This window comes from Flavisphingopyxis soli (genome assembly GCF_007995095.1).
In the GTDB taxonomy this organism is placed as follows: domain Bacteria; phylum Pseudomonadota; class Alphaproteobacteria; order Sphingomonadales; family Sphingomonadaceae; genus Flavisphingopyxis; species Flavisphingopyxis soli.
This window is the reverse complement of record NZ_VOPY01000002.1, coordinates 333,893-444,769: the sequence shown is the minus strand read 5'-3', so window position 1 is coordinate 444,769 and position 110,877 is coordinate 333,893. Positions and strand designations below refer to the sequence as shown.

Annotated in this window: 111 protein-coding genes, 3 tRNA genes, 1 other RNA gene and 2 pseudogenes (2 of these 117 only partly in view); 43 read left to right on the top strand and 74 right to left on the bottom strand. The window is 64.8% G+C overall.

The annotated features are described in order from the left end of the window. The 8 genes and pseudogenes from FSZ31_RS08860 to ffh form a co-directional block, all read right to left on the bottom strand. Window positions 1-246, bottom strand: partial view of an APC family permease gene (locus FSZ31_RS08860; protein ID WP_147122990.1) — the beginning only. Its footprint begins 945 nt before the window's first position; the window shows 246 of its 1,191 coding nt (coding positions 1-246); it begins with the start codon at window positions 244-246; the stop codon falls past the left edge of the window. Between the two features lie 4 nt (window positions 247-250). Next, entirely contained in the window at window positions 251-2,440 is a 2,190-nt protein-coding gene (locus FSZ31_RS08855; RefSeq protein WP_236643767.1) for a S9 family peptidase, read from the bottom strand. 233 nt (window positions 2,441-2,673) lie between these two features. Continuing rightward, window positions 2,674-3,054, bottom strand: a pseudogene (gene rplS / locus FSZ31_RS08850) (50S ribosomal protein L19); the annotation flags it as partial. A gap of 6 nt (window positions 3,055-3,060) precedes the next feature. Further along, entirely contained in the window at window positions 3,061-3,798 is a 738-nt protein-coding gene (gene trmD, locus FSZ31_RS08845; RefSeq protein ID WP_147122987.1) for a tRNA (guanosine(37)-N1)-methyltransferase TrmD, read from the bottom strand. After that, window positions 3,795-4,256: a ribosome maturation factor RimM gene (gene rimM, locus FSZ31_RS08840; protein WP_236643766.1), complete on the bottom strand. Its 462-nt coding sequence runs from the start codon at window positions 4,254-4,256 to the stop codon at window positions 3,795-3,797. Before rimM ends, trmD begins: the two co-directional genes overlap by 4 nt. A 174-nt stretch (window positions 4,257-4,430) precedes the next feature. Further along, window positions 4,431-4,706, bottom strand: a pseudogene (locus tag FSZ31_RS12895) (endonuclease domain-containing protein); the annotation flags it as partial. A 55-nt stretch (window positions 4,707-4,761) separates the two neighbouring features. After that, window positions 4,762-5,340 carry a 30S ribosomal protein S16 gene (gene rpsP / locus FSZ31_RS08835; RefSeq protein WP_147122986.1) on the bottom strand — a complete coding sequence of 193 codons (579 nt, stop codon included), beginning with the start codon at window positions 5,338-5,340 and terminating at the stop codon, window positions 4,762-4,764. Window positions 5,341-5,396: 56 nt separating this feature from the next. Next, window positions 5,397-6,824 (bottom strand): signal recognition particle protein, encoded by a 1,428-nt coding sequence (gene ffh, locus FSZ31_RS08830; protein ID WP_147122985.1) that lies wholly within the window; start codon window positions 6,822-6,824, stop codon window positions 5,397-5,399. Window positions 6,825-7,096: 272 nt separating this feature from the next. On the opposite strand from ffh, the gene FSZ31_RS08825 reads away from it, so the two are divergent. The 6 genes from FSZ31_RS08825 to FSZ31_RS08800 all read left to right on the top strand — a co-directional run bounded on the left by FSZ31_RS08825 (window position 7,097) and on the right by FSZ31_RS08800 (window position 13,544). Then, window positions 7,097-8,800, top strand: a complete 1,704-nt coding sequence (locus FSZ31_RS08825; RefSeq protein ID WP_161595991.1) for a putative bifunctional diguanylate cyclase/phosphodiesterase — start codon at window positions 7,097-7,099, stop codon at window positions 8,798-8,800. A gap of 60 nt (window positions 8,801-8,860) precedes the next feature. Further along, the gene (dapF, locus tag FSZ31_RS08820; RefSeq protein WP_147122983.1) at window positions 8,861-9,667 is read left to right on the top strand and encodes a diaminopimelate epimerase; all 807 of its coding nucleotides are present in this window, start codon (window positions 8,861-8,863) and stop codon (window positions 9,665-9,667) included. Further along, on the top strand, window positions 9,664-10,914 hold the full coding sequence (gene mtaB, locus FSZ31_RS08815) for a tRNA (N(6)-L-threonylcarbamoyladenosine(37)-C(2))-methylthiotransferase MtaB (protein ID WP_147122982.1): 1,251 nt from the start codon (window positions 9,664-9,666) through the stop codon (window positions 10,912-10,914). The genes dapF and mtaB overlap by 4 nt, the downstream gene beginning before the upstream one ends. Then, window positions 10,911-11,831 carry a signal recognition particle-docking protein FtsY gene (gene ftsY / locus FSZ31_RS08810; protein ID WP_147122981.1) on the top strand — a complete coding sequence of 307 codons (921 nt, stop codon included), beginning with the start codon at window positions 10,911-10,913 and terminating at the stop codon, window positions 11,829-11,831. The genes mtaB and ftsY overlap by 4 nt, the downstream gene beginning before the upstream one ends. Before the next feature lie 148 nt (window positions 11,832-11,979). Continuing rightward, window positions 11,980-12,618: a septation protein IspZ gene (gene ispZ / locus FSZ31_RS08805; protein WP_147122980.1), complete on the top strand. Its 639-nt coding sequence runs from the start codon at window positions 11,980-11,982 to the stop codon at window positions 12,616-12,618. A 191-nt stretch (window positions 12,619-12,809) separates the two neighbouring features. Next, on the top strand, window positions 12,810-13,544 hold the full coding sequence (locus FSZ31_RS08800; protein ID WP_147122979.1) for a hypothetical protein: 735 nt from the start codon (window positions 12,810-12,812) through the stop codon (window positions 13,542-13,544). 60 nt (window positions 13,545-13,604) lie between these two features. On the opposite strand, the gene FSZ31_RS08795 is transcribed toward FSZ31_RS08800, so the two are convergent. Continuing rightward, complete coding sequence (locus FSZ31_RS08795) at window positions 13,605-14,225, bottom strand: superoxide dismutase (RefSeq protein WP_147122978.1); 621 nt, start codon at window positions 14,223-14,225, stop codon at window positions 13,605-13,607. A gap of 151 nt (window positions 14,226-14,376) precedes the next feature. Next, window positions 14,377-15,402 (bottom strand): phage shock protein operon transcriptional activator, encoded by a 1,026-nt coding sequence (gene pspF, locus FSZ31_RS08790; RefSeq protein WP_147122977.1) that lies wholly within the window; start codon window positions 15,400-15,402, stop codon window positions 14,377-14,379. Window positions 15,403-15,547: 145 nt separating this feature from the next. On the opposite strand from pspF, the gene FSZ31_RS08785 reads away from it, so the two are divergent. From FSZ31_RS08785 to FSZ31_RS08740, 10 genes are all read left to right on the top strand, one after another. Further along, window positions 15,548-15,772: a hypothetical protein gene (locus tag FSZ31_RS08785; protein ID WP_147122976.1), complete on the top strand. Its 225-nt coding sequence runs from the start codon at window positions 15,548-15,550 to the stop codon at window positions 15,770-15,772. A 157-nt stretch (window positions 15,773-15,929) separates the two neighbouring features. Continuing rightward, window positions 15,930-16,628, top strand: coding sequence for a phage shock protein PspA (gene pspA / locus FSZ31_RS08780; protein WP_147122975.1), 699 nt, complete (start codon window positions 15,930-15,932; stop codon window positions 16,626-16,628). A gap of 3 nt (window positions 16,629-16,631) precedes the next feature. Continuing rightward, window positions 16,632-16,934, top strand: a complete 303-nt coding sequence (gene pspB, locus FSZ31_RS08775; RefSeq protein WP_147122974.1) for an envelope stress response membrane protein PspB — start codon at window positions 16,632-16,634, stop codon at window positions 16,932-16,934. A 3-nt stretch (window positions 16,935-16,937) separates the two neighbouring features. Then, window positions 16,938-17,315 (top strand): envelope stress response membrane protein PspC, encoded by a 378-nt coding sequence (gene pspC / locus FSZ31_RS08770; RefSeq protein ID WP_147122973.1) that lies wholly within the window; start codon window positions 16,938-16,940, stop codon window positions 17,313-17,315. Window positions 17,316-17,344: 29 nt separating this feature from the next. Then, a complete protein-coding gene (locus tag FSZ31_RS08765; RefSeq protein ID WP_147122972.1) occupies window positions 17,345-17,626 on the top strand; it encodes a hypothetical protein in 282 nt (93 codons plus the stop codon). After that, window positions 17,623-17,868 carry a hypothetical protein gene (locus tag FSZ31_RS08760; protein ID WP_147122971.1) on the top strand — a complete coding sequence of 82 codons (246 nt, stop codon included), beginning with the start codon at window positions 17,623-17,625 and terminating at the stop codon, window positions 17,866-17,868. Before FSZ31_RS08765 ends, FSZ31_RS08760 begins: the two co-directional genes overlap by 4 nt. Window positions 17,869-17,890: 22 nt before the next feature. After that, entirely contained in the window at window positions 17,891-18,172 is a 282-nt protein-coding gene (locus FSZ31_RS08755; protein WP_147122970.1) for a hypothetical protein, read from the top strand. After that, complete coding sequence (locus FSZ31_RS08750; protein WP_147122969.1) at window positions 18,172-18,501, top strand: hypothetical protein; 330 nt, start codon at window positions 18,172-18,174, stop codon at window positions 18,499-18,501. The genes FSZ31_RS08755 and FSZ31_RS08750 overlap by 1 nt, the downstream gene beginning before the upstream one ends. Before the next feature lie 35 nt (window positions 18,502-18,536). Next, window positions 18,537-18,797 carry a hypothetical protein gene (locus FSZ31_RS08745; RefSeq protein WP_147122968.1) on the top strand — a complete coding sequence of 87 codons (261 nt, stop codon included), beginning with the start codon at window positions 18,537-18,539 and terminating at the stop codon, window positions 18,795-18,797. Window positions 18,798-18,853: 56 nt separating this feature from the next. After that, window positions 18,854-19,270, top strand: a complete 417-nt coding sequence (locus FSZ31_RS08740; protein WP_147122967.1) for a SufE family protein — start codon at window positions 18,854-18,856, stop codon at window positions 19,268-19,270. 5 nt (window positions 19,271-19,275) lie between these two features. Here the strand turns inward: FSZ31_RS08740 and FSZ31_RS08735 are convergent, their stop codons facing one another. The 9 genes from FSZ31_RS08735 to FSZ31_RS08695 all read right to left on the bottom strand — a co-directional run bounded on the left by FSZ31_RS08735 (window position 19,276) and on the right by FSZ31_RS08695 (window position 27,186). Continuing rightward, window positions 19,276-19,812, bottom strand: a complete 537-nt coding sequence (locus FSZ31_RS08735) for a J domain-containing protein (RefSeq protein WP_147122966.1) — start codon at window positions 19,810-19,812, stop codon at window positions 19,276-19,278. Between the two features lie 30 nt (window positions 19,813-19,842). After that, window positions 19,843-20,233: RNase P RNA component class A (rnpB, locus tag FSZ31_RS08730), an RNA gene on the bottom strand. Window positions 20,234-20,309: 76 nt separating this feature from the next. Continuing rightward, on the bottom strand, window positions 20,310-21,035 hold the full coding sequence (locus FSZ31_RS08725; protein WP_147122965.1) for an N-acetylmuramoyl-L-alanine amidase: 726 nt from the start codon (window positions 21,033-21,035) through the stop codon (window positions 20,310-20,312). Between the two features lie 116 nt (window positions 21,036-21,151). Further along, window positions 21,152-22,015 (bottom strand): CheR family methyltransferase, encoded by an 864-nt coding sequence (locus FSZ31_RS08720; protein WP_147122964.1) that lies wholly within the window; start codon window positions 22,013-22,015, stop codon window positions 21,152-21,154. Then, entirely contained in the window at window positions 22,012-23,118 is a 1,107-nt protein-coding gene (cheB, locus tag FSZ31_RS08715; RefSeq protein ID WP_236643739.1) for a chemotaxis-specific protein-glutamate methyltransferase CheB, read from the bottom strand. The genes FSZ31_RS08720 and cheB overlap by 4 nt, the downstream gene beginning before the upstream one ends. Before the next feature lie 12 nt (window positions 23,119-23,130). Further along, the gene (locus FSZ31_RS08710) at window positions 23,131-23,496 is read right to left on the bottom strand and encodes a response regulator (protein ID WP_147122963.1); all 366 of its coding nucleotides are present in this window, start codon (window positions 23,494-23,496) and stop codon (window positions 23,131-23,133) included. Between the two features lie 115 nt (window positions 23,497-23,611). Continuing rightward, window positions 23,612-24,052, bottom strand: a complete 441-nt coding sequence (locus FSZ31_RS08705) for a chemotaxis protein CheW (RefSeq protein ID WP_201739149.1) — start codon at window positions 24,050-24,052, stop codon at window positions 23,612-23,614. A 1-nt stretch (window position 24,053) separates the two neighbouring features. Beyond that, the gene (locus FSZ31_RS08700) at window positions 24,054-26,447 is read right to left on the bottom strand and encodes a chemotaxis protein CheA (protein WP_147122962.1); all 2,394 of its coding nucleotides are present in this window, start codon (window positions 26,445-26,447) and stop codon (window positions 24,054-24,056) included. Window positions 26,448-26,544: 97 nt separating this feature from the next. After that, window positions 26,545-27,186 carry a histidine phosphotransferase family protein gene (locus FSZ31_RS08695; RefSeq protein ID WP_147122961.1) on the bottom strand — a complete coding sequence of 214 codons (642 nt, stop codon included), beginning with the start codon at window positions 27,184-27,186 and terminating at the stop codon, window positions 26,545-26,547. Between the two features lie 122 nt (window positions 27,187-27,308). Between FSZ31_RS08695 and FSZ31_RS08690 the strand changes: the two genes are divergently transcribed. The 3 genes from FSZ31_RS08690 to mtgA all read left to right on the top strand — a co-directional run bounded on the left by FSZ31_RS08690 (window position 27,309) and on the right by mtgA (window position 29,978). Continuing rightward, complete coding sequence (locus FSZ31_RS08690) at window positions 27,309-28,265, top strand: RluA family pseudouridine synthase (RefSeq protein ID WP_147122960.1); 957 nt, start codon at window positions 27,309-27,311, stop codon at window positions 28,263-28,265. Window positions 28,266-28,339: 74 nt separating this feature from the next. Continuing rightward, complete coding sequence (rpoH, locus tag FSZ31_RS08685; protein WP_408021649.1) at window positions 28,340-29,242, top strand: RNA polymerase sigma factor RpoH; 903 nt, start codon at window positions 28,340-28,342, stop codon at window positions 29,240-29,242. A gap of 67 nt (window positions 29,243-29,309) precedes the next feature. Further along, window positions 29,310-29,978, top strand: a complete 669-nt coding sequence (mtgA, locus tag FSZ31_RS08680; RefSeq protein WP_147122959.1) for a monofunctional biosynthetic peptidoglycan transglycosylase — start codon at window positions 29,310-29,312, stop codon at window positions 29,976-29,978. Between the two features lie 115 nt (window positions 29,979-30,093). Here the strand turns inward: mtgA and FSZ31_RS08675 are convergent, their stop codons facing one another. The 6 genes from FSZ31_RS08675 to FSZ31_RS08650 all read right to left on the bottom strand — a co-directional run bounded on the left by FSZ31_RS08675 (window position 30,094) and on the right by FSZ31_RS08650 (window position 39,925). Next, window positions 30,094-32,586: a TonB-dependent receptor gene (locus FSZ31_RS08675; protein WP_147122958.1), complete on the bottom strand. Its 2,493-nt coding sequence runs from the start codon at window positions 32,584-32,586 to the stop codon at window positions 30,094-30,096. A 294-nt stretch (window positions 32,587-32,880) separates the two neighbouring features. After that, on the bottom strand, window positions 32,881-34,155 hold the full coding sequence (gene clpX, locus FSZ31_RS08670; RefSeq protein WP_147122957.1) for an ATP-dependent Clp protease ATP-binding subunit ClpX: 1,275 nt from the start codon (window positions 34,153-34,155) through the stop codon (window positions 32,881-32,883). Between the two features lie 183 nt (window positions 34,156-34,338). Beyond that, window positions 34,339-35,001, bottom strand: coding sequence for an ATP-dependent Clp protease proteolytic subunit (locus FSZ31_RS08665; protein WP_201739148.1), 663 nt, complete (start codon window positions 34,999-35,001; stop codon window positions 34,339-34,341). Window positions 35,002-35,105: 104 nt separating this feature from the next. Continuing rightward, window positions 35,106-38,003 (bottom strand): TonB-dependent receptor domain-containing protein, encoded by a 2,898-nt coding sequence (locus FSZ31_RS08660; protein WP_147122956.1) that lies wholly within the window; start codon window positions 38,001-38,003, stop codon window positions 35,106-35,108. Between the two features lie 186 nt (window positions 38,004-38,189). After that, a complete protein-coding gene (gene tig / locus FSZ31_RS08655; RefSeq protein WP_147122955.1) occupies window positions 38,190-39,728 on the bottom strand; it encodes a trigger factor in 1,539 nt (512 codons plus the stop codon). 112 nt (window positions 39,729-39,840) lie between these two features. Further along, window positions 39,841-39,925: transfer RNA gene (locus tag FSZ31_RS08650), tRNA-Leu, on the bottom strand. A 136-nt stretch (window positions 39,926-40,061) separates the two neighbouring features. Between FSZ31_RS08650 and FSZ31_RS13105 the strand changes: the two genes are divergently transcribed. Continuing rightward, window positions 40,062-40,382 (top strand): hypothetical protein, encoded by a 321-nt coding sequence (locus tag FSZ31_RS13105; protein WP_408021648.1) that lies wholly within the window; start codon window positions 40,062-40,064, stop codon window positions 40,380-40,382. Window positions 40,383-40,397: 15 nt separating this feature from the next. Here FSZ31_RS13105 and gatB read toward each other — a convergent pair whose 3' ends face one another. From gatB to FSZ31_RS08625, 4 genes are all read right to left on the bottom strand, one after another. Further along, the gene (gatB, locus tag FSZ31_RS08640) at window positions 40,398-41,894 is read right to left on the bottom strand and encodes an Asp-tRNA(Asn)/Glu-tRNA(Gln) amidotransferase subunit GatB (RefSeq protein WP_147122954.1); all 1,497 of its coding nucleotides are present in this window, start codon (window positions 41,892-41,894) and stop codon (window positions 40,398-40,400) included. A 104-nt stretch (window positions 41,895-41,998) separates the two neighbouring features. Next, on the bottom strand, window positions 41,999-43,483 hold the full coding sequence (gene gatA, locus FSZ31_RS08635) for an Asp-tRNA(Asn)/Glu-tRNA(Gln) amidotransferase subunit GatA (RefSeq protein WP_147122953.1): 1,485 nt from the start codon (window positions 43,481-43,483) through the stop codon (window positions 41,999-42,001). Window positions 43,484-43,583: 100 nt separating this feature from the next. Next, window positions 43,584-43,886 carry an Asp-tRNA(Asn)/Glu-tRNA(Gln) amidotransferase subunit GatC gene (gene gatC / locus FSZ31_RS08630; protein WP_147122952.1) on the bottom strand — a complete coding sequence of 101 codons (303 nt, stop codon included), beginning with the start codon at window positions 43,884-43,886 and terminating at the stop codon, window positions 43,584-43,586. A 92-nt stretch (window positions 43,887-43,978) separates the two neighbouring features. Further along, a complete protein-coding gene (locus FSZ31_RS08625; RefSeq protein WP_147122951.1) occupies window positions 43,979-45,685 on the bottom strand; it encodes a DUF4153 domain-containing protein in 1,707 nt (568 codons plus the stop codon). A gap of 74 nt (window positions 45,686-45,759) precedes the next feature. On the opposite strand from FSZ31_RS08625, the gene FSZ31_RS08620 reads away from it, so the two are divergent. Genes FSZ31_RS08620 through FSZ31_RS08605 form a run of 4 tightly spaced genes read left to right on the top strand, consistent with a single transcriptional unit; the run spans window position 45,760 to window position 48,707 of the window. Next, on the top strand, window positions 45,760-46,872 hold the full coding sequence (locus FSZ31_RS08620; RefSeq protein WP_147122950.1) for a DUF3089 domain-containing protein: 1,113 nt from the start codon (window positions 45,760-45,762) through the stop codon (window positions 46,870-46,872). After that, window positions 46,869-47,330, top strand: coding sequence for a Holliday junction resolvase RuvX (gene ruvX / locus FSZ31_RS08615; RefSeq protein ID WP_147122949.1), 462 nt, complete (start codon window positions 46,869-46,871; stop codon window positions 47,328-47,330). Before FSZ31_RS08620 ends, ruvX begins: the two co-directional genes overlap by 4 nt. Before the next feature lie 35 nt (window positions 47,331-47,365). Further along, entirely contained in the window at window positions 47,366-47,731 is a 366-nt protein-coding gene (locus FSZ31_RS08610; RefSeq protein ID WP_147122948.1) for a DUF1294 domain-containing protein, read from the top strand. A gap of 34 nt (window positions 47,732-47,765) precedes the next feature. Next, the gene (locus tag FSZ31_RS08605; protein WP_147122947.1) at window positions 47,766-48,707 is read left to right on the top strand and encodes an aspartate carbamoyltransferase catalytic subunit; all 942 of its coding nucleotides are present in this window, start codon (window positions 47,766-47,768) and stop codon (window positions 48,705-48,707) included. A 59-nt stretch (window positions 48,708-48,766) separates the two neighbouring features. Here the strand turns inward: FSZ31_RS08605 and FSZ31_RS08600 are convergent, their stop codons facing one another. Genes FSZ31_RS08600 through FSZ31_RS08590 form a run of 3 tightly spaced genes read right to left on the bottom strand, consistent with a single transcriptional unit; the run spans window position 48,767 to window position 51,771 of the window. Continuing rightward, window positions 48,767-50,137, bottom strand: a complete 1,371-nt coding sequence (locus tag FSZ31_RS08600; protein ID WP_161595990.1) for an SPOR domain-containing protein — start codon at window positions 50,135-50,137, stop codon at window positions 48,767-48,769. Window positions 50,138-50,191: 54 nt separating this feature from the next. Then, window positions 50,192-51,022 carry a hypothetical protein gene (locus FSZ31_RS12890; protein ID WP_201739168.1) on the bottom strand — a complete coding sequence of 277 codons (831 nt, stop codon included), beginning with the start codon at window positions 51,020-51,022 and terminating at the stop codon, window positions 50,192-50,194. Between the two features lie 23 nt (window positions 51,023-51,045). Continuing rightward, the gene (locus FSZ31_RS08590; protein WP_147122945.1) at window positions 51,046-51,771 is read right to left on the bottom strand and encodes a ParA family protein; all 726 of its coding nucleotides are present in this window, start codon (window positions 51,769-51,771) and stop codon (window positions 51,046-51,048) included. A 220-nt stretch (window positions 51,772-51,991) separates the two neighbouring features. Here FSZ31_RS08590 and FSZ31_RS08585 point away from each other — a divergent pair, with 220 nt between their 5' ends. Next, on the top strand, window positions 51,992-53,041 hold the full coding sequence (locus FSZ31_RS08585) for an SPOR domain-containing protein (protein ID WP_147122944.1): 1,050 nt from the start codon (window positions 51,992-51,994) through the stop codon (window positions 53,039-53,041). 8 nt (window positions 53,042-53,049) lie between these two features. On the opposite strand, the gene serB is transcribed toward FSZ31_RS08585, so the two are convergent. After that, a complete protein-coding gene (gene serB, locus FSZ31_RS08580) occupies window positions 53,050-53,931 on the bottom strand; it encodes a phosphoserine phosphatase SerB (protein ID WP_147122943.1) in 882 nt (293 codons plus the stop codon). On the opposite strand from serB, the gene miaA reads away from it, so the two are divergent. Both miaA and ilvC read left to right on the top strand, forming a co-directional pair. Continuing rightward, window positions 53,930-54,910, top strand: coding sequence for a tRNA (adenosine(37)-N6)-dimethylallyltransferase MiaA (miaA, locus tag FSZ31_RS08575; protein ID WP_147123267.1), 981 nt, complete (start codon window positions 53,930-53,932; stop codon window positions 54,908-54,910). The two genes, serB and miaA, sit on opposite strands and share 2 nt — an antisense overlap. Window positions 54,911-54,968: 58 nt before the next feature. Further along, window positions 54,969-55,952, top strand: coding sequence for a ketol-acid reductoisomerase (gene ilvC, locus FSZ31_RS08570; RefSeq protein ID WP_147122942.1), 984 nt, complete (start codon window positions 54,969-54,971; stop codon window positions 55,950-55,952). Window positions 55,953-55,964: 12 nt separating this feature from the next. Here the strand turns inward: ilvC and FSZ31_RS08565 are convergent, their stop codons facing one another. After that, complete coding sequence (locus FSZ31_RS08565) at window positions 55,965-56,366, bottom strand: BLUF domain-containing protein (RefSeq protein ID WP_161595989.1); 402 nt, start codon at window positions 56,364-56,366, stop codon at window positions 55,965-55,967. A gap of 123 nt (window positions 56,367-56,489) precedes the next feature. On the opposite strand from FSZ31_RS08565, the gene FSZ31_RS08560 reads away from it, so the two are divergent. Further along, window positions 56,490-57,464, top strand: coding sequence for an NAD(P)H-dependent flavin oxidoreductase (locus tag FSZ31_RS08560; protein ID WP_147122940.1), 975 nt, complete (start codon window positions 56,490-56,492; stop codon window positions 57,462-57,464). A 12-nt stretch (window positions 57,465-57,476) separates the two neighbouring features. Here FSZ31_RS08560 and FSZ31_RS08555 read toward each other — a convergent pair whose 3' ends face one another. Both FSZ31_RS08555 and FSZ31_RS08550 read right to left on the bottom strand, forming a co-directional pair. Further along, entirely contained in the window at window positions 57,477-57,932 is a 456-nt protein-coding gene (locus tag FSZ31_RS08555; protein ID WP_161595988.1) for an AHH domain-containing protein, read from the bottom strand. Between the two features lie 69 nt (window positions 57,933-58,001). Then, window positions 58,002-58,781, bottom strand: coding sequence for a hypothetical protein (locus FSZ31_RS08550; RefSeq protein WP_147122938.1), 780 nt, complete (start codon window positions 58,779-58,781; stop codon window positions 58,002-58,004). 139 nt (window positions 58,782-58,920) lie between these two features. Here FSZ31_RS08550 and FSZ31_RS08545 point away from each other — a divergent pair, with 139 nt between their 5' ends. Further along, window positions 58,921-59,598: a glutathione binding-like protein gene (locus FSZ31_RS08545; RefSeq protein ID WP_147122937.1), complete on the top strand. Its 678-nt coding sequence runs from the start codon at window positions 58,921-58,923 to the stop codon at window positions 59,596-59,598. A gap of 7 nt (window positions 59,599-59,605) precedes the next feature. Here FSZ31_RS08545 and FSZ31_RS08540 read toward each other — a convergent pair whose 3' ends face one another. The 10 genes from FSZ31_RS08540 to FSZ31_RS08500 form a co-directional block, all read right to left on the bottom strand. Continuing rightward, window positions 59,606-61,528 carry a potassium transporter Kup gene (locus FSZ31_RS08540; protein WP_408021655.1) on the bottom strand — a complete coding sequence of 641 codons (1,923 nt, stop codon included), beginning with the start codon at window positions 61,526-61,528 and terminating at the stop codon, window positions 59,606-59,608. Window positions 61,529-61,619: 91 nt separating this feature from the next. Continuing rightward, window positions 61,620-62,297, bottom strand: coding sequence for a tetratricopeptide repeat protein (locus tag FSZ31_RS08535; protein ID WP_147122935.1), 678 nt, complete (start codon window positions 62,295-62,297; stop codon window positions 61,620-61,622). Next, a complete protein-coding gene (locus FSZ31_RS08530; RefSeq protein WP_147122934.1) occupies window positions 62,294-62,719 on the bottom strand; it encodes a cytochrome c-type biogenesis protein in 426 nt (141 codons plus the stop codon). The genes FSZ31_RS08535 and FSZ31_RS08530 overlap by 4 nt, the downstream gene beginning before the upstream one ends. Beyond that, entirely contained in the window at window positions 62,716-63,243 is a 528-nt protein-coding gene (locus FSZ31_RS08525; protein ID WP_147122933.1) for a redoxin family protein, read from the bottom strand. Before FSZ31_RS08525 ends, FSZ31_RS08530 begins: the two co-directional genes overlap by 4 nt. Then, complete coding sequence (locus FSZ31_RS08520) at window positions 63,240-65,174, bottom strand: heme lyase CcmF/NrfE family subunit (RefSeq protein ID WP_147122932.1); 1,935 nt, start codon at window positions 65,172-65,174, stop codon at window positions 63,240-63,242. The genes FSZ31_RS08525 and FSZ31_RS08520 overlap by 4 nt, the downstream gene beginning before the upstream one ends. Continuing rightward, a complete protein-coding gene (ccmE, locus tag FSZ31_RS08515) occupies window positions 65,171-65,650 on the bottom strand; it encodes a cytochrome c maturation protein CcmE (protein ID WP_147122931.1) in 480 nt (159 codons plus the stop codon). The genes FSZ31_RS08520 and ccmE overlap by 4 nt, the downstream gene beginning before the upstream one ends. Beyond that, window positions 65,647-65,781 carry a hypothetical protein gene (locus tag FSZ31_RS13045; RefSeq protein WP_268934269.1) on the bottom strand — a complete coding sequence of 45 codons (135 nt, stop codon included), beginning with the start codon at window positions 65,779-65,781 and terminating at the stop codon, window positions 65,647-65,649. The genes ccmE and FSZ31_RS13045 overlap by 4 nt, the downstream gene beginning before the upstream one ends. Continuing rightward, on the bottom strand, window positions 65,778-66,494 hold the full coding sequence (gene ccmC / locus FSZ31_RS08510; protein WP_147122930.1) for a heme ABC transporter permease CcmC: 717 nt from the start codon (window positions 66,492-66,494) through the stop codon (window positions 65,778-65,780). Before ccmC ends, FSZ31_RS13045 begins: the two co-directional genes overlap by 4 nt. Before the next feature lie 68 nt (window positions 66,495-66,562). Continuing rightward, window positions 66,563-67,615: a Leu/Phe/Val dehydrogenase gene (locus FSZ31_RS08505; RefSeq protein ID WP_147122929.1), complete on the bottom strand. Its 1,053-nt coding sequence runs from the start codon at window positions 67,613-67,615 to the stop codon at window positions 66,563-66,565. Between the two features lie 136 nt (window positions 67,616-67,751). Beyond that, a tRNA-His gene (locus FSZ31_RS08500) sits at window positions 67,752-67,828 on the bottom strand. Window positions 67,829-67,996: 168 nt separating this feature from the next. Between FSZ31_RS08500 and FSZ31_RS08495 the strand changes: the two genes are divergently transcribed. Continuing rightward, entirely contained in the window at window positions 67,997-68,680 is a 684-nt protein-coding gene (locus tag FSZ31_RS08495) for a prolyl hydroxylase family protein (protein ID WP_328592393.1), read from the top strand. A 21-nt stretch (window positions 68,681-68,701) separates the two neighbouring features. Here FSZ31_RS08495 and FSZ31_RS08490 read toward each other — a convergent pair whose 3' ends face one another. After that, on the bottom strand, window positions 68,702-69,433 hold the full coding sequence (locus tag FSZ31_RS08490) for an SIMPL domain-containing protein (RefSeq protein ID WP_147122927.1): 732 nt from the start codon (window positions 69,431-69,433) through the stop codon (window positions 68,702-68,704). A gap of 102 nt (window positions 69,434-69,535) precedes the next feature. Here FSZ31_RS08490 and FSZ31_RS08485 point away from each other — a divergent pair, with 102 nt between their 5' ends. Beyond that, window positions 69,536-71,332 carry an ABC-F family ATP-binding cassette domain-containing protein gene (locus tag FSZ31_RS08485; protein ID WP_147122926.1) on the top strand — a complete coding sequence of 599 codons (1,797 nt, stop codon included), beginning with the start codon at window positions 69,536-69,538 and terminating at the stop codon, window positions 71,330-71,332. On the opposite strand, the gene FSZ31_RS08480 is transcribed toward FSZ31_RS08485, so the two are convergent. Next, complete coding sequence (locus tag FSZ31_RS08480) at window positions 71,329-71,859, bottom strand: DUF6456 domain-containing protein (RefSeq protein ID WP_236643738.1); 531 nt, start codon at window positions 71,857-71,859, stop codon at window positions 71,329-71,331. The two genes, FSZ31_RS08485 and FSZ31_RS08480, sit on opposite strands and share 4 nt — an antisense overlap. A gap of 97 nt (window positions 71,860-71,956) precedes the next feature. On the opposite strand from FSZ31_RS08480, the gene FSZ31_RS08475 reads away from it, so the two are divergent. Further along, window positions 71,957-72,520 (top strand): helix-turn-helix domain-containing protein, encoded by a 564-nt coding sequence (locus FSZ31_RS08475; protein ID WP_147122925.1) that lies wholly within the window; start codon window positions 71,957-71,959, stop codon window positions 72,518-72,520. A 2-nt stretch (window positions 72,521-72,522) separates the two neighbouring features. Then, on the top strand, window positions 72,523-73,719 hold the full coding sequence (locus FSZ31_RS08470; RefSeq protein ID WP_147122924.1) for a glycosyltransferase: 1,197 nt from the start codon (window positions 72,523-72,525) through the stop codon (window positions 73,717-73,719). A gap of 125 nt (window positions 73,720-73,844) precedes the next feature. Here FSZ31_RS08470 and FSZ31_RS08465 read toward each other — a convergent pair whose 3' ends face one another. From FSZ31_RS08465 to FSZ31_RS08445, 5 genes are all read right to left on the bottom strand, one after another. Further along, window positions 73,845-74,237 (bottom strand): Mth938-like domain-containing protein, encoded by a 393-nt coding sequence (locus FSZ31_RS08465; RefSeq protein ID WP_147122923.1) that lies wholly within the window; start codon window positions 74,235-74,237, stop codon window positions 73,845-73,847. A 7-nt stretch (window positions 74,238-74,244) separates the two neighbouring features. Beyond that, window positions 74,245-75,213, bottom strand: a complete 969-nt coding sequence (gene secF, locus FSZ31_RS08460) for a protein translocase subunit SecF (RefSeq protein WP_147122922.1) — start codon at window positions 75,211-75,213, stop codon at window positions 74,245-74,247. Between the two features lie 12 nt (window positions 75,214-75,225). After that, complete coding sequence (secD, locus tag FSZ31_RS08455) at window positions 75,226-76,839, bottom strand: protein translocase subunit SecD (RefSeq protein WP_147122921.1); 1,614 nt, start codon at window positions 76,837-76,839, stop codon at window positions 75,226-75,228. A gap of 37 nt (window positions 76,840-76,876) precedes the next feature. Continuing rightward, a complete protein-coding gene (gene yajC / locus FSZ31_RS08450; protein WP_236643737.1) occupies window positions 76,877-77,230 on the bottom strand; it encodes a preprotein translocase subunit YajC in 354 nt (117 codons plus the stop codon). A 426-nt stretch (window positions 77,231-77,656) separates the two neighbouring features. Then, window positions 77,657-77,733: transfer RNA gene (locus tag FSZ31_RS08445), tRNA-Pro, on the bottom strand. 249 nt (window positions 77,734-77,982) lie between these two features. Here FSZ31_RS08445 and FSZ31_RS08440 point away from each other — a divergent pair. The 4 genes from FSZ31_RS08440 to FSZ31_RS08425 all read left to right on the top strand — a co-directional run bounded on the left by FSZ31_RS08440 (window position 77,983) and on the right by FSZ31_RS08425 (window position 79,645). After that, window positions 77,983-78,522, top strand: a complete 540-nt coding sequence (locus tag FSZ31_RS08440) for a glycoside hydrolase family 108 protein (protein ID WP_147122920.1) — start codon at window positions 77,983-77,985, stop codon at window positions 78,520-78,522. A gap of 68 nt (window positions 78,523-78,590) precedes the next feature. Next, complete coding sequence (locus FSZ31_RS08435; RefSeq protein WP_147122919.1) at window positions 78,591-79,001, top strand: holin family protein; 411 nt, start codon at window positions 78,591-78,593, stop codon at window positions 78,999-79,001. Window positions 79,002-79,055: 54 nt separating this feature from the next. Then, window positions 79,056-79,343 carry a type II toxin-antitoxin system RelE/ParE family toxin gene (locus FSZ31_RS08430; protein WP_147122918.1) on the top strand — a complete coding sequence of 96 codons (288 nt, stop codon included), beginning with the start codon at window positions 79,056-79,058 and terminating at the stop codon, window positions 79,341-79,343. After that, the gene (locus FSZ31_RS08425; RefSeq protein WP_147122917.1) at window positions 79,343-79,645 is read left to right on the top strand and encodes a HigA family addiction module antitoxin; all 303 of its coding nucleotides are present in this window, start codon (window positions 79,343-79,345) and stop codon (window positions 79,643-79,645) included. Before FSZ31_RS08430 ends, FSZ31_RS08425 begins: the two co-directional genes overlap by 1 nt. Here FSZ31_RS08425 and alaS read toward each other — a convergent pair. The 11 genes from alaS to dapA form a co-directional block, all read right to left on the bottom strand. Continuing rightward, a complete protein-coding gene (alaS, locus tag FSZ31_RS08420; protein ID WP_147122916.1) occupies window positions 79,642-82,296 on the bottom strand; it encodes an alanine--tRNA ligase in 2,655 nt (884 codons plus the stop codon). The two genes, FSZ31_RS08425 and alaS, sit on opposite strands and share 4 nt — an antisense overlap. Window positions 82,297-82,367: 71 nt before the next feature. Then, entirely contained in the window at window positions 82,368-83,273 is a 906-nt protein-coding gene (locus FSZ31_RS08415) for a diacylglycerol kinase family protein (RefSeq protein ID WP_147122915.1), read from the bottom strand. Between the two features lie 63 nt (window positions 83,274-83,336). After that, window positions 83,337-84,617 (bottom strand): M24 family metallopeptidase, encoded by a 1,281-nt coding sequence (locus FSZ31_RS08410; protein ID WP_408021647.1) that lies wholly within the window; start codon window positions 84,615-84,617, stop codon window positions 83,337-83,339. Then, window positions 84,604-85,230 carry a glutathione S-transferase family protein gene (locus FSZ31_RS08405; RefSeq protein WP_147122914.1) on the bottom strand — a complete coding sequence of 209 codons (627 nt, stop codon included), beginning with the start codon at window positions 85,228-85,230 and terminating at the stop codon, window positions 84,604-84,606. Before FSZ31_RS08405 ends, FSZ31_RS08410 begins: the two co-directional genes overlap by 14 nt. Before the next feature lie 165 nt (window positions 85,231-85,395). After that, window positions 85,396-86,472, bottom strand: a complete 1,077-nt coding sequence (gene recA, locus FSZ31_RS08400; protein ID WP_147122913.1) for a recombinase RecA — start codon at window positions 86,470-86,472, stop codon at window positions 85,396-85,398. 128 nt (window positions 86,473-86,600) lie between these two features. Further along, window positions 86,601-86,963: a response regulator gene (locus tag FSZ31_RS08395; protein WP_236643736.1), complete on the bottom strand. Its 363-nt coding sequence runs from the start codon at window positions 86,961-86,963 to the stop codon at window positions 86,601-86,603. A 70-nt stretch (window positions 86,964-87,033) separates the two neighbouring features. Further along, on the bottom strand, window positions 87,034-89,415 hold the full coding sequence (locus FSZ31_RS08390) for a hybrid sensor histidine kinase/response regulator (protein WP_147122912.1): 2,382 nt from the start codon (window positions 89,413-89,415) through the stop codon (window positions 87,034-87,036). Window positions 89,416-89,503: 88 nt separating this feature from the next. After that, complete coding sequence (locus FSZ31_RS08385) at window positions 89,504-91,513, bottom strand: M13 family metallopeptidase (protein WP_201739165.1); 2,010 nt, start codon at window positions 91,511-91,513, stop codon at window positions 89,504-89,506. Between the two features lie 171 nt (window positions 91,514-91,684). Next, window positions 91,685-92,275, bottom strand: coding sequence for a DUF2062 domain-containing protein (locus FSZ31_RS08380; RefSeq protein WP_236643735.1), 591 nt, complete (start codon window positions 92,273-92,275; stop codon window positions 91,685-91,687). Next, on the bottom strand, window positions 92,275-92,757 hold the full coding sequence (gene smpB, locus FSZ31_RS08375) for an SsrA-binding protein SmpB (RefSeq protein ID WP_147122910.1): 483 nt from the start codon (window positions 92,755-92,757) through the stop codon (window positions 92,275-92,277). The genes FSZ31_RS08380 and smpB overlap by 1 nt, the downstream gene beginning before the upstream one ends. After that, window positions 92,757-93,647 carry a 4-hydroxy-tetrahydrodipicolinate synthase gene (gene dapA, locus FSZ31_RS08370; RefSeq protein WP_147123261.1) on the bottom strand — a complete coding sequence of 297 codons (891 nt, stop codon included), beginning with the start codon at window positions 93,645-93,647 and terminating at the stop codon, window positions 92,757-92,759. The genes smpB and dapA overlap by 1 nt, the downstream gene beginning before the upstream one ends. Before the next feature lie 142 nt (window positions 93,648-93,789). Here dapA and FSZ31_RS08365 point away from each other — a divergent pair, with 142 nt between their 5' ends. Further along, window positions 93,790-95,817 carry a lytic transglycosylase domain-containing protein gene (locus FSZ31_RS08365; protein WP_236643734.1) on the top strand — a complete coding sequence of 676 codons (2,028 nt, stop codon included), beginning with the start codon at window positions 93,790-93,792 and terminating at the stop codon, window positions 95,815-95,817. Window positions 95,818-95,824: 7 nt separating this feature from the next. Here the strand turns inward: FSZ31_RS08365 and FSZ31_RS08360 are convergent, their stop codons facing one another. From FSZ31_RS08360 to aspS, 3 genes are all read right to left on the bottom strand, one after another. Further along, entirely contained in the window at window positions 95,825-96,874 is a 1,050-nt protein-coding gene (locus FSZ31_RS08360) for a YeiH family protein (protein ID WP_147122909.1), read from the bottom strand. Further along, the gene (locus tag FSZ31_RS08355) at window positions 96,858-97,679 is read right to left on the bottom strand and encodes a polyphosphate kinase 2 family protein (RefSeq protein WP_236643733.1); all 822 of its coding nucleotides are present in this window, start codon (window positions 97,677-97,679) and stop codon (window positions 96,858-96,860) included. The genes FSZ31_RS08360 and FSZ31_RS08355 overlap by 17 nt, the downstream gene beginning before the upstream one ends. A gap of 69 nt (window positions 97,680-97,748) precedes the next feature. Further along, window positions 97,749-99,566, bottom strand: a complete 1,818-nt coding sequence (aspS, locus tag FSZ31_RS08350; protein WP_147122907.1) for an aspartate--tRNA ligase — start codon at window positions 99,564-99,566, stop codon at window positions 97,749-97,751. A gap of 144 nt (window positions 99,567-99,710) precedes the next feature. On the opposite strand from aspS, the gene rnd reads away from it, so the two are divergent. Both rnd and FSZ31_RS08340 read left to right on the top strand, forming a co-directional pair. Continuing rightward, the gene (gene rnd, locus FSZ31_RS08345) at window positions 99,711-100,898 is read left to right on the top strand and encodes a ribonuclease D (RefSeq protein WP_147122906.1); all 1,188 of its coding nucleotides are present in this window, start codon (window positions 99,711-99,713) and stop codon (window positions 100,896-100,898) included. Next, the gene (locus FSZ31_RS08340) at window positions 100,882-101,250 is read left to right on the top strand and encodes an I78 family peptidase inhibitor (RefSeq protein WP_147122905.1); all 369 of its coding nucleotides are present in this window, start codon (window positions 100,882-100,884) and stop codon (window positions 101,248-101,250) included. The genes rnd and FSZ31_RS08340 overlap by 17 nt, the downstream gene beginning before the upstream one ends. Here FSZ31_RS08340 and FSZ31_RS08335 read toward each other — a convergent pair whose 3' ends face one another. Genes FSZ31_RS08335 through FSZ31_RS08320 form a run of 4 tightly spaced genes read right to left on the bottom strand, consistent with a single transcriptional unit; the run spans window position 101,251 to window position 106,899 of the window. Then, window positions 101,251-102,738 carry a Ppx/GppA family phosphatase gene (locus tag FSZ31_RS08335; protein WP_147122904.1) on the bottom strand — a complete coding sequence of 496 codons (1,488 nt, stop codon included), beginning with the start codon at window positions 102,736-102,738 and terminating at the stop codon, window positions 101,251-101,253. It abuts the gene before it with no gap. Then, window positions 102,735-104,930, bottom strand: a complete 2,196-nt coding sequence (locus FSZ31_RS08330) for an RNA degradosome polyphosphate kinase (RefSeq protein ID WP_147123258.1) — start codon at window positions 104,928-104,930, stop codon at window positions 102,735-102,737. Before FSZ31_RS08330 ends, FSZ31_RS08335 begins: the two co-directional genes overlap by 4 nt. Window positions 104,931-104,935: 5 nt before the next feature. Continuing rightward, window positions 104,936-105,589, bottom strand: coding sequence for a P-loop NTPase family protein (locus FSZ31_RS08325; RefSeq protein ID WP_236643732.1), 654 nt, complete (start codon window positions 105,587-105,589; stop codon window positions 104,936-104,938). Further along, complete coding sequence (locus FSZ31_RS08320; protein ID WP_236643731.1) at window positions 105,586-106,899, bottom strand: heavy-metal-associated domain-containing protein; 1,314 nt, start codon at window positions 106,897-106,899, stop codon at window positions 105,586-105,588. The genes FSZ31_RS08325 and FSZ31_RS08320 overlap by 4 nt, the downstream gene beginning before the upstream one ends. A 61-nt stretch (window positions 106,900-106,960) precedes the next feature. On the opposite strand from FSZ31_RS08320, the gene purM reads away from it, so the two are divergent. The 3 genes from purM to FSZ31_RS08305 are packed head-to-tail and all read left to right on the top strand — an operon-like array spanning window position 106,961 to window position 109,595. Next, on the top strand, window positions 106,961-108,079 hold the full coding sequence (gene purM, locus FSZ31_RS08315) for a phosphoribosylformylglycinamidine cyclo-ligase (RefSeq protein WP_147122903.1): 1,119 nt from the start codon (window positions 106,961-106,963) through the stop codon (window positions 108,077-108,079). Then, window positions 108,069-109,025 (top strand): phosphoribosylglycinamide formyltransferase, encoded by a 957-nt coding sequence (gene purN, locus FSZ31_RS08310; protein ID WP_268934274.1) that lies wholly within the window; start codon window positions 108,069-108,071, stop codon window positions 109,023-109,025. The genes purM and purN overlap by 11 nt, the downstream gene beginning before the upstream one ends. A gap of 18 nt (window positions 109,026-109,043) precedes the next feature. Further along, window positions 109,044-109,595, top strand: coding sequence for a hypothetical protein (locus tag FSZ31_RS08305; protein WP_147122901.1), 552 nt, complete (start codon window positions 109,044-109,046; stop codon window positions 109,593-109,595). On the opposite strand, the gene FSZ31_RS08300 is transcribed toward FSZ31_RS08305, so the two are convergent. The 3 genes from FSZ31_RS08300 to FSZ31_RS08290 all read right to left on the bottom strand — a co-directional run. After that, window positions 109,592-110,128 (bottom strand): GNAT family N-acetyltransferase, encoded by a 537-nt coding sequence (locus tag FSZ31_RS08300; RefSeq protein ID WP_147122900.1) that lies wholly within the window; start codon window positions 110,126-110,128, stop codon window positions 109,592-109,594. The two genes, FSZ31_RS08305 and FSZ31_RS08300, sit on opposite strands and share 4 nt — an antisense overlap. Window positions 110,129-110,131: 3 nt before the next feature. Then, a complete protein-coding gene (gene ndk / locus FSZ31_RS08295) occupies window positions 110,132-110,554 on the bottom strand; it encodes a nucleoside-diphosphate kinase (RefSeq protein ID WP_147122899.1) in 423 nt (140 codons plus the stop codon). Window positions 110,555-110,669: 115 nt separating this feature from the next. After that, window positions 110,670-110,877 carry the 3' portion of a leucyl aminopeptidase gene (locus FSZ31_RS08290; RefSeq protein ID WP_147122898.1) on the bottom strand. The gene runs 1,262 nt beyond the window's last position, so the window shows 208 of its 1,470 coding nt (coding positions 1,263-1,470); its start codon lies off the right edge, out of view; it ends in the stop codon at window positions 110,670-110,672.

Genomic DNA, 110,877 nt, shown 5'->3' with positions numbered 1-110,877 from the left:
CGCCTGCTTGAGGAAGGTGTAGGCGCCGCCGCTGCGATCATAGCTCACGGTCAGCCGCGCATAGCTGTACCCGGTTGCCAGCGCGATCAGGCCACCGATCAGGAAGCTGACCCAGGCGAGGCTGCCGGCGAGCGCGATGACCACGCCGAGCGTCGCGAAAATCCCGCCGCCGATCATCCCGCCGACCGCCATCGCCCAGGCAGCATGCAGGCCGAGTTTCTCCTCCCCTTCCGACGCCTGGTTCATCGCGTCACCTGGCCTTGGGAGCTATGCCGTTACGCTCGAGGAAGTCGAAGATCGTCTTCCACACATGGACCCCGCGCGAGCGGCCCGCCGAGTGCGTCTGGCCGGGATAGAACATCATCTCGAACGGCACGCCTTCGGCCTGCATCTTGGCGGCGAGCGCGGTCGAGTTTTCGAACACGACATTGTCGTCGGCCATGCCGTGGATGAGGAGCAGCGGATCGGTGATCTTGCCTGCGTCCTCGATCGCGTCGGCCCTGGTATAGGCCGCGGCAACCTCGCGCGGGTCGCCCATGTAGCGCTCGGTATAATGCGTGTCGTAAAGCTCCCACTTGGTCACCGGCGCGCCCGAAATGCCCGCCGCATAGACCCCCGGGTTCGCTTCGAGCATCTTGAGCGTCATATAGCCGCCGTACGACCAGCCATAGGTCGCGATCCGCTTGCCATCGACATAGGGCAGCGATTTGAGGAAGTGCGCCCCGGCGAGCTGGTCGGACACCTCGATACCGCCCATCGCGCGATAGAGCGGCTGTTCGAAATCAACCCCGCGATTGGCCGAACCGCGATTGTCGAGCTCGAAATAGATATAGCCCTGATCGACGATATATTGCGCCATAGCCCCGCTCCAGCCCTTGGTAACGGTCTGGGAGTGCGGCCCGCCATAATGTTCGAAGAACACCGGATAGGTCTTCCCGGGCTCGATCGGCGGCGTCATCATCTTGTAGTGCAGCGTCGCGCCGTCGGCGGTCTTGATCGTGCCGAAGCTCGGCGTGACATGGCTCGCGAGATAAGGCGCATAGGGGTGGTTCGCATCGAGCGCGTTTTCGGAGATCCAGGCGATCCGCTTGCCTGTCGTGTCGGCAAGATAGACCTGCGACGGCTGCGAAGGGTTCGACCGGCTGACGATCAGGCGCGAGGCAGACGCATCCATCGACGCGCCGTTGGTAAATGCCGGATCGGTCAGTCGCGTGACCTTTTCCGGGTTGGCGAGGTCGATCGCATAAACCTGCTGCGCGAGGACATCGTCCTTGTTTGCCGAGAAATAGACGCGGCCCTTGGCCTGATCGACGCCAACCAGCCCGGTGACGACCCAGTCGCCCTTGGTCAGCTGCGTCCATTTGCCGTCCTTGAACCGATAGAGATGCCCGTAACCGTCGCGTTCGGACCACCAGATCAGGCTACCGTCGTTGAGGAATTTGTAATTGTTGCTGAGGTTGACCCAGCTTTTGTCGGTGGCCTTTTCGCTGAACAGGACGCGCGATGTGCCCGTTGCAGGATCGACGCTAAGCATATCGAGCTGCGTCTGCGCGCGGTTTTCGCGCTGGACGTAGAGCGTCTTGCCGTCGGGCGCCCAGTCGACCCGCGCGAGATAGATGTCGCGGTCGGCGCCAAGGTCGACCTTGACGCGCTTCTGCCCGACGGGATCGACGACGTAGAGGTCGACGAGGACATTGTCGGTGCCCGCGGCGGGGTAGCGCTGTTCGTAAACCTTGGTCCCTTCGGCGCCGATCGCGGCGCGCGTGACGATGCCGACCGGCGCTTCGTCGAAGCGTTCGACCGCGATGCGCTTGTCATCGGGCGACCACCAATAGCCGGTCGAGCGGTCCATCTCCTCCTGCGCGACGAATTCGGCCTCGCCCCAATGGACCGTATCGCCCTCGATCGGGGTAATTGCGTGCGCTTCGCCGCCGAGCGCCCCTGCCCACAGCTGGCCGTCGCGGACGAAGCTGACATAACCGCCCGCCGGACTGATCGCCGGATTGAGCTCGCTCGCCTCGGTCTGCGTCAGCCGCTCGACGCTGCCGTCGAGCCGCGCCAGATAGAGGTCGCCATCGATCGGCACGAGGATCGCCTTGCCGTCGGGTGCCCAGTCATAGGTGACGATGCCCTTCAAGCTGCCGATCCGCTTGCGCTCGCGCTGCATCTTTTCGGTTTCGGACAGCTCGGCGCCGCTGCCGACCTTTTCCGAATCGACCAGCATCCGCCAGTCGCCCGTTTGCGTGTCGAGCGCCCACAGGTCGAACCGGTCCTTTTCGTCTTCACGGCCGCGCAGCAGCGTGAGCAGCTTGCCGTCGGGCGACAGCCGCACGCCGCGCGGCGCGCTGCCCGAAAGATCGGGGCTGGCGAACACGCGTTCGAGCGTCAGTTTCTGTTGCTGGGCTTGCGTCACCGTTGCGGGCTTATCTTGCGCGGACACGACAGTGGGCAGCGACAGCAACGCCGCGGCGGCCGACAACAGGACGAATTTCTTCACGCATAACTCTCCGGGAAAGACACGAAAAAGGGCGCCAGACCAATCGGTCGGGCGCCCCCTTCATCGCGCAATGCGCGATGCCATGCAATGCTGGCTTAGCCTTCGGTCTTGGTATCGGCCTTGGCTTCGCTCTTCGCTGCAGCCTTGGTGTCGGCCTTGGGCGCCGTCTTGGCAGCCGCGGCGGCCTCTTCGGGACGCGTGTCGCGACGCTCGGCGATGCGGGCACGCTTACCGGTGCGGCCGCGCAGGTAATAAAGCTTGGCGCGACGCACATCGCCCTTGCGGACGACGGTGATCGAATCGAGGTTGGGCGAATAGAGCGGGAAGACGCGCTCGACGCCTTCGCCAAAGCTCATCTTTCGCACGGTGAAGTTCGAACCCATCGCGCGGTTCGACCGGGCGATGCACACGCCTTCGAAGTTCTGCACGCGGGTGCGTTCGCCTTCGACGACGCGGACGCCGACGCGCAGCGTATCGCCGGGGCGGAATTCGGGAATCTTGTCGGTTTGGTTCAGCTTGCCGATTTCTTCGGCTTCAATCGTCTGGATCAGGTTCATCGCCCGTCAGTCCTTCTTTTCTCGCCGCGCGCCAGAGGCAGGTCGGTCCCGAGCGCCATTGTGGCGCTCCCAAAGGTCCGGCCTGCGTAACCGTGTGTCGTCGTCCGCCTTTTGCTTTCGCCAGGCGGCGATCTTCGCATGATCCCCCGATCGCAGCACTTCGGGGATCGTGCGCCCTTCCCAATCATTAGGCCGGGTGTAGTGCGGATATTCGAGGAGGCCGTTTTCAAACGATTCCTCATCTCCGCTCTTCGGCGCGCCCATTACCTCGGGCAACAGGCGAATGCAAGCGTCGAGAACGACCAAAGCGCCCGCTTCTCCGCCCGAAAGGACATAGTCGCCGATCGACACCGGACGGATCGGACGACCTTCGAACAGGCGCTCGTCGATTCCTTCGAAACGGCCGCACAGGATCGTCACACCCGGTCCCGCGACGAGCTCGCGCACCAGCGCCTGGGTCAGCGGCTCGCCGCGCGGTGTCATCGCCAGAACGGGCGCGTCGGGCTGGCGTTCGATCGCGGCATCGACCGCGCGCGCCAGCACGTCGGCACGCATCACCATCCCCGCCCCGCCGCCCGACGGCGTGTCATCGACGCTCTTGTGCTTGTCGGTGGCGAAATCGCGGATCTGGATCGCATCGCACGACCATTTGCCCTCGCCCAGCGCGCGCCCGGCGATGCTGTGGCCAAGCGGCCCGGGAAACATCTCGGGATAAAGCGTCAGGATTTGTGCGGCGAAGGTCATTCGACGAAATCGGAATCGATCGTCAGCTGCGTTTCACCGACGGTGACCGCGGCGATCGGCACCATGAAGCGCTTGCCGTTCTCACGTTCGATCTCGACGACATCACCGGCATTGAAATTCTCGACCGCGACGCAGGTACCGAGCGTCTCGCCGTCGCTCGAAACGCACGGCAGGTCGATCAGGTCGTGATGGTAATATTCGCCCTCTTCGAGCGCCGGCAGCGCCGACCGTGCGACGGTCAGCACGGTACCGCGCATCGCCTCGGCGCCGGTGCGGTCGGCGATCTCGGCAAAGCGCGCGACCGCGCCGTGGTTGGCGGGCCGGATCTTGGTCAGCGTCAGCGTGCGGCCGTCGACTTCGAAGCTGCCATAGCGCTTGAGGCTGTCGGGGCCGTCGGCGAACAGCTTGAGGCGCACCTCGCCCGCCACGCCATGCGCCCCCGAAATGGCGGCCAGCACGACGCGGCGATTTAAGCCCCTCCCGCTTGCGGGAGGGGTTTGGGGTGGGCCGTCCGGGTGGGGCGCCCGCCCTGAAGGCTCACTCCCGGCTGGATGTGGGGTGGGCTTGGGAATCGCTTCGTCTATCGCCACAACGACACCCTCTATATTTTCAACAACATCCTCGTTGGAAAAACGCAAAATCCGCAAACCTTGGCCTTCCAGAAACCGAGTGCGTACCGCGTCTTCTTCCACCGCTAAGTCATGCGAATAGCCGTCAATTTCGACGACCAAGTGAAATTCCCGACACAGGAAATCACAGAAATACGGGCCGACCGGCATTTGCCGACTGAACTTCGCGCCTTTGATTTTCCGCCCGGAAAGCGCTTGCCACAGAACGCGTTCGGCGGGCGTCGCTGCGTTGCGAAGCTGCCGAGCGCGCGACGTATTCCTGGGCTTGAAGTCGGGCATGGTCAGACAATGCCCACCCCCATCCCCTCCCGCAAGCGGGAGGGGAGAGACTGGCTTAGCCCTCGGTCTTTTCGGCGTCGTCGGCCTTGGCGTCTTCAGCCGGAGCGGCTTCGTCAGCCTTGGCGTCTTCGGCAGGAGCCTCTTCAGCCTTTGCTTCTTCGGCAGCAGCTTCAGGTGCCGCTTCAGCAGGAGCGTCGGTCGTGGCGTCTTCAACCGCTTCGGCGGCCACTTCGACGGTCTCGGCTTCCTTGGCAGCCTTTTCGGCGTCCTTGGCGTCCTTGGCCGCTTCGACGGCAGCAGCAGCCTTCTCGGCACGCTCTTCAGCACGCTCGACGGCCTTCTCGCCCGGCTTTGCCTTGTTGGGGTTGTTGCGCGGTGCGCGCTCGATCACGCCGGCGGCGTCGAGGAACCGGGCAACGCGGTCCGACGGCGTCGCGCCGACCGAGATCCAGTGTTTGGCGCGCTCGGCGTCGAGCACAACGCGCTTCTCGTCGTCCTTGGCGAGCAGCGGGTTGTAGCTGCCGATACGCTCGATGAACTTGCCGTCACGCGGGCTGCGCGAATCGGCGACGACCATCTTGTAATAAGGGCGCTTCTTCGAGCCACCACGCGAAAGACGGATTACGGTTGCCATGATATTTTCCTTTGAAACGAATAATAACGAATTGAGGTTGAACGATTAACTGATTGCTACTTCTTGAATTTATCCATCCCGCCGGGCAGTTGCGGCATCCCGCCACCGCCGCCGAGCAGACCGCCGAGGCCGCCCATGCCGCCGCCGCCCTTGCCGAGCATGCCGGCGAGCCCCTTGAGCCCGCCCATCTTGCGGATCTTCTTCATCGCGGTCGCCATGTCCTTGTGCATCTTCAAGAGGCGGTTGACGCTTTGCACCGTCGTCCCCGACCCCTTGGCGATGCGGATCTTGCGCTTGGCGTTGATGATCTGAGGCGCGGCGCGTTCCTTCGGCGTCATCGACCCGATCATCGCGTCCATGTGGACGAGCATCTTGTCGTCGACGCCGCCCTGCGCCATCGCCGCCTGCGCCTTCTTCATCCCCGGGATCATGCCGGCGAGCGCACCGAGGCCGCCCATCTGCGCCATCTGCTTCAACTGCATGCGCAGGTCGTTGAGGTCGAACTGGCCCTTGGCCATCTTCGCCGCCATCGCCTCGGCGTCTTCCTGGTTGATCGTCTCGGCCGCACGCTCGACCAGGCTGACGACGTCGCCCATGCCGAGAATGCGTCCGGCCACGCGGCTGGGATCGAAGATCTCGAGCGCGTCGAGCTTTTCACCGACGCCGGCGAACTTGATCGGCTTGCCGGTGACCGCGCGCATCGACAGCGCGGCACCGCCGCGTGCATCGCCGTCCATCCGGGTGAGGACGACGCCGGTCAGCGCGACCTGTTCGGAGAAGTTCTGCGCGACCTGGACCGCGTCCTGCCCGGCAAGGCTGTCGACGACGAGCAGCATTTCGGTCGGCGTCGCGATCCGCGCCACCGCCTGCATCTCGTCCATCAATTGCTGGTCGACGTGAAGCCGACCGGCGGTGTCGAGCAGGACGACATCGAACGCCTGCAGCTTTGCCGACTGCAGCGCGCGCTTGGCGATATCGACCGGCATCTGCCCGGCGACGATCGGCAGCGTCGCAACGTCGATCTGGGCGCCGAGCGTCGCGAGCTGTTCCTGCGCGGCGGGACGATTGACGTCGAGCGACGCCATCAGGACGCGCTTGCCCTGCTTGTCCTTCAATCGCTTGGCGATCTTCGCCGTCGTCGTCGTCTTGCCCGAACCCTGCAGGCCGACCATCATCACGACCGCGGGCGGGGTAACGTCGATATCGAGCTCGGACGATTGCGAACCGAGCATCTCGACGAGCCCGTCATGGACGATCTTGACGACCATCTGGCCCGGCGTGACCGAACGCAGCACGTCCTGCCCGACCGCCAGTTCGGTGACCTGTTCGACGAAGCTGCGCACGACGGGCAGCGCGACGTCGGCTTCGAGCAGGGCGATCCGCACTTCGCGCATCGCGCCGCGCACATCGGCCTCGGTCAAGGCACCACGGCCGCGCAAACGGTCGAAAACGGTGCCTAACCGATCGCTCAGACTGTCGAACATCGTTCGTTCCTTCCGCCGATCACGGGCCGAATTCCGGGTCCAAACGAAAAAGCGCCGGTGGGCGAAACCTCGCCGACCAGCGGTCGTCCATGGACGCGTGGAAACCAACACGTACTGACTTTGCTTGCCCGGCATCCCGGACATTGCCGCGTCCGATAGCCCCGATTGGACGATTTTGCAAGCGCCCAAAACCGTTCCCGGCGCACGAGCTATTAACTCAAAACTTACCCTGGCGCGTTATCGGGAGGGGAGATGTCGGGGAAAGCGAGACCATGATCGAACCTTTATACGATAAATTCGACCTGCCCAACGACGAACGAAGCGAGCGCTCAAGCGCACCACAGACCGATTTTGTCGCCGGCGGGATCGTCGTTGCCGCAATCATCCTGTTCGTCGGCACTGGCAGCACGGTCTTCACCGCCATCATCCAGACGCTGTCGGGCTATGCCGGCGGAGCTGATCGCGCGCTCAGCGTCGCGGTCATCCTCAACATCGCGCTGATCATCTTTGGCTGGAGGCGTTATCGCGACCTGCAGTCCGAATATGCCGTGCGCAGCGACGCCGAACAGCGCGCCTGGCACGTCGCCAATACCGACCCGCTGACCGGGTTCGACAATCGCCGCTCGATCGGCGCCCATGCCGCGAAGATGATCGCCGCCGCCGAAGACGCCGGGCAAAAGGTTGCCGTGTTCATGCTCGACCTCGACCAGTTCAAGAACGTCAACGACGTCTATGGCCATGCCGCCGGCGATGCCGTCCTCAGGATCGCCGCCCAGCGCATCGAGCAGGTCATGCCCGATGCCACGCTCAAGGCACGCCTTGGCGGCGACGAATTCGTCTGCGTCTTCGTCGTCGACCCGGCCGAACCCGACCTGCCCCAGACGCTCGCCGAAAACCTTGTCTCGGCGCTCGCCCAGCCGATGAACCACGACAATCTCCATGTCGCGATCAGCACCTCGCTCGGCATCGCCGAACTCGGCGGCGACGCGACATCGATCAGCACGCTGATGCGCCGCGCCGATATCGCGATGTATGCTGCCAAGGACCGCGGCAAGAACTGCTATGCGTGGTTCTCCGACGAGATGGAAAGCGAACTACACCGCCGCAACGATTTCGAACAGGGCGTCCGCAGCGGCATCCCGCGCGGCGAGTTCGAACCCTTTTTCGAACCGCAGGTCGATCTCGCCACGGGACGGCTCGAGGGTTTCGAGATGCTCGCCCGCTGGCGTTCACCGACCTTCGGACTGGTCTCGCCCGAGATATTCATCCCGATCGCCGAGGAATCGGGCCTGATCTCGGACCTGTCGCTGTCGGTCATGCGCCAGGCGCTCGATGCCGCGAAGTCCTGGGATCACAGGCTGACGATCTCGGTCAACATTTCGCCCGCGCAGCTCAAGGACCCGTGGCTCGCGCAAAAGATCGTCAAGCTGCTCGCCGAGACGGGCTTTCCTGCACACCGGCTCGAGATCGAGATCACCGAAACCTCGTTGTTCGAAAATCTCGGCCTCGCCCAGTCGATCGTCGCCAGCCTCAAGAACCAGGGTATCCAGGTCAGCCTCGACGATTTCGGCACCGGCTATTCGAGCCTTGCGCATCTGCGCGCGCTGCCGTTCGACCGGATCAAGATCGATCGCAGCTTCGTTACCTCGATGGTCGAAACCGCCGATAGCGCGGCGATTGTCAGTGCCATCGTCAAGCTCGGCGAAACGCTCAACATGCCCGTCACTGCCGAGGGGATCGAGACCGAGGAAATCGGCCAGATGCTCGTCGAAATGGGCTGCAGCAAGGGCCAGGGCTGGCATTTCGGGCGGCCGAAGGGAATCCTCGCGACGCAAAAGCTGCTGGTCGAACTCGGTCATGCGACCTTTGCCGATGGGCAGGGCCCGGGCGACTTCGGCCAAGCTGCGGCAGGCACTGGCGCGCTCGACCAGGACGACGCGCCGCGCGTGGCCAGCGTCATCCGCAAGGCAGGCTGATCGGCGCGTTTGGCGCTAAACACGTGGACTTGATCGCCCCGGCTTCCTAAATGCCCCGCTATGGCGGACCGTTTCATCAAAATGCATGGCCTCGGCAATGATTTCGTCGTGATCGACGCGCGGGACGCGCCGGTTGAGATGACCCGCGCGCGGGCCCGCGCAATCGCCGATCGCCACACCGGGATCGGCTGCGACCAGCTCGTCCTGCTCGAACCCAGCAGTGTCGCCGACCTGAAAATGCGGATTTTCAATGCCGATGGCGGCGAGGTCGAGGCGTGCGGCAACGCGACGCGCTGTGTCGCGACCTTGCTCGGCGCGAGCGCCCAGATCGAAACCGCGGGCGGCATGCTGAGCGTGTCGCGCGACGACAAACAGGCGCACGTCGCGATGGGCGAGCCGCGCTTCGCCTGGGAACAGATCCCGCTTGCCATGCCGATGGCGACCGAGCGCATGCCGGTCGGCTGGAGCGGGCTCGAAGCGCCCGACGCGGTCAACGTCGGCAATCCGCACATCGTCTTCTTTGTCGACAATGCCGACGCGGTCGACCTCGGCCTGATCGGCCCCGAAATCGAGGTCGACCCGCTGTTTCCGCAGCGCGTCAACGTCAACATTGCCAGTGTCGACCGCGACAACCGCCTCAAGCTGCGGGTCTGGGAACGCGGTGCCGGTTTGACGCAGGCGTGCGGCACGGGCGCGTGCGCCACCGCGGTCGCCGCGATCCGGCGCAAGTTGGTGCAATCGCCCGTCACCGTCGCGCTGCCCGGCGGCGATCTCGTCATCGCCTGGGCGCCGGGCGAGCCGATCCGCATGACCGGCCCGGCGACGCGCGTGTTCGACGGCGAGACCGACTGGAGCCGCTTCGGATGAGCGCTGCCGAAGTCATTTCGCTCGGCTGCCGTCTCAACATCGCCGAAAGCGAAGGCATCGCGGCAGCGCTCGGCGGTCGCGGCAGCGACATGATCGTGATCAACAGCTGCGCGGTCACCGCCGAGGCGGTTCGCCGGACGCGGCAGGAGATCCGCCGCGCGCGCCGCCGCCGCCCCGATGCCCGCCTCGTCGTTACCGGCTGTGCGGCACAGATCGAACCCGCAACGTTCGAAGCCATGCCCGAGGTCGACCTCGTCGCAGGCAATCGCGAGAAAGCCGCCCCGACCGACTGGCTGGCGGGCAGCGAACGTGTCCGTGTTGCCGACATCATGGCGGTGCGCGACACCGCGCCGCAGCTCGCGCACGCCTTTGCCGAACACACCCGCGCCTTCGTCGAGGTCCAGAACGGCTGCGACCATCGCTGTACCTTCTGCGTCATCCCGTTCGGCCGCGGCAACAGCCGCTCGGTCCCCGCCGGCGCTGTGATCGACCGGATCGCGGGTCTTGTCGACGAGGGCCATCGCGAGATCGTCCTGACCGGGGTCGATGTGACCAGCTATGGCCACGACCTGCCCGGCGCGCCCAATCTCGGCACGCTGGTCGAGCGGATCCTGCGCCATGTCCCGCAACTGCCCCGCCTGCGGCTGTCGTCGCTCGACAGCATCGAGATCGACGAGCTGTTGTTCGACCTCGTCACCGGCGAGCCGCGCGTCATGCCGCACCTCCATCTCTCGCTCCAGGCGGGCGACGACATGATCCTGAAACGCATGAAGCGCCGCCACAGCCGCGCCGACGCGGTCACGATGGTCGCACGCCTCAAGGCCGCACGCCCCGAGATCGCGATCGGCGCCGACATCATCGCCGGCTTCCCGACCGAGAGCGAGGCGATGTTCGCCAATTCGCTCGCGCTGATCGACGACTGCGACATCGTCCACGGACATATCTTTCCCTATAGTCCGCGCCACGGCACCCCCGCCGCGCGAATGCCGCAGGTCGATCACGCATCGATCAAGCGCCGCGCCGCGCAGCTGCGCGCGCGCTCCACCGAGCGCCGCGCCGCCTGGCTCGCCTCGCTGGTCGGATCGCACCACGACATGCTGATCGAAAGCGACGGCGAGAGCGGCCATCTCGGCAATTTCGCCAAGGCGCGCCTCGCCACGCCCCAATTGAACCATCGCCCCGGAGATATCGTGCCCGTGACCCTCACCTGCGTGACCAACGACATGCTTCAGGCGGTCCCCGCATGAGCTGGACCGAACGCCTGTTCGGCGGGCTCAAGCGCACATCCGACCGGCTTGGCGACAATCTGTCGGGCGTGCTCACCGGCCAGACGCGGCTCGAAGGCGCGACGCTCGACGAGATCGAGGACGTGCTCATCATGTCCGACCTCGGCCCGGCGATGGCGGCGCGCATCCGTGACCGGCTCGCCGAGACGCGCTTCGAGCGCGGCGCCGATATTGCCGCGGTCAAGGCTGTCGTCGCCGACGAGATCGCGGCGGTGCTCGGCCCCGTCGCCGACCCGCTCGACATCGATGCCTTCCCGCGCCCGCAGGTGATCCTCGTCATCGGCGTCAACGGATCGGGCAAGACGACGACGATCGCCAAGCTGGCACATTATTTCCAGGAACTCGATTACGGTGTCATGCTTGCCGCCGGTGATACCTTCCGCGCCGCCGCGATCGGCCAGCTCAGGGTCTGGGCCGAAAGACTGGGCGTGCCGATCGTCACCGGCCCCGAAGGCGGCGATGCCGCCGGCGTCGTGTTCGACGCGGTCAAGCAGGCGACCGCGACCGGCATCGACGTCCTCATCGTCGACACCGCGGGCCGCCTCCAGAACAAGCGCGAGCTGATGGACGAACTCGCCAAGATCCGCCGCGTGCTCGGCAAACTGAACCCAGAGGCGCCGCACGACGTCGTCCTCGTCCTCGACGCGACCAACGGCCAGAACGCGCTGCAACAGATCGCCACCTTCAAGGAGCTCGCCGGCGTCACCGGGCTGATCATGACCAAGCTCGACGGCACCGCGCGCGGCGGCGTCCTCGTCGCGGCGAGCGAACAATACGGCCTGCCGATCCATGCCATCGGCATCGGTGAGGGCCTCGAAGACCTCCGCCCCTTCGATCCGCGCCAGTTGGCTGACGCGATCGCGGGCAACGTCGAATGATCTCTCTTCCCCTCATCCAACTGCGACCAACGCGCTGCGCGCGAGGTCTTCGTATCCTTCTCCCGGACGCGGGAGAAGGATGTGGAGTCTTGGCGACGCAGGAGCTTAGCCGGAGCTGGATGAGGGGAACGCCGCAAGGAACACCAGTATGAGCGAAGAAATTCCCCAAACCGCCATCGTGACCGAGAAAAAGGCGCATGGCGGCCTGCTGCCCTTCCTGATCGATTTCGGGCCGCTGCTCGTCTTCTTCCTCGTCTTCAAGTTCAGCGACAGCGACGATGCGTTCGGCCCGACCACCGCCGCGATCAAGGGCACGGTCGCCTTCATGGTCGCGATCGTCATTGCGGTTGCGGTGTCGAAATGGAAACTCAACCGGGTCTCGCCGATGCTCTGGCTATCGGCGATCCTCGTGCTGTTTTTCGGCGGGCTGACGATCTATTTCCACAGCGAGAAATTCATCCAGATCAAGCCGACGATCATCTACGTCTTTTTCGCCGTGATCCTCGGCATCGGCTGGCTGCGCGGCAAGCCATTGCTCAAATACCTGCTCCAGGCCGCCTATGACGGCCTCGACGAAAGCGGCTGGATGCTGCTGTCGCGCAACTGGGCACTGTTCTTCGCAGGCATGGCGGTCACCAACGAGGTTTTGCGCCAGGCGTTCGATTTCGACACCTGGCTGACGATCAAGGTCTGGGGCATCACCGCCGCGTCGATGGTCTTCGCGATCGCCAATGTGCCGATGCTGATGCGTCACGGCCTCGCGGTCGAAAACGAACCGGGCGCCTGATCGGCCACCCCGCGCGGCCCGGCCTCGCAACCAAGCCAGCCTATATCGGAGCGATCGACCTGGTGGCGCCTGGCGTCCGCCGGCATCGGTCGTGCGTCTGCGCTCTTGGTTCGGCGCCTTACCCAGATGATCCTTGCTATTGCGAATAACTCTCGTTAGCGGAACCGCATTCATCATCCCAGGGGGGCTAAATGCGTACGCCAATATCTACCATCGCCGCGCTGGCGATCGCCGCACTGTCATCAACCGCAGCGCACGCCGCACCGGGCGTCGGCGAAAAGGTCTATGGTGCAACGGTCAAGGCCGATGTTGCCGAAATCGAGGCGCGTTACGGCCGCATCGACGGCGGAACCGACGACGGCGCGGACGCGCTCGTCCTCGAAGCCGCCTACGGGTTTTCGCCGCGCTTTTATGGTGCAGTCCTGGTCGAACTCGAAAAGCAACCAGGCCTGGATCGCGAAGTCGAAGCGATCGGCTTTGAAGGCATCTACACGCTGGGCCGAGTCGCCGGCCTCGATGCCGCGATCTATGGCGAATATGAAATCGGCCTCGAAGGCCCCGACAAGGTCGAAACCAAACTTCTCCTGCAAAAGAAGGCCGGTGCCTTCGATGCCCGCCTCAACCTCATCGCCGAAAAGCATCTGACCGGCGGTGAACCTGTCGAATTCGGTTATGCCGCCTCGGTCGATGCGGCGGTGCTGGGTGAAATTCGACTAGGCGCCGCCGCCTTTGGTGAGCTCGGTTCGACGCGCGACTTCCTGCCGCGCAAAGAGCATTTCATCGGCCCCGTTGCGAAGGCCGAGATCGCACATCTTGGGAATGGCGAGCTGGAGATCGAGGCGGGATATCTGTTCGCGCTCGGCGAGGCGAAAGACAACAGCGACGGCCAGTGGCGGCTGCTCGTCGAGTACGAATTCACCTTCTGACCGTTAACGAAAAAGGGGAGCGTTGCCGCCCCCCTTTTCCACGTCCTGATCGGCGGGCGGTCAGCCCTTCTGGTCGGCGCGGCTGACGCCTTCGCCGTCGAGGTTCTTGGCGACGAATTCCCAGTTGATCGCCTTTTCGAGCAGCGTCTGGACATAGTCGGGGCGCGCATTCTGGTAATCGAGATAATAAGCGTGCTCCCACACGTCGAGCGTCAGCAGCGGCTTCATGCCGTGCGCGACGGGGCTGTCGGCGTCATGCAGCGAGGTGATCTTGAGCGTGTCGCCGTCGAGCACGAGCCAGGCCCAGCCACTCGCGAAATGGCCGACCGCCTCTTCCTTGAACTTGGCGAGGAATTCGTCGTGTGATCCGAAATCGTCGTCGATCCGCGCGGCGAGCTCGCCCGAGGGGCTTTTCTGTTCGGGGCTGAGGCACAGCCAGTAGAAGCTGTGGTTCCACACCTGTGCGGCGTTGTTGAACAGGCCCTTGTTGCCCTTATCCTTGGCCGCCTTGATCACTTCGCTCAGCGATTTGCCTTCAAGATCGGCGTCGGCGAGCATGCCGTTGGTCTTGTCGACATAGGCCTTATGGTGCTTGCCATGGTGATAATCGAAGGTCTGCGACGAGATGATCTCGCCGAATGCGGTCTTGGCATAGGGAAGCTCGGGAAGTTCGAAAGCCATAGTCTGTCTCCTCTCGGGGGTGTTTGTCGGGGGGCTTACCATGATCAACGCAGCAGGTCGCCAGCTGGTCCCATCGCAGCGCGATTAATCACCCCGGTTGTCGCCAGCGTAATGACGCCGTACCCCGAAGCGGTCAAGGCGAGCCGGTCGGTCAGTTGAGCTGGTGGCGCTTGAGCGCATGGCGCAACTGATCATAGCTCAGCCCGAGCACGTCGGCGGTGGCGCGCTGGTTGAAGCGGCAGCGTTCGAGCGCGCTTTCGAGGATCGATTTTTCATAGCGCTCGACCGCCGATTTGAGGTCGTCGACGATCAGCGGCGGTTCGGGTGCGGCCGCTGGCTGCGCGGCGGCCTCGGCAGCTTGCGCGGGCGCGTCGTCGCTCGGCTTGGGCTCGGCGGTCTTGCGCCACGGAGAATCGAACGGATCGAAAATCAGGTGCCTGACCGGCTTGCCCGGCTCGCCGCAGCGATAGACCGCGCGTTCGCAGACATTGCGCAGTTCGCGCACATTGCCCGGCCAGGCATAGGCGCCCATTTTGGCCTTGGCGACGTCGTCGAAGCCGAGCCAGCTTTCCCAGCCAAGCTCGCTCGCCATGCGCCGCCCGAAATAATCGGCGAGCACCTCTATATCGCCGTCGCGCACGCGCAGCGGCGGCAACGTGATCACCTCGAACGACAGACGGTCGAGCAAGTCGGCACGAAACCGGTCGTTCGCCGCCATTTGCGGCAGGTCGTCATTGGTCGCGGCGACGATCCGGACATCGACATTGATCGGGCGCGACGAGCCGATCCGCGTGACGTCGCCATATTCGACCGCACGCAGCAATCGCTCCTGCGCGCCCATCGACAGCGTGCCGAGCTCGTCGAGGAACAGCGTCCCGCCATCGGCCTCTTCGAAACGGCCCACGCGCGTCTTGGTCGCGCCGGTAAAGGCACCGGCTTCGTGGCCGAACAGCTCGGCCTCGATCAGCGTTTCGGGCAGTGCAGCGCAGTTCATTACGACCAGCGGGCCGTCCCACCGGTTCGACAGGCGATGGAGGCGCTCGGCGATCAGCTCCTTGCCCGTGCCGCGCTCGCCGATGACGAGCACCGGCCGGTTGAGCGGCGCGGCGCGGCTGGCACGCTCGACTGCATCGAGAAAGGCGGTCGATTGGCCGATGAAGTTGTTTTCGCGTTCCATGCGGCTCCAGCCAAACCAGGGTCAGGCCCAACTTATGGTGGCATTCACCACTAATTGGCAAGCTTTAAACACGCCAGATGATTAGGCCCAACGCCAATTGCCTGGATTCATGCGATATTCCGGTCTGGCACGCCTCGTGCAAAGCATGGAGCAACACCAACCCAACGGGACGAAGATCATGAAAATCGACTGGAAAGGAGAAACCGCCGCGATCCTCGCCGCATTCGCCCTGACCGGTATTGCGATGTGGGGATCGATCATCCCGGTCCAGGCAGTGCCGATGCTGCCCGCCCGAGGCCATCCCCAGATCGCGGTTGTCGCGCCCGGCCCTGCCGGTGCCGACCTTATTCGGAAGGGCGATCATGCCTGACCGCGCGCCGGGGCGTCCGAACCCCCTTGCCCCCTTGCGGCCACAATCCGCAAATCGGATCGTCCCGGCGCAAAACATTCCGCCGCGCCCCTTTCCCCGGCCGTCGAGCCTGGGTCCGGAAGCGTCGCAGTCCCCCGTGTATTACAGGAGCCACCTCATGGGCATTTTCTCTCGAACCCGCGACATCATTGCCGCCAACGTCACCGACATGCTCGATAAGGCGGACGATCCGGCCAAGATGATCCGCATGATCATTCTCGAGATGGAAGAAACGCTCGTCGAAGTCCGCGCCGACGCCGCGCGCACGATCGCCGACCAGAAGGAAATGCGCCGCCACATCACCAAGCTCGAAGGGATCCAGGCAAACTGGACCGACAAGGCCGAACTGGCGCTGAGCAAGGACCGCGAGGACCTCGCCAAGGCGGCGCTGATCGAACGCCAGAAGGCAACCGAGACCGCCGAGCGGCTCAAGGCGGAAATCACCGTCCTCGACGACGCGTTGCGCGCCAACGAGGTCGACATCGCCAAGCTGCAGGGCAAATTGCGCGAAGCGCGCAGCCGCCAGTCGTCGATCGTCGCCCGGCTCGAAAGCGCCGAGAACCGCATCAAGCTGCGCGACCTCTACAGCGGCGAGCGCACCCAGGACGCGTTCTCGCGCTTCGACATGCTCGAACGCCGCGTCGACATGGCCGAGGGCCGCGCCGACTCGCTGTCGATCGGCCAGGCGCCCAAGAGCCTCGAGGACGAGATTTCCGAACTCGAAAGCTCGGACCAGATCGAAGAACAACTCGCCGCGATGAAAGCGGCCAAGGGCGGCGCCAAGCCCGCCGGCGATGCAGCAGAGAAGGAGGGCTGAGCCATGGAAGGTGTCATTGCTATAATCTGTATCTTCATCATCCTGCCCGGCATGCTGTTCCACTATATCACCAAGTGGAAACAGAACGCGCCGAGCCTCACCACCGAGGACGAGGGCCTGCTCGACGACATGTACAACACCGCGCGCCGGCTCGAGGAACGGCTCCACACGATCGAACGGATCGTCGCTGCCGATAACCCCGATTACCTGCCGCGCGACCAGCGCCCCGAACAGATCGGCCATGACGGCGACTATAGCGAAATGTCTCGCCTCGAAGACCGCAACATCTCCAGCGAAAGGACCTGACCGATGACATCGCGTCGCACCAAATTCTACCTCGACAAACCCAATGGCAAGATCAAGGGCGTTTGCGCCGGGATCGCCGACTATACCGGGGTCGATGTCCTCTGGGTCCGCCTCGCCTTCCTGCTCCTGGTGTTCGCCGGCAGCGGCTTTCCGATCCTCGCCTATATCGCGATCGCGATGATGGCGCCGAAAAAGCCGGTCGACCTCTACCGCACGCCCGAAGAAGCGAAGTTCTGGCAGGGCATCCGCTCGAACCCGAAGCGGACCAAGCAGGAAGTCCGCTCGAAATTCCGCGATCTCGATCGCCGGCTCGCCGACATCGAGCTGTTCTACACGAGCAGCAACCGCGAGCTGAGCCGCGAGATCGAGGAACTGCGCTGAACCGCGCACACGCTTAAGGGGAGGCCGTCATGCCTGAAGAAGTTTTCGTCATCGTCATCGTCGCGATCGTCGCACTGTTGTTCGTGATCCGCGCCGGCCTGAAGCATGACAAGGACCTGCGGCTTGCCAAATACGCGGCGAGCGCCGGGCAGCCCGATGCAGAGCGCGACATGCTCGCTGCCAAGGTCGCGCGCCTAGAACAACGCCTCGCGGTGATCGAGGAGATCACGACCGATCCCTCCAACCGCCTCGCCGCCGAAATCGACAGCCTCGGCCGGATCGAGCGCAAGCGCGAAAGGTCCGACGCATGAACTGGCTCGCACTCCTCATTCCGCTCGCCCCGTTCCTCCTCGGTGGGTTCGCGATCTGGACCCGGCACCAGCAGAAGATGCTCGAGCGCCAGTCCGAAATGACCGCCGAAAAGGCCGCCCAGTATTCGGCCAATTCGGAACGGCTCGAAGCGCGCGTGCGCGTCCTCGAACGGATCGTCACCGACAAGGGGATCGACGTCTCGGACGAGATCGACCGCTTGCGCGACGAACGCCTCAACTGACTGGCCTTAAGGGAAGCATGCCATGAACGACGTCGCCAGCTGGATCTGGGTCCTCATCCCCCTCGCCGCGATCAGCATCGCGCCATTCAAGATGTGGCTCCGCATCAAGGAGCGCCAGCTTGAAAAGCAATCCGAAATGACCGCCGAAAAGTCCGCCCAGTACGCCGCCCACACCGAACGGCTCGAACAGCGCATGCGCGTTCTCGAGCGCATCGTGACCGACAAGGGCATGGATATTTCCGACGAGATCGAACGCCTGCGCGACAGCGACCCCGCGCCGCGCATCGCCGAAAGGACCCGATAATGGACCCCGACAAAATTGCCCTGATCAGCGATCTCATCTGGCCGATCGCCATCGTCGCCGGGACGGTCAGCATCGGCTGGATCGTGACGACCTGGATGCGCATTCGCCACGGCTATCCGCTCGACGGCGCCTGGGGCCAGGCGGTTTATCCCAAGACCGACGCCGAAGCCGCCGAACGGGTCAAGCTCGTCACCCAGGAAAACGCACAGCTGCGCGCCGAACTGGGGTCGGTCAAGGATCGCCTCGCCAATGTCGAGCGCATCGTCACCGACAGCGCGCACGGCCTCAACATCGAAATCGAACAACTGCGCGACGATCGCGTCAACTGATCGCGCCCGGAATTTTAGGAAAGGAAATGCAGGTCATGGAAACCACGCTCGCCACCCTCGCCACCGCCAGCATCGTCTTTGCCGGCCTCGCGTTGATCGCAATGGTCGGCCTCACCGCCTGGCGCGACTGGATCGGCCTCAAGCGCGAACAGCTTTCGCGGCCCGGCCATGCGGTCGCCGCCGACGATTACGACGACGCCCGGATCATGTCGGGTACCGGATCGCGGATCGAGGTCGCCGACCTCAAGGAACGCATCCGCAAGCTCGAAGCGATTGCCAGCGGCGTCGATCTCTGAGGCGCCCTTGCCGCTTGCCCCTTTCGCAGCCGCGTGTCAGCCGCTAGGGGCGCGGCATGGCCAGCCTCGACGACATCCGCGAAGAATATGAATTCCTCGAACCCGACGATCGCTATCGCCTGCTGATCGATCTCGGTCGCGCGCTCGACCCGATGCCCGATGCGCTCAAGACCGACGCCACGCTGGTGCGCGGCTGTTCGGCCAAGGTCTGGGTCTACCCGACGGTCGACGACGACGGGCGGCTGTGCTTCCTTGCCGACAGCAATGCGGCAATCACCAAGGGGATCATCGCGTTGGTCCTCAAGACCGTCGATCATGCCTCGCCAGAGGCGATCGTCGCAACCGACATCGCCGGCGCGCTGGCACCGTTCGACCTCGCCAACCAGCTCAGTTCGAACCGGACACAGGGCATTCCTAACATGATCGCGCTGATCCGCGAAACCGCGGCGCGTTACGCCGACGGCAACGCCTAGGCCGTTCAGTCGGGCTTCCAGCCCTTGCGTTCTTCGGACTGGCGCAGGACTTCATAAGCGGTCTGGACCGCCTGGAACTTCGCCGCGGCCTCTTCGTCGCCCTGCTTGATATCGGGGTGGTTGTCCTTGGCGAGGCGGCGATGCGCCTTCTTGACCTCGGCGAACTCGCAATCGGGATCGAGCCCGAGGATTTCGAGCGCGAGCATCTCGTCGCTCGATCGGCTGCCGTCGCCCGGCCCGCCCCAGCCATAATGGCTCGCCGACTTGAAGCCGCCCGCGTCGCGCGTTTCCTCTGCCTCGCGCGCGGCCGCCTGTTCGCCGGTCAGGCCTTCGAAATAGTCGTAGTTGCGATTATATTCGCCCGCGTGCTTCTCGCAGAAATACCAGCGTTCGGGGCTGTTCGGCGATTTCGGCGCGGGCCGGTCGCCAAGCAATTCACAGCCGTAGCGATCGCAGATCTTCACCGCGACCGCGTCGCGCGAATCCTCGTAACCGCGCCAGCGGGGGAAACCCCAGTCGTTAGATTGTCGTGCCTTGGCCATAACTGTCCGAACTAGGGGTGGTGGGCGATAATTGCCAGAGGGTCTGTAAGCCGGGTTCTGTCCCTCCCCCTTGCGGGAGAATGGGCGATCATTCCTCTAGCCATGCCCTTGCGGGCACAGTCAAGCAACCAACCCGGGCGACTGGGCCGAAATCCCGCCTGCACCTTCTTGACGAAGGCCACGCCGCCCCTATTCGGTCTTGCTCCCGGTGGGGTTTGCCCTGCCATCACCGTTACCGGCGATGCGGTGCGCTCTTACCGCACCCTTTCACTGTCGCGGGACCGAAGCCCTTGCGACCTGCTTTCTGTGGCACTTTCCCTGAGGTCACCCTCGCCGGACGTTATCCGGCACCGTTGTTTCGTGGAGCCCGGACTTTCCTCGCGCGAACCTTTCGGCCGCCCGCGATCGCCCAACCCTCTGGCGTCGCCGATATAGGGGCTGGCGTGGCGCGACGCAATCTAGGGGATCGGCCTGCGGGATCGGCCGGGGGGATCGGCCTATGGGATCGGGTCGTAATGCGGCTCGGGACGCGGCAGCAGCAGCGCGAGCAGGATCGCCCGACATTCGCCGTCGATCGTCCCGTCGATCAGCTCGGGGCGGAAGCGCCGCTGGAACGCGACGACGGCGGCGAACGAATCGGTCACGTCATAGCCGAAGCGTTCGAGCGCGAGGACGAAACCGGCATCGGACCACATCGGGTCCATCAGCTTCTTGCGCGGACGCGGCAACGCGAGGCGGCGGCTGGCAAGCGCTTCCCACGGGAACAGCTCGCCGGGGTCCTTTTTGCGCATCGGGGCGACGTCCGAATGGCCGACGATATCGCCGCGGCCGATGCCGTAGCGCCCCTTGATCTGGCCGACGAGGTCGATCACCGCGGCGATCTGTTCGTCGGGAAACGGGACATAGCCGAACTCGTGCCCGGGATTGACGATCTCGATCCCGACGCTCGCCGAGTTGACGTCGCTGATCCCGCGCCAGTGGGCGAGACCGGCGTGCCAGGCGCGCTGCTCTTCGGGCACCATCAGCGTCACCTGGCCATCCTCGGCCACGACATAATGTGCCGACACGTTCGATTCGGCGCTGGCCATCCAGTCGATCGCCGACGGGCCGTCGCGCATCCCGGTATAATGCAGCACGATCATGCTGATCGGCGCGCGCCGATCATCGAAATTGGGCGACAACCGCTCGATCAACGGGCGGTCGGAGGGGGACGATTGGGTCATCGGCGCTTATTCATCGATACCGGGCCTTGGCTGGGCCGCCTCTCGGGGCGATGCGACAGGCTGCAATGGGTAGGCTAGCCCGCCCTGCCTAGGCAAGCGCGAACGATCGCGCCGCGCTATTTGGCAGCGGCGATCGGCCGGGCCCGCGCGGCGGGCGCATCGGCGCGGCGATAGAGCCCGCGATAGGTGCCGCTGGGGACGAAGTCCTCGGTCTGGCCGAGGATCGTTTCGCCCGCGCCGAGCCCAAGCACGCCGTTCCTGGCGAGAACGCTATGCAGGCGCGAGAACACCTCGGTCCGCACCGCCTTGGCGAAATACAGCAGGACGTTGCGGCACAAGATCACGTCGAACGGCCCCGCCGGCGGCGCCTGCGACAACAGGCTGTGCTGGTAGAAATCGACGCGATTGCGCAGCTCTTCCTTGATCCGCCAGTCACTACCCTCCTGGTCGAACCAGCGGACCATCCGCGTGACAGACAGGCCGCGCTGGATTTCGAACTGGGTGTAAAGCCCCGACTGCGCCTTGACGATCGCGCTGTGCGAAATGTCGGTCGCGACGAGACGGATCGTCCAGCCGCGCCACTTGTGCGGCGCGTCGGCGAGCATCATCGCGATCGAATAGGCTTCCTGTCCGGTCGAACAGCCCGCCATCCAGACCGACATCGTCCGCGTCGCGGCATTGCTGACCCGCAGGTCCTCGAAGACGCGATCATTGAGCTCGTCGAATACGATATGATCGCGAAAGAAATAGCTTTCGTTGTTGAGCAGCGCATCGATCACCTCGTCGACCAGTCCGCGATTGCCCTCCGAAGCCAGCTTGGCGACCAGGCTATCAAGCGTGTCGATGGCGTGGTTGCGCATGACCGGCTTTAGCGCGGTCTCGATCCGCCAGATCCGGTCGGGCGCAAGCGCCTGGCCGGTGCGTGCCTCGAGCAGGCCGACCAGGATGCGGCAGGCGCCTTCGTTATCACCCGGGGTCATGTGGCCGACCTGCGTGCTGCACGATTGACGTATTCGCTCGCGTCGGCGGGATCGAGCACGGCGCTGGCGAGCCCCGCATTGACGATCGAGCCGGGCATGCCCCAGACGACGCAGCTGTCTTGCGACTGGGCAATGACGGCGCCGCCGCGTGCGCGGATCAGGCGCGCGCCCTCGGCCCCGTCATGACCCATGCCGCTGAGAACGATCGCAATCGCGGTCGCGCCAAAGACCTCGGCCGCGCTGGCGAACATCGGGTCGGTCGATGGCTGGCAGCCGTTGCGCGCGGGGGTTTTCGACAAGGCGATCCGTGCCTCGCCGTCGCCCGACCGAACGACGGTGAGATGCGCGTGGCCGGGCGCGACATAAAGATGGCCGGATTTGAGCACCATGCCGTCTTCGGCGGCCAGCACGATCCGTCGCGTGATGCCTTGCAGCTGCATCGCGAAAAACGGGATGAAGGCGGCGGGCAGATGCTGCGTCAACAGGATCGGCGCGGTGACGCTGTCGTCGAGCGACTTGAGAAAGCTGTTGAGTGCGGCGATCCCACCGGTCGATGAGCCGATCAGGATACAGTGCGGGGTGCGCGATGGACGGTGCGTGATCGTCGGCGCGCTCTTGTGATCGGAACGCTGCGCCACCGGGTCGCCAGTCGGACGATGGCGCCGGGTGCCGCCGGAAAGCGCAACGATGCGCTCGGCAAATATCTTGCCAAAGCCGCCGCTGAAGCTTCCCTGGCCGGGCTTGGCGAGCGTGTCGGCGGCGCCGAGCGACAGCGCACGGACCGCGGCGGGGCCACCCGCTTCGCAGTTCGACGACAGGATCAGGACGCGCGCGCCCGATTTGCGGATCAATTCGGGCAAGGCGGTGATGCCATTCATCCCGGGCATTTCGAGGTCGAGGACGATGACGTCGACCGTAACGCGGTCGAGGCAGGCGAGCGCATTGTCCGCGCTCGGCACCGATGCGACCACCTCGATCGCGTCGGATTCGGCGAGGATGGCGGCAAGGATGCTGCGTACGACGAGGCTGTCATCGACCAGCATCGTGCGAACGCGCACGCGCTGACCGGCGTCCTTACGCGGTGGGGAAAAGGGGCTGTTCACGAGACGTGGCCCTCAGGCCACGCCGACCAGTTGGAGTTTGCCCTCCAGAGTATCGCGGTCGAACGGCTTCATGACATATTCGTCGGCCCCGGCATCGATCGCGGCGCGAATATGGGCGATGCCGTTCTCGGTCGTGCAGAACACGATCTTGGGCCGGTTCGGGAGGTTGAGACCGTTGAGCGCCTGGAGGAATTCCATGCCGCTCATCACCGGCATGTTCCAGTCGAGCAGGACGACATCGGGAACCGATTCATGACAGGCGTCGAGCGCTTCTTGCCCGTCGCACGCTTCGGCGACCGCGAAGTCGAGACCTTCGAGGATATGTCGCGCGACCTTGCGGATGACTTTGCTGTCATCGACGACGAGACAGGACTTCATAAAATTCTCCAAATTGCGTTCGCGACGAGATGCACGACAGCGACATTCCGGGCTTAAGGACAAATGGTGAGATTAACGTTAACTTCGAGCGCCGCGAGCATGGGTCGGACCGTGCTCAGGCAGCATGCGCCAGCGGCGGATTGACCAGCCGTTCGGGATTGACGACGAGGACGGTCTCGCCGGCGTGCTCGATCATCGCTTCGGCGATCGCGCGCCAGCCGGGCGAAAGCTTGCCGCGGATCGGCAATTCCTCGCCGTCGAGGAAGCAGGCGTCCTCGACCGCATCGGCGATGATGCCATAAGCATGGCCGCCGACCTTGACGACGATCGCCTTGTCGCCGTCCGCGCCGTGCGCCGCCGTGTCCGCGCCGACGACGACACGCGCATCGATCAGCGTCATCACGCGGCTGCGCAGCGCGAACAGGCCGACGAGATGCGGCTGGGTCTGCGGCACCGGGGTGACGTTGCGGACGATGACGACCGAATCGACATCGCTCGAACGCAGCGCGACGCGCGTACCGGCGAGCTGGGCGATCAGGTAAAGCCGTTCGATCATGTCATCCGGTCCTTGTCATGCGATCGAGCGCGCCGAGGATCGCGTCCTTGTCATAGCGATAGATCGACCGGTCGCCCTTCCCGCTCGGCCGTTCGGCCTTGCGCAGGCGCAGGATCGACTGGTCGTCGGCGCTCATATCGTCGGGTTGATCGTCGCTATCGCCCGCGATGACGATATCGGCCGTCGGCGCGTCCTCGTCCTCGTCGTAGACGACACGATAGCCTGCCCCGGCGATCAGCGGCGCGAGGAACTGCCGCGTCCAGTGGTCGCCGCCATCGGTCAGGCGGCACACGGGTTGCCGTTCGGCCGGGCGCGATGCGCCAAGCGAACAGAATATCCAGTAGGGATCGATGACCTCGACCGGCTCGCCGCCGATTAGCGTGACACCCCGGATCAGTCCCGGCTGGGCTGGCGCCGCAATCGATGCGGGCAGTCGCACGACATCGACGACATCGACCATCGCATAGCCGACCTCGGCATCGCCGTCGTTGAGCCGCAGCAGCTTGATCGCGGTAAGGTCGGCGGGAATCGTGCAATCGTGGACGGCGATCATCTGGTCACCGACCAACGCGCGCAGCCTGCCGCCCTGACGGCGGATCGCCGCGACCGGCACTTCGTCGACGCGATCGATCACCGCGAGGTCGATGGCGCGCACGGCCCCGTCGAAATCGTTGAACAGCAACGCCTGGTCGCGGCAATCGTCGTTGTGCGCAACGGCTTCGGCCGCGCGATCGTCCTGTCCGCCGAGCGACCCGATGTCCTGCCGCTCGGCTATGCCCGTCACGTCGAGCAACAACATCGGCCGGCCGTTATCGGGCAAGGTCGATCCGGCGTAGATCCCTGTCGCCATGATCGCCGGCGCGGCGGGCTTGATGACGAGTTCCTCGTGATCGAAAACGTCGGCCACGCTCAATGCATAGCGGTGTCCGCCCGCCCCGCGGGTTATGATGATCGCGCGATCGATGCTTTCGGCATCGGGGCGATCGAGGCCGAGAACATCCTCGAGATAGACCAGAGCGAGCCGTTCGCCGCGGACGATTGCGATATCCGCCCCGCCGGCGCGGTCGATCCGGACCGAATCGTTCATCTGGAGGATGATCTCGCTGACGCTGGCGCGCGGGATCGCGAAGACATGGTCGGCGGCGCAGACCGTCAGGCCAGAGATGATCGTCAGCGTCAGCGGCACGCGCATCGTCACGGTCAGGCCGTTGCCGGGATTGTTCTCGATATCGACGAGCCCGCCGATGCGTTCAATATTCGCGCGCACGATGTCCATGCCGACGCCGCGCCCCGAGATCGAGGTGACCTCGCCCGCGGTCGTGAGACCCGGGGAGAAAATCAGGTTGAGCTTTTCCGTCGCGGTGAGTGCGCGCGCCTCGCTGGCGGTCACGATCTTGGCGGCGACCGCCTTGGCGACGAGCCGGTCGGTCGAGATCCCGGCGCCGTCGTCGTGGACCTCGATAATGATCTGGTTACCCGACTGGCATGCGACGAGTGTGATCTTGCCCGCTTCGGGTTTCCCCTTGGCGAGCCGATCGGCAGGCGCTTCGATGCCGTGATCGATCGCGTTGCGGATGATGTGGGTCAGCGGATCGCGAATGCTCTCGATCATCTCGCGATCGAGCTCGACCGCGCCGCCGTCGATCTCGACATCGACCCTCTTGTTCAGTTCGTTGCTGACATCGCGGATCAGGCGCGGCAGCGGCGCAAACAGCTTTTCGATCCGCTGCATGCGCATCTGGCTGACCGAATTGCGCATCTCGGCCACCGACGCCGAAAGCCGCTCGAACGCGCCCGAAACGGCGCCTGAATTGCCGTCGCCGCGGAGCACGCGGGCGACCTCGTTGCGCGCCAGCACCATGTCGCTGACGCCGTTCATCATGCTGTCGAGCAGGTTGAGCGGCACGCGAATGGTGCGCCAGTCCTGCGCTGCGGGCTGGGCGGCGGCGATTGTCTGGTCGCTGCCCGCGCCAGCCGCGATGACAGTGCCGGGCTGGATGACTTCACCGACCGTGTCAGCGCCGCTCTCGTCGGCATGGACCGCGTCGATCAGCGCGTGATCGTCGCCTTTGGGCTCGCTTCCCGAGCTGGCGATTTCCTCGGTCAGGCTGAGGATCCGGTCGATCACTGCCAGCACCGCGGTGACGAGCGCCGGTGTCGGGTCGCGGCGGCCGTTGCGCGCGGCGTCGAGCGCATCTTCGGCAGCATGCGATAGTGCGCCGATCCGCGGCAGGTCGAGGAAGCCGCAGCTGCCCTTGACGGTGTGGACGAAGCGAAAGATCGAATCGAGCCGCTCACGGTCAGCGGGATCGGCTTCCCAGGCGACGATTTCGCCCGAGATTTCTTCCATCGTCTCGGCCGTTTCCGAGAGGAATTCCTGCAGAATTTCGTCCATGTGCGCCTGTTTCCACTGACTTGGAAAACAGGTCATGCAACGCCAGTGGTTAAAATGGCGTCAACCTTCGCGGCGTGTCGCTGGCCGACCTTAGCCGTCAGGCCTTCAGCGTGGCCCCCAGCAGGATCGCGTCGGCACCGTCGCGCGACGACACGACACGGCCGCCGCCCGCCTGCGCGATGACATGCGTCATCCACGCGGGCGCGGTCCGCGCCGCGAGGTCACCCTCGGGCAGATTGCCCTCGAGCGCGGCGATGATCGAATCGTCGACCGCGAGACGTGCGCCCTCGGCCCGAATGACGATCTCGACGTCGTCGTCATGGCGCTCGACCCCGATATCGAGCCGGCCGCCGCGGACCAGCGCATCGATCGCGACCAGAGCCAAGTTGAGCATCACGCGGATCACCGCCTTGGGCAGCGCGTCGTCATGGACCAGCCAGCCGAGCTCGATCTTGCGCGTCTCGCCAATCATTCCCGAAATCGCGGCATGCGCGTCGGCGGTCGGGATTGCTTCGCCAAAGCCGCCGGCCGAACCGAAGGCAAGGCGGAAATATTTGAGCTTGTCGGCGGTCGTCCGCGCGCTCTGTTCGAGCAGCTCGAGGCACCGCTTGCGCATCTCGGGATCGCTCTCGTCGGCGAGCAGCTCGATCCCGTTGTTGAGCGCGCCAACCGGGCTGAGCAGGTCGTGGCACAGGCGCGAGCAGAGCAGGCTGGCAAATTCCACGCGTTCGACCGTCATACGTTCTTCCTGTTGCTATCGTTCGATTTCCCGGTGGCGGCTGTGTGACCGCTTGGCCGCCCAGTTTCAAGGAAAAGCCTGCATGCCCTTGAATTTGGGCAGGCGCGCGCCACATCGCCGCAATGAACGGCGGGGGCAGCCAGATCAGTATCGAACTCGGCGCGGACTGCGTCGGGACGCGCCTCGACAGCGCGATCGCCGCGCGTGCGCCGCGCCTGTCGCGCGAACGCGTCAAGGCGCTGATGCTGGCGGGCGCAATCACCGACGCCAATGCCGCACCGCTCGCCAATCCCTCGGCCAGGCTCGGCGCCCCGATGACCGCGTTCATCACCCTGCCCGCGGCAACCACCGCGACTGCGCAGCCTCAGGATATCCCGCTCGTCGTCGCCTATGAAGACGACCATCTGATCGTCGTCGACAAGCCCGCCGGGCTCGTCGTCCATCCCGCCGCGGGCAATGGCGACGGGACGCTGGTCAACGCGCTGCTCCACCATTGCGCTGGCCAGTTGTCGGGCATCGGCGGCGTCGCGCGGCCGGGGATCGTCCACCGCATCGACAAGGATACCAGCGGGCTCATCGTCGCAGCCAAATCCGACGTCGCGCACGAAGGCCTCGCCCGGCAGTTCGCCGCGCACAGCGTCAATCGCCGCTATCGCGCCATCGTCGCGGGCCATCCACTGCCGCAGAACGGCACCGTTACCGGCAATATCGGGCGGTCGTCGCGCGACCGCAAGAAAATGGCGGTGGTCGACGAAGCCCAGGGCAAGCACGCGGTGACGCATTTCCGCACGATCGAACGCCTGATCGGCGCGACGCTGATCGAATGCCGGCTCGAGACCGGCCGGACGCACCAGGTCCGCGTCCATATGTCGCATATCGGCCATCCGCTGCTCGGCGATCCCGCCTATAATCGCGGAAAATCCGTTCACAGAGACACGCTCAATCGATTGGACTTTCGCCGCCAGGCGTTGCACGCCGCCGAACTAGGCTTTATTCACCCGGTAACCAACGCAGATATCGCGCTAACCAGCGCAATGCCGCCAGATATGCAGGAACTGTTAAGCCGCCTGCGCGTATAAGTTTTAAGAGAAAACTGATTTGCCGCAAAGGCACGGTCCGGAAATTGCCGGGACCGAAGGAAAAAGGGACAATCATGGCCGCCAGCAACGTACCAGCCACCATCCCTGCACTTGGCGGGGAGGCGAGCCTCAACCGTTACATGTCGGAGATCCGCAAGTTCCCGCTGCTCGCGCCCGAGCAGGAGTTCATGCTCGCCAAACGCTACCAGGAACACCAGGACCAGGATGCGGCGGCGCAGCTTGTCACCAGCCACCTGCGTCTCGTCGCCAAGATCGCGATGGGCTATCGCGGCTATGGCCTGCCCGTCAGCGAACTGATCTCCGAAGGCAATATCGGGCTGATGCAGGGGGTGAAGAAATTCGAACCCGATCGCGGCTTCCGCCTCGCGACCTACGCGATGTGGTGGATCCGCGCCTCGATCCAGGAATTCATCCTGCGCTCGTGGAGCCTCGTCAAGATGGGCACCACCGCCGCGCAGAAGAAGCTGTTCTTCAACCTGCGCCGGATGAAGAACAACCTCGAGGCGTTCGAGGACGGCGATCTCAAGCCCGAGGACGTTGCCAAGATCGCGACCGATCTGGGTGTCAGCGAAAAAGACGTCATCTCGATGAACCGTCGCATGGCGATGGGCGGCGATACCTCGCTCAACGTGCCGATGCGCGAGGACGGCGACGGCCAGTGGCAGGATTGGCTGCAGGATGACGAGCCGCTCCAGGACCAGCGCGTCGCCGATCGCGAGGAAACGACCGTTCGCCACGAACTGCTGATGGAATCGATGGGCGCGCTCAACGAGCGTGAACAGCACATCCTCACCGAGCGCCGCCTGACCGACGATCCCAAGACACTCGAGGAACTGAGCCAGGTTTACGGCGTCAGCCGCGAGCGCGTCCGCCAGATCGAGGTGCGCGCGTTCGAGAAGCTGCAGAAAGCGATGCTGCGGATTGCCGGCGAGAAAAAACTCCTGCCCGCCGAGTGATCGGCGTTCGCGCCGGCTCACGATAAAGTCGCATGACGGCGCGGGCCGGCTTCGCTAGCCTGCGTCGATGACCCGTATCATCCGCTTCGCCGTCAAGTTCGTCCTGTGGTTCCTCGCGATCACCTTCGTGTGGGTGCTCGCCTATCGCTTCGTGCCGCCGCCGGTTACCGCGACGATGCTGCTCGACGGCCACGGCATCACCAAGGACTGGGAACCGCTCGACCGGATCGATCCCGACATGGCGCGCGCCGCGATCGCCGCCGAGGACGGCAAGTTCTGTTCGCATAACGGCTTCGACCGTCAGGCGATCGAAAAGGCGCTGGCGCGCAACGCGCGCGGCGGCCGCATCCGCGGCGGATCGACGATCAGCCAGCAGACCGCCAAGAATGTCTTCCTGTGGCAGGGCGGCGGCTTTTTCCGCAAGGGGCTCGAGGCCTATTTCACCGTCCTCATAGAGACCTTGTGGGGCAAGCGCCGGATCATGGAAGTCTATCTCAACGTCGCCGAGACGGGCATCGGCACCTATGGCGCCGAAGCCGGGTCGCAGCGCTATTACCACCACGGCGCCGCTAGCATGACCGTGATCGAGGCGGCGCGCATCGCCGCCATCCTCCCCCTGCCCAAGCAGCGCGGCGCAATTGCCCCGACAGGCTTCACGCGCCGCTATGGCAACTCCATCGCCGAACGCATCGGCGTCGTCCGCCGCGACGGGCTCGACGCCTGCCTCAAGGACTAGGCCCAGGCCGACACGCGCTGCCGGCGCTATCGCCACCGGTTACGAGAAAACAACAGCCACGAAAAAGGGCGCGGGGATCACTCCCCGCGCCCTTCTTGTTGTGTTCTGGTTTGGCTTAGAAACCGACGACCAGCGTACCCGAGATCGTGCGCGGCGCACCGATCTGGACAAACGGCGGGCTACCCGACTGGGAAAGGCCGCCGCCGAAACCGCCAACATAAAGCTTGTTGAACAGGTTGTAGACGTTGAGCTGGAAGTACGTCTTCTCCGCACCGAACTGCGCAAGGCTGATGCGAGCATCGGCGTTGACGAGCCAGTAGGCCGGGGCCGCATTCGGGAACACTTCCGTGGCACCGTTCATCACGGGCAGGTTGGTGTCATAGACGAAGCGCTTGCCAGTCCGTTTCGCGGTCATGCCGAGTTCGACCGGACCGACGGTGCCACGAACGGTACCGCCATAGGAGTAGCGCGGCGAGCCAGATTCGCTCTTGCCCGCGGTCGGTGCGTAGACCGGCACGCCAGCGACAACACCCGTCTGCACGTCGTCTTTGATTTCGGAGTCGTTGTACGACCCGAATGCATAAACAACGAGCTGCGGCACCGGTGCGTAGGATACATAGCCATCAACGCCGTATTTATCGACGGTTCCGAGGTTCCGGAAAACCGTTGCATCAAGAACGGGATCGTAAGCCGACGCGGTGCGGTTCTTGTACTTGGTGAAGTAACCACCGAGCTGCGCCTGGACCTGACGCGAACGGTAACGCAAGCCACCGTCGAAGCTATCGGTCGTCTCGGGCTTAGGCTGGGCCTCGGCAGTGTCGGGCGCAAAGAAGAACGCGTTATAGAGGTTGTCGGTCCCGGGCACGCCCAGTCCACGCGAATAGCTAGCGAACACGCTGACCTGGTCGGTAAACCGATAGACCATGCCGCCGCTCGGCAACAGCTTATCATACTTCAGCACCCGCCGCTGCGGGCCCTGAACCGTAGGATTGGCTGCTGCATAGGCCGCATTGCGTGGGTCGTTCTCGCCGAAGCAGTCGACGAAGCCCGATGCCGAGGTCGTGAAGCAGTTCTGCTGTAAATCGCGCGTGAAGAACGGCGCCGCTAGGCCGATGTTGACCGTCAGCTTGTTGTCCATGAAATCGCCGCGATATTCGGCGGCAACCTTGTTCAGCGTAGCGTACGACTGGCGATTGCGCTTGTTGAGCTCTGCGCCGGTTACGTCGAGCTGACCATCATTGACCGGAAAGACGTCAAACGGTTCGCCATTGCCCTGAAGCAGTCCAACCTGGCCGGTCTGGCGATGGTTGGCGCGATCATAGGTGTACGAAACGCGGAACGTGTTATCGTCGTTGATGTCGTAACGCAGGCCAGCGATTGCGATGAAGCGGTGCGTCCGGGTCTGGCTGGGCGCGAGCATCGTAACTTCGTCGAGCAAATCGCCGTCGCCGTTAAGGTCGCGTCCGAAATAGGGACGGCCACCGATATAGCCCGCCAGGTTGGTAACACCAGCACCGGGCTGGACATCGTTCAGGCGCTCGCGCGCATTGACGGTGCCGCCGCCATTGGCCTTGACGTACTGGTAGCTCGGATCGAACGTGAACGTCAGCTTGTCGGTCAGCGTGAAACGCGACGCGCCGCGAATGTTACCGGTGTTCGACGGGTTGAAGCGACGATCGAACTCGGTGCCACAGCCATTGGTAAGGTCTGCAAGACCCGGACGCGCGACAGTGCTGACCTGGCAAGGGTAGTTGATGTTGTATTCGCGGTCGTCCTTCGACTGCGGAAAGCCCGATGGGACAGGACGGTCGTTGCGCAGGCTCACCGAACCGAAGAAGTTGTTGCGGTTCTGGTTATAGTTGCCTGCAACCGACACGAAATCGCCGTTCGAACCGATCGGCTGATAAATCTTTGCGTTGTACTGCTGCTTATTGACCTTGCCGTAGTTGTTGTACGGGTTGTGGTTCGACGCGGTCGAAGCCGAGACGAACGCACGCGTGCCGAAGGGGCCGAACGCGCCGGTTTCGATCTTGCCGAACATGCGGAAGAAATCGAAGTCGCCGGCCGAGCCCGAAAGCATCGCGCCGAACTCTTCGCTCGGGTTGATCGTGCGATAGTTGACGGTGCCGCCGACGGCCGAAGCGGTCGGGCTGTCGACGTCGGTCGAACCCAGGTTGACGTTGACCTGTTCGATCAGCTCGGGATCGAGCTGCTGGTTCGAATAGATCGCATAGTTGCCCGAATCGTTGAGCGGGACGCCGTCGAAGGTCAGCGAGATCCGATCGCTCGAGAAGCCGCGGATCGTCAGAGTGCCGCCCGACGAGCCGTAAGCGTCGTTGTTCTGGAAGTTGACGCCCGGAATAACGTTGATCGTGTCGAGGATCGTCTGGCCGGGGTTGGAACGCGAGATCGCTTCCTGCGTCAGGACCTGCTTGGCCTTCGACGTGTCGGGTGCGATCACGCCAGCGACGTCGCGGTCGCCGCGCGTACCGGTGACAACGATGGCGCTGTCGTCTTCGAAGTCGATCGAGCCGGTCGACTGCGCAAAGGCGGCCGTCGGTGCAAGCAGCGCGACGAACGCGACGCTGCGGAAAAGTGCGGTCTTCATATGATAATTCCCCGAGATGGTAAGAAAATCCTCGTGCAGGCTGTCGCTTCTGTCGAAACCGGCGATTCGCGCCTGCGATGAGCGGCCAATAGCCGCTGTTGTGTGACTCGGAAATGACAGTTGCGGCGATCTTTTCAGGTCAATAACCTGGTCGCCGCGTTTCGCCCTGTCGAAGGCGTCCGAAGGGCTTCGAAGGCCCGATATTGGGCACCCATTTCAGCCAATTATGACGGCGCACGCCGCGCTGTTGCGCGGGTGCAACAGTGACCGAAAATCTGGCCCTGCCGGACCAGCTTAGGCCGCGTCGCCCGTTTTGGCTTTCTTGGCGGGTTCGGCGAAGACGCGGATCGGTTCCTTGCGGCCTTCGACGACGTCCTTGTCGATGACGATCTCGCTGACATTGTCGAGCCCCGGAAGGTCGTACATCGTGTCGAGCAGGATCGCCTCGAGGATCGAGCGCAGCCCGCGTGCACCGGTCTTGCGTTCGATCGCGCGCTTGCCGATCGCAACGAGCGCGTCGTCGGTGAAGGTCAGCTTGGCGTCTTCGAGATCGAACAATTTGGCGTACTGTTTGACCAGTGCGTTCTTCGGCTCGCTGAGGATCTTGACCAGCGCGTCGATGTCCAGATCCTCGAGCGTCGCAATCACCGGCAGGCGGCCGACGAACTCGGGGATCAGGCCGAACTTGAGCAGATCCTCGGGCTCGCTCTGGCGCAGGATTTCGCCCGCGCGGCGTTCGTCGGGGGCGGCGACATGCGCGCCGAAACCGATCGACTTGCCCTGCAGGCGGTCGCCGATGATCTTTTCGAGGCCGGCAAAGGCGCCGCCACAGATGAACAAAATGTTGGTCGTGTCGACCTGGAGGAATTCCTGCTGCGGATGTTTGCGCCCGCCCTGCGGCGGAACGCTCGCGGTCGTGCCTTCCATCAGCTTCAATAGCGCCTGCTGGACGCCCTCGCCCGACACGTCGCGCGTGATCGAGGGGTTTTCCGCCTTGCGGCTGATCTTGTCGATCTCGTCGATATAGACGATCCCGCGCTGCGCCTTTTCGACGTTGTAATCCGACGCCTGGAGCAGTTTCAGGATGATGTTCTCGACATCCTCGCCGACATAGCCCGCTTCGGTCAGCGTCGTCGCATCGGCCATCGTGAACGGCACGTCGAAGGTCTTGGCGAGCGTCTGCGCGAGCAGCGTCTTGCCGCAGCCGGTCGGCCCGACGAGCAGGATGTTCGATTTGGCCAACTCGACCTCTTCGCCCTTCGAACCATGCGCCAGGCGCTTGTAATGGTTGTGAACCGCGACCGACAGGACGCGCTTGGCCTTGTCCTGGCCAATGACGTAATCGTCGAGAACGTCGCAGATTTCCTGCGGCGTCGGCACGCCACCTTCCTTCTTCGCGGCCAGGCCGCCCTTGGCCTCTTCGCGGATGATGTCGTTGCACAGCTCGACGCATTCATCGCAGATGAACACGGTCGGCCCGGCGATGAGCTTCCTCACTTCGTGCTGCGACTTGCCGCAGAACGAGCAGTAAAGTGTGCTCTTGGAATCGGAGCCGCTCAATTTCGTCATTCAATACAACCTTACTATCAAGGGCGCCGAGGCCCCGTCATGCAACGCATCCTATCGGCAGGAGCGCCGAATACAATCTGCAATCGTCGTTAACCGCCGCCGATCCGACGATCCTGCCGCACCGCGCGACAACGGCGGTGCAACATTGATGGTTAATGCGGCGTTGACGATTTTACCGGACGATCAGCTGGTCTTGGCTGCGTCGTCGCTCGATGGTGCCGCGGGACGCTTTTCGAAGACCTGGTCGACGATGCCGAAGGCCTGCGCCTCGTCGGCTTCGAGGAAGGTATCGCGATCCATCGCCTTCTCGATATCCTTGAGCGATTTGCCGGTATATTTGGCGTACAGGTCGTTCATCCGCGTGCGAATGCGGAGGATTTCCTTGGCCTGGATCTCGATGTCCGATGCCATGCCGCGAGCCCCGCCCGAAGGCTGGTGGACCATGATCCGCGCATTGGCGAGCGCGACGCGCATGCCCGGCTCACCGGCGGCAAGCAGGAAGCTGCCCATCGACGCTGCCTGGCCGATGCAGACCGTGCCGACGCGCGGCCGGATGTACTGCATCGTGTCGTGGATCGCCATGCCGGCGGTCACGACGCCGCCGGGCGAGTTGATGTAGAGGTAGATGTCCTTCTTCGGATTTTCCGATTCGAGGAACAGCAGCTGCGCGGTAATCAGCGCGGCCATCTGGTCTTCGACCTGGCCGGTCACGAAGACGATCCGCTCACGCAGCAGGCGCGAGAAGATGTCGAAACTGCGCTCGCCGCGGGTCGACTGCTCGATCACGATTGGCACGAGTGCGCTCATCGGATCAGGGATTTCGGTGTCCCCGATGTAATTGGTCATGAATTGGTTTTCCGTCGCTGAGAATGTCAGACCGGCTATGTCGGCGCATTGCCCGCCGATTTCAAGCCACCGCCGGAGAATGATGTCCCCGGCGGTGCCCGACTTCAGAACTTGGCTTTAAGCTCGACATATCCGTAACGCCCCGGAACGTCGTAGGTCGTCGGATCGAAGTTGTTGAGCCCGCAGCTGCTGCAACCCGGAGGATCCTTGTCGAACAGATTGTTGACGCCGAGCGAAAGCGTGAAGCGTTCCTGCAAAAAGCCTGGCGACAGGCCGAGGCGGAAATCGGTGTAGAACCGGCTCCCCATGCGGTTGCCGTTCTGGCTTTCGGTCACCGCGCTGATGTAGCGGCCCGTCACGCTGAGCATGAAGGCATCCTTGGTCCAGTCGAACGTTCCGGTCGATTTGAACTTGGGATAGGCCTGGTCAGGACTGCCCCGCTCGGTGCCCTTGCGCTCGATCTTGGTAAACCCGACCGTTGCGGGCACCTCTTCGGAAAACTCGAGGAGGAAGTTGCTCGACCAGTATAGCCCAAACGATCCGGCACTGGATTGCGGTGTCCGGTAATTGGCGATCAGGTCGATCCCGCGAGTCTTGATCGAACCGATATTCTGCAACAGACCCCGGATCTGCGATATCGCGCCGCTCGCGGTCCGCGACACCGACGCGCACGAAAATGCATCGTTGGTATCGGTGCAGCGACCGAGCAGGACGTCGGCGCCGATCGGCTGGATCGCCCCGTCGACATTGATGTCGTAATAGTTCGCCTCAAGGTCGAGCCGGCTCGCAAAGCCGCTGCCCCTGACCCATGAAGGACTATAGACCGCACCGAAAATCCAGCTTTTCGACTTTTCAGGCTGCAAATTCGGATTGCCCCCGGTGATCACTGACAGCTGGGGATTGGCCTGAACATAGCTACCGTCGGCGGGCACGCCCTGGATGATGCAATTCGCGCGAACGCCCGCGGGGATTGCTCCGCCGACCGCCGAGCACGGATCGACCAGCTCCTGGTCGAAGCGCGACGGCGTGCCGAACAGTTCGCCGATGCCCGGCGCGCGGAAGCCCTGCCCCCACGATCCACGCAGCAGCAGATCCTCGACCGGTTTCCAATTGAGCCCGGCCTTGAGCGTCGTTTCGCTACCAAATGTCGAATAGTTCGACAGGCGCGCCGCGAACGAGGCATCTAGCTGGCGGAAAAACGGCTGGTCGGCCAACAGCGGCGCGCGCAATTCGCCGTAGATTTCATCGACATTGAACCGTCCGCTCGACGGCTGCGCCGGGATGTCGGATCCGAAACCTGCGGTGACGATCGGATCGGGATCGAACGACCCCCGCTGGTCGCGATGTTCATATCCGACAGCGATGCCCAGCGGCCCGCCCGGCAAGTCGAACAGCGACCCGGTGAGGTTAGCCGATACATCGCGCAAATCCTGGTCGCTCTTGGCGCGTTCGGTAAACGTGACATAATCGATCATCTCGGGCGTGATCGAGCCGACCCCGCCGAAGATGTTGAACGGGACGCACGCGCCCGTGCAAAGCGCCACCGGCCCAAGCGCCTGCGCCAGCTTTTGCGCGTTGACGTTGCCCAGGAAGGTCTGGTGCGCGTCGTTGTGGCCGTAGACACCGTTGACGTCCCAGTAGAACGTCCGACCGCCGAGCGCGAAGCTGCCGTCGAGCGACGCAGTGGCATAAATCGTGTCGACATCCTGATAATAACGGCGGGCACCGTTTTCGACGAAGCGGCGGCCGATGAAATTATAGTTTGCCGCAGGATTGCCCGCGCCACCCGCCGACAGAGTGACACCGAACGGATTGAACGGGTTGGTCGCGTCGATCGAGATCCGATCGAGCAAATTGCCGTTGCCCGCGTCGGGACCGACGAACAGCGGCAAAGGTGCTGCCTGGTTAGCCGATTCGCGATGCGTATAGATCACCTTGGTGCGAAAATGCGTCGACGACCCGATGTCCTGCAGGAAGCTGCCGAAGACACCAAAGCGCTGCGACGGCGACTGGACGAAATTATAGGGCGCAAAGTTGAACCGGTCGGCGGTCGTGAATTCCTTGAAATCGCTCGCCGGGTCGGTTGGATTGAGCGGATTATAGACCGGATTGCGACCGATGACCGGAGCGCGCAGCGTCAGGTTCTGGTCGAGCACGAGAAAGCGGCCGAGCGGCGTACCCGAACTGCAACCGCCATCGAGACAGCTGGTCCCGCCGGGCTCGGGAAACAGCGAAATCGATCGATCGCCCGAACTTACCGAGCGCTGGTCGACATAGCTTGCCCCAATGACGACGCGCGTCGTCTCGGTTCCGCCACCCCAGCTCAAATTGGCGTCGATCGTCCTGCCATCATTGTATTTGAGGTACTGTCCATATTGGAACGACGCGCGAAAGCCCTCTTGCCGCTCGCGGGTGATGATGTTGACCACGCCCGCAATCGCGTCGGACCCGTAAATTGGTGATGCACCATCCTGCAGCACTTCGATGTGATCGATCATTTCGATCGGCATCGCGTTGAGGTCAGTTGCGGCAGGGATGCCGCTCGCCGATGCGCCATTGACGAAGCGTAGGCCATCGACAAGCACCAGCGTCCGGCGCGAACTCAGATAGCGCAGGTCGATCTCGGCGGCACCGGCTCCGACGCCGCCGCCGTCGGGTGGGTTGCCGAAGTTACCACTGTTGTTGAATTTCGAATTTAGGCCGCCGCCCGAGCTGGGCAGCCGCTGGAGGACATCGGCGATCGACGACAGGCCGGTATTTTCGATCGCGGTGCGATCCAGCACGACAATCGGGGCATCTTGGTCAAGCGGGTCACGGCGGATGCGTGAACCGGTAACGACGATGGCATCGCCTGCCGCGACGGTTGGCTGGTCCGCCGCTTCGTCTGATGCAGCATCAGACCCCGTCGCTGCGGCTTGGGCGTAGGCTGGCGCCAGTGGCGCAGATGCTGCGAGGATCGCAGATACTGCGACGCCCGCTCGAAACCAGTTGATCTTGCTCATTTAACTTCCCCTCCGAGAAGCCGACTTGCGGCTACCCAGAAAAGATACGCTTTTTTATTTGTCTGTGAGCACATATTCATCCGGCACGGCCGAATGTTAACCGATTGTTGCGCTGCTGTCACAAACGCGCCGCCGGCCGCATTGTCCCAGTGTTGGAAAAATGTGGCCGACGGCGGGAAACTACGCTTATTTCTTGGCCGCAGGCTTCTTGGCCGGTGCCTTTTTCGCAGCGGGCTTCTTGGCCGAAGCGGGCTTTTCAGCGGGCTTGGCTTCGGCCTTCTTGGCTGCAGGCTTGGCCTCGACCTTCTTGGCTGCAGGCTTGGCGTCGGCCTTCTTGGCGGCCGCTTTCTTGGCGACGGGCTTCTTTTTTGCCGCGGGCTTGGCAGCCGAAGCGTCTTCCTCGGCCTCGATTGCCGCCTCGACCTCTTCGCGGGTCGCGTCCTTGTCGGTGATGTCGGCCTTGTCGAACAGGTAATCGACGACCTTGTCCTCGTAGAGCGGCGCGCGCAGCTGGGCGGCGGCCATCGGGTCCTGCTGGACGTACTGGACGAACTTTTCGCGATCCTCGGGGCGGTACTGCTGCGCCGCCTGCATGATCAGCCGGTTCATTTCCTGGCTCGACACTTCGACGCCGTTGCTCTGGCCGATCTGCGACAGGACGAGGCCCAGGCGGACGCGGCGTTCGGCGATGTGACGGTAATCGTCACGATCGGCTTCCATTTCCTTGCGCGCGGCTTCGGGATCTTCCTCGTGGCTCGCTTCATGCTCGAGCTGGTGCCAGATCTGGTCGAATTCGGCCTCGACCATCGATGGCGGAACCTCGAAGTCGTAATCGGCGGCAAGCGTATCGAGCAGCTTGCGCTTCATGTGCGTGCGCGTGAGGCCGTTATGCTCCTGCTCGACCTGGCCCTTGACCAGGTCCTTGAGCTGATCGATGCCTTCGAGGCCGAGCGACTTGGCGAACTCGTCGTCGACCTTGGCTTGCACGGGCTTGCGCACTTCGCCGACGACGATGTCGAACTCGGCGTCTTTGCCCTTCAGGTGTTCGGCATTGTAATCCTCGGGGAAGGTGACCTTGAGCGTCTTGGCGTCGTTCGCCTTGAGGCCGATCATCTGCTCCTCGAAACCGGGGATCAGCTGGCCCGAGCCGAGCTCGACCGCCATCGCTTCGCCCTTGCCGCCTTCGAACGGCGTGCCGTCGACCTTGCCTTCGAAATCGATGACGATCTGGTCGCCGATCGCTGCCTTGTATGTCTTGGCGGCGGGTTCGAACGATTTCTGCTGCGCGGCGATCTTCTCGAGCGCGGCGTCAATGTCGGCATCGGCGACGGGGATCGTCAGGCGCTCGAGCTTGAGACCTTCGACCGCGGGGGTTTCGAATGTCGGCAGCACTTCGAGCGCAATCGACACTTCGGCGTCCTTGCCGGGCTCATAGCCGTCGGCGAGGTTCACCTCGGGCTGAGTCGCGGGACGCAATTTGTGGTCGGCGATCGTTTTCTGGATGCCGTCCTGGATTGCCTTGTTGAGCATATCGGCGGCCATCGCTTCGCCGTGCATCTTGCGCACGAGGTTGGGCGGAACCTTGCCGGGACGAAAGCCGGGCATGCGGATCTGCGGGGCGACCTTCTTGACCTCTTTATCGACCAGCGCCTCGATATCCTTGGCGGTGATCGTCATGGTGTAGGCGCGGCTCAGGCCTTCGTTCTTGGTTTCAACGGTTTTCATAGCTTTGAAAGGCTCTCAATCTGGCTGGCCGGTGCGGCCATGATACATTCGGTATGCGGCGAAATGCGGCAAGGCGATAGGCGGATCTCGCATGTCGGTCGGCGGCGAAAACTGGTGCGGGCGAAGGGACTCGAACCCCCACATCTTGCGATACTTGGACCTAAACCAAGCGCGTCTACCAGTTCCGCCACGCCCGCTTGCGTCACCGCCGGTGGCGGGGGCGCTCTATATCAGGAAAGCCTTGGCTGACAAGGCCAGCTGTCGTGGTGGGCCGGCGGAACGTCATGACCGGTTCGTGCGTAGTCATAGCACGTTGTTCAAAGGAAAACAGACATGGCCAATTCCGTTGCGATCGAACCGCAAATCCCGCATCCCGACACGATCGAGCCGCAATCGCCGCCCGAAACGCCGGCCCAGCCCATGCCGAACGAAGCCCCCGGGCGCGAACCGCCCGAAATCACGCCCACCGGTCCCGATATCGACGAACCGGGCCGCGGCCCCGACGAGATGCCAGCAACCGACAGCTCGATCGACAGCGAGGCCGACAGCTCGCCCGACGATCTCAGCCTGTCCGAACCGGGCAGCCCGAGCATCGGCGAAGGCGGTGTATTGCAATCGAACCTCGACCAGCCGACGCGCGGCTCGGTCGAGTAACGCCGGCCGCAACGCTCAGGCGAGCTTCGCCTTCAGTATCTCGTTGATCACCTGCGGGTTGGCCTTGCCCTGCATCGCCTTCATCGTCTGACCGACGAAGAATCCGAACAGCGCTTCCTTGCCGTCCTTGTACTGGGCGACCTTGTCGGCGTTGTCGGCGAGCACCTTCGCCACCACCGCCTCGATCGCGCCGGTGTCGCTGGTCTGCTTGAGCCCCTTGTCGGCGACCACCTTGGCCGCCGGATCGCCTGTTTCGAGCATGATTTCAAACACCTGCTTGGCGATGCTGCCAGAAATCGTGCCGTCGGCGACGAGCGCGATCAGCTCGGCGCCGCGTTCGGGCGAGACCGGGCTGTCGGCCAGCGACAGGCCAAGCCGGTTGAGCGCGCCGTAGAGCTCGCCGAGCAGCCAGTTGGCGCTCGCGGTCGCGACGTCCTTCTCGTCCTTGCCCTGGATTCGTGCGCCCTCGGCCATCAGCGCCTCGAACCAGCGCGCGGTGTCGGCGTCGGCGATCAGCGTCGCGGCATTGTACGGCGTCAGGCCGAGCACGCTCTCATAGCGCGCCTGTTTGGCGTCGGGCAGCTCGGGCAGGCTCGCGCGGCATTCGGCGAGGAAGTCGTCGTCGAGCTCGAGCGGCAGCAGGTCGGGATCGGGGAAATAGCGATAGTCGTGCGCGTCTTCCTTCGACCGCATCGATCGCGTCTCGTTGCGATCGGGATCGTAGAGGCGGGTTTCCTGGACGACGGTGCCGCCGCCCTCGATCAGTTCGACCTGGCGCTTGGCCTCCTGCTCGATCACCGCCTGGACGAAACGCACCGAATTGACGTTCTTGGTCTCGGTCCGCGTGCCCAGTTCGTAACCCGGCTTGCGCACCGAGACATTGACGTCGGCGCGCATCGAACCCTGTTCCATATTGCCGTCGCAGCTTCCGACGTACCGCAGGATCGCTCTCAACTTGCGGACGTAAGCCCCTGCTTCGGCAGGGGACGCCATGTCGGGCTTCGACACGATCTCCATCAGCGCGACGCCCGACCGGTTGAGGTCGACATAGCTCATCGTCGGATGCTGGTCGTGCATCAGCTTGCCCGCATCCTGTTCGATATGGATGCGCTCGACGCCGATCGACTTGGTCGGAGCATCGGGATCCTTGTCGTCGAGGCTGACGGTGATCTGCCCTTCGCCGACGATCGGATGATAGAGCTGCGAGATCTGGTAACCCTGTGGAAGATCAGCATAAAAATAGTTCTTGCGGTCGAAGCGCGAGTATTTGTTGATGTTCGCACCCAGCGCCATCCCCGTCCGAACCGCTTGCCGAACGCATTCCCGATTGGGCACGGGCAGCATGCCCGGCATCGCCGCGTCGACGAGGCTGACCTGCGTATTGGGTTCCGCTCCGAACTCGGTCGAAGCGCCTGAGAACAATTTGGCGTTGGTCGAAATCTGCGCATGGACCTCAAGGCCGATCACGACCTCCCACTCGCCCGTTTCGCCCTGGATGCGGTAATCGCTCATATTCTATCCTTTAGTGTCCCTGCGAAGGCAGGGACCCATCATCCGCCCGTAAAATTTCGCACCATCCGAAGATGGACCCCTGCCTTCGCAGGGGTACGATACCTTCACCACCACTTCCCCGGACGAGCCTCAAACCCGGCGCGTTGTTCGATCGCCAGCCCCGCATCGAGTACGCTCTGTTCGTCGAGCGGCTTGCCGATGATCTGCAGGCCGAGCGGAAGCCCCTGCCCGTTCAGTCCGGCGGGCACGCTCATCGCGGGCAGCCCGGCAAGGCTCGCAGGCACGGCGAATACGTCGTTCAAGTACATCGCGATCGGGTCGTCGCTCTTTTCGCCGAGGCCGAACGCCGCGCTCGGCGCGGTCGGCGCGAGGATCAGGTCGCACTCGCCCCACGCCCGCCCGAAATCGCGCGCGATCAGCGTGCGGACCTTCTGCGCCTGCGTATAATATGCGTCGTAGAAACCCGCCGAGAGGACGTAGGTGCCGATCATGATGCGGCGTTTGACCTCGGGGCCGAAGCCCGCAGCGCGGGTCGCGGCGTACATGTCCTGCAGCCCCGCACCCTCGGGCAGGTCGCGCAGGCCGTAACGCACGCCGTCATAGCGCGCGAGGTTCGACGACGCTTCGGCGGGCGCAATGATGTAATAGGCGGGCAGCGCGTATTTGGTGTGCGGCAGCGAGATATCGACGATCTCGGCGCCGGCGTCGCGTAGCCACGCCTTGCCCGCTTCCCAGCTCTTGTCGATCTCGGGGTCGATCCCTTCCATGCGATATTCGCGCGGAATGCCGATCCGCTTGCCCTTGAGGTCGCCGCTGAGCGCGCCCTCCCAGTGCGGCACCGGGTTATCGAGGCTGGTGGCGTCTTTCGGGTCGAAACCCGCCATCGCCTCCAGCATGATCGCGCAATCCTGCACCGTGCGCGCCATCGGCCCCGCCTGGTCGAGGCTCGAGGCGAAGGCGACGACGCCCCAGCGGCTGCAGCGGCCATAGGTCGGCTTGATTCCGCAAATGCCGGTAAAGGCGGCGGGCTGGCGAATCGATCCGCCGGTGTCGGTCCCCGTCGCAGCGGGCGCGATGCGCGCCGATACTGCGGTCGAGCTGCCACCCGAAGAACCGCCGGGGGCCAGATCGGTATTGCCGCCGTCGTTTCTGCGCCACGGCGAGATGACGTTGCCGAAAAAGCTCGTCTCGTTCGACGAACCCATCGCGAACTGGTCCATGTTGAGCTTGCCGAGCATCCCGGCGCCCGCCGCCCACAATTTGGCGCTGACGGTGCTTTCATACTGGGGCACGAAGCCTTCGAGGATGTGGCTCGCCGCGGTCGACTGGACGCCTTCGGTGCAGAACAGGTCCTTCATCCCGATCGGCACGCCGCCCATCAGGCCGAGCGGCTCGCTTTTGGCGCGCTTGGCATCGACCGCATCGGCGGCGGCAAGCGCCTTTTCGGGCGTCTCGACGATGAACGCGTTGAGCGGTTTGGCCGCGGCGACCGCAGCGTTGAAGCCTTCGGCGACCTCACGCGCGGAAAAGCTGCCGTCGGCCACGCCGTCGCGGATTTCGGTGACCGTCAGGTCGGTAAGGTCGGTCATGCCACCCCTCCGCGCTCAGGCTGAGCCTGTCGAAGCCTCGGTGCGTGCTTGCCCTTCGACAAGCTCAGGGTGAGCGGGATGGATTGGGTCAGGACGGGCATTATTCGATTACCTTGGGGACGCCGAAAAAGCCGTGCTGCGGCTCGGGCGCATTGGCGAGGATCTTGTCGCGCACGCCGCCGCCGGTCAGCGGGTCGGCATCGACGACATCGTCGCGCAGCCGCAGCGTGTTGGGGATGACCGCGGTCATCGGCTCGACGCCGGACACATCGACCTCGCCGAGCTGTTCGACCCAGCCAAGGATGTTGTTGAGTTCGGGCAGCAACGCCGCGGCCTCGGCATCGTCCATCGCGATGCGCGCAAGACTGGCGATTTTCTTTACCGTGGGAAGGTCAACCGACATGGCAATCCTGTAGTTCGAGGCGACGACACTGTCGCAGCGCCGCTAGCATTGCCGCGATGCAGCATCAAGCGCGCGGATCGGTGACGGGGCGCTTATTCGAACGGCTCGCCCACCGGCTTGCCATCGACGAAGACCTGGCGGCGCTCGACGCCGCGCACTTCGACGCGCGTGCCCGGTGCCAGAGTAGTCTTCTCGTCTTCGACTTCGCGAGCAATGCCGCGCTCAATCTCGGGTTGCGCGCTATCAACGATCATCCGTTCGATCGAACCGCGCTCGAATCTGTTCCCGACCACCGCATAGCGCGTGCCACCCAGGGCCACCGCGATGCACGGGAATTTGGTGCATAAACCATATTCCTGCGCCGTCGCCTTGACGAGTGCGTCGCTCGGTAGCGATCCGTCGGCCATCGTGAGGTTGCGTCGGACCGGGTCGATGCGTGACCGGGCACGCGCCGCGTTCCCGGCCTGATACCGGTTATCGGCCTGATCGCTGGCCTTGGCCGCCGCCGCGACACGTGCGTCCTTGCTCGTGCGCAATGCCTGCAACGCGCGCCGGCCGGTCGGTCCGAAATCCTCCTTGAGTGCCCAGAAATCGAACTCCTCGGGCGTGACCTTGCCCGCATCGAGTCGGGCGACCTGGCTACGCGTCGCGATTCCGCCGAAATCGACAAACGGCGTCGCGAGCAGGATCGCCAGCCCGCACGTCGCGATCGCGAGGCGCGTGTTGAGCGGACGCAGGCGATCGTCGAATTTACGCCGCGCAATCGCCACGCTGGCAAGATAGGCCGCGCCATAAGCGATGCCGACAAGGACGGTGACCGCCGCCCACAGCCGCTCGGGCGTCCAGCCATATTGGCCGATCCGCTGCCCCATCGAAACCGCCGCGATCATCGCCAGCGGCAGGATGGTGACGGCAAGCACCATCGCGGCTCCGTGGAGAATGCGCGAGCCTGTCCGCTCGTCACGCCCGTTGCCGATCACCGCGTTGACAAACACGACGCCGCCCGCGGCACAGATCAGCAGGATCGGCGTAGCGCTGTCGGTTTCCCATAGCGGCTGCAGCCCGGTGAAGGGCAAGGCGACGAGGAACAGCGTGATCCCGGCAGCGAACACCGGCGCGAGGATCGACAGGACGACGAGCACGACCTTGAGCAGGGTCGCGAGCAGCCGGTCGCTTTCGCGCAATATGCCCGATGCCGCGCCGAACGCGGTGCCCGCCAGCAGCCAGCCGAACCAGCCCTCGCGCAACGCGTCCTGGATGAAATCTATGCCAATGAGGTGGAGCAGCGCGCCGAGCAGCGCGGTCACAAGAAAGCTGAGGCCGACGAACGCGAGGCCCGCCGCACCGATCACCGCATCGGTCCACGCGTGGAGGTGGAGCGTGCGATAGGGAAAGCGCCAGCGCCCCTCGTCGCGTACCGTCTGGAACAGCGGCGCGGCAAGCAACGCGGCGAACAGCGCCGACAGGAACGACCATTCGAACAGCGATGGACGCACGGTATTATACTGCACCGTCGACCAGCCGACGCGTGCGACGACCAGACCGGTTGCGACCGCGAAGATCGCCGCCCAGCGCCAGCGACGCGGCTGCGTGACCAGCACCGTCGCGATTCCGGTCACGAACAGGAAGGCCGCGGTCAGCTGGCGCCAGATCGGCAGCGGATCGGCATAGCCACGCTCCCCGCGATCGACGAGCAGGCCGAACGCCAGCCCCATCGCGCCGAGCAGCCCCGCCATGATCCAGGCCCGCTCGGGCCATGCCCGTTCGTCCAGTCGATCACCGCCGTCATCCATTGTCATTCCCCCGCATTGCCCGTTCGGCGTGTCGCGGCTAAAGCGGCGCGCCTTTCCCTTCCTTGTTAACGGACCCCTTCATGGCCCGCAAATTCCTTTATCTCGTTGCGATCCTTATCGTCCTCGTCCTCGCGGCGGCATTCGCCTATCGCGTATTCCCCGAATATTTCATGCGCCAGGCCTTCGTGCCGAGTGCCGCGTTCGCCGAACAGCGCCCCGTGCCGGCGAACGCCTATGCCAACCCGGACATGTGGTTCGTCCACCCCGCCAGTTCGGACGACCCGGCCAGCTGGACCCCGAAGGATTTCGCCAAGGACGACGGGCCGAAGGGCGATGCGGCGATCTTCTTCGTCCATCCGACGAGCTATCTCGACCGCGCGCACTGGAATGCCCCGCTCGACGATGCGCAGGCCAATAATCGCGCGCGCCTGTTCATCCGCGGCGAGGCGAGCGTTTTCAACCATGCCGGGCAGATCTGGGCGCCGCGTTACCGCCAGGCGACGCTCGGCGCCTTCCTGACCGACGATGCCACCGCGCAAAAGGCGCTCGATGCCGCCTATCGCGATGTCGCCGCCGCATTCGACGCGTTCGTTGCCGCCAACCCGACCGGACCGATCATCCTCGCCGGGCACAGCCAGGGGTCGCTCCATCTCACCCGCCTGCTGCGCGAAAAGGTCGCCGGCACCCCGCTCGCCAAGCGGATCGTCGCGGCCTATGTGATCGGCTGGCCGGTCTCGGTCGACCACGACCTTGCCGCAATGGGCCTGCCCGCCTGCACCACGCCAGACGCGACCGGCTGTATCGTCAGCTGGCAGAGCTTTGCCGAACCCGCCGACCCGTCTCTCATGCTCACCGCCTATGACCGCACGACGGGCTTTGACGGGAGACCGCGCAAGGGCAGCCGGATGCTGTGCAGCAACCCGCTGACCGGCACGCCTGATAGCGCCGCCGATGCCGCGCGAAACCTCGGCACCGTCATCCCCAGCGAGGATTTCAGCGACGGCACGCTCGTCGTCGGATCGGTCCCCGCGCGCTGCGACGACAAGAACGGACTGCTGCTGATCGGCGATCCGCCCGAGGTCGGCAGCTACGTCCTGCCGGGCAACAACTATCACGTGTTCGATTACTCGCTGTTCTGGGCCAATACCCGCGCCGACGTCGCGCGGCGTCTGGCGGCGTTCGAAACGCGATGATCGCGACCGACGCCCGCGCTTTTGCCGAAGCCCTGCCCGACGCAGGGCGGCTGATGGCGCTGGACCTCGGCAGCAAGACGATCGGCGTCGCGTTCTGCGATGCCGGCTGGTCGTTCGCGACCCCCGACAAGACGATCGCACGGACGAAATTCTCGAAGGAAAAGGCGCAGCTGGTCGACCTGGTTCAGCGCCAGTCGATCGTCGGGCTCGTCATCGGCCTGCCGCTCAACATGGACGGCAGCGAAAGCCCGCGCTGCCAGTCGGCGCGCGCCTTCGCCCGCAACCTCGCCGATCTCGACCTGCCGGTCCTGCTGTGGGACGAACGCTGGTCGACGCAGGCGGTCGAGCGTTCGATGGTCGCGAGCGACGTCAGCCGCGGCAAGCGGGCGGCGCGGATCGATGCCGCCGCCGCCGCCTATATCCTGCAGGGCGCGATCGACGCACTCGCCGCGCTTTAGCGAATTGTTGCGATATTGCCGATAGGATCGCGGCGATGCTGATCGCCTACTGGATCATTGCCGCCAATACCGTGGCGTTCGTCCTGATGGTCTGGGACAAGTCGTGCGCCAGGAACGGGCGCTCGCGGATCGCCGAATCGACGCTGATCACGTGGAGCGCGCTCGGCGGATCGATCGGCGCATTGGCCGCGGCGCGGATCGTTCGCCACAAGACGCGCAAGCAGCCGATCGCCAATATCCTGCGCGCGATGCCGCTGGTCCACGGCTTGATCCTCGCGCTGTGGTCCGCGGGTTACCTTGACCCGATAGCGACCGCCATCTCGGACAAGATCGCTTCTGAAACCGCGACGTTCAGCTCTTCATACGATGAACCGCACGGCGATTTCGCATTCGATGGTTGAGGCCGCGCGCATCCCGGCCTAGACGCCGATCCCGATGCCACAGCCTGAAACCGCCTTCGCGCACCGCGACCTGCTCGGCATTGCCGGGCTTTCCGCCACCGATATCGCGCTGATCCTCGACGAAGCCGAGGGCTGGATCGGTTTCAATCGCGGCAAGCGCAAGGCCGACGACCGCTTGCGCGGCCTCACGCAGATCAACGCCTTTTTCGAAAATTCGACGCGCACGCTGTTCTCGTTCGAGATCGCGGGCAAGCGGCTCGGTGCACAGGTGTCGAACTTCCGTCCCGAGGAATCGAGCGTCAAAAAGGGCGAGAGCCTGACCGATACCGCGCTGACCTTGGGCGCGATGCGTCCCGACGTCGTCGTCATCCGCCACGAGGCGGTCGGTGCCGCGGTTGATGTCGCGCGCGTGCTCGACTGCCCCGTGATCAACGCCGGCGACGGCACCGGCGAACATCCGACGCAGGCCTTGCTCGATGCGCTGACCATCCGCCGCCACCTCGGCCGGCTCGATGGCGTCAAGGTCACGATTTGCGGCGATATCCGCCACAGCCGCGTCGCCGGGTCGAACATGCTGTCGCTGCCACTGATGGGCGCCGAAGTTCGCGTCGCCGCGCCGCCGTCGCTGATGCCCGACAGCCTGCCCGACGGGATCGCGGCGTACGAAGATTTCGATGCCGCGCTAGCGGGCGCCGATATCGTCATGATGCTGCGCATCCAGCGCGAGCGGATGGCCACCGCCTTCCCCGACAGCACCGAGGATTACCACGCCGCCTACGGGCTGACGCACCAACGGCTGGCGCGCCACGCCCCGAACGCACTCGTCATGCATCCCGGGCCGATGAACCGCGACGTCGAGATCAGCGGCGAGCTGGCCGACGATCCCGAGCGATCGCTGATCCTCGAACAGGTCGAAATGGGTGTCGCGGTGCGCATGGCCTGCCTCGACCTGCTGACCCGCGCCCGGCGTACATAAACGAACGGCCCGCCGATCGCTCGACAGGCCGATCCCCCGCTTGAAATACTGCTTGCCGGTTAGCGTGCGGCGAACTTGCGTCCATCGTCGCGCGATGCCCAGCGGACATCTTCGCGACCTGAAAGATTGCGCACGAAGCACACGCCGCCGCTACGCTTTACCGCGCTGCAGAGCGATGTGGCCGCCTGGCGCGTGCCGAGGCCGTTGGCGGTCAGCCGGAAGAAATTCTTGCCATCGACGACCGCGTGATGGCTCGTCGCCGAATAACCGTCGAGCGAGGCGAAGCGCTTCGAATATGTCGTCCACGCATCGCGGGCGGCGGCATTGGTCGAGAACGCGCCGAGCTGTACCGACCAGCCGGTGCGCGCATCGGCGATCGATGCTGCCGGTGTAGCGGAGCGAGCCGGTGCCGCGTTGCGAACCGGAGTGAACGAAGGTGCTGCCTGAACCGCCGGGGCGGCTTCGGCGACGCGTTCGAGCATGGTCGACTCCTCGGCGGCAGGCTGAGCCGTCTCGTTGAGCGCGAGCAGGTCGGCAACCGCCTGCGAATACGGTTCCTCGTCGGCCTCGACCGGAGCCGCCGGGATCGGCTGGGCAGCGGCATATTCGATCGGAGCGATCGTGCTCAGGGCAGCATCGCTGGCGGCCATCGGCGCATCGGTAGCGCTGTTGTACGACGCCATGTCGACGATCGCTTCCTTGGCGAGCGCGGCCTGGGCATTGGGCGCGTCGACCAGCGCGAGGCGCGTCGGCAGGCCAGGATCGGCGACGGGGGTGACACCCATCAGGCCGGCGACGAGCTGGGTCGGTGTCGGCGTCTGGACCAGAGCGGCCCATTGCGTCATCCGTTCGTCGAGGTTGGCGATGCTCATGTCCTGCGCGGCGATCAGCTTAGCCTCGAGCCAGCGGCCGGTCATGGCGTGCGCGAAGGCAAGGTTCTGGCGCGTCTGCGCGGTGGCGCCATCGGCGCGCGCGGCGCTGGTCAGGACCATGATCGCGCGTTCGGGCTGTCCGGCGAGCGCGAGCGCGAGGCCGTAATCGCTCTCGATGATCCGGTCGCGATTGGCATCGAGCATCGCAACAGCATCATCGAGGCGGCCGTTGGCCGAAAGCGAGAGCGCGAGCGATACGGCGGTGCCGCCGTCGGTCGCGCCAAGCGCCATCGCATCCTCGAACGCGGTCTGCGCCGAGGCAAAGCGTCCGGCGGCGAAATAGGCATGGCCCAGCTGCGTGCGATAGGCCGCATTGGAAGGATCGGCGGCGACCGCGGTTTCGGCGGCAACGAGCGCTTCGGCGGTGTCGCCCTTGCTCGCCAGCCGCTGGTATTCGCTCGATGCCTTGCCCGCCGATGCGGCAAGCTGGGCATCGCTCGACGCGGGCGACAGGCGGGTGAGGTCGACCCCCGAGCAGCCGCTCAGTGCGGCGCTCATGACAAGTCCCGATGCTGCGATTCGCAAGAATGCCAGATGGGTCATGGTAATCCTCTAGTGTCTGTCGGCGTTATGGCGGGCGACATTACCAGCCAGCGTCTCGACCTCGGGAAGGTTTTCCAGATAGGCGTCGAATGCCTCGGTCAGAATTTGCTGCGCCGACAGGTTGGTGACGGCGCTGGCGAGCCGAAGGCGCAGATGGCGATCGGCGTCGATCCGCAACGTGAAGGCCGCCTTGGCCCCTGCGGCACGCGCGGTCCCGCGCGGGCGTGATTTTTTCGGCGCGCGGAGCTGTGCCTGCCTGGGTGCCTCGGCAGCTGGCTTGACCGCAGGGCGCGGGGTCGGCTGCTTGGGGGCCACTTCGGCCACGACCGGTTCGGTCGCTTGGGGCTGCGACGCTTCGGGAGCAACCGGCTCGGCGGCGTCTGGCTCGGCCACGTCTGCCACTACGTCCTGAACGACTGGAGCGGCGGCAGCTGGCGCGCGAACGCGGTCTTCGAGTGCCTCGCGCTGCAAGACGACCTGCGGCTTGCCGGGCTTGACCGACAAGGGCGAGCGTCCAACCGATGAAACATTGTCGGGAGCCTGGTTCGATTCCGGCTGGTCGCCGGCATCGTCGGACGGGCCGTCGATGTCGCGCTCGATCGGCAGTGCGACGGGCTTAGCGCCCATCGGCGAAAGCATCGGCATGATGTCGGCAACGTGCGCGGCGTGGCTGTCGTGTTCGTCCTTTTCGGGCTCATGGCCCATGTCGTTCCAGCCAAGGTCGTCGTGCGGGCTGGCGATATGGCCGCCAAGGCCCTGGCGACGCATCGCGGGACGCGCGGCGCCCTTGCGGGCCAACAGGCCAGAGGACAAGGATGCGGTGGGTTTGGCTTCGGCCATGGGGCTGGTCCTCTCCACTCGCCTTATTGGCCGACCACGCGGCGGCCGAAGCCACCGAGCGGACGCGGCGCGCCGGCCTGGCTCATCGCCGTGGTCGCAGCGGGCGCACTGAAGATCGTGCGGCGGAAATTCTTTTCGAGGCGGTCGGAGATATAGGTCCACAATTGCGTCACTTCGGCGCACGACTTGCCCTTGGGATCGACCTCCATCACCGTCCGGCCGTCGATCATCGAGGCGGCGAAATCGGTCCGCTGGTGCAGCGTGACGGGGGCGACGGTGCCGTGCTGCGACAGTGCAACCGCGGCTTCGCTCGTGATCCGCGCCTTGGGGGTGGCGGCGTTGACGACGAAGATCAGCGGCTTGCCGGCGCGTTCGCACAGGTCGACCGTGGCGCCGACGGCGCGCAGATCGTGCGGGCTTGGCCGCGTCGGAACGACGATCAGCTCGGACACCGAGATGACGCTCTGGATCGCCATCGTGATGGCGGGAGGCGTATCGATGACCGCGAGCTTGAAGCCCTGCTGGCGCAGGACCTCGAGATCGGCGGCGAGCCGGGCGACAGTGGTCTGCGCGAACGCGGGCAATTCGGCCTCGCGTTCGTTCCACCAGTCGGCCAGCGAGCCTTGCGGATCGATGTCGATAAGGACGACGGGACCAGCGCCCGCCAATTGAGCCTGGACCGCCAGATGGCCGGACAAGGTTGTCTTGCCCGATCCGCCTTTTTGCGATGCTAATGCGAGAACGCGCACGCTTTTCCCCCGAAGTGAGATGTGTTCGACAGGAGGAGTGCCACGAACGGGCCTAAAATTTGGTTAATATGGCGCCATGCAATTCTTGCCCGACCCCGATAAAAGCGGATGATTTGGCACTAACGACGGGTTAAGCTATTTTGCGCTAGGAGCTTTCGACCGCCAATTGCGCTAATGTGTTTCGCACCAACAGTTTTCACCAGGACAAGGATCTCCCGCCATGGTCTCTCATCGCCACCTCATTGCCCTGGTCGCCGCCGGTGCTGCGCTGACGGCCGTCCTGCCCGCTTATGCCGACGTCAAGGCGGGTGTCGAGGCGTGGGAACGCGGCGATTATGCCGCTGCCGTCGCCGCCTGGCGGACCGACGCGATCAAGGGCGATGCCGATGCGCAGTTCAACCTTGCCCAGGCCTACAAGCTCGGGCGCGGCGTCCCTGCCGACCTGTCGATGGCCGAAAACCTCTACCGCCGTGCGGCCGAACAAGGTCATGTCCAGGCGCAGGACAATTACGGCATCATGCTGTTCACCAACGGCAAGCAGAAGGATGCGATGCCGTGGCTCGAGAAATCGGCCGCACGCGGCGAACCGCGCGCGCAATATATCGTCGGCACCGCCGCGTTTAACGGCGACTTCCTGCCCCGCGACCCGGTTCGCGGCTATGCCATGATGCAGCGCGCCAACGAGGCCGGCCTCGAACAGGCCGCCGCCAGCCTCGCCAATATGGAGCCGCTGCTGACGCCCGCGCAAAAGACCCAGGGCCTGGCAATGGCGCAGGAACTTGCCCGGACCGAACGCAACGCGCGGCTCGCGCTCGTCGAGCCCGCCGCCAAGCCCGTTACGAAGGGCCCCGTGACGGTCAAGCCGACGACATTGCCGCCATCGCAGCCCGGCGTGACCTTTACCCCGCCGCCGATGGCCGGCGATCCTGCACCGACACCGGCCCCGGTCATCGTCGCCACACCAAATCCGGTGCCCGCGCCGGCCAGGATCGTTCCCGCTCCGGTCAAGGTGGCAACCGCCTCGCCCCCGGCCGCAACGCGCGGCAAATGGCGCATCCAGCTCGGCGCGTTCAGCTCGCGCGCCAATGCCGAAGCTTTGTGGTCGAAACTGTCGAAAAGCGGCGCGGTCGCGGGCTTGCAGGCTGACTATCAGAGCACGGGCAGACTGACGCGCGTCCGCACCGGTGCCTATTCGACGCGCGGCGAGGCTGAGGCGGCGTGCAAGACATTCAAGGCGCGCGGCCAGGGATGTTTCCCCGTCGCCAACTGAGGCTGCTGTCAGCCTTCGATCCAGTGTGCGCGGGAGATTCCCTGCACCCATAGCAATGCGGTAAGGTCGTTATGCGCGATCGCAGCGGCGGCCGCGGCGGCAACGATCGGCTTGGCATTAAAGGCGACACCCAGCCCCGCGGCCTCGATCATCGGCAGATCGTTGGCTCCGTCGCCGATCGCGAGCACCGCCGTACGATCGACCCCGCGCGCCACGCAGGCCTGTTCGAGCGCCGCCAGCTTGGCCGCGGCATCGACGATCGGCCCTTCGACCTTCCCCATCAGGCACCCGTCAGCGGCGCCGAGGACGTTGCAATGCACCCGCTCGAAACCCAGCCGTTGGGCAACCGGTCCGGCAAAGCGACGAAACCCGCCGCTGACCAGGATCGTCAGCGCGCCGCGCGCGCGCATCGTCCGCACCAGCGTCTGCGCGCCGGGCGTGTCATGGATGCGCGTCGCCAGGCATTCGGCGACTTTCCCGACCGGCAGACCCGCGAGCAGGGCAACACGGTCGTTGAGCGCGCCGACGAAATCGATTTCGCCGCGCATTGCCCGCTCAGTCACCGCGGCCACCTCACGGCCGACGCCGGCAAGGTCGGCGAGTTCGTCGATGCATTCCTGCCCGATCATCGTCGAGTCCATGTCACTGATCAGGATCGCCTTTTCGCGCCCGATCGCAGCTTGCACGACGATATCGCAGCCCTCTACGGCGTCGCGCAGCGCCGCGCGTGCGTTCACCAGACCCTGGCGGAATTCGACATCGGCGGCGTCGCCCTCGTCGATCCAGCGCCAGCCGGCGGGCTCGCAGCCCGCCTGCGCCAGTATCTGCTCGACGCGATCAATCGCGTTCTCGTTCAGCCTCCGGGCTGCTATCACCGTCGCAATGAACATGACATCAGCCGATAGCGCTACCGCCCACACGCCACAACGATCATCCGACGGCCAGCCGGCCGAGGTCGCGATCATCTGCGGCCCGACCGCGAGCGGCAAGACCGCGCTCGCGCTGGCGCTGGCGCAGCGTATCCCCAGCGTCGTCATCAACGCCGACAGTGCGCAGGTCTATCGCGACCTTGCGATCCTGTCGGCGCGCCCCGACGAGACCGAGATGGCCGGCATTCCGCACCGCTTGTTCGGCCATGTCGGCGGAGATGACGACTATAGCGCGGCGCGCTGGGCCGAAGAGGCGACGCGAGAGATCGCCGCCGCCGCCGCCGATGGTCGCCGCGCGATCCTCGTCGGCGGTACCGGTCTTTATATCCGCACGCTGATCGACGGCATCGCGCCCGTTCCCGAAATCGACCCGGCCGTCCGCGACGCCGTCCGCGCGCTGCCTGTCGCACAAGCCTATGCCGCGCTGAAACAGGAAGACCCTGCCGCCGCCAAGCGGCTCAATCGCGGCGATACGACGCGTGTCGCGCGCGCGCTCGAAGTCGTGCGATCGAGCGGCCGCACGCTCGCCGACTGGCAATCGGCCAAGACCGGCGGCATCGGCGCATCGACGCATATCACCGCGACGATCCTGCTGCCGCCGCGCGAATGGCTGTTCGATCGCTGCGATCAGCGGCTGGTCGCGATGATGGCGGGCGGCGCGATTGCCGAGGTCGAGGCATTGCTCGCGCACGGCTACCCGCCCGAAAGCCCGGTCATGCGCGCGATCGGCGTGCGCGATATCGCCGCGATGCTGGCGGGCGAACTTGATTATGACGAGGCGCTGGCCAATGCGCAGCTCGCCACGCGGCGCTACGCCAAGCGGCAATATACCTGGTTCCGCAACCAGCCGCCGGCCGACTGGACGCGCGTCGAGGCGACCCCCGATGCCGCGCTGGTCGCGAACATTGCCGACACGATGGCCGCGGCACTGGCGGGCTGAGCTTGCCTCGCCCCGCCTCGCCGTGGCACGGATCGCCGCCTTATCGGGAGAGCCTCACATGCCGCTGACGATCCATACCGACCGCGACGCCGACCCCGCGCTGCTTGTGGGCAGACGCGTCGCGATTATCGGCTACGGCAACCAGGGCCACGCCCATGCGCTCAACCTGCACGATGAAGGCGTCGATGTCGTCGTCGGCCTGCGAGCCGGATCGGGCAATATCGCCGCCGCTAAAGCTGCGGGTCTGGCGGTCGCCGAACCCGCCGAGGCGGTCGCGAGCGCCGATCTCGTCAGCATTCTCGCGCCCGACGAATGCCATGCAGCGATCTATCAGGAATTCGTCGCGCCAAACCTGCGTGCTGGCGGCGCGCTGTGTTTCGCGCACGGCCTCTCAATCCGCTTCGGCCTCGTCGCCCCGCGCGCCGATCTAGACGTCATCCTCGTCGCGCCCAAGGGGCCCGGTTCGGCGCTGCGCAGCAACTATGTCGCGGGCGGCGGCATGCCCGCGCTGTTCGCGATCGAACAGGATCATAGCGGCGATGCGCGCGGCATTGCGCTGGCCTACGGCTCGGCGCTCGGTTGCGGTCGCGTCGCGATGCTCGAAACCAGCTTCGCCGAAGAGGCCGAGGCCGACCTGTTCAACGAACAGGGCGTCGTCTGGGGCGCGGTGCCCGAAATCATCCAGGCGGGCTATGACGTCCTCGTTGAAGCTGGGTTTTCGCCCGAGATCGCCTATTTCGAGTGCATCACCGAACTCAAGCTGCTCGCCGACCTGATCGCCCAACGCGGCATCGCGGGCATGCGCGAAGTCATTTCGCCGACGGCCGAATTTGCTGGGGTAAAAGGACGCGGGCGGATCGTCACCGACGCGAGCCGCGCCGAACTTCGCAAGATCCTTGCCGAGGTCCGCGCCGGAACACTCACCCGCGGTCTCGTCGCCGAAGCCGAAGCGGGCTATCCTCTGCTCAGCGCCGCGCGCCGCGACGACCGCGCCAAACCGATCGAAGCGATCGGCGAACGCCTGCGCGACCTCGCCGGCTGAGCGCGCCGGCGATCAGGCGGCGTCGCGCAGCCGGGCAAAACTGACCAGCTCGGCAGCAACGGTCGGATCGCAATCGCGAGTCATGTCGACCACTGCATCGGCGATCGATTCGCCGCCGATCGTTTGACGGCTCGCCATCGCCCATTCGCCGAATTGGCGCCGTTCGATGCCCTTGCGCGCCAGGACGACCAGTCCGCGATGCCGCTCGTCGGCGCGGATCCGCGTCAGCGCGGCGTCGATTTCGAACGCTGCGCCCTCGAGATACTGGAGAAAACGCACGCCATCATAAATCAGCATCCCCGACAGGCCGTCGCGCGCATTGTTGCGCCGCGACACAACGAGGATGGCATCGAGGACGGGTCCATCGATCTTTGTCGCGGCGGTGCTGATATAGGTGATCGAATCGATGGGCATGGATGTTCCTCTCATTTGATCAACTCATTATCGGTGAAATCCCTGACATCGTGTTAAGGACATATTGGCGTCATTGGGCGGCCGATACTGGACAGGCTTGGCACCTTCGCTAAGGGTCGGTGCATGACCCTTCCCTCCCCCCTGTTCGACAAGCTGCGCCTGCCGGTCATCGGCTCGCCGATGTTCATTGTTTCCGGCCCAGAGCTGGTGATCGCACAATGCAAGGCGGGGATCGTCGGATCCTTTCCCTCGCTCAATGCAAGGCCGCAGGCCCAGTTCGACGAATGGCTTCACCAGATCACCGAGGAACTCGCGGCGCACAATCGCGATCACCCAGATCGTCCTGCCGCCCCCTATGCGGTCAACCAGATCGTCCACCGCTCGAACGACCGGCTCGACGCCGATGTCGCGACCTGCGCCAAGTGGAAGGTCCCGATCGTTATCACCTCGCTCGGCGCGCGTGAGGATTTGAACGAAGCGGTGCATTCATGGGGCGGGATCACGCTGCATGACGTCATCAACGACATGTATTCGCACAAGGCGATCGAAAAGGGCGCTGACGGCCTGATCCCCGTCGGCGCGGGAGCGGGCGGCCATGCCGGCAAGATTTCGCCCTTCGCGCTGATGGCCGAAATCCGCCAGTGGTTCGATGGCCCCGTCGCGCTGTCGGGTTCGCTTTCGACCGGCCGCGGCATCCTCGCCGCGCAGGCGATGGGCGCCGATTTCGCCTATATCGGCTCGGCCTTCATCGCCACCGCCGAGGCCAATGCCCCGGCCGAATACAAGCAGGCCATCGTCGACGGCCGCGCCGACGACATCGTCTACACCAACCTCTTCACCGGCATTCACGGCAACTATCTCAAATCATCGATCCGCGCCGCCGGGCTCGATCCCGACGACCTGCCCGAAAGCGACCCGAGCAAGATGAACTTCGGCAGCGGGAGCAATGCCAAGGCAAAGGCGTGGAAGGACATCTGGGGCTCGGGTCAGGGCATCGGTTCGGTCGATGTCGTCGAAACGATCGCCGACCGCGTCGCGCGGCTCGAGGCCGAATATCTCGAAGCGCGCGCCGAACTCGACGCCAAGGTGCGCCTCTAGCCGCAACGCGGCCTAGTCGGGAAACAGCGCATAGATCTCCCGGTCGAGCGCCTGCGTATCGGCGTAGAGCCGCATCGGGTCGCGCCGGTTGAGCCAGATCGAGCGCGGCATGCTCCCGTCGATCGTCCGCCTGAGCGCGGCTTGCAGGATCGTCAGTTGCCCGATCGCATCGTGTGCAGCATGTCCGGCAAAGCGTTCGCGCCGCGCCAGCGCGGAAACTCGGATCGTCTCGACCCGCGACGCGACGATATCGCTATAGCCGGGATGCGGTCCGCGATGGAGCGCGCGCCCCGTGCGGCGCGCCTCTATCGAGCGCGCCGGGAGCAATATTCCGTTGCTCGAAAACCGGTTGATGGCGAAACCGTAGAGCGCGAGCCAAGCGAAAAAACCGCTGAACTGTCGATGGCGGAGCAAGCCTGCGGGCAGGATATGGTGTCGCTGGAAGCCCGGCCGCGTCGGCGTTCGCACCGACCAGCGCACCGCCGGCCCTGAAGGCGTGCGTCGCTCGATCGCCCCGTCGTGATCCAGCCCCGCCCCCTATGCCGGATGGATTGCGATATCGACGAGATCGTTTCCGTCGATCCCCGGCTTCGGGCTGAGCACGATCGTTTCGCTCGGCAGCAGCCCGTCGATCGTCGCGTTCCGCAGCACGGGACCGTTTTCGATCATGTCGAGGACCAGCCGGGCGAGCCGCCGGACCGTCTCCGCCGCGCCCAGCTGGGTGGCGTCGGCGGTGAGCTCCTGCCCGGTAAAGACTCCGAGGCCACGTGTTACGATGCGCGCCGCGCCCTCGCCGCTTCCTCGGTCGAAACCGACGAGATGGAGCACGGGAAGCGGGGCACCGCCGAGATATTTTTCGATCCCGCGCGTGATTTCGGGGGCCTCGGACCACAACCGGGCCGGGCACCACTGGATCTGCCGCGGAAACAGGAAGGCCGACAACAAGGCGAGCGTCGTGAGGATCGTCTCAAGATCGCCATCGGGCATCCGCAGCGCCGCCCCGTGCCAGCTCAGGATCACGGTGCGGTCTTCGGGCGGGGCGAAATCCGCGCTGCCCAACCCGGGATAACGGCCCGCCAATCTCTTCGCCATAGCCCCGCTCGGTACGATCCGGGCCACGCGCATCGAGCACGCGGGAAAGCCGATCGCCCACTCGCGCGCCACCACCCCGTCAAACGCGACATCCTGGGGGTCGCCCGGCGAAAGCCCCATGCGCCGCAGGCTGGCCGACAGGGTATCATCGTCGAGTAGGTGCGCCGGGATGCCCGTGAGCAGGGCCGATCCCGAAGGAAGCGATGTGCTGGCCTTCCCCGTCATGGCGCCTTCTCCTCTCGCGTCGTCATCCACCGGTTGTTTTTCGCGCCCGACGTCCCACCTCGCTGATATAGCCCAAGGATTGGATCGGGCGCCATATTTCCACCACAACGGATCAACTTCGATCCCTCGAGGAGCCTGCATGATCGATTTCTACACCGCCGCCACGCCCAACGGATACAAGGTCGCGATCTTCCTCGAAGAGGCGGGGCTCGATTACACGCCGCACTTCATCGATCTTGGCGCGGCCGAACAGAAACAGGCCGAATTCCTCAAGATCAATCCCAATGGCCGCATCCCCGCAATCGTCGATCGGACGGTCGATGGCGGGTTTGCGGTGTTCGAATCGGGCGCGATCCTGCTCTATCTTGCCGAACAATCGGGCCACTTCCTGCCTGCCGAAGACCAGGCACGCAGCCGGACGATCCAGTGGCTGATGTGGCAGATGGGCGGCCTCGGCCCGATGATGGGCCAGCTCAACGTCTTCAAGAAATATTTTCCCGAGACGATCCCGGCCGCGATCGAACGCTATGAACGCGAAAGCTACCGCCTGTTCGACGTCATGGAGGCCCAGCTCGCCGCCAACGAATGGCTGGCTGGCGACGCATACACCATCGCCGACATGGCGGCCTGGCCGTGGGTCGCGGCGCATGGCTGGCCGGGTCTGACACTCGATCGCCACCCCGCGCTCAAGGCCTGGCATGACCGGATCAAGGACCGCCCGGCGGTGGTCCGCGCGATGCAGGTTCCGCCGCGCGCGGTCAAAACCGACGACGATGCGGCGAAGTTCGTCGAAAAGGCGCGCACTATGCTCGCCTGACCCGCCGTCAGATCTCGAGCTGGCTGCCCAGTTCGACGACGCGGTTGGTCGGCAGGCGGAAGAACTCCATCGCGCTTTCGGCGTTGCGCAGCATCCACGCGAACAGCTTCTCGCGCCACAGCGGCATCGCCGGGTTCTTCGATGCAAGCAACGTCTGGCGCGACAGGAAGAAGCTGGTTTCCATCATCTTGAACGGCGCACCGCACGAATTGATCTGCGCCAGCGCCTCGGGCACGTCGGGCTGCTCCATGAAGCCGTAGCGCAGCACGAGGCGATGGAACCCATTGCCCAGGTCCTCGTGCTCGACGCGGTGATCGCCACCGATATACGGTTCGTCGGCGATCTTGACGGTCAACAGGATGACGCGCTCGTGGAGCACCTTGTTGTGCTTGAGGTTGTGCAGCAGGGCGTGCGGCACGCCCGACGCGGTGCTCGTCATGAAGACCGCGGTGCCGGGCACGCGCGCCGCCGAATTGGCCGCCGACTTAACGAACACCGGGATCGGCATCGCCAGTTCGCGCATCCTCTCGCGCATCAGCGTGCGCCCCGCCGCCCAGGTCGTGAGCAGCGTGAAGATGACGAAGCCGACGGTCAGCGGGAACCAGCCGCCATCGGGAATCTTGGTCAGGTTGGCCGCCAAATAGGCCCCGTCGACGAGGAAGAATATGCCGAGCAGCGGCAGCGCATAGCGCTTCTTCCAGCGCCACATGTAGAGCACCAGTACGGTCAGCAGGCAGGTGTCGATGAACATCGCGCCGGTCACCGCGATGCCATAGGCGCTGGTCAGGTTCGACGACGACCGGAAGACGAGAACAAGGACGATGACCATCACCATCAGCGCCCAGTTGACGCTCGGGATGTAGATCTGCCCGGCGGTCTTGGCGCTGGTGTGGTCGATCCGCAGCCGCGGCATGAAGCCGAGCTGGATTGCTTGCTGAGTGACCGAGAAGGCGCCCGATATGACCGCCTGCGAGGCGATGATCGCGGCCATCGTCGCGATGATGATCAGCGGAATCTGGAACCAGTCGGGGGCCAGCCGGTAGAACGGGCTTTCGAGCGCCAACGGGTTGCGCAGCAGCAGCGCCGCCTGGCCCATATAGTTCATCATCAGCGCGGGCAGGACAAAGACCAGCCAGCTCAATCCGATCGGCCGGCGGCCGAAATGGCCCATGTCCGAATAGAGCGCCTCGGCGCCGGTGACGGCGAGCACCACGGTGCCGAGCGACAGGAAGCCGGCGAGCGGATCGGAAACGAAGAACAAGACCGCATAATGCGGTGAAAAGGCGGTCAGGATCGCCGGGGTCTGGGCGATGCTGAGGATCCCGAGCGTCGATATGACGCCGAAATACAGCAGCATGATCGGGCCGAAGAACGCGCCGACCTTGGCGCTGCCCTTGCTCTGGATGAAGAACAGGAAAACAAGGATGAACACCGCGAGCGGCACGATCACCACCGACAAAGCCGGGCTATAGACCGATATACCCTCGACCGCGCCAAGCACCGATACCGCCGGCGTAATCATCGAATCGCCATAGAACAACGCGGTCGCGAACACGCCAAGCAGGACCAGGCCGGTCGACCAGCGCATGTTGCGCGTCCGCCGCCCGACCAGTGCGAGCAACGCCAGGCTGCCGCCTTCGCCCTTGTTGTCGGCGCGCATGATGATCGACACGTACTTGATCGTCACGACGAGCATCATCGACCAGAACATCAGGCTGACGACGCCGTAGATATGCAGCGGATCGAGCGCGAGCTTGTGATGGCCGTCAAAGGTCTCGCGAAATGCGTAGAGCGGACTGGTGCCGATATCGCCGAAGACGATGCCGATCGCGCTGATCGACAGCTTGAGCATCGGGTCGCTGCCGTGGCCATGGCCATGGCCGCGATGCAGCGCCGAATCGCCTGATGACGCGGGCGCGTCGTTTTCCATGTTGGCGGTGGTCATCGACGAGCCCCAGAGACATGCCGCATGAGACGGCGCGCGCCCGTATCATGCTGCAGCGTTACGCGACAAGCAATTGTCATTGTTGGGGGCTCGTGTCACCCGCCCCCGCTGGTCCGGCGGCAAGCCCGGCGTCGCGTTGCGCGATCAGTGCGCGGACCAGCGTCAGCCGCTGGGCAAGGTCCTGCCGCCAAGCTGCGTCGCCATCGGTGCGCTGGTAGACGCGCGACCACAGCCGCTCGGCCTCGTTGAGATCGCCCGCGCGAACCGCGGCGATCCCCTGGTAGAAATCGGGTCCGGGATGGCCGGGGTCCCGGCGGCGCGCTTCGGCGAAGGCGATGTCGCTGGCGCGCGTCGCCTGTCCGTCCGAGTGCGCGAGCAACGCCGCGCCATAGCCGACCCACAGGTCGGCGCTTTGCGGATAGAGCTTGGTCGCCTTGGCAAGCACCTTGGCGGCACTCTCGCTGTCGCCGCTTCGCGCGAGGCTGTCGGACAGCATCAGCCAGTTGGTCGCCGCATCGAGGCGGCGGACCATCCCCATCAACGGCTTGTCGATCCGCTCGCCCGACGTCTGCGTGCTAACGACGCGCTGTACGGGTGTGCCGGGCAGCATCGGCCGCCCCTGCCACGCATAGCCTGCAAGGCCGAGCGACAGCGCAGCGGCGAGCGGCAGATAGGCGGGCGACGGCAACCAGCGCCACGCCGCCAGCGCGACGACCGCCAGGACCAGCAGGCCGACGACGATCAAGCCGATCATTCCCCGTCTCCCGTGCCTGAGCGCTTGCGGCGCAGTTTGCGCGCGGCAAGCCAGCCGCCCAGGCCGAGCAGCGCGATCGGCGCCGCCCACAACGGCCAGGTCGCGGGAGTCAGCGGCGGATCGTAACTGACCCAGTCGCCATAGCGATCAACCAGCCAGGCGCGCACCTGATCGGGGGTCTCGCCCGCGGCGATCCGCTGCCGCACCAGGCTGCGCATGTCGCCGGCCAGCGCCGCATCGCTGTCGGCGATCGACTGGCCCTGGCAGACGAGGCAGCGCAGCGTTGTCATCAGCGCGTGCGCCTCGGCCTCGGCGCGCGCATCGGGCAGCTGGCGATAGGCATATTCGGCGGGCGGCACCGCATCCTGCGCGGCGAGCGGCGCGGCGAAGACCAGCGCGACGAGCAAGACCCGGCGCATCATCGCATCGCCTTCATCTTGGCGACAATACGATCGACGTCGCTTTCCAGGATCACGCCCTGGATCTGTTCGCGGACGATCCCCTTGCCGTCGACAAGGAAGCTTTCGGGCACCCCCGACGATCCGATCGCAATCTGGACATTGCTATCAACGTCACTGCCGATCCGCGCATAGGGATTGCCGTATTCGGACAGGAAGCTGGCGACATCTTTCGGCGTATCGCGGATCGCGATCCCGACGACCCTGACCCCGCGCGCGCGCAGCGTCTCGAGCATCGGTGCCTCGACGCGGCACGGCACACACCAGCTGGCGAAGATATTGACGAGATGTGGCTCGCCGGTGGCAAGGTCGGCGGCGGCAAGGCCGGGAATGCCATCGGTCGCGGGCGGCAGGTTGAACGCGGGCATCGGCTTGTCGACCCATTGCGAGGCAATCGTTTCGTCGTGCGGCGCGTCAAGCCGGGCGAGCATCAGGCCAAGCAGCAGCGCCGCAAGCGCGAACGGCGTCCAGAGCAACACGCGCTTCATGGCATCACCTGCCGGACGTAGTGACGGGCGCGGCGCAGCAGGCCGATCCGCGCGACGAGCGACAGCGCGCCGCCCAAAGCGATCAATATCCCGCCGAGCCAGATCAGCGTGACAAACGGCTTCCACCACAGGCGCAGTTGCCAGCGCCCTTCGCTCGTCGGCTGGCCAAGCACGGCATAGAGCTGCCCCTTCCAGCGCGTCAGCAGCGCCGCCTCGCTGGTCTCGGTCGGCGGCGTAGTGAAGGCGCGCAGTTGCGGGTGCAGGGTCGTAGGCGCACCGCCGTCATAGCGCGCGACAAGCCCGCCCTCGATCGCGGTCCAGTTGGGGCCGACGACCGGATCGATCGCGGTCAGTTCGACCTGCCACGGCCCGACCGTGGTCGTCTCGCCCGCCCGCAGCGCGATCAGCCGCTCCTCGGTAAACGCGGCGTTCGACGCCATGCCGATCAGCGCGACCGCGACGCCGAAATGCGCGATGACCATCGCCCAGGTTGTCGCGGGCGTCCGGCGCAGGCTGCGGCGCGTCAGCGGCAACAGGCTCGCGATTGCCAGTCCGCCGCCGAGCGCGAGGCCCAGCGCGGGCAGGATCGCGCTGCGCGGAACGAGCACCACGAGCGCGATCGCGCCGACGCCTGCGATAGCCAGCATCATCCACGCAATTACCGGGAGGCGCGCGAGCCGGTCGCGCCGCCAGCGCAGCAGCGGCCCGACGAACAGCAATGCAACGAGGCCGAGCGCGATCGGCCCCGCAGCGCGGTTGAAATAGGGCGGCCCGACCGACAGGCGATAACCGAGCGCTTCCGCCGCAATCGGGTAGAACGTGCCGATCAGGACGATCGCGAGGATCACCGACAGCAGCAGGTTGTTCATCACCAGCGCGCCCTCGCGGCTGACCGGCGCAAACGTCGCCCCGCTCGCGACCTTGCCGATCCGCGCGCCGAACAGCGCCAGCGCGCCGCCGATATACAGCGCGAGCAGGACGAGGATGAACACCCCGCGGGTCGGATCGACCGCGAACGAATGGACGCTCGTCAGCAGCCCCGAACGAACAATGAAGGTGCCGATCATCGACATCGAAAACGCGACCAGCGCGAGCATGATCGTCCACGCGCGCAGCCCGTCGCGGTTGGCCGTGACGCTGACCGAATGGAGCAGCGCGGTCGCCGCGAGCCACGGCATCAGCGAGGCATTCTCGACCGGGTCCCAGAACCACCAGCCGCCCCAGCCTAGCTCGTAATAGGCCCAGTAGCTCCCCGCGGTGATGCCGAGCGTCAGGAACACCCATGCGATCAGCACCGAGGGACGCATCGCACGGGCAAAGGCGCGGTTGGCATCGCCCGCCAGCATCGCGCCGACCGCGAACGAAAACGCCACCGACAGGCCGACATAGCCGAGATACAGCGTCGGCGGGTGGAAGGCGAGACCAGGGTCCTGCAGCAAGGGGTTGAGCCCCGCGCCTTCGGGCGGCGCCGGCGAAAGCCGGGCAAAGGGGTTTGAAGCGAACAGCAGGAAGGCATAAAATCCCAAGGCAAGCACTGCTTGCGCGCCGAGCGTCGCCGATACGATCCGCGGCGCGAGCTGCCGCTCGAACAGCGCCACGCCGATGCTGCCCAGGCCCAGGATCGTCAGCCACAGCAGCATCGAGCCTTCGTGGTTGCCCCAGGCACCTGCAAACTTGAACAGCCATGGCTTGGCGCTGTGGCTGTTGTCCGCGACGAGCAAGACGCTGAGGTCGGTCCGCAGGAAGAGAGCGATCAGGCAGCCGAAGGCGGCGAGACACAGCAGGCCCTGCAGCACGGCGAGCGGGCGTGCGGCGGGGGAGATCGCGACATACTCGCCGCGCCGAGACAGGCCGGCGAAGCCGGCAAGCGCCTGCAGTACCGCCAGCGCAGCAGCGAGCCAGAGCAGCAGGAGGCCGGTTTCGGCGATCACCGCTTGGGCTCGACCGTGGTGCCGACCATATTGTCGCGATCGATCGGCATCGTGCCAAGCTGCGGCGGCATGTAGCGCTCGTCGTGCTTGGCAAGGATGCGCGTGGCGACGAAGGTCCCTTCGGCGTTCAGGCTGCCATCGGCGACCATTCCCGATTCTTCGCGGAACAGGTCGGGGACGATGCCGCGAAACGCGACGCGGGTGGTGGCCTTGCCGTCGGTGACGACGAAGGCGAGACCGAGCCCGTCGGGCGAACGGACGATGCTGCCCTTTTCGACCATGCCGCCGAGCCGGATGGCAACGCCGGGTTCGGGCGGCTTGGCCGCAATGTCCGACGGGGTGACGAAATAGGCCGCCTCGTCACGCAATGCCGATGCCGCGAGCAATCCCGCGCCGATGATCGCGACAATCGCGATCAGCGCGAGGACGAGCCGCTGGTGCTTGGGCTTGAGCCTGGGCTTGGTCTGGGTGGTCATTTGCGGCCCCGCACGTCGTCGGATCGGCGTTCGGCGGCGCGCATCGTCCACCACGACCAGCCGGTAACCGCGATCGTCGCGACGATCGTCAGGCCATAAGCTGCGGCGACGAAGGCGAACTGTCCGCTCATCGGGCCGCCAGCCGCTTCAATCGCGCTTCGCTGCGGATATCGGCGATGATTGCGCGCATCCGCATCAGCACGATCGCGCCGAACAACAGGCTGAAACCGCCCAGCGTCAGCCACAGCGGCCACAGGATCGCACTGTCGATCGTCGATCCGCTCAGCGTGATGCTCGGTCCCTGGTGAAGGCTGTTCCACCATACGACCGAACGGTTGATGATCGGCAGGTTGATCGCGCCGACGATCGCGTAGATCGCCGCGACCTTGCTGACGCTGCCGCGTTCTTCGCCGGCATTGGCGATCGCGATGAAGCCGAGATAGAGGAACAACAGCACCAGCATCGACGTCATCCGCCCGTCCCATTCCCACCAGGTCCCCCAGGTCGGTCGCCCCCAGATCGAACCGGTGACGAGGCACAGGGCACAGAACACCATGCCCGGCAGCGCGATCGCGCGCGCGGCGATCCCGGCGAGCGGGTGGCGCCAGACGAGCTGGACGATGCCTGCAATCGCCAGCGCCAGCCAGCCGCCCATGCCGAGCCAGGCTGCAGGAACGTGGACATAGAGGATGCGGACCGTCTCGCCCTGCAGGTAATCGGGCGGGGTCAGCTCAAGCCCGGCATAGCCGCCGAGAATCGCGAGCAGCAGTCCGCCCAGCGCGAGCCACGGGGTCAGCGGACGCGCGATCGACAGGAATTTCAGCGGATTTGCGTAAATATGCATGTTCGGTCGGGGCAATAGGCGAGTCGTCGCCGCATTTCCAGCAGTGTTGCCGCGCCGTCGGCTCGTGCCTAGCCGCGCCCGATCTTGGCCTGCGCCATCCGGTCGGCGACGTCGGCGGCCGGCGCGCCGTCGGCCTTGCTCGCTTCCCAGATATCGCGCAGGCGGCCGGGGATCTCACCGATCCGCCGTTCGACCTCGTCGCGATTCCCGCGATCGAGATATTCGAGCGCGACGCTGATGATGCCGCCGGCATTGATGACGTAATCGGGCGCAAAGACGATGCCGCGATCGTGCAGCCGCTGGCCGTCGGCGGGCGTCGCAAGCTGGTTGTTCGCGCCGCCGGCGACGACGGGCGCCTTGATCTGGGCGATGCTGTGCTCGGTCAGCACCGCGCCGAGCGCATTGGGGCTGACGACATCGGCCGCGATGCTCAGGATCTCGCCGGTCGAAACGCTGCTGGCACCAAGTTCCTTGGCGAGAGCACTGCAGCGGTCCTCGTGGATGTCGGCGAGCGTCAGGCGCGCGCCATCGGCGGCAAGGCGTCGGGCGAGGTGTCCGCCGACGCTGCCAACGCCCTGGATCGCGACGTGGACGCCCTTGGCGCTATCGCGGCCGAGCCCCTGCTTGATCGCGGCGAGCACGCCTAAATATACGCCAAGCGCGGTGAACGGACCGGGGTCGCCGCCGGCTTCGCCGCGCGCATCGACTGGCAGGCCCGAGACGTAGCGCGTATGGCGTGAGATCTCGACGAGGTCGGCGACGCTCATGCCGACATCTTCGGCGGTGACGTAGCGACCGCCGAGCGATTCGACTTCGCGGCCATAAGCGGCGAGATATTCAGGCGTCTTTTCGGTGCGCGCATCGGCAAGGATCACCGCCTTGCCGCCGCCCATCGGCAGGCCGGCCATCGCGTTCTTGTAGCTCATCCCGCGCGACAGGCGCAGCGCGTCGATCACACCAAGCTGCTTGTCGGCGTATTTCCAGTAGCGCACGCCGCCCGCGGCGGGGCCGAGATGCGTCGAATGGATCGCAATGACGCCGGTCAGCCCGGTCGCGCGGTCGAAAAAACCGTGCACGGCTTCATGATCGTCGAAATCGGGCAAGTCCCACAGTGCTGGCATCAGGCTATCGTCCCGGCAGGCGCCGCATCATGGCGCACAAGATCAATGTTACGTTGCTGGGCAATAATATTGTTTTGCCGCGCTGTCAGCCCCCGCCGTAAGGGCGACGCGAAATACTTGCAAACACGTTGAAAAATGGGGCGATCGACGGGTCTTGAACCCGCGACCTCCGGTACCACAAACCGGCGCTCTAACCAACTGAGCTACGATCGCCACACCGCGGTCCGAAAAAGCGACGCGAGGTCGTTCGGTGCGGGCGGCTCCAATAGGTCGCAACGCCGCCTAGCGTCAAGCCCGCTGTCGCATGCAACGCGCGCACCTCGCCACCACGCCGCTCTGCGCCATTGTCGCGATGCAAAGCGCACGCTAACCCGTTGAGCAATGATGCAAACCAATCCTCCGGTCGATCGTACGGCGTCGGGCGCCGAGCATACCGAAGAGCGCCTGTCGGCGGCCGCGGGTATCCGTCGGACGCCGTCGTCGGCGCTGACCCAGTTCATTCTGCCGCGGTTCCTCGGGAACGACGAATGCGCCGATCTCACCGCGATGATCGACCGCAACGTGCGCCCGTCGACGATCGCCGACGATATCGGCGACCCCGGATTTCGCACGAGCATGACGTGCGACCTCGATCACACCGATCCGCTCGTCGCGGCGATCGACGCCCGGCTGTGCGACCTTGCCGGGATCGATCGCGCATTCGGCGAGCCGCTCCAGGGCCAACGCTACGAGGCCGGGCAGGAATTCAAGTTCCACACCGATTATTTCGAACCCGGAGGCGCGGGCTATATCGAACACTGCACCGTCTCGGGCCAGCGGACCTGGACGATGATGGTTTATCTCAACGCGCCAGAGGCGGGCGGCGGCACGCGCTTCAAGGCGACCGGCAAGATCATTCGCCCGGTCACCGCGCAGCTCGTCGCCTGGGACAACCTCACCGCCGAGGGGCTGGTCAACCCGGCGACGCTCCACCACGGCATGCGCGTGCGCCAGGGGCGCAAATACGTCATCACCAAATGGTTTCGCGAACGCCCCTGGCCATGGCTCGAGCCGGAGGCGGATTGAGCAAGCCCCCGACTAAGAGCCTTACTTCACCAGCCGATACTGCACCGTCAGGTTGACCGCGGTCGACACCTGGCCGGGCTCGACCGGCGCCTTGGCCGAGGCATCCATGACGCGCAGCTCCATCGCTTGCGGCATCGGCCCGCCGCCATAGCCCTGCGATTCGGTGATGCTGACCAGCCGGGCCGACGAATACCCGGTCTGCGCCGCATAGAATTGCGCCTGTTCGCGCGCCTTGCGCAGCGCGCGCGTGCGCGCCTCGGTCTTGATCGCTGCGTCGGCGTCGATCGAGAAGTTCGGTCCGTTGATATTGGTCCCGCCGGCCGCGACGAGCGCGTCGAGCATCGTCCCGAGCTTGGCGATGTCGTGCGTCTTCACGCGGACCTCGTTCGACACCTGATAGCCGACGAAGCGCGGCGACTGGCCGTTCTGGCGCCCTTCGTAATCATATTGCGGGCTGAGGCCGATCCCCGTCGTCTGGATGTCCTTGTCGGCGACGCCGCGCGCTTTGACCGCCTTGATCAGCGCGTCCATCTTGACCGAATTGAGCCTCAGCGCCTCGGTCGCAGTCGGCGCGATCGTCTGCACGCCAGCGCCGATCGTGGCGGTATCGGGCTTGGCATCGATCGACTCGGTGATCGAGAGCGTCAGCAGCGGAGAGTCGCCCTCGATCTGCATGACCGGCTGGACCTGCGCGATCAGCGCGGTCGGCACGGCGGTCAGTGAAAGGGCGGCGAGAGCGAGGGCAACACGCATGGAAATCTCCTGTGGTCGTGAATCGTTTCGGTTCTTCAACGGGCAGCCCTGCCCCCTGTTCCCTTGCCGCGCCCTGAATAGGCAGCTAGCGAGCGGCGCGACATGGCCGCAGCCCCGATCCTCTCGTACGAAAATCTCGGCATCCAGCAGGGTGGCGGCTGGCTGCTGCGCAATCTGGACCTGCACATCGGCGCGCGCGACCGGCTCGCGCTGATCGGCCGCAACGGCGCGGGCAAGACCACACTCCTCAAACTCATCGCCGACACGCTCGAAAGCGACGAGGGTACGCGCACGATCGTACCCGGCACGCATGTCGTGATCCTCGAACAGAATCCCGATCTCGCCGCCTTTGCAACGCTGCGCGATTTCGCCGTCCACGGCGCCGATGGCCCACCCGATTATGCGGTCGAGGCGATCGCCGACCAGCTTGGCATCGACCTTGGCAAGGACGCCGCCAGCGCCAGTGGCGGCGAGCGACGGCGCGCCGCGATCTGCCGCGCGCTCGCCAGCGATCCCGATGTCCTGCTGCTCGACGAGCCGACCAACCATCTCGACCTCGCGGCGATCGACTGGCTCGAATCGTGGCTCGATGCCTACAAGGGCGCGTTCGTCGTGATCAGCCACGACCGCACTTTCCTGACGCGCCTGACGCGCCAGACCCTGTGGCTCGATCGCGGCCAGCTGCGCCGGCTCGAAGTCGGCTATGGCGGGTTCGAGGCGTGGACCGAAAAGATCTATGCCGACGAGGCCAAGCAGGCCGACCGGCTCGACGCACGCCTCAAACTCGAAGCACACTGGCTCGAACGCGGCGTCACCGCGCGGCGCAAGCGCAACCAGGGCCGCCTCGCCAGGCTCTATGAAATGCGCGCGCAACGCGCCGCGATGATGGGCCCGCCCGGCGCGGCGAAGCTCGGCATCGCCAGCGACGACGTCCGCACCAAGGCGGTCATCACCGCCGACAAGGTCAGCAAGTCCTTCGGAGACCGAACGGTGATCCGCGACTTCACGCTGCGCATCCAGCGCGGTGACCGGATCGGCATCGTCGGCGCCAACGGCGCGGGCAAGACGACGCTGATCAAGTTGCTGACCGGCGAGATCGAACCCGACAGCGGCACCGTGGTTCGCGCCAAGACGCTCGAAGGCATCATCATCGACCAGCAACGCGCACTGCTGTCGGGCGACAAGACCGTCCGCGACGTCATTGCCGAGGGCGGCGACTGGATCGAGGTGCGCGGCGTCAAGAAGCACATCCAGGGCTATCTCAAGGAATTCCTGTTCGACCCGGCGATCGTCGACACGCCGATCCGGATCCTGTCGGGCGGAGAGAAATCGCGCCTCCTGCTGGCGCGCGAGTTCGCCCGCGCGTCGAATCTGCTCGTCCTCGACGAACCGACCAACGATCTCGACCTCGAAACGCTCGACCTGCTGCAGGAAGTGATCGCCGACTACGACGGCACCGTCCTCATCGTCAGCCACGACCGCGACTTTCTCGACCGTACCGTCACCGTCACGCTCGGCCTCGATGGCTCCGGCACCGTCGACATCGTCGCGGGCGGCTATGCCGACTGGGAAGCCAAACGCCGTCCGCAGCAATCCGCCAAGACGAAAGGCCGGTCGAAGCAGGCCGGCTCGCCTGCCCACGCACCGTCGGCGCAACGTCCCGCCAAGCTGAGCTACAAGGACCAGCGCGACTACGACCTGCTGCCCGGCCGGGTCGAGGAGATCGAGGCGCGCATCGCCGAGGTCGAGACCAACCTGTCGAATCCCGACCTCTACGGCAACGATCCCGAATTGTTCGAAAAGCTGACGGCTCAGCTGACCGAACTGCAACGCGAAAAGGACGCGGCCGAGGAACGCTGGCTCGAACTCGCTGAAATGGTCGAGACGCTGGGCAACTAGCCCAGGCCGTAGAACCCCGCGACGCGGTCGAGCGCGAGCGTCAGCACCAAACGCCCCGACCGGCTCGGCCAGCCAAGTCCCTTTTCCGCCGCTCCCATCGCTTCGCCCTCGCACGCGATCCGCCACAATATGTCGGACAGGCCTGGCCCGGCGGCGGCCAGAGCACCCTCGAACCTCCGCTTGGCATCGATCGCCTTGGCCGAACGATCGGGCGCGCCCGGCGCTCCGCGACGTCCTCCGCCCGTCCCTGCCCCGTCCCACTGCATCGTCGTGCGCGCGCCAAGCTGCGCGCGTTCGAAGTCGGTTCGCAACCGCGCTCCTGCGGCGAACTGCCGGTCGTTCAGATGGCCGCGCGCATGGAGCCAGTCGATCGGGTTCTCGCGCAGGTTCACGGTCACGCGGCGAACTGTCCCCGGTCGCCCCGCCTTGCCGGGATCGATCCGGTCGTCGGGATGTGGTCGGTCGACCAGCGTCCGATTGGCGGCGGCGGGGACATTGCGACGGGCAAGCGACTTGGTTCGGGGCATGACGACTCCTGTTCGATCGAATCGCCAGAGCCTTGCCATTGGGAACAAATTGTAGGAAAGAACAAACCGTATCGGTTCATGCATACGGGAGCCTGCAATGATCAATTCGATCCGCTCGGTCCGCCGCGCCAAACGGCTGACGCTCGATGACGTCGCCCGGCGCTGCGATCCGCCGACCACGCCGCAGACGATCGGGCGGCTCGAAACGGGCACGCGGACGCTGTCGATCGACTGGCTCAACCGCATTGCCGATGCGCTTAGCGTGTCGTCGGCCGAACTCGTCAGCATGCCCGACGAGACGCAGCACGAAGTCACCGCGCTGCTCACCCCCGACGGTGCGCACGCGCCGACGCGGCCAGAGCCGCTCAGTCCGCAGCGAATCGGCGAAGACATGCTCGCGCTGCGCGTGACCGGCGGGGTCGGCGACTATCGCAGCGGCGACCATGTCTGGTGCCGCCCGCTCAAGGCCGACGATTATGCGAGCGCGCTTAACCGCGACGTCCTCGTCCCGCGTCCGGCGGGGCGCTTCGTCTTCGGCCGGTTGATCGGCATGGATGGCGAGAAGCTCCACCTCCTCCCGCTCGGCACGGGCACGCGCCAGCATGTCGTCGCCAATCCGCCCTGGCTGGCGGTTGCGGCGCGGCTGGTCCGCGACCTCTAGGCATGGCGCGGCTCCGCGTCCTGTCGATCGCGACGCTGTTTCCCGATGCGACGCGGCCCGATTTCGGCGGCTTCGTCGAACGATCGCTGCGCGAAGCGGCGAAGGACGATGCGATCGACCTCACCGTCGTCGCCCCGCTCGGCCTGCCGCCATGGCCGCTGTCGGCGCATCCGCGCTACGCCGCGCTTGCCAACCTGCCGCACGTCGAACTGCGCCACGGTCTCACCGTCCACCGCCCGCGCTTTCGCCTGCTTCCGGGCCTCAGCGGCCGCTGGAATCCTGCTCTCATCGCGCGCGCAGTCATGCCGCTGGCCCGGCAGCTCGCGCCCGACCTGATCGACGCGCAATTCTATTATCCCGACGGCCCCGCCGCGATGCGCATTGGCACCAAGTTAGGCGTGCCCTTTATCGCCAAGGCGCGCGGCGCCGACATCAGCCATTGGGGCCATCGCAAACACAGTTCCGAACAGGTCCGCGCGACGGGCGCCGCGGCCGCGCGCTCGCTGGCCGTCTCCGAAGCGCTCAAGGCCGACATGGTCGCGCTCGGCATGGATGCGGACAAGATTGTGGTTCATTATACCGGCCTCGATCACGATCGCTTCCGCCCGCTCGACCGGACCGCCGCCAAGACCGCGCGCGGCCTGTCGGGTCCCGTGCTCCTGTGCGTCGGCGCGCTGATCGAACGCAAGCGCCAGGATCTCGTCATCGCGGCGCTGCGCGATCTGCCCGGGGCGACCTTGCTGATCGCCGGACGCGGTGAACGCGAAGCCGATTACCGCGCCCTCGCGCGCGATCTGGGCGTCGCCGGACGTGTCCAGTTTCTCGGCCCCGTCGCCAATGCCGACCTCCCCGCGCTCTACGCTGCCGCCGATGTCACCGTGATGCCTTCGAACAGCGAAGGCCTCGCCAACGCCTGGATCGAATCGCTCGCCTGCGGCACGCCGCTCGTCATCACCGACGCTGGCGGCGCGCGCGAGCTGGTGCGCGATCCCGTCGCCGGTCGGATCGTCGGCTGGGATGTCGAGGAAATCGTTGCGGCAGTCTCAGCCATCCTCGCCGATCCGCCGACGCAAGCGGCGGTATCGGCAACGGTGCGCGACCGTTTCGACTGGGGCAGGAACGGCCGCGAACTGGCGGCGCATTGGAAGTCGGTCGCACAAGCCATGCCTTCTCGGCCGGAACCTCCCGCAGATACATAGCCAAGGACCCGTTCATCCTGGGTAGGCCCGCAGGGCCGTATCGAAGGACGATGGGTCCGCGTGCCCCGATGCCCTCCGATACGCGCCTTCGGCGCTGCTCAGGACATACGGATGGGGGTGCGGGTTCAGGCCAGCGGCAACAGCAGTGCGGCGATCTCGCGGTCCTCGGCGCGCAGCACCGACCAGGCGCGCGCCGCGGCGCGGCTATCCATGATCTCGAGCCCGATGCCTTCGCTCTCGAGCGCACGACGCAACGCTCCTGACGGGAATATCTGCGTGCTGCCGGTACCCAGAACAATGAATTCGGGCAGCCCCTCGCCCCAGATCGCCAGCAGCTGACCGATCGCCGCCCGATCGAGCATCGCCGCATCGTGCGTTCCCGCCCACGTCTCTGCACGGCGCGGGGTCAGCATCACGCCGTCGGCGAAATAATGCTCCTGCGTGCGAAACCCGCCGCCTTCGATCCGCTCGACGATCGGACCGCTGCCCGCTTCGTCACGGCGAAGCGCGATCGTCATCGCGCGCTCAGACCCGTGCGCCGTCGTCGGCGACACGCTCGGCGGTGCCGATGCCGCCATCGACCGGCACGAAGCTGTCCGATTTGACATGCAGCCAGATCAGCCACGGCGCCGCCATGTAGACGCTCGAATAGGTGCCGACGAACAGGCCGAGCAGCATCGCCGCGGTAAAGCCGAAGATCACCGCCGGGCCCCAGATCAGCAGCGCGACCAGCGCGATGATCATCGTCAGCGACGTCATCACGGTGCGCGCCAGCGTCTCGTTGACGCTGAGGTCGAGCAAGGCGGTCATGTCCATCTTGCGGTATTTCTTCAGGTTCTCGCGAATCCGGTCGAATACGACGATCGTATCGTTGAGCGAATAGCCGATGATCGTCAGCAGCGCGGCAACGATGTTGAGATTGAACTCGAGCTGCGTCAGCGCGAAGAACCCGAAGGTCAGCGAAACATCGTGGAACAGCGCGAACAGCGCGCCCGCACCGAACTGCCATTCGAAGCGGAACCAGATGTAGATCGAAATTGCCAGCATCGCGAGCGCCAGGCTCAGCGCACCGGTTTGCAGCAATTCGCCCGACACCTTGCCCGACACGGTATCGACGCTGCCGACCTTGGCATCGGGATAGGCCTTGAGGATGCCCGCGCGAAGCTTGTCGGCGGCGGCATTGGCCGAATCATCGCCGCCCTTGGGCACCGGCGTGCGGATCAGCACCTCGTTGGCGCTGCCGAATTCCTGCACCGTCGCCTCGCCGATGCCGATCGCGTCGGCCTTGTTGCGGACGTCGGTGATGTCGACCGGCTTGGAGAATTCGACGCGGGTCGATTGGCCGCCGACGAAATCCACGCCCATGTTGAGCCCGCGCACGAAGGTCAGCGCGAGCGAAGCGATGATCATGCTGACGCCGATCGCCATCGCGACATTGCGCCATTTGAGGAAGGCGATGTTGGTATCGTCGGGGACGAGCTTGAGCAAACGCATGGGTCTAATCCCTTAAATGACGAGTTTCGACGGGCGCGCGCTGCGCAACCATCCGGCGACGAACATCCGGCTGACGGTCACCGCGGTGAACACCGAGGTGACGATGCCGATCGTCAGGACGACGGCAAAGCCCTTGATCGGCCCGGTGCCGAACCAGAACATCAGCGCGGCGGCAATGACGTTGGTGATGTTGGCATCGAAAATCGCGCGACTGGCCTCCTTGTAACCGACCTGGACCGCATCGATCGGTCGTCGCCCGCGCTTGACCTCTTCGCGGATCCGCTCGTTGATCAGCACGTTGGCGTCGACCGCGGCGCCGATCGTCAGGACGAAGCCGGCAATGCCTGGCAGCGTCAGCGTCGCATTGAACAGCGCCATGATGCCGAGGATCAGGAGGATGTTGATGATGAGGGCGGCATCGGCATAGACGCCGAAACGGCCGTAGGTGACGATCATGAAGATCAGCACCGCCATCGTCGCGATGATCGCGGCGAGCGCGCCCTTGTCGATCGAATCCTGGCCGAGCTCGGGCTTGACCGTGCGCTCCTCGACGACCTTCAATTTGACCGGCAGCGAACCCGACCGCAGCGAGATGGCGAGTGCGTTGGCGCTTTCGACCGTGAAGTTGCCGCTGATCTGCGCCTGTCCGCCCAGGATCGGTTCGTTGATGTTCGGCGCCGAAAGCACCTTGCCGTCAAGCAGCATGGCAAACGGCTTGCCGACATTCTGCTGCGTCGTGCGCGCGAAGATGTTCGATCCTTGCGCGTCGAAACGGATCGACACGACCGGCTGGTTGTCCTGCTGGTCGAACTGCTGCTGCGCATCGACCAGCTGGTCGCCCGAGATCAGCACCTGGCGCTTGACCGCGATCACCGGCTCGCCGGTGGGATTGCCGGGATAGGGAACGATTTCGCTGCCGACCGGCGCGATGCCCTTCGCGAGATCCTGGGGATTGGCGTTGAGCTCGACCATCTTGAACTCGAGCCGCGCGGTCTGGCCGAGCAGGTCCTTCAATGCCTGCGGATCGCTGAGGCCGGGAACCTGGACGACGATCCGGTCGTCGCCCTGGCGGACGATCGTCGGCTCGCGCGTGCCCAGCGCGTTGACGCGGCGATCGACGATGTCGCGCGCCGCTTCCATCGCGTTGTCGATGAAATTGCGCGTGCCCGCCTCGGTCGGCGTCATGATGATCCGCGTCGAATCGCGGACTTCGATATCCCAGTCGCGTTCGCCCGAAAGTCCGGCACCCTTGGTCTGGTTGTTCAATCGCTCGCGCGCTTCGTCGACCTTGGTCGCGTCGCGGACCATGAACGACAATTTGCCGTTGGCGCGGCTGAGGCCGCCGATCGCGATATTCTCGCTCTTGCCGCGCTCACCGCGCAGGACGGTGCGGATCGTCTTTTCCATCGAATCGAGCCGCTGCTTGCGGACGTCGTTGATATCCGCCTCGAGCATGATGTGGCTGCCCCCGGCGAGATCGAGGCCAAGGTTGATCCGTTCGCTCGGCATCCACGACGGGAAGGCCGTGACCACCTTGTCGGGCAACATGCTGGGAACGGCGAGCAAGATGCCGAAGATCAGCAGCAGCGTGATGCCGATGACCTTCCAGCGCGGGAATTCGAGCATAAATCTGGTCCTGAAAGATGGCCCCGAAGGGGCGGCGTCAGTCGTTGGCGGGCTTGGAGATCGGCGAAACGACGTCGCTCAGCGTCGCCTTGACGACCTTGATCGTCACGCCCTTGGAGATCTCGATATGGGCGTATTCGTCCTCGACCTTGGTGATCTTGCCGACAACCCCGCCGCCGGTGACGACGGTGTCGCCGCGCTGCGCTGCACCGACCTTGGCGGCGTGTTCCTTCATCCGCTTCTGCTGCGGACGGATCAGGAGGAACCAGAACACGACGAAGATCAGCAGCAACGGCAGGATGCTCATGATGAAGCCGCCTGCGCCGCCCGATGCTGCGCCGGCGGCGTCCTGCGCATGCGCGGCGGGAATGAGAAAGGTCATGAGGTCCATAAATCGGTTCGCTTTGTGCCAAATTGGGGTCTGGACCGCGCCAGCACACCGCGCAAAAGCCCGGCCGGGCGACGATCCTCGAATGTGACGCGCGGTTAGCAGATGGTTGGGGCACGGGCAACTTCAATAGCGCCGCGCGGTCGAGGCCCGACTTTACTTCAAACGCCGCTACTCTGTCGTCCCGGCACAGGCGGCGGCCCATCCCGAGACTCGTACATCACCCGACGATCGCGATCGAACTCTGTCGAGCTGGAGCCAGATAGCCGAAGCGGAAGATGGGTTTGCTGGAGGGTCGCGCCAGAACGCATACCCTCGGCGGCAGGCCGCCTTGGGAGTTTAGAAAGACCGTCCCCCGGACGGCCACCCCTGCGTGCCTGTGCACGTCGGGAGTTTACAAAGCCCGTCCCCCGGACGGGCTTTGTAAACTGGTCGGGACGAGAGGATTCGAACCTCCGACCCCCACACCCCCAGTGTGATGCGCTACCAGGCTGCGCTACGTCCCGACCGAGTGCGCGCCTTTAGGCACATGATGACGGCAAGGCAAGTCCGGCAAGACAGGTTGGCGGCAAAAACCACTTCGACACGCCGCAGGCCGTCTCCGCGGCCGCCCCTCTCACCCGCTCATGCTGAGCCTGTCGAAGCACCAGCGCGCGCAGGCGTCTCGCACCGCGCAGGCTCGCCATTGGACGAGAAAAACCGCTTTCCTACACATTATCGTTCTGGTTATGTTCCCGTCTCATCGGGAGTGAATTATGGATTTCGAGACACTGGTAGAAGAGCTGATCGATCGCGAGGGCGGCTTCGTCCACAACCCGAACGATGCCGGCGGCGCGACGCGCTACGGCATTACCGAGGCGGTCGCGCGCCGCCATGGCTATGCCGGCGCCATGCGCAGTCTTCCCCGCGCCGAGGCGATCGCGATCTATCGCCGCCTCTACTGGCTGCGACCGAATTATGAAAAGGTCGCAGCGCGCGCTCCCCGGATCGCCGCAGAACTGTTCGATACCGCGGTCAACATGGGTGTCGGGGTTGCCAGCGGCTTTCTCCAGCGGGCGCTTAATGCGCTCAACCGCAATGGCCGCGATTACGGCGACCTCGCGGTCGATCGCGTCGTCGGCCCCCGCACCCTTGCCGCTCTCGACGCCTTTCTGGCCGTGCGCGGCGCAGGCGGCGAGACCGTCCTGCTCAAGGCCATCGAGGCGCTCCAGGGCGCGCGCTACATCGATCTGGCCGAACGCCGCCCCGCCAACGAGGCCTTCCTCTACGGCTGGCTGGCGAACCGGATCGGCTAGGGTCACACCCGTGAACCTGTCCCTGGACGGTGTGAACCCGTGAACTTGTAAGCTCGAAAGGAACAAAAATGGGAATTATCGAAGGGCTGATCGGCCCCGTCGCGCAACTGATCGACAAGATCATCCCCGACCCGCAAGCGCGCGACCGCGCCAAGCTCGAACTGATCAAGCTCGAAGGCTCGCAGGAGCTCGAAGCGGTCAGCGTCCGCATGCAGGCGATCGTCGCCGAGGCGAACAGCGCCGACCCGTGGACCAGCCGCGCGCGGCCCAGTTTCCTCTATGTCATGTACGCGCTGCTGCTCTGGGCGATCCCGATGGGCCTGATCGCCGCGGTCCAGCCCGACACCGCCATGGCGATCGCCCACGGCATGAACGCCTATCTCGCCGGCATCCCCGAGCCGCTCTACGCGCTCTTTGGCACCGGCTATCTCGGCTACACCGTCGCGCGGCAATGGGGGAAGATCAAGGGGGTGGAGTGATTTCGAGTGTAAAGCGTCACTTGACACATTACACATAATTGACTAAAAAACACTATGGAGATCGAAAGCATTCGCCACAAAGCTCTCCGCAATTTTGCCGAGAGCGGAAAGACGAAGGGCCTCCCGGCCAATGCCATTGGAAGGTTGCGCAACATCATCGCCTATCTTGCTGCAATCGGCGAAGCCGACGAGTTGCGAATACCGCCAAATTTCGGCGCGCATTTACTGACTGGCGACCGAAAGCACGTCTGGTCGTTAATCGTGACGAAAAACTGGCGCATGACGTTTCGGATTAACGACGCGAATGCGATCGAGGACATCGACCTGGAGGATTATCACTAATGGCCATCACCCTGCATAAGGACTTTGCAATCCATCCGGGCGCTTGGCTTAAGGATGAAGTCGTCGGCCCCAGCGGCCTGAGCGTGACCGATCTTGCCGGTAGGCTAGGCATTTCTCGCGCCGCGTTGAGCGCGCTGCTCAATGCCCGTGCGAGCCTGTCGGCCGAGATGGCGATCCGGTTCGAGCAGGCGTTCGGCCTTCGTGCCGACACGCTATTACGGATGCAGTCGTCGCATGATATCGCCGAGGCGCGCACCAAGGCACGATCGCTCAAGATAGAACGCGTGGCGATGGCGGCTTAGGTCAAACCGGCTTTAATGGCCTGAATTGCCGCATCGGCTTCGCCGCCATCGGGCCCACCGCCCTGCGCCATGTCGGGGCGGCCACCGCCGCCCTGGCCGCCGAGCGCGGCGACCGCGGCCTTGACCAGGTCGACCGCGCTGATGCGCGCGGTGAGGTCGTCGGTGACGCCGACCGCGACGCTCGCGCGACCGTCGTTGACCGCGACCAGTGCCGCGACACCCGATTTGAGCTGCGTTTTCATGTCGTCGATCGCGCCGCGAAGCCCCTTGGGGTCGAGGCCGTCGACAACGCGGCCAAGGAACGCGACGTCGCCGATCATCTCTGGCGCAGGCGCCTCGTCGGCCTGGCCGCTCCCTGCCCCGCCGCCCAGAGCCAGCGTCTTTTTAGCTTCGGCCAGCTCTCGCTCAATCTTCTTGAGCTGCTCGGCCATCGCCGCAACGCGCGCGGGCACATCTTCGGGCGCGGTCTTGAGGCTCGCCGCGGCGGCTTTGAGCGCCTCTTCGCGGCTCGTCAGATACAGGCGCGCCGCCTCGCCGGTCAGCGCCTCGATGCGCCGCACGCCCGAACTCACCGCGCTTTCGGAGGTGATCTTGAACAAGGCGATATCGCCGAGCGCATCAACGTGCGTCCCGCCGCACAGCTCGACCGACCACGACGCATCGCTGTCGCGCCCCATGCTCAGCACGCGAACTTCATCGCCGTATTTCTCGCCGAACAGCGCCATCGCGCCCGCTTCGATCGCGTCGTCGGGCGTCATCAGCCGCGTCGTCACCGCGTCGTTCTCGCGGATGTGGCGATTGACCTCGGCCTCGACGCTGGCGATCTCCTCGGCGCTCAGCGCCTTGGGATGGGCAAAATCGAAACGCAGCCGGTCGTCGGCGACCAGGCTGCCCTTTTGCGTGACATGCTCGCCCAGCTGGCGGCGCAGCGCCGCGTGGAGCAGGTGCGTCGCGCTGTGATTGGCGCGGACGCGATTCCGGCGCGCAGCATCGACGTCGAGCCGGACGACATCGCCGACCTTGATCGTGCCCGCTTCGATCGTCGCATGATGTGCGTGCAGCTTGCCCAGCGGCTTGCCGGTGTCGGTGACGCTCGCCTTGAGACCACCGGTGTTCGACACGACGCCGCTGTCGCCCGCCTGCCCGCCGCTCTCGCCATAGAACGACGTCTGGTTGGTGACGATCATCACGCTCTCGCCGGCCGCAGCGCTCTCAACGCGCGCGCCGTCGCGGACCAGCGCGACGACCTCGCCCTCGCCCGTCGTCGCGGCATAGCCGGTGAACTCGGTCGAACCTTGTGTGTCGGCGATGTCGTACCAGATATCGTCCGAAGCGGTATCGCCCGATCCCTTCCACGCCGCGCGCGCAGCGGCCTTCTGCTGCGCCATCGCGTCATCGAAGCCGGCGCGATCGACCGCGATACCCTGCGCCCGCAGCGCATCCTCGGTCAGGTCGTAGGGAAATCCGAACGTGTCGTAGAGTTTGAACGCGGTTGCGCCGGCGAGCGTGTCGCCCTTGCCGAGCGCCGCGGTTGCCTCGTCGAGCAGCTTCAAGCCCTTGTCGAGCGTCTGGCGGAACCGCGTTTCCTCTCGCTCAAGCGTCTCGACGATCAGCGGCTGCGCGCGGACGAGCTCGGGGAACGCGCCGCCCATCTCGGCGACCAGGCTGGGGACGAGCCGATGCATCAGCGGGTCCTTGGCGCCAAGGATATGCGCATGACGCATCGCCCGGCGCATGATCCGGCGCAGGACGTACCCGCGGCCCTCGTTGGCCGGCAGCACGCCATCGGCGATCAGGAAGCTCGTCGAACGCAGGTGATCAGCAATGATCCGGTGCGACGCCCTGTGCTCGCCGTCGGTGGAGGTGTGGGTGAGGTCGCCGCTCTCGGCGATCAGCGCCTTGAACAGGTCGATATCGTAATTGTCATGCTTGCCCTGCAGCACCGCGGCGATGCGCTCGAGCCCCATGCCGGTGTCGATGCTCGGACGCGGCAGGTCGCCGATAACGACGCCCGCTTCCTGCACGTTCTGCATGAAGACCAGGTTCCAGATCTCGACAAAGCGGTCGCCGTCCTCGTCGGGCGATCCCGGTGGCCCGCCCGGGATGTGGTCGCCGTGGTCGTAAAAGATTTCGCTGCACGGCCCGCACGGGCCGTTGTCGCCCATCGCCCAGAAATTGTCGCTGGTCGCAATCCGGATGATGCGCTCTTCGGGCAGGCCCGCGATCTTCTTCCACAGCTCGAACGCTTCGTTGTCGGTGTGATAGACCGTCGCGGTCAGCCGGTCGGGATCGATCCCCCATTCCTTGGTCAGCAGCGTCCACGCATGGCTGATCGCCGCTTCCTTGAAATAGTCGCCGAAGCTGAAATTGCCGAGCATCTCGAAAAACGTATGGTGGCGCGCGGTATAGCCGACATTGTCGAGGTCGTTGTGCTTGCCGCCTGCGCGGACGCATTTCTGGCTCGACGTCGCCGTCGTGTAATCGCGCGTTTCCAGCCCGGTAAAAACGTTCTTGAACGGCACCATGCCCGCGTTGACGAACATCAGGCTGGGGTCGTTATACGGCACCAGCGGCGCCGAAGGCACGCGCGTGTGTCCGGTCCCGGCAAAGTAATCGAGGAAGGCGCGGCGAATGTCGTTGGTCGAGGTCATCCCCGCGACTTAATGGCCGTGTTGCGGTGCGGCAAGCGGGCATTGCCGCATTTTATCCGCGACAGGCTCGTTCAGTCCGGCGGGCTGTCGGCCTCCCCTGGCGCGGCGACGACCGACAGGCCGCGGAGCGCAATCGTGAATTCGAGCGGCAGTTTCATCCGTTCGACCTCGCCGTCTAGCGCGACATCGACGCTGCCGCTGCGGCCCGACACGGTCAGCGCAGGCACATCGACCAGCGCATCGAAATCGCGCTGCGCATCGGCTCGGCCGAACAAAGCGCGGATAGCAAAGGCGATCAGCGCGATCCGTCCTCGCCGCGCGACCGCGTAAAGCGAAAGGACGCCATCGGTCATGCAGGTCCGCTCGCCGATATGCTCGCCGTCGAGTTCGTAGCGGTTGTTGCCGATGAACAGCATCGGCGTGACGATATCGCGGCGCTCGTCCTGCCAGGTGAGGGTCAACGCCTGATGATCGTGCCGCCGCAGGACGAACCAAGCGGCCGGGATCGTCGCCAGCCATTTGGGCAGGTCGCTGTGGTCGCGTGTCCGGACAAGCTGCGGATAGGTACCGATCGACGCGTTGTTGACGAAGGTGCGCTCGCCAACATGCGCGATGTCGATCCGCACGGTGTTGCCGGTCGCGATCAGTTTGGCGACGTCGGCCAGTTCCTCTGGCATGCCAAGCTGCTTGGCGAGGTGGTTGCGCGTACCGAGCGGCAGGATCGCCATCGTGCAGCCCGCGCTGGCAAGAATACCCGCCGCGCCGCCCAGACTGCCGTCGCCGCCACCGACCGCGACCATTGGCGCGTCGGCATATCTGCACACCGTGTCGAGCAGATCCTCGCCCTTGACGAGGTGAAGGTCGATCGCCTGCCCGGCAGCGGCGAACGCCGCCTCGATCCTGGGCCGCAGTTCGTCGCCGAGCGACGACGCAGTGCCGCCGCTGGCATTGACGATGACAGGCAGCGGAGCGTTCATCGTCGGGATTTAGGCGCGCGCAAAGACTGCGGCAAGCGATTGCTTACACGGCGCAATCCGCAATCAGGCGAAGGGTGCCAGGATATCCTTGGGCGGCGTCGAAAACCATTGCGGCCCCGTCTCGGTCATATGGAAACAGTCTTCGAGCCGGACCCCGAACTTGCCGGGGAAATAGAGACCCGGTTCGTTCGAAAAGCACATTCCGACATCGAGCGGGGTCGTCTCGCCGTGGACCAGATTGACCGGCTCATGCCCCTCCATGCCGATGCCATGACCGGTGCGGTGCGACAGGCCGGGCAGCGCGTAGCGCGGGCCGTAACCGAGCGATTCGTAATAGCCGCGCACCGCATCGTCGACGCTGCCGGCCGGCGCGCCGAGCTTCGCCGCCGCACGCGCTACCTGTTGGCCGCGTGCGACCTCGTTCCAGACCTTGCGCTGCTGGGCATTCGGATCGCCGCCGAAGACGAAGGTGCGCGACACGTCGGACTGATAGTCCTCGACGGTGCAGCCGCAGTCCATCAGCACGATCTCGCCGTTGCGGACGACCTGCGGCTGGCCCGACCCGTGCGGATAGGCCGACGCTTCTCCAAGAAGGATCAGGGAGAATTCTGGCGATCCGCCAAGCGCCCGCGTCGCCGCGTCCATCATGGCCGAAATATCGTGGTTGCTCATCCCTTCGGCGATGCGCGGCGCGGTCCAGCGATAGGCGGCAATCGTGACATCGGTCGCCGCCTGCATCAGCGCAATCTCGGCCGCAGTCTTGCGCATCCGCACCCCGCGCACAACGGGCGCGGCCGCTACGAGCGAAGCGTGAGGCAAGGCATGCGCGAGCCCGTCGGCGGCGAAGAACCGCACCGTTTCCTCGATCCCGATCCGCCCCTTGGCCAAACCCTGTTCGGTCAGGATATCACCGACCAGCCTGGTCGGACTCTCGTCCTCGTTCCAGGTGCGGATATCGGCGGCAATGCCGAGCGATTCGGCGACCGAGGGCCGTTCGAAAAACGGCGTGACGATGACCGGATCGCCGGACGCGGGAATGACCACAGCAGTCAGTCGTTCGCTGCGCCACCAGCGGATGCCGGTAAAATAGACGAGGCTCGCACCCGGTTCGACAACGATCGCGTCGATATTGTTGGCCACCATCAACGCCCGCGCCCGGGCAATGCGCGCGGCACGCTCATCGCGACCGATTGGCGCGACGTTGCCGGTGATCGGCGCGAGATCCGATGTATCGATCTCGGCAGCGCGCAGCAGGTTCGGAGCGCCGAGAGCGAGGCCCGCAGACGCCATCGCGGCACCACCGAGCAGACGACGGCGGTCGAGTGTGAGCCTAGGCATAGTCATAAGGTCCTCCTGCAGCGAGTGCCGCCTGGTACGCCGGACGGGCGTGGATGCGCGCGAGCCAGTCGATCAAATGTGGTCGCGATGACCCCAGCCCGGCGCGGCCCTGCGCCGCCTCGAGCGGAAAGCTCATCATGACATCGGCGGCGGTGAAGCTATCGCCCGCGAACCAGTCGCGCTCGGTCAGTTCGCTTTCGAGCCAGTCGAGATGGGTATCGATCATCGGCTGGACGCGGTCGGTCGCGACCTTGCCGATCAGCGGAAGCCGCGCCAGCACCAGCTTGAGCAACAGCGGTGGCATGAGCGAGCCCTCGGCATAATGGAGAAACTGGCGATAGCGGATGACCTCGTCGCGGCTCGCCGGCGCACCGAGCTGACCGTCGGCGAGATCGACAAGATATTCGGCGATCGCGCCGGTTTCGATCAGCGTGCGCCCGTCATGTTCGATCACCGGCGACTTGCCGAGCGGGTGGATCCGCCGCAATTCGGGTGGCGCGAACATCGTTTTGGCGTCGCGCTGGTAACGCACGATCTCGTAATCGAGGCCAAGCTCCTCGAGCAGCCACAAGATACGCTGCGAGCGCGAATTGTTGAGATGGTGGACGACGATGGTCATGGATGGCTCCCGGCGGAATTGCCAAGCCTAGCCGCCCTGTGCGCCACGCACAATAAAGGCCCGCCGCCCCATAAGGCGACGGGCCTGGTCGGCCCGTCCCGGCGAGGGATGGGACGCGCCGACAAGCTGGATTTAAATTGGCGAATAACCTTCGCCCGAAGGGGCCTAGGCGTCGTCGCCTTCGGCTTCGGGACCGGTCATCATCTCTTCAGCGACCTTGTCTTCCTTGCTGCGGATCGCCTTTTCGAGACGTTCGAACAGCTCGGGATTGTCGAGCAGGAAGGTCTTGGCGTTCTCGCGCCCCTGGCCGATGCGGATGCTGTCATAGCTGAACCAGGCGCCCGATTTCTCCACCAGCCCGGCCTTGACGCCGAGGTCGATGATCTCGCCGACCTTGGAAATGCCCTTGCCGTACATGATGTCGAATTCGACCTGCTTGAACGGCGGCGCGACCTTGTTCTTGACGACCTTGACGCGGGTCGTGTTGCCGACGACCTCGTCGCGATCCTTGATCTGGCCAATGCGGCGGATATCGAGCCGGACGCTGGCATAGAATTTGAGCGCGTTGCCGCCTGTGGTGGTTTCGGGATTGCCGTACATCACGCCGATCTTCATGCGCAGCTGGTTGATGAAGATCACCATGCAGCGCGAACGGCTGATCGAGCCTGTCAGCTTGCGCAGCGATTGCGACATCAGGCGCGCCTGCAGGCCGACATGGCTGTCGCCCATTTCACCCTCGATCTCGGCGCGCGGCACAAGCGCGGCGACCGAATCGATGACAAGCACGTCGACCGCGTTCGACCGAACCAGCGTGTCGACGATCTCGAGCGCCTGTTCGCCGGTATCGGGCTGCGAGACGATGAGGTCGTCAATGTCGACGCCCAGTTTCTTGGCATAGCCCGGGTCGAGCGCGTGCTCGGCGTCGACGAAGGCGGCGGTGCCGCCATTCTTCTGCGCTTCGGCAATGACGTGCAGCGCCAGCGTCGTCTTGCCCGAGCTTTCGGGTCCATAGACTTCGATCACGCGGCCGCGTGGCAGGCCGCCGATGCCGAGGGCGATGTCGAGCCCGAGCGACCCCGTCGAGATCGATTCGATCTCGATCGCCTCACGGCTGCCCAGCTTCATCGCCGAGCCCTTGCCGAAGGCGCGATCGATCTGCGCCAAAGCCGCGTCCAAAGCCTTTTGCCTGTCCATTTTTCCCGCCGTCTTTTCGTTACCGACCACTTTAAGCTGTGCGCTCATGATGAGTCCCCTCGTCCTACGGTTCCCGTCGCACCACTGCAACGGAAGATGCGGTGTACATGATATGTTCTGCGAGAACAAGAGGGGAACGAAAGCATCTGCTGTCCGGTCGTCCGCCGGTGACGGCTTTAGCTGGCAGCTTCGCCGAACAATGCCCCCAGCGTGCTCTGAAGATCCTCGAACGTATAGGGCTTGCGGACCCTGGGCACGCCGGCGAATTGGCCAGGGGTGTCGTTCATGCTGGCGCCGGTCGACAGGACGAACGGAATGCCACGCTCCATCAGCAGCGTGGCGACCGGCCAGCTGCGTTCCTCACCCAGATTGACGTCGAGGATCACCGCGTCGAACGCGCCTCCGGCCAGAGCTGCCATCGCCTCGTCGACCGACTGGGCAGTCGACGACACGGCATAGCCCAGCTCGCCGAGGATATCCTCGAGCATCATGACAATCAGCGCTTCGTCTTCGACAACCAAGATTCGTTTTTGCGTCAAACACCTATTCCCGAAAGAGTGACGCGCTCAATAGCCCTGCCGGCCGCAATTGGAAAGCCTGCGTAACAAACTAGCCGTCATTCGTCTTGATCGATTTTCCGACCGTCTCGGTCAGCTGCGCTACCGAAAACGGTTTTGGCAGGAAGCCGACGTTTTCAAGCGTGATCGACTTGCGCAGCTGTTCCTCGGCATAGCCCGACATGAACAGGACCGGGAGGTCGGGTCGCGCCTCACGCAGCTTGGCCGCCATTGTCGGGCCATCCATACGGGGCATGACGACGTCGCTCAGCAACAGGTCGATCGTTTCCATCTTCGCCGCCAACTCGAGCGCCTCTTCGCCGTCCGATGCGCCGGTCACGGTATAGCCGGCGCGCGTCAACGCACGTTCGGCGACCGCGCGGACCATGTCTTCGTCCTCGACGAGCAATATCTCTCCCGTGCCCCATTCGTGTTTGGGTTTTTCGGGGGCCGCGACCTTTTCGGCGTCGGCTTCGCGCTTTTCATGAACCGGGAAGTATATCGTGAAACGCGTCCCCTGCCCCTCCCCGGGCTCGGTCTGCGAATCCGCGAAAATATAGCCGCCCGACTGTTTGACGATGCCATAGACCGTCGACAGGCCGAGCCCCGTCCCCTTGCCGACGGGCTTGGTCGTGAAGAAGGGCTCGAAGATCTTGCCGAGATGTTCGGGGGCGATGCCCGTGCCACTGTCGCCCATCCTGAGCACGCTGTAATCGGCGGTCGGGAGAATTTCGCTGCCAAGTCGTGCGACCTCGCCGGCCTTCATGCCATAGGTTTCGATTGTCAGTTCGCCGCCGCCCTTCGCATCCTTGGCGAGCATCGCGTCGCGCGCGTTGACGGCGAGGTTGACGATGACCTGCTCGAGCTGCCCGGGATCGGCGCGGACCGACCCCATGCCGCGCCCGTGGCGCACCGCAATGCGGATTTTTTCATCCATCAACCGGGTCAGCAGCGATCCGACGTCGGAGACGACATCGGATAGCTGGAGGATCTGCGGTCGCAGGGTTTGCTGGCGCGAAAAGGCGAGCAGCTGGCGGGTCAGGTTGGCCGCACGATTGGCGTTGCCGCGAACCTGCTGGATATCGTCATAGTCGCTGTCGCCGGGCGAATGGCGCATCAGCATGAGATCGCAATATCCGAGGATAGCGGTCAGGATGTTGTTGAAATCGTGCGCGACGCCGCCTGCCAGTTGCCCGACCGCCTGCATCTTTGTTGCCTGCGCGACCTGCCGTTTGAGCTTGGCCTCTTCGTTCGAATCCTTGAGGCTTAACAGCACCGCCGCTTCGCCGAGGCCGCGGACGCCGGCGATCGACATCACGGTGTTCTCGTCGGGCTGCGCTTTCAGGCGGACCATCAGGTCGCCGCCAGTCTGTTGCCCGACCGCGTAGCGGCGCACGACCTCGCCGATCGCCGCCTTGTCCTCTTTCACCACAATGTCGCCGGGATAGGCCGGCGAGCGGCCATCGGGAATGCCCGCCATCCGGGCAAAGGCGTCGTTGAGAAACAGGAAGCGCCCGTCGCGGTCGACCATCGCCAGGCCGAACGGGAGCAGCGAGAGCAGTGTTTCGATATAGCTCAGCGCCACACCGCGCTCGATTGCGCCGCCGTCTTCGTCGATCAGCGCGACGATCACCGGGCCGCGACCGGCATCGTCGAGATCGACGGGCATCTGGATCAGCCGCAGCGGGGTTGCACGCTCGGCCTCGCGTTCGAAAAACACCATGCCGCGATCATCGACGCGCAGGAAGGCGGTGAAATCGCGCCCGGTGACCGCGCCTTCGTGGCGGCCCATCGCGCGATAGGCGAACGACGGCGTCGCCGCGCGGATCCGTCCCTCGCGCCCGACCAGCGCGACCATCACCCCGGCCTCGCCGAGGATCGCGGCAGCGCGACCCTCGATCGCACCGGCAATTTCCTGCGCGATATCGGCGTGGCCGACGGTGGCGAAACGATGGACAAGATAACTGTCGGCGCTGCCCGCGCGTTCGAGGTCGACGACCAGGTCAAGCTCGCCGAGGCTGAGTTCGACCGGCCCCGCCTTGCCCTCGCGCCATGCCTTGGCGACGGCATCGGCGAGGCGTTCGGCCCCGCGGCCGGCGAAGACGATCGTGTCGGGCTTGGCGAAACCGCCGAACCAGCTGGCATAAAGATCGTTGGCGCTGACGATCCGCCCCGACCGCTCGGTGACGACGATCCCGGTGACGTCGTTGTTCGACATCACCCGCGCCACCGACCAGTCGATTTCGCTGCGATCGCCCGCGACGCGCGGGGGGTAGAGCGAGCGGACCAGGACAACGCCGCCCACCCCCGCCGCGACGCCCGCGAAGACGCCCGCGGCCATGACGGGATTGTCGGTGAACAGCCACACGATTCCCGCCGATGCCAGCACCGCGGCTGCGACGACGATTCGCGTCGCAATATCGATACCCGCCATCGCTCCGCCTCCGAGCGAAGGCAAAGTCGATGATCTCACCGCAGGGGGCACACCTTTCTCCTCAAGCGCCGATCAGCGCCGCGACGGCTTACCAGATGCGCACGCGCTGCTGCGGTGGCAAATAGAGCCGCGACGTCGTCGTGGGATTATAGGCAGAATACCACGGATCGAGGTTGCGAACGGTATCGACGCGCTGCTCTGACGGGCTGTGCGGATCGGTGACGAGCCGCTGACGCAGGTTTGCCTCGCGATAATTGCGCCGCCAGACCTGTGCCCAGCCAAGATAGAAGCGCTGGTCGCCGGTGAAACCGTCGAGCACCGGCGCGGCCTGTCCGTTGAGCGACGCCTTGTAGGCGTCGTACGCGACCGTCAGGCCAGCAAGGTCGGCGATGTTTTCGCCCATCGTCAGATGGCCGTTGACGTGCATGCCAGGCAGCGGCTCGTACTGGTCATATTGCGCAGCCAGCTTTTCGGTCAGACCCTTGAAATTGGCGACATCCTGCGGCGTCCACCAGTCGGTCAGCTTGCCGGTCTTGTCGTATTTGGCGCCCTGATCGTCGAAATGGTGCGACAGTTCGTGGCCGATGACCGCGCCGATGCCGCCGTAATTGACCGCAGGGTCGGCATTGGGATCGAAGAATGGCGGCTGGAGAATGGCGGCGGGGAAGACGATTTCAACCATGCCGAAATTGGCATAGGCGTTGATCGTCATCGGCGTCATGCCCCATTCCCAACGATAGATCGGCTTGCCGAGCTTGTTGATGTTATAGGCATAATCGAAAGCATTCGACCGCATGGCATTGCCGAGCAGATCGTCGCGTTCGATCTTCAGGCCCGACAGGTCGCGCCATTTGTCGGGATAGCCGATCTTTGGCGTGAAGCTGGCGAGCTTGGCATGTGCGGCCAGTTTCGCGCTGTCGCTCATCCACTCGAGACCGTCGATCCGGCGGCCCATGGCGGCGAGAATGTTCTTGACCAGCTGGTCGGCAGCAGCCTTGGTTTCGGGCGGGAAATACTTCGCTACGTAGATCTTGCTGACATCGTCCGACAAGGCGCCGGTGGTGAAGCTGACGGCGCGTTTCCAGCGCGGTTCGAGCTCGGGGGTGCCCGAAAGCGTCGTGCCGTAAAACGCAAAATTCTCATCAACGAAGGCCTTGGGCAGGTAGTCGGCATAGCCGTCGAGGCTGCGGACGATCAGGGCGTCCTTGAGCACCGACAGCGGCGCCGCCTGGATTGCCTTGGCAATGCCGGTAAATGCGCTCGGCTGCGCGACGAGGACGGTGTCGACGCCGGTAGCGCCCGAGACGGCGATCATCTGAGAAAAATCGAACCCCGGGGTAGCCTTGTCGAGCGCTGCCACGGTCATCTTGTTGTAAGTCTTGGTCGCGTCGCGGCTGTCGACACGGCTCCATTGCGCCTTGGCGATCTGCGTTTCGAACGCGAGCAGCGCCTTCGCGCGCGCTGCCGCGTCGCTCATCTTGGCGAGCGTGAACATGTTGGTGAGATGGGCCAGATATGCGGTACGTGTTTTGACCATCTCGGCGTCGGTAGACAGATAATAATCGCGGTCGGGCATGCCGATGCCCGACTGATAGAAGCTCATGATATAGGTGTTGGGGTCCTTGTCGTCCTGTCCGACATAGCCCGCGAACTGCGTACCGACGCCCATTTTGGCCGCCTTGGCAGCGAGTGCCGGATAATCGGCCTTCGATTTCAGGCCTTCGATCTCTGTCAGCCATGGCTGGATCGGCGCCAGCCCCTTGGCCTCGACAGCGGCCTCGTCGAGAAAGCTGGAATACGCGTTACCGATCTTGCTCGATGTATCGTCCTTGGCCTCATCGAGAATTTCCTTGGTCCGCTGGCGCGACAGGTCGTCGAGCACGCTGAACATGCCGAAATTCGACTTGTCGGCTGGAATCGCCGTATTCTTGACCCATGTGCCGTTGGCGAACTCGTAGAAGTTATCGCCCGGTGCAACGCCGCGATCCATGCCCGCTTCGTCGAAGCCGAAGCTGCCATATTGCGCAGCAGGCACGGCCGGGGTTTCCGCTGCAGCCGCTTCGGCCGCCGCAGGAACATCAGGGTTTTCGGCGCCCATCGGGCCAGTCGTCGTACAGCCGGTGAGCAGCGCGACACTCGAAACGGTCGCAAGCGCAAGGCGGGCAAAGGCGGTGGTTTTCATAAGCGTCACTCTCCAGGGGGTTATGCGGACAACCTTCAAGGGCAGCCCAAGTTTGACCTTAGCTATAACAGCGCGTGCAGCGATTGTTCAATGACCCAGATGCTCTTCTGACTGGCGGCGTCGTTCGCGGCGCTCAACCATCCGCGCGCGCCATTTGCGGCCGACCCACCAGCGCCAGCCGAATGCCGCGACGAGATAGCCGATCGCCGCGCTCAGTACGCCAATGACGGCAAAGCCGAATGCGGTGACGCCAGCTTCGCGAACGAACCACGACCACCAGATCCATGCCGGGCTGGCGAGCCCCTCGTTGAGCGCACGAGTCGGGGTCATCGCGTCAACGCGCAGGATCAGGCTGCCGAGCCGATTGGCGGCGACGACCCAGAACGGATAGGTGAACGGGTTGGTGATGAAGGTGACAAGCGCCGCAATCGGGACGTTCGCCCGCACCGGCAGTGCGAGAAACGCCGCCGCAAAAATCTGCCCGACCGGCACCAGGAACCCGGCGAGCATACCGAGCGCCACGCCGCGCGGCACCGAGCGCTGGGTAAAGCGCCACAGTTCTGATCGCAGGATACGGTCAGCGAACGGGCGCAGCATGCGGCTCTCGCGCATCGCTTCCTGCGTCGGCATCGATCGATCGACCCAGTCCTTGACCCGTTGGCCCGTCTTTCGCCGCATCAGCCGTGATCCTTGAGCAGGCGCCCCTGTTCGCGTTTCCACTCGCGGTCCTTGGTCGTCTCGCGCTTGTCGTGCGCCTTCTTGCCCTTGGCCAGCGCGAGTTCGACCTTCGCGCGGCCGCGGCCGTTGAAGTAGACGCTCAAGGGTACCAGCGTCATGCCCTGGCGTTCGGTCGCACCGGTGAACTTGGCGATCTCGCGTTCCTTGAGGAGCAGCTTGCGCGGTCGTTTGGGTTCGTGGTTATGGCGATTGCCGTGGCTGAATTCGGGGATGTTGGCGTTGATCAGCCAGACCTCTCCGTCCTTCACCTCGGCATAGGATTCGACGATCGACCCTTCGCCGAAGCGCAGCGCCTTGACCTCGGTTCCCTGCAGCGCGATGCCTGCCTCGAACTTGTCATCGATGAAATAGTCGTAGCGCGCGCGCCGGTTCTCGGCGACGACCTTGACCTTGTCGAACTCGACCGGGCGCGGACGGGCCATCAGGCGAGGCCGGCGATCGCAAGGGCACGATCGACCGCCGCCTTGGCCACGTCCGAACATTCGATGATTGGCAAACGGGAAGCGATCGGGAAACCGGTTCGGAGGCGCGAGAGGGCATATTTCACCGGTGCCGGCGAAGCGTCGGAGAACAGCGCGCAATGCAGCGGATACAGCCGGTCGTTGAGGTCGCGCGCCAAGTCCAAGTCATTGTTTGCGCACGCTTTTTGAAAATCGGCGCACAGGCGCGGCGCGACGTTGGCGGTCACCGAAATGCAGCCCGATCCGCCCGCCGCCATGAACGCCAGCGCCTGGTTGTCATTGCCCGAAAGCTGGCAGAAATCTGCGCCGCAGCCCAGCCTATGCGCAGTGACACGGTCGATGATCCCGCTGGCATCCTTGACCGCGACGATCGTCTCGATGTCGGCCAGCCGCGCGAGCGTTTCGGGGAGGATGTCGGTGACGGTGCGTGATGGCACGTTGTAGACGACGATCGGCAGGTCGCTGACCGCGGCCAGCGCGGTGTAGTGCGCAACGATACCTTCCTGGCTCGGTCGGTTGTAATAAGGCGCGACAACGAGCGCCGCATCGGCGCCCGCCTTGGCCGCCTTTTCGATGTGACTGATCGCGGTGCGCGTGTCGTTCGAGCCGCATCCGGCGATGACCGGAACGCGCCCCGCGGCCTGATCGATACAGGCCGCGATGACGCGATGATGTTCGTCGAGATCGAGCGTCGACGCCTCGCCCGTCGTCCCGCAGGGAACGAGCGCCGCACTGCCTTGGCCGATCTGCCAGTCGACGAATGCGCGAAAAGCGTCCTCGTCGAACACGCTCGCGCCACTCGGTTCGACGCGAAAAGGCGTCACAAGGGCCGGAATCGAACCGGAAAACATCGACATGCTCCTTTACAGGCGTGTTCTGGGACGCTCTTAAGCCGTTCGGGTGTACAGCTGGCGGTCCGCTCGCCGTTCAGCATCTGATAAGGAGTGTCGCGCCATTATGGCAAGCATGGTTTCATATTCACCCGCTCGCCCCTTGATCCAATTGCTGCGTCGCGGCGCCGCGCCGCTGGCGCTGGCCGCGCTGACCGTGCCGTCGGCAGCGCTCGCCCAGACCGAACAGCCAACGCTTAATTCCCAGCAGGTCAGTTGGTATCGCGCGCAAATGGGCCTGTCGGCGATCGATACTTCGCTGCGCCCGCCGTCGAACAGCGTGGCCGAAAGCGTGCTGCAATGGCGCCGCTTCAACCAGACCGACAATCTCAATTTTTCCGAAGTGTCGAACTTTCTTGTCCGCAATCCGGGCTGGCCCGGCGAGTCTCGCCTGCGCCGCATCGCCGAACAGGCGATCGACCTCAACAATTATGCCCCGACACAGAGTCTCGCCTTTTTCGATCGCTATCCGCCGCTGACGACCAGCGGCCATGTCCGTTATGCACTGGCGCTGCTCGGCGGCGGGCAGCGCGACCGCGCCTATGCCGAGGCACGCACCGCATGGCGCAGCGGTGTCCTGACCGCGGACGAAGAGAACCGGATATTATCGCTGTTCCCCGGCGCGCTGAGCCCGTCCGACCATGACGCGCGGATGGACCAGCTATTGTGGGCCAACCGCACGAGCGACGCGTCGCGCCAGCTTGGCATGGTTTCGCCGCAGAACCGGGCCGTGTTCGATGCGCGGCTTGCGCTGCGTTCGAAGGCGGTCGACGCCGCGGCCAAGATGGCAGCGGTCGATTCGATGGCGCGCAACGATCCGGGCTATATTGTCGACAAGGCGACGTGGTTGCGCGGAACCGGGCAAAGCAATGCGGCGCGAAGCTTGCTCAGCGCGCCGCGGTCGCTGACCCGCCTGCCGACCAATCTCGACGAATGGTACAGTACGCTGTTGGTCAACGCCAATGCGGCCGCGAGCGATCACCAATATGCAACCGCCTATGCCATTGCGAGCAAGGTCGATGACGCGCTGCCGCCGGGCGCGACGATCCGCGACCAGAGTGCATCGGTGCGCGACGTCTATACCGACCTCACCTGGCTCGCAGGGCAAAGCGCCTATTACGAGCTCAATCGCCCCGCCGACGCGATCGGCATGTTCGTCAATTACGCCGAGGCGCCGAGCAATCCCGCGCTCAAGGCCAAGGGCTATTACTGGGCCGGACGCGCCGCCGACAAGGCGAGCCAGCCCGACAATGCGCGGCTGTATTTCACCAAGGCAGCGGCCTATCCCGACAGCTTTTACGGGCAATTATCACTCGAACGGCTCGGCCAGGCTGTACCGACACCCAAGGCCGGTGCGGTCGAGGTCAGCCAGGCCGAACGCAATGCCTTTGGCGACAGCAACATCGTCCAGGCGGCGCGCGTGCTCGGCGAAATCGGCGCACGCCAGGACCAGACGCAGTTCCTTCGCGCGATCGCCAACAACGCCAAGACCGAACCCGAGCATGTGCTGGCGGCGGAATTTGCCGCGCGGATCGGGCGGCCTGATCTGGGTGTGATGGTCGCGCGCAGTGCGCGGGCCAATGGTCATGAAGACCTGCTGCCAGCCTATTACCCGACGATCAGCGTGCCCGGCGACCAGAGTTCGAACTGGACGATGATCCACGCGATCACGCGGCAGGAAAGCCAGTTCGATCGCGAAGCGACGAGCCGCGTCGGCGCGGCGGGACTGATGCAGTTGATGCCCGCGACCGCGCGCGAAGTCGCCGGCAAGCTGGGCCTCGCCCACACGCAGGACCGGCTCAAGGCCGATCCGCAGTACAACATCATGCTCGGATCGAGCTATTTCCAGCAGATGCTGCGCTATTACGGCGGCAGCTATCCGCTCGCGATCGCGGCGTATAACGGCGGCCCTGGCAATGTGAACAAATGGCTCAAGAGCAACGGCGATCCGCGGATGGGCGGCGTCGATGTGATCAAGTGGATCGAGGAGATCCCGCTCCCCGAGACCAAATACTACGTCCAGTACGTCCTTTCGAACGCGGTCATGTACGACCAGATCCGCAAGGCCAACGGCGGCAGCACGCCGCAGAACCTGCTCAGTTTCTACCTCGGCAAGCGTAACCCGGGGTGAAGCGACGCTAGCCGAGGCGTAGCGCGAAGATGAGCGCCAGGCTGAGCGCAGCAATGATGACCAACGAGGCGATCACGGTCGCGACGACTGGCGCCCCGGCGCGCGCAACGGTGCGGACATCGACGCCGAGACCGAGCGCGGCCATCGCAATGACGGTCAGCCAGGTTGCAAGCTGCGTGATCGTGGGCAGCCATGCCGCCGGGATTGCGCCGAACGATCGCAGCGCGATCATCGCGATGAAGCCGATGATGAACCACGGAACCAGCTGGCTTAGCCGCGGTCGCCGGGAGTGTTCGGTGACGACGCCATCGGCAGTATCGAGCCGCGGCGCGATCAGCCCCAGCACGAGACATACCGGGCCGAGCGTCAGCACGCGGACGAGCTTGACCAAGGTTCCGAGCTGGATCGCGAGGACGCCGAAGGGTGCGGCGGCGGCGATCACCTGAGGGACCGCATAGACCGTCAGTCCGGCGAGCGCGCCATAAGCGACCGCATCGAGCCCGAAGGCCACGCCCAACAACGGCAGCGCGAGCACGACGACGACGCCGAGCACCGCGGTAAAGGCGATCGACGAGGCGACGTCCTTGCCGTCTGCGCCGATCACGGGGGCGATCGCGGCGATCGCAGAATTGCCGCAGATTGCATTGCCGCACGCGATGAGGATCGCCATCCGCTGCGGCAGGCCGAGTGCGCGCCCGATTCCGTAGCTCGCAACGATCGCGATCCCGACGATAGCAATGATCCCGGCGAGCAGGCCGGGGCCGGCAGCGAGGATGGTGGCTGCGCTGATCGAGGCGCCGAGCAGGACGACCGCGATTTCGAGGACCAGCTTGGCTGAAAAGCCGATCCCCGGCTGCCATATTGCGCCGGGAGTCCACAGCGTACGCACGAGCGTCCCGAGCAGGATCGCGAGCACCAGCGCCTCGATCCAGTTGCGCCCGAACGCGGCGATCTCGATCGCCTGCACGCCATACGCCGCCAGCGTGATGGCGAGGCACAGCACCAGCCCAGGGATCAGTGAGAACCGCGTCGGCGGCGCGTCAGTCCTTGGGTTCATAGCCGAACGCTGCCTGCGCCAGCGCGACGACCGCAGGGTCGCGCGGCGGCGGGTTCATGTCGACGGCGGCTTCGAGCGTGTCGGCGACATGCGTCAGCGCCGCGATCCGCGCCGATTTCTTATCATTGCCGGCGACCACGAACCATGGCGCATTTTCAGTATCGGTCTGCGCAAACATGTCGTGCATCGCGGCACAATATTCGTCGCGCTTGGCGCGATTGCGGTAATCCTCGGCACCGGTTTTCCAGCGCTTCCACGGATTGTCGAGCCGCTTGGCGAGGCGCTTGTCCTGCTCGTCCTGGGTGATGTGGACGAACAGCTTGACCAGCGTGATCCCCATCGCCTGGATTTCGGCTTCGAAGGCGTTGATCTCGTCATAGGCGCGTTGCCATTCGGCCTCGCTGGCGAAGCCCTCAACGCGCTCGACCAGAACGCGGCCGTACCATGAGCGGTCGAACACGGTGATTTCGCGCGGCGGTGGCAAATGGATGCGAAAGCGCCAGAGATAATCGTGGCGCTTTTCCTCCGCAGTCGGCGCGCCGATCGGATAGACTTCGAAATGGCGCTGGTCCCAGCCGGCGGTCATCCGCTCGATCATCCCGCCCTTGCCCGCCGCGTCCCAGCCCTCGACCATGATCACCGCGTGGGCGTCATGTTCGATATGCGCGACATGGATCCGCTCGAGGCGGGCCTGAAGGCGTTCGAGGTCGCGCTTGTAGTGCTTGGGCGATTTTCCGCCGCATTCATAGTCGGTCAGGTCGATCATCGCGTGCCACACTCCGTTATGCTGAAGTCGATTCAGCATCCAGAGCGATAGATGCCGTCTTTGCGTGTAAGCGCTCTGGACCCCGGATCAAGTCCGGGTGACGAGAAGCTATTCGGGCGCGACGGCCTTTGCCACAGCGGGTCCGTCGGCCTTGGGGCCGTCGACGATGCGCAGGCCGAGTTCCTTGAGCTGACGGTCGGTGACCGGCGCGGGGGCCTGCATCATCAGATCCTCGGCCTTCTGGTTCATCGGGAAGACGACGACTTCGCGGATATTGGGTTCGTCGGCGAGCAGCATGACGATGCGGTCGACGCCCGGCGCCGATCCGCCATGCGGCGGCGCGCCGAACTTGAAGGCGTTGATCATGCCGCTGAAATTGGCGTCGACGTCGGCCTGCGAATAGCCGGCGATCTCGAACGCCTTGTACATGATGTCGGGGCGGTGGTTACGGATTGCGCCCGAGGAGAGTTCGACGCCGTTGCAGACGATGTCGTACTGCCACGCGAGGATGTCGAGCGGGTCCATCGTTTCCAGCGCTTCCATCTCGCCCTGCGGCATCGAGAAGGGGTTGTGGCTGAAATCGACTTTCTTGGCGTCCTCGTCATATTCGAACATCGGGAAATCGACGATCCAGCAGAATTTGAACGCGCCCTGTTCGATGAGTTCGAGCTTTTCGCCGACGCGCGTGCGCGCCGCACCGGCGAGCTTGGCGGCTTCGCCAGCCTTGCCAGCGGCAAAGAACAGGCCGTCGTCGTCGCCGAGGCCGAGCTCGGCGTAGATCGCCTTCATGCCCTCTTCGCCGTGGTTCTTGGCGATCGGGCCGCCGAAGTCGCCGCCCTTTCGCGTGACATAACCGAGACCTGCATAGCCTTCGCCGCGCGCCCAGTCGTTCATCTCGTCAAAGAACTTGCGGCTCTTTTCGGCGGTGCCCGGCGCGGGGATCGCGCGGACGACGCCGCCCGAACCGACGATCTTGTCAAACAGGCCGAAGCCCGAACCCTTGAAATGCTCACCGACGTCCGAAATCACGATCGGGTTGCGCAGGTCGGGCTTGTCGCTGCCGTATTTGAGCATCGCTTGCGCGTAGGGGATGCGCGGGAATTCGCCCGCCGGGGTGACGCTCTTGTCGCCCGAGAATTCTTCGAACACGCCAGCCAGCACGGGCTCGATCGCCTGGAAGACGTCTTCCTGCGTGACGAAGCTCATCTCGAAATCGAGCTGGTAGAATTCGCCTGGGGATCGATCGGCGCGCGCGTCTTCATCGCGGAAACACGGCGCGATCTGGAAATATTTGTCGAAACCGGCGACCATCAGCAGCTGCTTGAACATCTGCGGCGCCTGCGGCAGCGCGTAGAACTTGCCGGGATGGACGCGGCTGGGGACGAGATAGTCGCGTGCGCCCTCGGGCGAGCTGGCGGTCAGGATCGGCGTCTGAAACTCGGTGAAGCCCTGGGCCACCATGCGCTGGCGCAGGCTGGCGATGACGTTCGAGCGCAGCATGATGTTGGCGTGGAGCCGTTCACGGCGCAGATCGAGATAACGATATTTAAGGCGGATATCCTCAGGATAATCCTGCTCGCCAGCGACGGGCATCGGCAGCTCGGCAGCGGGCGACTGGACGGTGACCTCGTTGGCACGCACTTCGATCTCGCCCGTCGGCAAGCCCGCATTGACCGTTTCGGCCGAGCGGGCGACGACATTACCGGTGACGGTCAGAACGCTTTCGACGCGTGCCTTGTCGAGCGCAGCAAAGGCAGGCGCATCGCTGTCGGTGACGATCTGGGTAATGCCGTAGTGATCGCGCAGATCGATGAAGAGCAGATTGCCGTGGTCGCGCTTGCGATGGACCCAGCCCGACAGGCGGACGGTATCGCCGACTTCGGACTTGCGAAGCTGGGCGCAATCATGGGTGCGATAGGCGTGCATAGGGTATGTCTTTCGGGTGATCCAAGGATTGGGCGCGCGCCTGTTGATCGGGGCGCGCCATTTGGCTGCGGCTAACACAGGTCGCGGGTCGATTTGTCAAGGTTCGCTTTCGCGAAGCAAAGCCTGCTGCTAGTGGCATACCCCATGAAAATTCACCCGCTCATCACCGATTCTCGCGAGCTTGCCGCATTGTGCGAGCGCCTGTCCGAAGCCCCGTTCATCGCGGTCGATACCGAGTTCATGCGCGAAAGCACGTACTGGCCGATCCTGTGCCTGATCCAGATCGCCGATCAGAACGAGGCCGCCGCGATCGACCCGCTGGCCAAGGATATCGACCTCACCCCGCTGATGGACCTGCTGACCAATAACAAGAACGTCCTCAAGGTCGTCCACGCCGGCGGCCAGGATCTCGAAATCATCTGCAAGATGACGGGCACGACGCCGCATCCGCTGTTCGATACGCAGATCGCCGCGATGGCGATCGGCCAGGCCGAACAGGTCGGCTATGCCAACCTTGTCGACGGCTGGCTCGGCATCCAGCTCGACAAGGGCGCGCGCTTTACAGACTGGAGCCGACGGCCACTGGATGCACGGCAGATCGAATATGCCATCGCCGACGTCACGCACCTGTCGACGATCTTCCCGATGATGATCGAGAAACTGAAGGAAACCGACCGCGGCTGGTGGCTCAACGACGAGATGGAGCGGCTTGCCGATCCGACCAATTACGTCACCGAGCCTGCCGATGCCTGGCGCCGCGTCAAGTTCCAGTCGCGCAATCCCGAAGCGCTCGGCCGCCTCAAGGCGCTTGCCGCGTGGCGCGAGAAAGAGGCGCAGCGCAAGGACATGCCGCGCGGCCGGATCATGAAGGACGAAACGCTCGCCGACGTCGCGACGCACCCGCCGCGCGAGCAGGCGGGCCTCGCCAAGGTTCGCGGCCTGTCAGCAGCATGGGCGAAGAACGATATCGGCGAACGCGTGATGCAGGCGCTCGAGCGCGCCGAACCGTTGTCGAAGGACGAAATCCCCTCGCGCAGCCCGCGCACGCCCGGCCTCGGCAAGGAGGGCGCGCTCGTCGCCGACCTGCTCAAGCTATTGCTCAAGATCCGCAGCCGCGAGATGAACGTCGCATCGAAACTGATTACCCGTGCAGGCGATCTCGACGCGCTTGCCGCGGGCGAACGCGACGGGCTCGATATCCTGGCCGGCTGGCGCTTCGAAGTGTTCGGCAAGGACGCGCTGGAACTCGTCGAGGGGCGGATGGGTTTTACCGTCAGAAACGGCAGGATGGTGATGAGCCGGACCGAGGTGGAAGATGACGAACCATCGTAAATGGCTGGTGCTGCCCGCGATGCTGTGCCTGTCACTGACCGGCTGCATCGCGGTGAAGAACGGCAACGTCCAGACCGATAGCGGCCTATCCGAAGCCGAGCGGATGGCGCGCGAGGACAATATCCCGGTGCGCGGCGAAACCCCAGGCAGGACGTGCACGACCAAAAACCTGTCGGGCTATGTTGGCAAGCTTGCGACGAGCGAACTGGGGTCGGCGATCATTCGCGATGCCAACGCCGCCAGCCTGCGCTGGATCCGCCCGAACGACGCGGTGACGATGGATTACCGCAGCGACCGGATCAACGTGAAGCTGGACAATGCGATTATCACCACGGGCTTTTCGTGCGGCTGATCAGGCTGCGCTGACGCGCATCGCATAGGACAGCTTCATCGTATCGGCGAACTGGCGCAGGCGCCGTTCGACAGCCTCGCCATAGAGCCCCGCGAGATCGCGCGGCAGGACGAGCGTGACCGACTCTTCGCCCAGCTCGAGCTGCGAACGCCTGAGAATATCCGAAATCCCGCCCGACAGGCGCTGCGCCAGTCGCATCGCGAGGCCCCAGCGGATCGCCTGGCGGATATCATCCTCGCTGACGCTGACCGGGATGCCCTTGAACGGCTTGGTCGCGCCCGAATAGCAGCTGTAGAGCGCCTGTCCCATGACGACGCGGCCGGTGATATCGATCCCGCCCCAGTTGCCGTGCAGCGCGGCCTCCAGACCGTGCTCGGCGCGGAAACTGGGATTGGCGCTCCATGCCACGTCGCTGAGCAGGCACGCGGCGAGGCGCAGCTTGTGCGCCAGCGCGCTTTCATCGGCGAACATCGGTTCAATCCAGGCATTGAGCAGCCGGCCGTTGGCCGAGAAGCGGGCGTAGCGCGCGCCCTGCGCCTCGACCGCGGCGAGCAACGGGTCCTGTTTGCGCACCGCCTTGGGCAGCGCCTGGTACAATACGCCTTCGCGCAGGCCCGACGACGAGACGATCAGCCGCGAAGTCTCGAGCTGGCGCATCAGGATCGACAAGAGTGCCGCGGCATCACCGAGCGTCGGAATGCGCGAGAAGCTGAGGTCGGGGATCTTCGCGAGCCGTTCGGGCCCGAGATGCGCCAGCACGCGCGACAGCTTGCGCCCTGAATCGAGGGGAATCTCGTGGTGATGCATGACCGGTAGCGGATGTTTGTTGAGCGTCATGTCGACGCGCGCGAGGCTGCGCAGCGATCCGCCGACGAGAAAGAGCGGCAGGCCCCTTTCCTTCGCGGTCCAGCCTTCCTTCGCCAGCGCGGCCTTGACCCGGCGTTCGAGCTCCTTGGCGCCGTGGCCGCGGATTTCGGCGAGCCGCAAGACGCCGAACGGCAACGAAGAAGTCCGGCCGATCTTGCCCTTGGCAACGCGGACGAGTTCGAGGCTGCCGCCGCCAAGATCGGCGACGATGCCATCGGCGTCGGGGATCGAAGAAAGCACGCCGAGGCCGGATATCTCCGCCTCGTCAGCGCCAGAGAGCAGCCGCACATCGAGGCCGAGGCGGTTTGCCGCAGCGATGAATTCGGGACCGTTGCTCGCCTCGCGCACCGCGGCGGTGGCGACGCAGGTGACGCTGTCGATGCGCATTTCGTCGCACAGGGTCGCGAAGCGGTCGAGCGCCTTGATCCCGCGGGCGAACGCCTTGTCGCCAATCCTGCCATCGTCGGACAGCGACTTGCCGAGGCCCGCCATGACCTTTTCGTTGAACACGACGGCGGGCGCGCGCCGGGCGCCGGCATAAGCGACGAGGCGGATCGAGTTCGAGCCGATATCGATGATCGCGGTGCGCACCGTCTCGACGCCCGCCGATTTGCGCGTCACGCTTTGCGCCGCCTGAGTTCGAGCTTGGGCACGTCCTTGCTGCGTCCCAGCGCCGCGCCGCGCCCCGACAGCGACGGGTTGGTCATGAAATAGCGATGGAGGTTGAACGGCTTGTCGCCCGGTTCGACGCGGACATATTCGCCGTCGCTCTGCAATCGCCAGCTCTGTTCGTTATCGATCAGGTTGGCGAGCAGGACCTGGTCGAGCACCTGGTCGTGGACGGTCGGGTTTTCGAGCGGGATCATATATTCGACCCGGCGGTCGAAATTGCGCGGCATCCAGTCGGCCGAGCTGATGAAGACGCGCGCGTCGTCATTGGGCAGCGCCTTGCCATTGCCGAACGCCCAGACGCGGCTGTGTTCGAGAAAGCGGCCGACGACCGATTTGACGCGAATATTTTCCGACAAGCCTTTGACCCCGGGGCGCAGGCAGCAGATGCCGCGCACGATGAGCTCGATCGAAACACCTGCGGCGCTCGCCTCGTAGAGCTTGTCGATGATCTCGCGGTCGACGAGGCTGTTCATCTTCGCCCACAGCGCGCCGTCCTTGCCCGCCGCGACATTGGCGATCTCGGCATCGATCAGCTCGGTCAGCCGGTGGCGCAGGTTGAGCGGCGACATCGTGACGAGCTCGAGCCCCTGCGGTTCGACATAGCCGGTGATGTAGTTGAACAGCCGCGCGGCATCGCGACCGGCGCGCGGATCGGCGGTGAAGTAGCTGATGTCGGTATAAATGCGTGCGGTGACCGGGTGATAGTTGCCGGTGCCGAAATGGCAGTAGGTCCGGTAACCGCTGCCTTCGCGCCGGACGACCATCGAGATCTTGGCGTGCGTCTTCCACTCGATGAAGCCGTAGACGACCTGGACGCCCGCGCGCTCAAGCTGGTTGGCCCAGAGCAGGTTCTGCTCCTCGTCGAAGCGCGCCTTCAGTTCGACCACCGCGGTGACCGACTTGCCCGCTTCGGCAGCGTCGATCAGCGCGCGGATCACCGCCGACTGCTTGCCCGCGCGATAGAGCGTCTGCTTGATCGCGACGACATCGGGGTCTTCGGCGGCCTGGCGCAGGAACGATACGACGACGTCGAAGCTTTCATACGGATGGTGGACGACGATGTCCTTCGAGCTGATCGCCCCGAAGCAATCGCCGCCATGTTCGCGAATCCGTTCGGGGAATCGCGCGGTGAACGGCGGGAATTTGAGGTCGGGCCGGTCTTCCTCGACGACCTGTTCGAGCGCGCCGGGGCCGATGAAGCCGTCGACCGCGATAATGATCGAATCGTGCCCGACGACCGAATCGCGCAGCATGTCGGACAATGCCGCGGGCATGTTGGCGTCGATTTCCATGCGGATCACGCGCCCGCGGCGGCGGCGTTTGATCGCGCTGCGGAAATAGCGGACGAGATCCTCGGCCTCTTCCTCGACCTCGATATCGCTGTCGCGGATGATCCGGAAACTGCCGCGCCCCTGCACCTCGTACCCGGGGAACAGCCGGTCGGAGAACATGTCGATCAGCGTCTCGATCGCGACATAGGTCGGCGCCTCGCCCGGCACGCGAACAAAGCGCGGCAGCGACGACGGGATCATGACGAGCTCGTTGATCGCATGGCCGTCGGTGCGGCGGACGAGTTCGAACACCAGGCTGAGCCCGCGATTGGGAATGAACGGAAACGGATGCGCCGGATCGAGCGCCTGCGGGGTCAGAACCGCGAACACCTGTTCATCGAACAGCGTCGCGAGCGCCTCGCGCCACGGCTCGGCGGTGGCCTTGTCAGCGGCGACGAGTACGCCGGCGGCGGCGAGTTCGCGCGAGATGCGGTGCCATTCGGCCTGCTGGTCGGCCATCAGCGCGCTCGATGCGGTCTCGATCGCGGCGAGCTGCTGCGCCGGGGTGCGTCCGTCGATCGAGCGGTATTCGATCTGCTGGAGCGTCTGGCCCTTGAGGCCGGCGACGCGGACCATGAAGAACTCGTCGAGGTTGTTGCCCGAAATCGACAGGAAGCGAAGGCGTTCGAGCAACGGATGCGCGGGGTTGCTCGCCTCTTCCATGACGCGCTTGTTGAACGCCAGCCAGCTCAGTTCGCGGTTGAAATAGCGGCGGCGCGCCTCTTCGGGCTCGATGCCCTCGGCGATCTGGTCAATGTCGCTGTCGTTGCCCGAGCGATTGCGCGGGGTGATGTTGGTCGGTTTCGCCATCTTGGTCACATGTCTCCGTCGCGCTCGGCGAATCCCTCGACCGCGGCCGCCGCCAGCGTGGCGCGTGCCATGCGGGTGCCGACCCGCTTGCGTTCGGCGAGCGCCGCCTCGTCGAGCAGGCGCACGACGCGGTGGATCGCATCATAGCTGCGCTCGATCCGGGCCACGAGAAACGCAGGCAATTCAGGTGCGATCGGTGTCGCGCGCTTGGCGAACAGCCGCTCGATCAGCGACAGCGCAAGGTCATCGTCGGGCTCGCCGATCGTCGCGACGGGGACCGCCATCAGCCGCGACCGCAAATCGGGCAGCGCGACGGGCCACGAGGCCGGCAGGGTATCGCTGACCAGCAGCAACGGACGGCGCAGCTCCTGCGCGCGATTCCAGGCATGGAAGATCGCGTCGTCGGTCACGCCCGCGACCGGATCGATCACCTCGGCACCGGTCGATCGGGCGAACAGATGCGCCAGCGTCGTCCGGCCCGAGCCACGCGGTCCGGTCAGCACGCTCGCGCGCACCGGCCAGGTCGCATGATGTTCGAGGTGCCGGACCGCGGTCTGGTTGCTGCTGCCGACGAGGAAATCCTCGCCCGCGCCTTCACGATGACCGGTCCAGTCGAGCGGTAGCGCGAGCTGGTCGGTCGCGAGCAAAGTGCGTGTCACCGGCCGCCACGGGAAATCCGCAAGGTGCCCCCGCCCTCCTGAACGGTAAAGCCGCGCGACTGCAGCGCGGCGCGCAGGCCCGCAAGATCACCGCGGTAGCCGACGCGCATGATCGACGTGCCGCCGAGCGCGACGCTGGTCGTCGTCGCCGATGCCACGCCGGCGGCACTGGCGACGGCACGTTCGGTGGCAAGGACGGCAGCGGCGTCTGGCGAATCGAACTGGATATTGAAACTGGTCAGGTTGGCCGCGGGCGGCGGCGCGGGCGTGTCTCCGCTCGGACTGTCAGCCGTACCGGGGCCGGTGGTCGCGCCGTCGGCGGGCGTCTCTTCCTTCGCTTCGGGCACGTCTTTCGCCTCAACCGGTTTTTCGACGATTAGCGACGCGTCGGCCTTGAGCAATCCGCTCGCCAGCGCGCTGACATAGATCTTATCAATCCGCGCGACGGCGGCGGCCATCATGGCAGGGATCTTGTCGGCCGAATCGACCTTGAGAACGAAGCTGTCGATGAGGACGTTGTCTGGGCCATGTCGCGCCGCAAAATGGCCGGTAACCGGCCCGCCCGGCCAGGCGAATTCGAGCCGCGCCGAAGGAATCAGGACGTCGGCCGCGCCATATTGGTCGAGGATCGCACGCCACCAGATACGGCTGCGGCGCCCGGTCTGGCCCGCATCGAGCAGGAGGGTATCAATGCCCGACCCGTCGGTGCGGACATAATCGATCGCGCTTTCCGAGGTGCGGAAGCGGGCCCAGGCGCGTTGCCAGTCGGTCCGGCTTTCGAACACCTGCGGCATGTTGCCGATCCACGTCATCGGGATGACGAGCAACGGCGGCGAGCGGCGAATCTGGCCACTGACGCCGAGGATCTGCCCCGCGCGGGCGCGGTCGAACTGGACGCCGAGCGTGGCGATATAGCGGCCGGGGCCGATCTGTTCGTGTTCGACGACGATCGCGCTGACGATCCCGTCGAGCGCACTGTCATCGAGCTTGGGCGCGGCCGCACCGGCATGCGTCTGTTTGAACAATTTCTCCCAGCCGAGCCGTTGCGCCTCGCGCCAGCCCTTGTCGCGTGCCTCGATCGCGGTCTTGCCCGTCGTATCGACGAAAATGCCTTCGACCGCGAAATCGGCGCTCGAATTGATCGGCGCGATGCCGCGATCGCCCGCAATCTGTGCCCAGGCAGCGACCGCAAGCAGCAGCGCCAAAGCCCCGAGAGCGACCGCCAAGGCGCGGCGATTGCGCGAAAAAGCGCCGAGGCGCCCGGTCTGGCCCGCCGTGGCGGCCAATGGAGTGGATAAAAGCGAGGTCACGCGCGTCCTTTTGGCGACAACGACGTGGAAATCCAAGCGCGAAGTCGCTAACCAGCCGCGCATGAGCAAAGACGAGACCCCCCAGAACACATCCGACAGCGGCTACAGCTATGCCAAGGCGGGGGTTTCGATCGACGCGGGCAACGCGCTGGTGCGCGCGCTGGGACCGATCGCGCGGTCGACTGCACGGCCCGGCGCCGATGCCGATCTCGGCGGATTCGGCGGATTTTTCGATCCGCGCGCGGCCGGTTATGCCGATCCGTTGCTCGTCGCGGCGAACGACGGCGTCGGCACCAAGGTCAAGCTGGCGATCGATTCGGGCCGGCACGAGACGATCGGCATCGATCTCGTCGCGATGTGCGTCAACGACCTCATCGTCCAGGGCGCCGAACCGCTATTCTTCCTCGACTATTTCGCCACCGGAAAGCTCGACACCGGCGTTGCCGAGACCGTCGTCGCGGGCATCGCCGATGGCTGCAAGCAGGCAGGCTGCGCGCTGATCGGCGGCGAGACCGCCGAAATGCCGGGCATGTATGCCGCCGGTGACTATGATCTTGCCGGTTTTTGCGTCGGCGCGGTCGAGCGCGGCGAACAGCTGACCGGCGCCAATGTTGCGGAGGGCGATGTCCTGATTGGCGTAGCCTCTTCAGGCGTTCATTCGAACGGCTATTCGCTCGTCCGGCGGCTGGCGAGCGACAAGCGCTGGGCGCTCGACGCCACTGCCCCGTTCGATCCGGACCAAAGCCTGCTCGACGCGCTGCTCGCGCCGACGCGGATCTATGTGAAGAGCCTGTTGCCGCTGATCCGGTCTGGCCGCATCCACGCGCTCGCGCACATTACCGGCGGCGGCCTCACCGAAAACATCCCGCGCGTCCTGCCCAAGGGGCTCCACGCGCATGTCGATGCGGGCAGCTGGGCGCAGCCGGGCATCATGGGCTTTCTCCAGAACGAGGGCAGCATCGCGCCCGACGAGATGGCGCGGACGTTCAATTGCGGCATCGGCATGGTGCTGCTCGTCGCGCCGGGCGAGGTCGATGCGGTTTCGCAGTCGCTGAGCGAGGCGGGCGAGACCGTCCACACGATCGGCGAGGTTCGCGCCGGATCACGTGGCTGCACGGTCACCGGTCCAGCGGGAAGCTGGGGCAGCACCGACGCGTGGAGCGCGAGCCATAACGGCTGAACGTGCCCGCGTTGCCGTCCTGATCTCGGGGGCGGGCACCAACATGGCGGCGCTCGTCTATGCCGCGAGACAGGCCGATTGCCCGTATGAGATCGTTCTGGTTGCGTCGAACGACCCCGATGCGGCAGGAATCGCACTCGCCAAGGCCGAGGGCATCGCGACCTTCGCCCATTCGCACAAGGGGATGCAACGCGCCGCATTCGATGCCCTGATCGACGCGCAATTGCGCGAGGCACGCGCCGACTATGTCGCGCTGGCGGGCTATATGCGCCTGCTGTCGAGCGAGTTCGTCGCCAATTGGGCCGGACGGATGCTCAACATCCATCCCTCGCTGCTGCCCAAGTACAAGGGTCTCGACACCTACGCGCGGGCGATCGACGCAGGCGATACGCATGCCGGCTGCAGCGTCCACATCGTCACGCCCGAGCTCGACGACGGCCCCGTGCTTGGCCAGACCGAGGTCGCCATCCTGGCCGGCGACACACCCGAAACGCTCGCCGCGCGCATCCGCATCGCCGAGCACCAGCTCTACAGCCGCACGCTCGCCGCCTATGTCGGGCGCGAAAGAGATCCTGCCTTCCTGCTCGACAAGGTGCGCGCCATCGCGATGGAACAGGCCGAGGCCGAGGAAACGCTGTCGCACGGAATGCCCTGTTTCGGCATCGTCAAAGGCAAGAAATTCGCCTGGTTCACCGCAGATCATCACGGCGACGGGCGGATCGCCCTACTCGTCAAGATCAGCGGGATCGAAGAACAGGCGATGCTGATCGAACGTGACAATGTGCGCTATTTCCGCCCCGCCTATTTCGGCGATGGCTGGATCGGGATCAGGCTCGATATCGGAAATACCGACTGGGACGCGATCGCCGAGTGGGTTGCGCGCAGCTGGCGATCGGTGGCGCCCAAGCGGCTGACCAAGCTGATCGATGCCGCTGATCAATTCTAAATAAGGAATAACCCACCAATGATTGTTGAAATACTTTCATCTTTGATTGCGGCGGCTGCGCTGCTGTTTACATTTCTGGCATGGAAAAGCAAAGAAACACGCCAAGATGAGATATTGGCCTGGGGGTGTGAATCGATAGACATCATGCAAAGAACATATTTATTAATCGAATTTTGCTCGCAAAATGGTATCAACGTGGAGCAAAAGCATATTTTTAGCGAACTTCGAACACGATCATCTGTGCAGGTTGAGCGTGGTAGAATATTCTTCAAAAATACAGAAAGTGACTTTGGTAGTGACAAGCCACCAGCTTATCGCGGCCTTCGTCCAAGAATTTTAGACAGCTTGGTTGCAAATTGCCAAATGTGCCAATTGGCCGCTGCTGCTGACACAGATTTGAAGAAACTCAGTTGGATTAGCTGTGATCATACGAGAATGTTCGTATCATTCGTTCAAGAAGAGGTTGGCAGGAATAAGATTTCCAAATCGGGGGCCGCGTCTGCTGGAACAGGAATAGATGTAGAAGAGGATTTGATGTTCGACGGCGCTTCACCGCCATTGAATTATTAGTATCCTAAAGATCGGGCGAAGATCAGGTCGTGATAGGTCGCGCTGCCGACAGTGAATTCACGCTCGCCGACAACGGCAAAACCGCACTTTTCATAGAAAGCGTGCGCGCGCCAGTTCTCGTCGTAGACGCCGATCAGCAGGCGCGGTGCTCCCGCAGCGCGCGCCGCATCGATCGCGCAGTCCATCATCGCGCGCGCCGCCCCGCTGCCGTGGCGACGGCTGAGGAGGTAAATGCGTTTGAGTTCGAGATCGCCCGGTTCGATCGCCATTGGCAAATCGGGATCGCAGATGAGTGCATAACCGACCGGTGCACCGGTGTCGGCGATCTCGGCGAGCCAGGCGCGCGTGCGCGGCTTGGCAAGCGCATCGCGAAACGCCGCGGGGCTCAGGACATTGCTGCAGTGCGCGAGGATATCGGGGCCCGGGATTGAATCACCGAACCATTCGAGAAAGGTCGCCCCCGCGACGAGCGAGAGCAGGCCTGCGTCGGCTGCGCCCGCCTCGCGTACGGCGATGGCGGGCGCAGCCGGCATCGTTCAGCCGACGATTTCGTCGTCGTTGAAGAAGAACGCGATTTCGGTCGCGGCGTTCTCTTCCGAATCCGAACCGTGGACCGAATTGGCCTCGATCGATTCGGCGAGCTCCTTGCGGATCGTGCCGGGAGCCGCATCGGCGGGGTTGGTCGCGCCCATGATGTCGCGGTTGCGTTTGACCGCATCCTCGCCCTCAAGGACCTGGACGACGACCGGGCCGCTCGTCATGAAATTGCACAGCTCACCGTAGAAAGGGCGATCCTTGTGGACGGCGTAGAAGCCTTCGGCCTGTTCCTTGCTGAGCTGGATACGCTTCGAGGCGACGACGCGCAGGCCGGCTTCCTCGAGCATCTTGGTCACGGCACCGGTCTGGTTGCGGCGCGTTGCGTCGGGCTTGATGATCGAAAACGTGCGGGTAACCGCCATGATAATGCTCCACTGTCGGATGAATCGGAAAAAGCCGCGCCACGGGCGCGCTTGCGCGGCCCACTAGCCGTGAACGCGCCGCGCTGCAAGGCGGGACTCGCCCGCCCCGTGCGCCTCAGCCTTCGTGGTTTGCAGCGATGAAGCGATCGAGCAGCCGGACGCCATAGCCCGTCGCGCCCTTCGCCCAGGTCGGCCCGTCCTTGTCCGAGAAGACCATTCCGGCGATATCGAGATGCGCCCATTTGACGCCGGGTTCGATAAAACGCTGGAGAAATTGCGCAGCGGTAATCGAGCCCGCCTGGCGCGGGCCGATGTTCTTGATG

What these genes read in the sequence shown, in the direction of transcription:
- FSZ31_RS08725 (WP_147122965.1), bottom strand. Translation starts at nt 21,035, where the DNA reads ATGACCCAATCGTCCCCCTCCGACCGCCCGTTGATCGAGCGGTTGTCG.
- FSZ31_RS08675 (WP_147122958.1), bottom strand. Translation starts at nt 32,586, where the DNA reads ATGAAGACCGCACTTTTCCGCAGCGTCGCGTTCGTCGCGCTGCTTGCA.
- secD (WP_147122921.1), bottom strand. Translation starts at nt 76,839, where the DNA reads ATGCTCGAATTCCCGCGCTGGAAGGTCATCGGCATCACGCTGCTGCTG.
- FSZ31_RS08760 (WP_147122971.1), top strand. Translation starts at nt 17,623, where the DNA reads ATGAACTGGCTCGCACTCCTCATTCCGCTCGCCCCGTTCCTCCTCGGT.
- gatC (WP_147122952.1), bottom strand. Translation starts at nt 43,886, where the DNA reads ATGTCGGTTGACCTTCCCACGGTAAAGAAAATCGCCAGTCTTGCGCGC.
- FSZ31_RS08800 (WP_147122979.1), top strand. Translation starts at nt 12,810, where the DNA reads ATGCGTACGCCAATATCTACCATCGCCGCGCTGGCGATCGCCGCACTG.
- gatB (WP_147122954.1), bottom strand. Translation starts at nt 41,894, where the DNA reads ATGAGCGATTACCGCATCCAGGGCGAAACGGGCGAGTGGGAGGTCGTG.
- FSZ31_RS08625 (WP_147122951.1), bottom strand. Translation starts at nt 45,685, where the DNA reads ATGACAATGGATGACGGCGGTGATCGACTGGACGAACGGGCATGGCCC.
- pspA (WP_147122975.1), top strand. Translation starts at nt 15,930, where the DNA reads ATGGGCATTTTCTCTCGAACCCGCGACATCATTGCCGCCAACGTCACC.
- aspS (WP_147122907.1), bottom strand. Translation starts at nt 99,566, where the DNA reads ATGCACGCCTATCGCACCCATGATTGCGCCCAGCTTCGCAAGTCCGAA.
- clpX (WP_147122957.1), bottom strand. Translation starts at nt 34,155, where the DNA reads ATGACGAAATTGAGCGGCTCCGATTCCAAGAGCACACTTTACTGCTCG.
- FSZ31_RS08785 (WP_147122976.1), top strand. Translation starts at nt 15,548, where the DNA reads ATGGAGCAACACCAACCCAACGGGACGAAGATCATGAAAATCGACTGG.
- FSZ31_RS08340 (WP_147122905.1), top strand. Translation starts at nt 100,882, where the DNA reads ATGACGAACCATCGTAAATGGCTGGTGCTGCCCGCGATGCTGTGCCTG.
- mtgA (WP_147122959.1), top strand. Translation starts at nt 29,310, where the DNA reads ATGACCCGTATCATCCGCTTCGCCGTCAAGTTCGTCCTGTGGTTCCTC.
- FSZ31_RS08430 (WP_147122918.1), top strand. Translation starts at nt 79,056, where the DNA reads ATGGAGATCGAAAGCATTCGCCACAAAGCTCTCCGCAATTTTGCCGAG.
- yajC (WP_236643737.1), bottom strand. Translation starts at nt 77,230, where the DNA reads ATGGACCTCATGACCTTTCTCATTCCCGCCGCGCATGCGCAGGACGCC.
- FSZ31_RS08490 (WP_147122927.1), bottom strand. Translation starts at nt 69,433, where the DNA reads ATGCGTGTTGCCCTCGCTCTCGCCGCCCTTTCACTGACCGCCGTGCCG.
- FSZ31_RS08660 (WP_147122956.1), bottom strand. Translation starts at nt 38,003, where the DNA reads ATGAGCAAGATCAACTGGTTTCGAGCGGGCGTCGCAGTATCTGCGATC.
- FSZ31_RS08545 (WP_147122937.1), top strand. Translation starts at nt 58,921, where the DNA reads ATGATCGATTTCTACACCGCCGCCACGCCCAACGGATACAAGGTCGCG.
- FSZ31_RS08700 (WP_147122962.1), bottom strand. Translation starts at nt 26,447, where the DNA reads ATGGACGAAATTCTGCAGGAATTCCTCTCGGAAACGGCCGAGACGATG.
- FSZ31_RS13105 (WP_408021648.1), top strand. Translation starts at nt 40,062, where the DNA reads ATGGCCAATTCCGTTGCGATCGAACCGCAAATCCCGCATCCCGACACG.
- FSZ31_RS08495 (WP_328592393.1), top strand. Translation starts at nt 67,997, where the DNA reads ATGATGCAAACCAATCCTCCGGTCGATCGTACGGCGTCGGGCGCCGAG.
- FSZ31_RS08755 (WP_147122970.1), top strand. Translation starts at nt 17,891, where the DNA reads ATGAACGACGTCGCCAGCTGGATCTGGGTCCTCATCCCCCTCGCCGCG.
- FSZ31_RS08540 (WP_408021655.1), bottom strand. Translation starts at nt 61,528, where the DNA reads ATGGAAAACGACGCGCCCGCGTCATCAGGCGATTCGGCGCTGCATCGC.
- ruvX (WP_147122949.1), top strand. Translation starts at nt 46,869, where the DNA reads ATGATCGCGACCGACGCCCGCGCTTTTGCCGAAGCCCTGCCCGACGCA.
- recA (WP_147122913.1), bottom strand. Translation starts at nt 86,472, where the DNA reads ATGAGCGCACAGCTTAAAGTGGTCGGTAACGAAAAGACGGCGGGAAAA.
- FSZ31_RS08560 (WP_147122940.1), top strand. Translation starts at nt 56,490, where the DNA reads ATGACCCTTCCCTCCCCCCTGTTCGACAAGCTGCGCCTGCCGGTCATC.
- FSZ31_RS08695 (WP_147122961.1), bottom strand. Translation starts at nt 27,186, where the DNA reads ATGACGGTCGAACGCGTGGAATTTGCCAGCCTGCTCTGCTCGCGCCTG.
- FSZ31_RS08435 (WP_147122919.1), top strand. Translation starts at nt 78,591, where the DNA reads ATGGGAATTATCGAAGGGCTGATCGGCCCCGTCGCGCAACTGATCGAC.
- FSZ31_RS08390 (WP_147122912.1), bottom strand. Translation starts at nt 89,415, where the DNA reads ATGGCGGGTATCGATATTGCGACGCGAATCGTCGTCGCAGCCGCGGTG.
- tig (WP_147122955.1), bottom strand. Translation starts at nt 39,728, where the DNA reads ATGAAAACCGTTGAAACCAAGAACGAAGGCCTGAGCCGCGCCTACACC.
- FSZ31_RS08480 (WP_236643738.1), bottom strand. Translation starts at nt 71,859, where the DNA reads ATGCCCCGAACCAAGTCGCTTGCCCGTCGCAATGTCCCCGCCGCCGCC.
- FSZ31_RS08355 (WP_236643733.1), bottom strand. Translation starts at nt 97,679, where the DNA reads ATGCTGAATCGACTTCAGCATAACGGAGTGTGGCACGCGATGATCGAC.
- FSZ31_RS08710 (WP_147122963.1), bottom strand. Translation starts at nt 23,496, where the DNA reads ATGAAGTCCTGTCTCGTCGTCGATGACAGCAAAGTCATCCGCAAGGTC.
- FSZ31_RS08705 (WP_201739149.1), bottom strand. Translation starts at nt 24,052, where the DNA reads ATGATCGAACGGCTTTACCTGATCGCCCAGCTCGCCGGTACGCGCGTC.
- FSZ31_RS08740 (WP_147122967.1), top strand. Translation starts at nt 18,854, where the DNA reads ATGGCCAGCCTCGACGACATCCGCGAAGAATATGAATTCCTCGAACCC.
- smpB (WP_147122910.1), bottom strand. Translation starts at nt 92,757, where the DNA reads ATGGCCCGTCCGCGCCCGGTCGAGTTCGACAAGGTCAAGGTCGTCGCC.
- FSZ31_RS08380 (WP_236643735.1), bottom strand. Translation starts at nt 92,275, where the DNA reads ATGCGGCGAAAGACGGGCCAACGGGTCAAGGACTGGGTCGATCGATCG.
- ispZ (WP_147122980.1), top strand. Translation starts at nt 11,980, where the DNA reads ATGAGCGAAGAAATTCCCCAAACCGCCATCGTGACCGAGAAAAAGGCG.
- FSZ31_RS08585 (WP_147122944.1), top strand. Translation starts at nt 51,992, where the DNA reads ATGGTCTCTCATCGCCACCTCATTGCCCTGGTCGCCGCCGGTGCTGCG.
- pspC (WP_147122973.1), top strand. Translation starts at nt 16,938, where the DNA reads ATGACATCGCGTCGCACCAAATTCTACCTCGACAAACCCAATGGCAAG.
- FSZ31_RS08405 (WP_147122914.1), bottom strand. Translation starts at nt 85,230, where the DNA reads ATGACCATCGTCGTCCACCATCTCAACAATTCGCGCTCGCAGCGTATC.
- pspF (WP_147122977.1), bottom strand. Translation starts at nt 15,402, where the DNA reads ATGGAACGCGAAAACAACTTCATCGGCCAATCGACCGCCTTTCTCGAT.
- rpoH (WP_408021649.1), top strand. Translation starts at nt 28,340, where the DNA reads ATGGCCGCCAGCAACGTACCAGCCACCATCCCTGCACTTGGCGGGGAG.
- FSZ31_RS08525 (WP_147122933.1), bottom strand. Translation starts at nt 63,243, where the DNA reads ATGAAGCGCGTGTTGCTCTGGACGCCGTTCGCGCTTGCGGCGCTGCTG.
- FSZ31_RS08415 (WP_147122915.1), bottom strand. Translation starts at nt 83,273, where the DNA reads ATGAACGCTCCGCTGCCTGTCATCGTCAATGCCAGCGGCGGCACTGCG.
- FSZ31_RS08385 (WP_201739165.1), bottom strand. Translation starts at nt 91,513, where the DNA reads ATGGGCGCCGAAAACCCTGATGTTCCTGCGGCGGCCGAAGCGGCTGCA.
- alaS (WP_147122916.1), bottom strand. Translation starts at nt 82,296, where the DNA reads ATGACCTCGACCAACGACATTCGCCGCGCCTTCCTCGATTACTTTGCC.
- FSZ31_RS13045 (WP_268934269.1), bottom strand. Translation starts at nt 65,781, where the DNA reads ATGAGCGGACAGTTCGCCTTCGTCGCCGCAGCTTATGGCCTGACGATC.
- dapF (WP_147122983.1), top strand. Translation starts at nt 8,861, where the DNA reads ATGGCGGACCGTTTCATCAAAATGCATGGCCTCGGCAATGATTTCGTC.
- FSZ31_RS08605 (WP_147122947.1), top strand. Translation starts at nt 47,766, where the DNA reads ATGCCACAGCCTGAAACCGCCTTCGCGCACCGCGACCTGCTCGGCATT.
- ftsY (WP_147122981.1), top strand. Translation starts at nt 10,911, where the DNA reads ATGAGCTGGACCGAACGCCTGTTCGGCGGGCTCAAGCGCACATCCGAC.
- FSZ31_RS08300 (WP_147122900.1), bottom strand. Translation starts at nt 110,128, where the DNA reads ATGCCGGCTGCGCCCGCCATCGCCGTACGCGAGGCGGGCGCAGCCGAC.
- FSZ31_RS08550 (WP_147122938.1), bottom strand. Translation starts at nt 58,781, where the DNA reads ATGACGGGGAAGGCCAGCACATCGCTTCCTTCGGGATCGGCCCTGCTC.
- FSZ31_RS08330 (WP_147123258.1), bottom strand. Translation starts at nt 104,930, where the DNA reads ATGGCGAAACCGACCAACATCACCCCGCGCAATCGCTCGGGCAACGAC.
- FSZ31_RS08470 (WP_147122924.1), top strand. Translation starts at nt 72,523, where the DNA reads ATGGCGCGGCTCCGCGTCCTGTCGATCGCGACGCTGTTTCCCGATGCG.
- rnd (WP_147122906.1), top strand. Translation starts at nt 99,711, where the DNA reads ATGAAAATTCACCCGCTCATCACCGATTCTCGCGAGCTTGCCGCATTG.
- ilvC (WP_147122942.1), top strand. Translation starts at nt 54,969, where the DNA reads ATGCCGCTGACGATCCATACCGACCGCGACGCCGACCCCGCGCTGCTT.
- serB (WP_147122943.1), bottom strand. Translation starts at nt 53,931, where the DNA reads ATGTTCATTGCGACGGTGATAGCAGCCCGGAGGCTGAACGAGAACGCG.
- FSZ31_RS08305 (WP_147122901.1), top strand. Translation starts at nt 109,044, where the DNA reads ATGATTGTTGAAATACTTTCATCTTTGATTGCGGCGGCTGCGCTGCTG.
- ccmE (WP_147122931.1), bottom strand. Translation starts at nt 65,650, where the DNA reads ATGACCACCCAGACCAAGCCCAGGCTCAAGCCCAAGCACCAGCGGCTC.
- rpsP (WP_147122986.1), bottom strand. Translation starts at nt 5,340, where the DNA reads ATGGCAACCGTAATCCGTCTTTCGCGTGGTGGCTCGAAGAAGCGCCCT.
- FSZ31_RS08745 (WP_147122968.1), top strand. Translation starts at nt 18,537, where the DNA reads ATGGAAACCACGCTCGCCACCCTCGCCACCGCCAGCATCGTCTTTGCC.
- FSZ31_RS08440 (WP_147122920.1), top strand. Translation starts at nt 77,983, where the DNA reads ATGGATTTCGAGACACTGGTAGAAGAGCTGATCGATCGCGAGGGCGGC.
- ccmC (WP_147122930.1), bottom strand. Translation starts at nt 66,494, where the DNA reads ATGCATATTTACGCAAATCCGCTGAAATTCCTGTCGATCGCGCGTCCG.
- FSZ31_RS08620 (WP_147122950.1), top strand. Translation starts at nt 45,760, where the DNA reads ATGGCCCGCAAATTCCTTTATCTCGTTGCGATCCTTATCGTCCTCGTC.
- FSZ31_RS08475 (WP_147122925.1), top strand. Translation starts at nt 71,957, where the DNA reads ATGATCAATTCGATCCGCTCGGTCCGCCGCGCCAAACGGCTGACGCTC.
- trmD (WP_147122987.1), bottom strand. Translation starts at nt 3,798, where the DNA reads ATGACCTTCGCCGCACAAATCCTGACGCTTTATCCCGAGATGTTTCCC.
- FSZ31_RS08535 (WP_147122935.1), bottom strand. Translation starts at nt 62,297, where the DNA reads ATGATCGGCTTGATCGTCGTCGGCCTGCTGGTCCTGGCGGTCGTCGCG.
- miaA (WP_147123267.1), top strand. Translation starts at nt 53,930, where the DNA reads ATGACATCAGCCGATAGCGCTACCGCCCACACGCCACAACGATCATCC.
- ffh (WP_147122985.1), bottom strand. Translation starts at nt 6,824, where the DNA reads ATGTTCGACAGTCTGAGCGATCGGTTAGGCACCGTTTTCGACCGTTTG.
- FSZ31_RS08485 (WP_147122926.1), top strand. Translation starts at nt 69,536, where the DNA reads ATGGCCGCAGCCCCGATCCTCTCGTACGAAAATCTCGGCATCCAGCAG.
- FSZ31_RS08565 (WP_161595989.1), bottom strand. Translation starts at nt 56,366, where the DNA reads ATGCCCATCGATTCGATCACCTATATCAGCACCGCCGCGACAAAGATC.
- mtaB (WP_147122982.1), top strand. Translation starts at nt 9,664, where the DNA reads ATGAGCGCTGCCGAAGTCATTTCGCTCGGCTGCCGTCTCAACATCGCC.
- FSZ31_RS08825 (WP_161595991.1), top strand. Translation starts at nt 7,097, where the DNA reads ATGATCGAACCTTTATACGATAAATTCGACCTGCCCAACGACGAACGA.
- FSZ31_RS08735 (WP_147122966.1), bottom strand. Translation starts at nt 19,812, where the DNA reads ATGGCCAAGGCACGACAATCTAACGACTGGGGTTTCCCCCGCTGGCGC.
- FSZ31_RS08360 (WP_147122909.1), bottom strand. Translation starts at nt 96,874, where the DNA reads ATGAACCCAAGGACTGACGCGCCGCCGACGCGGTTCTCACTGATCCCT.
- purM (WP_147122903.1), top strand. Translation starts at nt 106,961, where the DNA reads ATGAGCAAAGACGAGACCCCCCAGAACACATCCGACAGCGGCTACAGC.
- FSZ31_RS08610 (WP_147122948.1), top strand. Translation starts at nt 47,366, where the DNA reads ATGCTGATCGCCTACTGGATCATTGCCGCCAATACCGTGGCGTTCGTC.
- ndk (WP_147122899.1), bottom strand. Translation starts at nt 110,554, where the DNA reads ATGGCGGTTACCCGCACGTTTTCGATCATCAAGCCCGACGCAACGCGC.
- FSZ31_RS08665 (WP_201739148.1), bottom strand. Translation starts at nt 35,001, where the DNA reads ATGACCAATTACATCGGGGACACCGAAATCCCTGATCCGATGAGCGCA.
- dapA (WP_147123261.1), bottom strand. Translation starts at nt 93,647, where the DNA reads ATGTTTTCCGGTTCGATTCCGGCCCTTGTGACGCCTTTTCGCGTCGAA.
- FSZ31_RS08425 (WP_147122917.1), top strand. Translation starts at nt 79,343, where the DNA reads ATGGCCATCACCCTGCATAAGGACTTTGCAATCCATCCGGGCGCTTGG.
- FSZ31_RS08600 (WP_161595990.1), bottom strand. Translation starts at nt 50,137, where the DNA reads ATGAGCGCCGCACTGAGCGGCTGCTCGGGGGTCGACCTCACCCGCCTG.
- FSZ31_RS08765 (WP_147122972.1), top strand. Translation starts at nt 17,345, where the DNA reads ATGCCTGAAGAAGTTTTCGTCATCGTCATCGTCGCGATCGTCGCACTG.
- FSZ31_RS08505 (WP_147122929.1), bottom strand. Translation starts at nt 67,615, where the DNA reads ATGCCAGCACTGTGGGACTTGCCCGATTTCGACGATCATGAAGCCGTG.
- FSZ31_RS08465 (WP_147122923.1), bottom strand. Translation starts at nt 74,237, where the DNA reads ATGACGATCGCGCTTCGCCGTGACGAAGCGGGCAGCGGTCCGATCGTC.
- FSZ31_RS12890 (WP_201739168.1), bottom strand. Translation starts at nt 51,022, where the DNA reads ATGGCCGAAGCCAAACCCACCGCATCCTTGTCCTCTGGCCTGTTGGCC.
- FSZ31_RS08720 (WP_147122964.1), bottom strand. Translation starts at nt 22,015, where the DNA reads ATGACCCCGGGTGATAACGAAGGCGCCTGCCGCATCCTGGTCGGCCTG.
- FSZ31_RS08690 (WP_147122960.1), top strand. Translation starts at nt 27,309, where the DNA reads ATGAACGGCGGGGGCAGCCAGATCAGTATCGAACTCGGCGCGGACTGC.
- secF (WP_147122922.1), bottom strand. Translation starts at nt 75,213, where the DNA reads ATGCGTTTGCTCAAGCTCGTCCCCGACGATACCAACATCGCCTTCCTC.
- pspB (WP_147122974.1), top strand. Translation starts at nt 16,632, where the DNA reads ATGGAAGGTGTCATTGCTATAATCTGTATCTTCATCATCCTGCCCGGC.
- FSZ31_RS08750 (WP_147122969.1), top strand. Translation starts at nt 18,172, where the DNA reads ATGGACCCCGACAAAATTGCCCTGATCAGCGATCTCATCTGGCCGATC.
- FSZ31_RS08795 (WP_147122978.1), bottom strand. Translation starts at nt 14,225, where the DNA reads ATGGCTTTCGAACTTCCCGAGCTTCCCTATGCCAAGACCGCATTCGGC.
- FSZ31_RS08410 (WP_408021647.1), bottom strand. Translation starts at nt 84,617, where the DNA reads ATGACTATGCCTAGGCTCACACTCGACCGCCGTCGTCTGCTCGGTGGT.
- FSZ31_RS08530 (WP_147122934.1), bottom strand. Translation starts at nt 62,719, where the DNA reads ATGATGCGCCGGGTCTTGCTCGTCGCGCTGGTCTTCGCCGCGCCGCTC.
- gatA (WP_147122953.1), bottom strand. Translation starts at nt 43,483, where the DNA reads ATGACCGACCTTACCGACCTGACGGTCACCGAAATCCGCGACGGCGTG.